The 115343-nt window shown below is 66.6% G+C and carries 96 protein-coding genes, 1 tRNA gene and 9 pseudogenes (2 of these 106 cut by a window edge); 47 read left to right on the forward strand and 59 right to left on the reverse strand.

The window, feature by feature from the left end:
• On the forward strand, positions 1–1120 hold the 3' portion of the coding sequence (locus G6N54_RS15960; protein ID WP_163790971.1) for an Hsp70 family protein. Its footprint begins 527 nt before the window's first position; the window shows 1120 of its 1647 coding nt (coding positions 528–1647); its start codon lies off the left edge, out of view; its stop codon occupies positions 1118–1120.
• Here the strand turns inward: G6N54_RS15960 and iniC are convergent.
• Entirely contained in the window at positions 1114–2607 is a 1494-nt protein-coding gene (gene iniC, locus G6N54_RS15965) for an isoniazid-induced dynamin-like GTPase IniC (protein WP_163790972.1), read from the reverse strand. The genes G6N54_RS15960 and iniC overlap by 7 nt on opposite strands.
• Entirely contained in the window at positions 2604–4445 is a 1842-nt protein-coding gene (locus tag G6N54_RS15970; RefSeq protein WP_163790973.1) for a dynamin-like GTPase family protein, read from the reverse strand. Before G6N54_RS15970 ends, iniC begins: the two co-directional genes overlap by 4 nt.
• 430 nt (positions 4446–4875) lie before the next feature.
• Between G6N54_RS15970 and G6N54_RS30605 the strand changes: the two genes are divergently transcribed.
• Entirely contained in the window at positions 4876–5796 is a 921-nt protein-coding gene (locus G6N54_RS30605; protein ID WP_179969072.1) for a hypothetical protein, read from the forward strand.
• Here the strand turns inward: G6N54_RS30605 and G6N54_RS30610 are convergent.
• The 3 genes from G6N54_RS30610 to G6N54_RS15980 form a co-directional block, all read right to left on the reverse strand.
• A complete protein-coding gene (locus G6N54_RS30610) occupies positions 5793–6050 on the reverse strand; it encodes a hypothetical protein (RefSeq protein WP_179969073.1) in 258 nt (85 codons plus the stop codon). The two genes, G6N54_RS30605 and G6N54_RS30610, sit on opposite strands and share 4 nt — an antisense overlap.
• Positions 6051–6086: 36 nt before the next feature.
• Complete coding sequence (locus G6N54_RS30615; RefSeq protein ID WP_179969074.1) at positions 6087–7169, reverse strand: IniB N-terminal domain-containing protein; 1083 nt, start codon at positions 7167–7169, stop codon at positions 6087–6089.
• A 246-nt stretch (positions 7170–7415) separates the two neighbouring features.
• Complete coding sequence (locus G6N54_RS15980; RefSeq protein WP_163790974.1) at positions 7416–7955, reverse strand: Rv0340 family IniB-related protein; 540 nt, start codon at positions 7953–7955, stop codon at positions 7416–7418.
• A gap of 259 nt (positions 7956–8214) precedes the next feature.
• Between G6N54_RS15980 and iniR the strand changes: the two genes are divergently transcribed.
• The 4 genes from iniR (at position 8215) to G6N54_RS16000 (ending at position 16394) form a co-directional block, all read left to right on the forward strand.
• Positions 8215–10617: an isoniazid response ATPase/transcriptional regulator IniR gene (gene iniR / locus G6N54_RS15985; RefSeq protein WP_163790975.1), complete on the forward strand. Its 2403-nt coding sequence runs from the start codon at positions 8215–8217 to the stop codon at positions 10615–10617.
• Positions 10618–10753: 136 nt separating this feature from the next.
• Positions 10754–13765, forward strand: coding sequence for a heterodisulfide reductase-related iron-sulfur binding cluster (locus G6N54_RS15990; RefSeq protein ID WP_163790976.1), 3012 nt, complete (start codon positions 10754–10756; stop codon positions 13763–13765).
• A gap of 30 nt (positions 13766–13795) precedes the next feature.
• Complete coding sequence (locus G6N54_RS15995; RefSeq protein WP_163790977.1) at positions 13796–15085, forward strand: pyridoxal phosphate-dependent aminotransferase; 1290 nt, start codon at positions 13796–13798, stop codon at positions 15083–15085.
• A gap of 22 nt (positions 15086–15107) precedes the next feature.
• Positions 15108–16394: a YibE/F family protein gene (locus tag G6N54_RS16000; protein ID WP_163790978.1), complete on the forward strand. Its 1287-nt coding sequence runs from the start codon at positions 15108–15110 to the stop codon at positions 16392–16394.
• Here G6N54_RS16000 and rfbA read toward each other — a convergent pair.
• From rfbA to G6N54_RS16040, 8 genes and pseudogenes are all read right to left on the reverse strand, one after another.
• A complete protein-coding gene (gene rfbA, locus G6N54_RS16005) occupies positions 16345–17211 on the reverse strand; it encodes a glucose-1-phosphate thymidylyltransferase RfbA (protein WP_163790979.1) in 867 nt (288 codons plus the stop codon). The two genes, G6N54_RS16000 and rfbA, sit on opposite strands and share 50 nt — an antisense overlap.
• Positions 17212–17228: 17 nt before the next feature.
• Positions 17229–17573, reverse strand: coding sequence for a nuclear transport factor 2 family protein (locus G6N54_RS16010; protein ID WP_163790980.1), 345 nt, complete (start codon positions 17571–17573; stop codon positions 17229–17231).
• A gap of 52 nt (positions 17574–17625) precedes the next feature.
• Positions 17626–18381, reverse strand: coding sequence for a maleylpyruvate isomerase family mycothiol-dependent enzyme (locus G6N54_RS16015; RefSeq protein WP_163790981.1), 756 nt, complete (start codon positions 18379–18381; stop codon positions 17626–17628).
• 29 nt (positions 18382–18410) lie between these two features.
• Complete coding sequence (locus G6N54_RS16020) at positions 18411–19736, reverse strand: UDP-glucose dehydrogenase family protein (RefSeq protein ID WP_163790982.1); 1326 nt, start codon at positions 19734–19736, stop codon at positions 18411–18413.
• A 91-nt stretch (positions 19737–19827) separates the two neighbouring features.
• On the reverse strand, positions 19828–21354 hold the full coding sequence (locus G6N54_RS16025; RefSeq protein ID WP_443677341.1) for a DUF7159 family protein: 1527 nt from the start codon (positions 21352–21354) through the stop codon (positions 19828–19830).
• 151 nt (positions 21355–21505) lie between these two features.
• A pseudogene (locus G6N54_RS16030) lies at positions 21506–23462 on the reverse strand (DUF7159 family protein).
• A 153-nt stretch (positions 23463–23615) separates the two neighbouring features.
• Complete coding sequence (gene dcd / locus G6N54_RS16035) at positions 23616–24188, reverse strand: dCTP deaminase (protein WP_163790983.1); 573 nt, start codon at positions 24186–24188, stop codon at positions 23616–23618.
• Positions 24189–24220: 32 nt separating this feature from the next.
• A complete protein-coding gene (locus G6N54_RS16040; RefSeq protein WP_179969075.1) occupies positions 24221–24868 on the reverse strand; it encodes a hypothetical protein in 648 nt (215 codons plus the stop codon).
• Between the two features lie 137 nt (positions 24869–25005).
• Here G6N54_RS16040 and G6N54_RS16045 point away from each other — a divergent pair.
• Positions 25006–25079: transfer RNA gene (locus tag G6N54_RS16045), tRNA-Gly, on the forward strand.
• A 436-nt stretch (positions 25080–25515) separates the two neighbouring features.
• Positions 25516–26610 carry a Fic family protein gene (locus G6N54_RS16050; protein WP_232072848.1) on the forward strand — a complete coding sequence of 365 codons (1095 nt, stop codon included), beginning with the start codon at positions 25516–25518 and terminating at the stop codon, positions 26608–26610.
• A gap of 88 nt (positions 26611–26698) precedes the next feature.
• Here the strand turns inward: G6N54_RS16050 and G6N54_RS16055 are convergent, their stop codons facing one another.
• Complete coding sequence (locus G6N54_RS16055; RefSeq protein ID WP_163790985.1) at positions 26699–27901, reverse strand: cytochrome P450; 1203 nt, start codon at positions 27899–27901, stop codon at positions 26699–26701.
• 340 nt (positions 27902–28241) lie between these two features.
• Complete coding sequence (locus tag G6N54_RS16060) at positions 28242–28616, reverse strand: hypothetical protein (RefSeq protein WP_163790986.1); 375 nt, start codon at positions 28614–28616, stop codon at positions 28242–28244.
• Between the two features lie 219 nt (positions 28617–28835).
• On the opposite strand from G6N54_RS16060, the gene G6N54_RS16065 reads away from it, so the two are divergent.
• The 3 genes from G6N54_RS16065 to G6N54_RS16075 all read left to right on the forward strand — a co-directional run bounded on the left by G6N54_RS16065 (position 28836) and on the right by G6N54_RS16075 (position 32822).
• Positions 28836–30695: a DUF7159 family protein gene (locus G6N54_RS16065; protein ID WP_170313054.1), complete on the forward strand. Its 1860-nt coding sequence runs from the start codon at positions 28836–28838 to the stop codon at positions 30693–30695.
• A 94-nt stretch (positions 30696–30789) separates the two neighbouring features.
• Positions 30790–31593 (forward strand): mycofactocin-coupled SDR family oxidoreductase, encoded by an 804-nt coding sequence (locus tag G6N54_RS16070; RefSeq protein ID WP_163790987.1) that lies wholly within the window; start codon positions 30790–30792, stop codon positions 31591–31593.
• A gap of 128 nt (positions 31594–31721) precedes the next feature.
• Entirely contained in the window at positions 31722–32822 is a 1101-nt protein-coding gene (locus G6N54_RS16075; RefSeq protein ID WP_163790988.1) for a ferritin-like domain-containing protein, read from the forward strand.
• Positions 32823–32834: 12 nt separating this feature from the next.
• Here the strand turns inward: G6N54_RS16075 and G6N54_RS16080 are convergent, their stop codons facing one another.
• The gene (locus G6N54_RS16080) at positions 32835–33476 is read right to left on the reverse strand and encodes a S1 family peptidase (protein ID WP_163790989.1); all 642 of its coding nucleotides are present in this window, start codon (positions 33474–33476) and stop codon (positions 32835–32837) included.
• A gap of 193 nt (positions 33477–33669) precedes the next feature.
• Here G6N54_RS16080 and G6N54_RS16085 point away from each other — a divergent pair, with 193 nt between their 5' ends.
• Entirely contained in the window at positions 33670–34524 is an 855-nt protein-coding gene (locus G6N54_RS16085; protein ID WP_163790990.1) for a L,D-transpeptidase, read from the forward strand.
• 205 nt (positions 34525–34729) lie between these two features.
• Here the strand turns inward: G6N54_RS16085 and G6N54_RS16090 are convergent, their stop codons facing one another.
• Complete coding sequence (locus tag G6N54_RS16090; RefSeq protein WP_163790991.1) at positions 34730–35254, reverse strand: hypothetical protein; 525 nt, start codon at positions 35252–35254, stop codon at positions 34730–34732.
• A 392-nt stretch (positions 35255–35646) separates the two neighbouring features.
• Here G6N54_RS16090 and G6N54_RS16095 point away from each other — a divergent pair, with 392 nt between their 5' ends.
• Positions 35647–36417 carry an alpha/beta hydrolase family protein gene (locus G6N54_RS16095; protein ID WP_163790992.1) on the forward strand — a complete coding sequence of 257 codons (771 nt, stop codon included), beginning with the start codon at positions 35647–35649 and terminating at the stop codon, positions 36415–36417.
• Positions 36418–36537: 120 nt separating this feature from the next.
• On the opposite strand, the pseudogene G6N54_RS16100 reads toward G6N54_RS16095, so the two are convergent.
• Positions 36538–38026, reverse strand: a pseudogene (locus G6N54_RS16100) (diacylglycerol kinase family protein).
• Positions 38027–38068: 42 nt separating this feature from the next.
• Between G6N54_RS16100 and G6N54_RS16105 the strand changes: the two are divergent.
• The gene (locus G6N54_RS16105; protein ID WP_163790993.1) at positions 38069–38860 is read left to right on the forward strand and encodes a hypothetical protein; all 792 of its coding nucleotides are present in this window, start codon (positions 38069–38071) and stop codon (positions 38858–38860) included.
• Positions 38861–38872: 12 nt separating this feature from the next.
• On the opposite strand, the gene G6N54_RS16110 is transcribed toward G6N54_RS16105, so the two are convergent.
• Entirely contained in the window at positions 38873–39562 is a 690-nt protein-coding gene (locus tag G6N54_RS16110; RefSeq protein ID WP_163794766.1) for a GAP family protein, read from the reverse strand.
• Positions 39563–39677: 115 nt separating this feature from the next.
• On the opposite strand from G6N54_RS16110, the gene G6N54_RS16115 reads away from it, so the two are divergent.
• Positions 39678–41072 (forward strand): guanine deaminase, encoded by a 1395-nt coding sequence (locus tag G6N54_RS16115; protein ID WP_163790994.1) that lies wholly within the window; start codon positions 39678–39680, stop codon positions 41070–41072.
• A gap of 12 nt (positions 41073–41084) precedes the next feature.
• Here G6N54_RS16115 and G6N54_RS16120 read toward each other — a convergent pair whose 3' ends face one another.
• The gene (locus G6N54_RS16120) at positions 41085–41390 is read right to left on the reverse strand and encodes a hypothetical protein (protein WP_163790995.1); all 306 of its coding nucleotides are present in this window, start codon (positions 41388–41390) and stop codon (positions 41085–41087) included.
• Positions 41391–41509: 119 nt separating this feature from the next.
• Between G6N54_RS16120 and G6N54_RS16125 the strand changes: the two genes are divergently transcribed.
• Positions 41510–41737 carry a hypothetical protein gene (locus tag G6N54_RS16125; protein ID WP_163790996.1) on the forward strand — a complete coding sequence of 76 codons (228 nt, stop codon included), beginning with the start codon at positions 41510–41512 and terminating at the stop codon, positions 41735–41737.
• Positions 41738–41785: 48 nt separating this feature from the next.
• Entirely contained in the window at positions 41786–43288 is a 1503-nt protein-coding gene (locus G6N54_RS16130) for a glycosyltransferase family 39 protein (RefSeq protein ID WP_232072850.1), read from the forward strand.
• Here the strand turns inward: G6N54_RS16130 and G6N54_RS16135 are convergent, their stop codons facing one another.
• The 3 genes from G6N54_RS16135 to G6N54_RS16145 all read right to left on the reverse strand — a co-directional run bounded on the left by G6N54_RS16135 (position 43289) and on the right by G6N54_RS16145 (position 45510).
• Positions 43289–44125, reverse strand: coding sequence for a glycoside hydrolase family 16 protein (locus G6N54_RS16135; protein WP_163790997.1), 837 nt, complete (start codon positions 44123–44125; stop codon positions 43289–43291).
• Positions 44126–44247: 122 nt separating this feature from the next.
• A complete protein-coding gene (locus G6N54_RS16140) occupies positions 44248–45081 on the reverse strand; it encodes a glycoside hydrolase family 16 protein (RefSeq protein WP_163794768.1) in 834 nt (277 codons plus the stop codon).
• 12 nt (positions 45082–45093) lie between these two features.
• A complete protein-coding gene (locus tag G6N54_RS16145; RefSeq protein ID WP_163790998.1) occupies positions 45094–45510 on the reverse strand; it encodes a MarR family winged helix-turn-helix transcriptional regulator in 417 nt (138 codons plus the stop codon).
• A gap of 117 nt (positions 45511–45627) precedes the next feature.
• Between G6N54_RS16145 and G6N54_RS16150 the strand changes: the two genes are divergently transcribed.
• Complete coding sequence (locus G6N54_RS16150) at positions 45628–46251, forward strand: hypothetical protein (RefSeq protein ID WP_163790999.1); 624 nt, start codon at positions 45628–45630, stop codon at positions 46249–46251.
• Positions 46252–46316: 65 nt separating this feature from the next.
• Here the strand turns inward: G6N54_RS16150 and G6N54_RS16155 are convergent.
• Together G6N54_RS16155 and G6N54_RS16160 are read right to left on the reverse strand one after the other, a co-directional pair.
• Positions 46317–47575, reverse strand: a pseudogene (locus tag G6N54_RS16155) (IS30 family transposase).
• 105 nt (positions 47576–47680) lie between these two features.
• Complete coding sequence (locus G6N54_RS16160) at positions 47681–48697, reverse strand: NADP-dependent oxidoreductase (protein ID WP_163791000.1); 1017 nt, start codon at positions 48695–48697, stop codon at positions 47681–47683.
• Positions 48698–48744: 47 nt separating this feature from the next.
• Here G6N54_RS16160 and G6N54_RS16165 point away from each other — a divergent pair, with 47 nt between their 5' ends.
• Positions 48745–49482: a DUF3060 domain-containing protein gene (locus G6N54_RS16165; protein ID WP_163791001.1), complete on the forward strand. Its 738-nt coding sequence runs from the start codon at positions 48745–48747 to the stop codon at positions 49480–49482.
• 4 nt (positions 49483–49486) lie between these two features.
• Here G6N54_RS16165 and G6N54_RS16170 read toward each other — a convergent pair whose 3' ends face one another.
• The 4 genes from G6N54_RS16170 to G6N54_RS16185 form a co-directional block, all read right to left on the reverse strand.
• Positions 49487–52657, reverse strand: coding sequence for an ATP-binding protein (locus tag G6N54_RS16170; RefSeq protein ID WP_163791002.1), 3171 nt, complete (start codon positions 52655–52657; stop codon positions 49487–49489).
• Positions 52658–52720: 63 nt separating this feature from the next.
• On the reverse strand, positions 52721–53101 hold the full coding sequence (locus G6N54_RS16175; protein WP_163791003.1) for a hypothetical protein: 381 nt from the start codon (positions 53099–53101) through the stop codon (positions 52721–52723).
• Positions 53102–53238: 137 nt separating this feature from the next.
• Positions 53239–55200: an Hsp70 family protein gene (locus G6N54_RS16180; protein ID WP_163791004.1), complete on the reverse strand. Its 1962-nt coding sequence runs from the start codon at positions 55198–55200 to the stop codon at positions 53239–53241.
• A gap of 154 nt (positions 55201–55354) precedes the next feature.
• Entirely contained in the window at positions 55355–56584 is a 1230-nt protein-coding gene (locus tag G6N54_RS16185) for a hypothetical protein (protein WP_163791005.1), read from the reverse strand.
• Positions 56585–56622: 38 nt separating this feature from the next.
• On the opposite strand from G6N54_RS16185, the gene G6N54_RS16190 reads away from it, so the two are divergent.
• A complete protein-coding gene (locus G6N54_RS16190; protein WP_163791006.1) occupies positions 56623–57243 on the forward strand; it encodes a TetR/AcrR family transcriptional regulator in 621 nt (206 codons plus the stop codon).
• 4 nt (positions 57244–57247) lie between these two features.
• Positions 57248–57727: a nuclear transport factor 2 family protein gene (locus G6N54_RS16195; RefSeq protein WP_179969076.1), complete on the forward strand. Its 480-nt coding sequence runs from the start codon at positions 57248–57250 to the stop codon at positions 57725–57727.
• Between the two features lie 3 nt (positions 57728–57730).
• On the opposite strand, the gene G6N54_RS16200 is transcribed toward G6N54_RS16195, so the two are convergent.
• Both G6N54_RS16200 and G6N54_RS16205 read right to left on the reverse strand, forming a co-directional pair.
• Positions 57731–58396, reverse strand: coding sequence for a L,D-transpeptidase family protein (locus G6N54_RS16200; protein ID WP_163791008.1), 666 nt, complete (start codon positions 58394–58396; stop codon positions 57731–57733).
• Between the two features lie 74 nt (positions 58397–58470).
• On the reverse strand, positions 58471–59118 hold the full coding sequence (locus G6N54_RS16205) for a phosphatase PAP2 family protein (protein ID WP_372513176.1): 648 nt from the start codon (positions 59116–59118) through the stop codon (positions 58471–58473).
• 68 nt (positions 59119–59186) lie between these two features.
• Here G6N54_RS16205 and G6N54_RS16210 point away from each other — a divergent pair, with 68 nt between their 5' ends.
• Positions 59187–59669 (forward strand): hypothetical protein, encoded by a 483-nt coding sequence (locus G6N54_RS16210; RefSeq protein WP_163791009.1) that lies wholly within the window; start codon positions 59187–59189, stop codon positions 59667–59669.
• A 210-nt stretch (positions 59670–59879) separates the two neighbouring features.
• Here the strand turns inward: G6N54_RS16210 and G6N54_RS16215 are convergent.
• Positions 59880–60293: pseudogene (locus G6N54_RS16215) on the reverse strand (alpha/beta fold hydrolase); the annotation flags it as partial.
• Between the two features lie 116 nt (positions 60294–60409).
• Positions 60410–60693, reverse strand: a pseudogene (locus G6N54_RS16220) (hypothetical protein).
• A 46-nt stretch (positions 60694–60739) separates the two neighbouring features.
• On the opposite strand from G6N54_RS16220, the gene bluB reads away from it, so the two are divergent.
• Entirely contained in the window at positions 60740–61468 is a 729-nt protein-coding gene (gene bluB / locus G6N54_RS16225; RefSeq protein WP_163791010.1) for a 5,6-dimethylbenzimidazole synthase, read from the forward strand.
• 149 nt (positions 61469–61617) lie between these two features.
• Complete coding sequence (locus G6N54_RS16230; protein ID WP_163791011.1) at positions 61618–62979, forward strand: sulfatase family protein; 1362 nt, start codon at positions 61618–61620, stop codon at positions 62977–62979.
• A 7-nt stretch (positions 62980–62986) separates the two neighbouring features.
• Here G6N54_RS16230 and G6N54_RS16235 read toward each other — a convergent pair.
• Positions 62987–63763: pseudogene (locus G6N54_RS16235) on the reverse strand (trans-aconitate 2-methyltransferase).
• Positions 63764–63918: 155 nt separating this feature from the next.
• Here G6N54_RS16235 and G6N54_RS16240 point away from each other — a divergent pair.
• Positions 63919–65121, forward strand: a complete 1203-nt coding sequence (locus G6N54_RS16240) for an alpha/beta hydrolase family protein (protein ID WP_163791012.1) — start codon at positions 63919–63921, stop codon at positions 65119–65121.
• Here the strand turns inward: G6N54_RS16240 and eccE are convergent.
• From eccE to G6N54_RS16310, 14 genes and pseudogenes are all read right to left on the reverse strand, one after another.
• Positions 65108–66118 carry a type VII secretion protein EccE gene (gene eccE / locus G6N54_RS16245; RefSeq protein ID WP_163791013.1) on the reverse strand — a complete coding sequence of 337 codons (1011 nt, stop codon included), beginning with the start codon at positions 66116–66118 and terminating at the stop codon, positions 65108–65110. The two genes, G6N54_RS16240 and eccE, sit on opposite strands and share 14 nt — an antisense overlap.
• The gene (gene mycP / locus G6N54_RS16250; protein ID WP_163791014.1) at positions 66115–67527 is read right to left on the reverse strand and encodes a type VII secretion-associated serine protease mycosin; all 1413 of its coding nucleotides are present in this window, start codon (positions 67525–67527) and stop codon (positions 66115–66117) included. Before mycP ends, eccE begins: the two co-directional genes overlap by 4 nt.
• On the reverse strand, positions 67524–68939 hold the full coding sequence (gene eccD, locus G6N54_RS16255) for a type VII secretion integral membrane protein EccD (protein WP_163791015.1): 1416 nt from the start codon (positions 68937–68939) through the stop codon (positions 67524–67526). Before eccD ends, mycP begins: the two co-directional genes overlap by 4 nt.
• Positions 68940–69010: 71 nt before the next feature.
• Entirely contained in the window at positions 69011–69889 is an 879-nt protein-coding gene (locus tag G6N54_RS16260) for an ESX secretion-associated protein EspG (RefSeq protein WP_163791016.1), read from the reverse strand.
• Positions 69890–69899: 10 nt separating this feature from the next.
• Complete coding sequence (locus tag G6N54_RS16265) at positions 69900–70190, reverse strand: WXG100 family type VII secretion target (protein ID WP_025736523.1); 291 nt, start codon at positions 70188–70190, stop codon at positions 69900–69902.
• 32 nt (positions 70191–70222) lie between these two features.
• Positions 70223–70516, reverse strand: a complete 294-nt coding sequence (gene esxG / locus G6N54_RS16270) for a type VII secretion system protein EsxG (RefSeq protein ID WP_163791017.1) — start codon at positions 70514–70516, stop codon at positions 70223–70225.
• Between the two features lie 54 nt (positions 70517–70570).
• Positions 70571–72023 (reverse strand): annotated as a pseudogene (locus tag G6N54_RS16275) (PPE domain-containing protein).
• Between the two features lie 2 nt (positions 72024–72025).
• The gene (locus tag G6N54_RS16280; protein ID WP_163791018.1) at positions 72026–72325 is read right to left on the reverse strand and encodes a PE family protein; all 300 of its coding nucleotides are present in this window, start codon (positions 72323–72325) and stop codon (positions 72026–72028) included.
• A 46-nt stretch (positions 72326–72371) separates the two neighbouring features.
• Entirely contained in the window at positions 72372–76364 is a 3993-nt protein-coding gene (gene eccCa, locus G6N54_RS16285) for a type VII secretion protein EccCa (RefSeq protein WP_163791019.1), read from the reverse strand.
• On the reverse strand, positions 76361–77962 hold the full coding sequence (gene eccB / locus G6N54_RS16290; protein WP_163791020.1) for a type VII secretion protein EccB: 1602 nt from the start codon (positions 77960–77962) through the stop codon (positions 76361–76363). Before eccB ends, eccCa begins: the two co-directional genes overlap by 4 nt.
• Positions 77959–79812 carry a type VII secretion AAA-ATPase EccA gene (gene eccA, locus G6N54_RS16295; protein WP_163791021.1) on the reverse strand — a complete coding sequence of 618 codons (1854 nt, stop codon included), beginning with the start codon at positions 79810–79812 and terminating at the stop codon, positions 77959–77961. The genes eccB and eccA overlap by 4 nt, the downstream gene beginning before the upstream one ends.
• A gap of 625 nt (positions 79813–80437) precedes the next feature.
• Positions 80438–81343 (reverse strand): class I SAM-dependent methyltransferase, encoded by a 906-nt coding sequence (locus G6N54_RS16300; RefSeq protein ID WP_163791022.1) that lies wholly within the window; start codon positions 81341–81343, stop codon positions 80438–80440.
• 128 nt (positions 81344–81471) lie between these two features.
• Positions 81472–83070 (reverse strand): PPE family protein, encoded by a 1599-nt coding sequence (locus G6N54_RS16305; RefSeq protein WP_163791023.1) that lies wholly within the window; start codon positions 83068–83070, stop codon positions 81472–81474.
• A gap of 93 nt (positions 83071–83163) precedes the next feature.
• Positions 83164–84063 carry an oxygenase MpaB family protein gene (locus tag G6N54_RS16310; protein ID WP_163791024.1) on the reverse strand — a complete coding sequence of 300 codons (900 nt, stop codon included), beginning with the start codon at positions 84061–84063 and terminating at the stop codon, positions 83164–83166.
• An 83-nt stretch (positions 84064–84146) separates the two neighbouring features.
• Here G6N54_RS16310 and G6N54_RS16315 point away from each other — a divergent pair, with 83 nt between their 5' ends.
• On the forward strand, positions 84147–84851 hold the full coding sequence (locus G6N54_RS16315) for a TetR/AcrR family transcriptional regulator (protein ID WP_163794770.1): 705 nt from the start codon (positions 84147–84149) through the stop codon (positions 84849–84851).
• Here the strand turns inward: G6N54_RS16315 and G6N54_RS16320 are convergent.
• Both G6N54_RS16320 and G6N54_RS16325 read right to left on the reverse strand, forming a co-directional pair.
• On the reverse strand, positions 84784–85332 hold the full coding sequence (locus G6N54_RS16320) for a hypothetical protein (protein WP_163791025.1): 549 nt from the start codon (positions 85330–85332) through the stop codon (positions 84784–84786). The two genes, G6N54_RS16315 and G6N54_RS16320, sit on opposite strands and share 68 nt — an antisense overlap.
• A gap of 34 nt (positions 85333–85366) precedes the next feature.
• Positions 85367–85948, reverse strand: coding sequence for a VOC family protein (locus G6N54_RS16325; protein ID WP_163794771.1), 582 nt, complete (start codon positions 85946–85948; stop codon positions 85367–85369).
• 90 nt (positions 85949–86038) lie between these two features.
• On the opposite strand from G6N54_RS16325, the gene G6N54_RS16330 reads away from it, so the two are divergent.
• The 4 genes from G6N54_RS16330 (at position 86039) to G6N54_RS16345 (ending at position 91002) form a co-directional block, all read left to right on the forward strand.
• The gene (locus G6N54_RS16330; RefSeq protein WP_163794772.1) at positions 86039–86671 is read left to right on the forward strand and encodes a TetR/AcrR family transcriptional regulator; all 633 of its coding nucleotides are present in this window, start codon (positions 86039–86041) and stop codon (positions 86669–86671) included.
• A 1-nt stretch (position 86672) separates the two neighbouring features.
• Positions 86673–87806 carry an alpha/beta hydrolase gene (locus G6N54_RS16335; protein ID WP_163791026.1) on the forward strand — a complete coding sequence of 378 codons (1134 nt, stop codon included), beginning with the start codon at positions 86673–86675 and terminating at the stop codon, positions 87804–87806.
• Positions 87803–88741 (forward strand): 2-hydroxyacid dehydrogenase, encoded by a 939-nt coding sequence (locus G6N54_RS16340; RefSeq protein ID WP_163794773.1) that lies wholly within the window; start codon positions 87803–87805, stop codon positions 88739–88741. The genes G6N54_RS16335 and G6N54_RS16340 overlap by 4 nt, the downstream gene beginning before the upstream one ends.
• A gap of 74 nt (positions 88742–88815) precedes the next feature.
• Positions 88816–91002, forward strand: coding sequence for an acyl-CoA dehydrogenase (locus G6N54_RS16345; RefSeq protein WP_163791027.1), 2187 nt, complete (start codon positions 88816–88818; stop codon positions 91000–91002).
• A 180-nt stretch (positions 91003–91182) separates the two neighbouring features.
• On the opposite strand, the gene G6N54_RS30620 is transcribed toward G6N54_RS16345, so the two are convergent.
• Entirely contained in the window at positions 91183–91527 is a 345-nt protein-coding gene (locus G6N54_RS30620) for a hypothetical protein (protein ID WP_170313055.1), read from the reverse strand.
• A gap of 603 nt (positions 91528–92130) precedes the next feature.
• Between G6N54_RS30620 and G6N54_RS16355 the strand changes: the two genes are divergently transcribed.
• Entirely contained in the window at positions 92131–92514 is a 384-nt protein-coding gene (locus G6N54_RS16355; protein ID WP_372513177.1) for an ATPase, read from the forward strand.
• Positions 92515–92533: 19 nt separating this feature from the next.
• On the opposite strand, the gene fadD2 is transcribed toward G6N54_RS16355, so the two are convergent.
• A complete protein-coding gene (fadD2, locus tag G6N54_RS16360; RefSeq protein ID WP_163791028.1) occupies positions 92534–94213 on the reverse strand; it encodes a long-chain-fatty-acid--CoA ligase FadD2 in 1680 nt (559 codons plus the stop codon).
• A 58-nt stretch (positions 94214–94271) separates the two neighbouring features.
• Here fadD2 and G6N54_RS16365 point away from each other — a divergent pair, with 58 nt between their 5' ends.
• The 10 genes and pseudogenes from G6N54_RS16365 to G6N54_RS16410 all read left to right on the forward strand — a co-directional run bounded on the left by G6N54_RS16365 (position 94272) and on the right by G6N54_RS16410 (position 104672).
• Positions 94272–95558, forward strand: a complete 1287-nt coding sequence (locus G6N54_RS16365) for a DNA polymerase domain-containing protein (protein WP_163791029.1) — start codon at positions 94272–94274, stop codon at positions 95556–95558.
• A 70-nt stretch (positions 95559–95628) separates the two neighbouring features.
• The gene (locus G6N54_RS16370) at positions 95629–96630 is read left to right on the forward strand and encodes an ABC transporter substrate-binding protein (RefSeq protein ID WP_163791030.1); all 1002 of its coding nucleotides are present in this window, start codon (positions 95629–95631) and stop codon (positions 96628–96630) included.
• A gap of 100 nt (positions 96631–96730) precedes the next feature.
• Positions 96731–97393, forward strand: a complete 663-nt coding sequence (locus G6N54_RS16375) for a 5-oxoprolinase subunit B family protein (RefSeq protein ID WP_163791031.1) — start codon at positions 96731–96733, stop codon at positions 97391–97393.
• 15 nt (positions 97394–97408) lie between these two features.
• Entirely contained in the window at positions 97409–98311 is a 903-nt protein-coding gene (locus tag G6N54_RS16380; RefSeq protein ID WP_163791032.1) for a 5-oxoprolinase/urea amidolyase family protein, read from the forward strand.
• A 49-nt stretch (positions 98312–98360) separates the two neighbouring features.
• Positions 98361–98906: a GNAT family N-acetyltransferase gene (locus G6N54_RS16385; protein WP_163791033.1), complete on the forward strand. Its 546-nt coding sequence runs from the start codon at positions 98361–98363 to the stop codon at positions 98904–98906.
• Between the two features lie 223 nt (positions 98907–99129).
• Positions 99130–100530 (forward strand): nitrate/nitrite transporter, encoded by a 1401-nt coding sequence (locus G6N54_RS16390; protein WP_163794776.1) that lies wholly within the window; start codon positions 99130–99132, stop codon positions 100528–100530.
• 313 nt (positions 100531–100843) lie between these two features.
• A pseudogene (locus G6N54_RS16395) lies at positions 100844–102240 on the forward strand (nitrate/nitrite transporter).
• Positions 102241–102317: 77 nt separating this feature from the next.
• A complete protein-coding gene (locus tag G6N54_RS16400) occupies positions 102318–103463 on the forward strand; it encodes a uroporphyrinogen-III synthase (RefSeq protein WP_163791034.1) in 1146 nt (381 codons plus the stop codon).
• A pseudogene (locus tag G6N54_RS16405) lies at positions 103460–104198 on the forward strand (sirohydrochlorin chelatase). Before G6N54_RS16400 ends, G6N54_RS16405 begins: the two are co-directional and overlap by 4 nt.
• A 24-nt stretch (positions 104199–104222) precedes the next feature.
• A complete protein-coding gene (locus tag G6N54_RS16410) occupies positions 104223–104672 on the forward strand; it encodes a TetR/AcrR family transcriptional regulator (protein WP_163791035.1) in 450 nt (149 codons plus the stop codon).
• A 50-nt stretch (positions 104673–104722) separates the two neighbouring features.
• Here G6N54_RS16410 and nirD read toward each other — a convergent pair whose 3' ends face one another.
• Positions 104723–105079, reverse strand: a complete 357-nt coding sequence (nirD, locus tag G6N54_RS16415; protein ID WP_163791036.1) for a nitrite reductase small subunit NirD — start codon at positions 105077–105079, stop codon at positions 104723–104725.
• A gap of 16 nt (positions 105080–105095) precedes the next feature.
• Positions 105096–107660, reverse strand: coding sequence for a nitrite reductase large subunit NirB (gene nirB, locus G6N54_RS16420; RefSeq protein WP_163791037.1), 2565 nt, complete (start codon positions 107658–107660; stop codon positions 105096–105098).
• A 225-nt stretch (positions 107661–107885) separates the two neighbouring features.
• Between nirB and G6N54_RS16425 the strand changes: the two genes are divergently transcribed.
• On the forward strand, positions 107886–108326 hold the full coding sequence (locus G6N54_RS16425; protein ID WP_163791038.1) for an Hsp20/alpha crystallin family protein: 441 nt from the start codon (positions 107886–107888) through the stop codon (positions 108324–108326).
• A gap of 66 nt (positions 108327–108392) precedes the next feature.
• Here the strand turns inward: G6N54_RS16425 and G6N54_RS16430 are convergent, their stop codons facing one another.
• From G6N54_RS16430 to G6N54_RS30625, 3 genes are read right to left on the reverse strand one after another with little or no spacing between them, the layout of a single operon-like run.
• Positions 108393–108932, reverse strand: coding sequence for a DUF302 domain-containing protein (locus tag G6N54_RS16430; protein ID WP_163791039.1), 540 nt, complete (start codon positions 108930–108932; stop codon positions 108393–108395).
• 8 nt (positions 108933–108940) lie between these two features.
• Positions 108941–109219 carry a zinc-binding dehydrogenase gene (locus G6N54_RS29925; protein WP_332107599.1) on the reverse strand — a complete coding sequence of 93 codons (279 nt, stop codon included), beginning with the start codon at positions 109217–109219 and terminating at the stop codon, positions 108941–108943.
• Complete coding sequence (locus G6N54_RS30625) at positions 109168–109686, reverse strand: quinone oxidoreductase family protein (protein WP_232072851.1); 519 nt, start codon at positions 109684–109686, stop codon at positions 109168–109170. Before G6N54_RS30625 ends, G6N54_RS29925 begins: the two co-directional genes overlap by 52 nt.
• Positions 109687–109774: 88 nt before the next feature.
• Between G6N54_RS30625 and G6N54_RS16440 the strand changes: the two genes are divergently transcribed.
• Positions 109775–110269: a winged helix-turn-helix transcriptional regulator gene (locus G6N54_RS16440; protein ID WP_163791040.1), complete on the forward strand. Its 495-nt coding sequence runs from the start codon at positions 109775–109777 to the stop codon at positions 110267–110269.
• A 4-nt stretch (positions 110270–110273) separates the two neighbouring features.
• Here the strand turns inward: G6N54_RS16440 and G6N54_RS16445 are convergent, their stop codons facing one another.
• Positions 110274–111035 carry an isocitrate lyase/PEP mutase family protein gene (locus G6N54_RS16445; RefSeq protein ID WP_163791041.1) on the reverse strand — a complete coding sequence of 254 codons (762 nt, stop codon included), beginning with the start codon at positions 111033–111035 and terminating at the stop codon, positions 110274–110276.
• Between the two features lie 110 nt (positions 111036–111145).
• Here G6N54_RS16445 and G6N54_RS16450 point away from each other — a divergent pair, with 110 nt between their 5' ends.
• The 4 genes from G6N54_RS16450 to G6N54_RS16465 all read left to right on the forward strand — a co-directional run bounded on the left by G6N54_RS16450 (position 111146) and on the right by G6N54_RS16465 (position 115048).
• Entirely contained in the window at positions 111146–111442 is a 297-nt protein-coding gene (locus G6N54_RS16450; protein WP_163791042.1) for a hypothetical protein, read from the forward strand.
• Positions 111443–111521: 79 nt separating this feature from the next.
• On the forward strand, positions 111522–112349 hold the full coding sequence (locus G6N54_RS16455) for a hypothetical protein (RefSeq protein WP_163791043.1): 828 nt from the start codon (positions 111522–111524) through the stop codon (positions 112347–112349).
• 36 nt (positions 112350–112385) lie between these two features.
• A complete protein-coding gene (locus tag G6N54_RS16460) occupies positions 112386–114302 on the forward strand; it encodes a fumarate reductase/succinate dehydrogenase flavoprotein subunit (protein WP_163791044.1) in 1917 nt (638 codons plus the stop codon).
• On the forward strand, positions 114302–115048 hold the full coding sequence (locus G6N54_RS16465) for a succinate dehydrogenase/fumarate reductase iron-sulfur subunit (RefSeq protein ID WP_163791045.1): 747 nt from the start codon (positions 114302–114304) through the stop codon (positions 115046–115048). The genes G6N54_RS16460 and G6N54_RS16465 overlap by 1 nt, the downstream gene beginning before the upstream one ends.
• A gap of 51 nt (positions 115049–115099) precedes the next feature.
• Here the strand turns inward: G6N54_RS16465 and G6N54_RS16470 are convergent, their stop codons facing one another.
• Positions 115100–115343, reverse strand: partial view of a flavin reductase family protein gene (locus tag G6N54_RS16470; protein ID WP_163791046.1) — the 3' portion only. Its footprint extends 245 nt past the window's final position; only the last 244 of its 489 coding nucleotides appear in the window; its start codon lies off the right edge, out of view; its stop codon occupies positions 115100–115102.

A 115343-nucleotide genomic window follows, 5' to 3' on the forward strand; every position in this document is an offset into this window, starting at 1 on the left:
GTCCGACTTCGCGCAGATCGGCCCGTCGGTGCGCTACCGCGAATTCTCCGGCGACGGGATCGACCAGCTCATCCTCGACCGCATGCGCGACAGCGTTCCGAGCGACAGCTCCGGCGGCGTGGCCAGCACGACGCGGATGGGGTCGTTGGCCCGGCTGCTCGACCAATACCGCACCGCGAAGGAAACCCTGTCGACTGCGACAGTCACCACGGTCCCGGCGGTCACCGGCGAGGATGTCGAACTGTCCCGCAACGAATTCGAGGAGCTGCTCTCCGGACCGCTGGACGAATTCCTCACCGGCGTCGAAAATATCTTGCGGCACAACGAGATTTCGGCGTCGAACCTGGCCGTGGTGGCCACTGTCGGCGGCGGTGCCGCTATCCCGCTGCTCGCCACCCGCCTTTCCGAACGCCTCGGTGTTCCGGTGCGCACCGCCCCGCAGCCCGCGTTCACCGCCGCACTCGGCGCGGCCGCCTTCGGACAGCAACACCCGGCGGCGAGCGCGGTGCCGACTCCGCCCGTCGAGGGTGCCACGCAATTGGCGCCGGCCGTGCCGGCCGACATGACGCAAGCCATCCCCGGCGCCCGGATCGAAGAAGAGGGGCCCCTGGCCTGGTCGGAGGACGAAGACGAGGAAGATCCCGTCCCCTACACCGGCCCCGAGCGCAGTGGCCAATATGTCCGAGACGCAATGGGTTTCGAGTACGCAGACGACGATCCCTACGCTGCCCCGCCGCCATGGTACAAGCGCACCGCCGTCGTCTTGAGCCTTGCCGCTGCTGCCGCGGCCATCATGATCGCCATTATTCTGGCGCTGACTCTGGGCGAGGAGAACCCCAGCCCGGTGCAGCCGTCACCGAGTCACCCGACGGCCCCGCCGCCCGAGCAGACCGTGACGGTGACCGAGTCCACCGAGACGGTGACCGCGCCACCCCCACCACCGCCCTCGACGACGACCACCACCACCGAAGCGCCCGTGACGACAACCGAGGTGCCGCCCACCACGACCTATCAGCCGGCGCCCACCACGACGGTCCCGCCGCCACCGACGACGACGTTTACGCCGCCGCCCCCGCCGACCGAACGGGAAAGGCCGCACTGGCCGTGGCGGCGCTACTGACGCGGCTGAATGTTGGCGCCGTGCGCGGCGAAGTCAGCCACCATGGCCTCGGCGCTGCGCACCGCGGCCCGGCAGGCTTTGGTGGTGAACGGGTCGTTGAGCGGATGTTCGGCCCGGCGGCGCCAGCGTTGCGCCGCGGCGAATGCGGCCCGCGGCCCCTCGTTGGGCTCCAAACCGAGCCGGCTGGCCGGGCGGGTGCCGGACCCGCCGATGATGCGGCGCAGCGACGCGATTTCTTCCTGATTCAACATCGTTGGCCGAGAAGATAATTGGCTAAGCAGGCGCAGCTCCTCAAACGCATGCGTGTCGGCCAGCAGCGGGTCGATATCGGCGATGACGTAGGGCGTCGCGACGATCGGAAACGCCTCGACGAACCTGCGCAGTGACACCAGCGCGGTGTGCGCCTTGAGCATGTCGGAGCGTTGCGCGAATTGCTGATCGATGACCTCGCGCAGCGCCACCAGCCCACTGCGCTCCAGTAGTTCGTCGGCCAGGCCCGCCGCGTCGGCGACACCGGTGGCCAGCACCGCCAGCGAGATCCGCAGGCCGAACATGCCGAACCGGTCCAGCAGCTGGGCGCGGGTCGCCGCGTCGACGGGCAGCGGGCTGTCGACGCGCACGAAGCGGTCCACGCTCAGCATGGCCTTACCGAGTTCGGTCTTGTCGGTCGCGGCGAGCTTCTGCAGGGCGATGAACTCGCTTTGGCGCAGCGTGCGCGCGGTCAGCGCCAGCAGGCCCGAGACCGGCACAACGGCTTGGCAGATGCCCGTCTCATTCATCTCCTTGGTGAATCGCTGCGCAACATCGGCCGCCGACAACATCGCGTCGATCCGTCCGGCGCCGATCTCGTCGGCTCGTGACGCCACGCCGACGATACCCAGCGCGCCCGCGGACCCGCCGACGAGTTGCCCAATCTGCTTGAGCAGAGCGACATCTGCGGCGTTGAGGGTGCGCAGCAGGAACACCACCGCGTCCACCCGCGGCACCCCGTCGGGCGGCACCAGCAACCGCAGCGTGCGCTCGGAGGCCTCGCGCGTCAGCGACGACGTCCCCGGGGTGTCGATGATGGTCGTGTCGACCAACTCTTCGGCGGGCCACTCGACGTCGAGGTCGGCCACGTCGGCGGGATTGAGCGCCCGGAGGTCGAACGTCAACCCCGAGCTGTGACTGATCGGCACATTGGAATGCCTTCCACCCCAATGGTTTGCGGTGACCGTTGGGGTAGGACCGTGCCGGAACCACGTCACGATCCGGGTGGCTTCGGTGGCGTCGGTCGGGGCGATGTCCTGACCGACCAGCGCATTCAGCAGGGTGGACTTTCCGGCCTTGAGCGTGCCGGCCAGGGCGATGCGGATCGGTTCGTTCAGCCGCGCGCCGATGCGGTCGAGTTCGTAGAAAACTTCAGGTCGGTTCCGGAACGCCGGCTCACCACGATAGGCCTGGACGGTCCCGCCCAAAATCGCACGGACTCGATCGCTAGTGCTCACACCCGTCCTACGGTCACCTGTGGCGTCAGTTTGTCCACATTGTCGATGACCTGGTTCAAGATATTCAACTGCCGCTCGAGTTCGCGGACCTTGTTGTCGCGTTCGGCCTCTTCCACGTGCGCCGCGGCGATGGTGGACTGCAGCGATTCGTTCAGCGATCGGGAAATCTCGCTGGCGATGTCGCGGTAGTGATCGCGCAGCGTGCGGTGGATGATCTTGAGCCGGTCGCGCGATTCCTTGCCCACCACGAAGGAGATGTCGTCGACGAAGCGCCGCACATTCGTCTTCGCCTCGGCGCGCGCCCGCAGCAGCCGGTTCTCCTTGTCCTCCTTGTAGGCCATGCGCCCCAGGACCAGTCCCGCGCCGATGGACAGCGGGTTGAACAGCCCCAGTCCCGCGACCGAGGACAACATGCCGATCATCACCACGCCGCCGTACGAACCACGCAGCCCGCTGACCACTTTCTGGCCCTTGCCGGCCGGCTTGGACTCCAGGTCGGACACCGACTTGAGCTGACCGAAATCCTCGCCCATCGCGCGTTGGCTCAGCTCGGGGGTCAGCACAGTGTCCAGTCCCGCCGCCGCGAACGAACGGGCGACGTCGTCGGCCAGCTGCTCGGCGCGTTGGTAGGCCCACACGAAGTTGTCCCCGACAGCGGTGGCAACGGCTTCCTCGACGTCGCTACCGATTTCGGCCCAATGACGGGTCGGATCGCACGCATCGATCTGGCGCTCGATGTCCTCGGTGAGCGACCGGAACCGGGCCCGCATGTCGTGGTCAACGTCGGTGCTCAGGTCGGTGAATCCGTCGTTGAGCACCTGCTGCCACAGCGCAGTCTGCTCCAGCGCGTCCAGCGCGTCACGCTTGCGGCGCTCCAGGTCGTCAGTGAGTCGGTCGCGAAGCGCGGGATCGTTGACCACCGCGAGTTCCGAGCCCGCAGCCATCGTCAATTGTTCTGCGGCCGAACGGATATCGCGCAGAACCTCGTCGCGTACCCGGTCGGTCTCGCGGGTGAGTACCCGCTCGCTGAGGAATTTGACGATCGCCGGGAAGTTGGATTCCTCGTTGAGTTCGGCGTCGTTCTGGGTGACGGCGTGGCTGCGCAGCAGCGACGAGACCGGCAGGATCGGTATCGGCACGCCGGCGCGCTGCAGGTGCGCGGTGTTGGCGTCGACGATGTCGCGCCAATGCGGGTAAAGGTCAGTTTTGGTGGCGGCCAACACTGAAACCGGGCAGATCCGGTGCGCCTGGCGGATGAACCACATCTCCGGTTCGGTCAGTTCCTGGCTGGTGTCGCTGACCATGATCAGCGCGTCCGCGTTGGGCAGCAGTCCGAGCGTCGCCGACAGGTGCGGCTGCCCGTGGCCGCCCACGCCCGGGGTGTCGACGAACGCCAACCCGCCCTGCAGCAGCGGGCTGGGCGCGCCAATCTCGACGCGCAGCACTTCGCGGTTGCCGGCCTGCGGCGCCCGGCGCAGGTCGGTGTTGATCTCGTCGATCGGGATGTCGATGGGCGCGGCCTCGCCGTTGGGCCCGGCAGCCACGATCAGCCGCGCCGAGGGCGGGTCGCCATGGCTGACGACAGTGATGACCACGGTGGCCTCGTCGTCGCCGACTCGCGCCACCGGCAGGTTGAGCAACGAGTTGAGTAGCCGACTCTTGCCCTGTTTGAGTTGCCCGGCGATGACCACCCGGATCTGCGGGTCGGTGATGCGCTCGCGGGCGCGGGCGAGTCGCTGCGCGAGGTCGTTGCGTTCGTTGAGTTCGGCGATGGCGATGGTGTGGTCGATCAGCTCGACGATCACGCTGACGCGCCTCGGATCACTGGCCTGAGTCACCGCGGTTCCCCACTTTCTCGCATCTGTGATTACGGTATGCGCGCGAATCGGCGGGGATCAAAAGATCCCCGCCGTTCGCTAGGTCCGCGCGTTACCCGTGCGGGCCGCCTCCGTGCGAGGGCGCGGGTGCGTGCACTGGAGCGGGTTCGTGCACGGGAGCCGGGGCGTGCGGAGTACCTTCGAACACCGACGGGCTGTGCGGCGCCGGGGCCTGCTCGACCGGAGCCGGCGAATGCTGAACCGGCGCGGGCGAATGCTGAACCGGGGCGGGCGAATGCTCGACCGGAGCCGGCGAGTGCTGAACCGGGGCAGGCGAGTGTTGAACCGGTGCCTGCTGCGCGGGCTCGTGGATTACCGGTCCGCCCGCGCTGCCGTGGCCGCCGGCGCCTCCGCCCTGGAAGACAGAGCCGGGGTTCGACGGCGGGGTCGCGTGACCACCTATGCCGGCTCCAGCGCCGCCGCCGCCCTGAATCACCGGGCCCTGTCCGGCGGGTCCGGCCGGGCCGTGCGCGCCGATGCCGCCGTTGCCGGCGACACCGCCGCCGCCTCCGAGCGTCGGGCCCTCCTGGCCGAGGATGCCGCCGTGAGCTCCACCGCCGGCACCCGCGTTGATGCCGCCGTCAGCTCCTCCGCCCGGGAAACCACCGCCGACGCCGGCTCCGGAGTTGACGCCGCCGCCAGCTTCGGCGTGGCCGCCGAGGCCCGCGCCACCGATCCCCCCGGCTTCTGCGTGACTGCCCAACCCGGCGCCGCCGGCAACGCTCGCGGATTGCGGAGTCGCGTGGCCGCCCAGCCCGCCCTCGCCGCTCAACGAGCCGCCGGTGCGTGCCCCGCCGATGCCCAGACCAGCGCCGCCTGCCGCCGCGGCACCACCTTGACCGCCGACACCGACACCTCCGAGCGGGCCGCCCACGTGAGGAGTGGCAGCACCGTTCAAAGCTGCGCCCTCGCTAGCGATCAATCCCGACTGGCCGCTTGCGCCCAGCGCGGCATTACCGCTCACCCCGGCAGCTGCACCGGCATTGCCTGCACCCGCCAGTTGGCTGCTGGCACCGAAACTTGTCTGGCTCGCCAAAGCGGCCTGGCCGCCGAGGTTGGCGCCACCGGCCAACCCCCCGCCAGCGCCGAACCCGCCACCAGCCTGCCCACCAAGACCAGCTTGGCCACCGGCACCGAAACCTGCCTGGCTCGCCAGCGCCGCCTGGCCACCCAACCCGCCGCCAACCTGGCCACCCAACCCGCCGCCAACCTGGCCCCCCAAACCAGCCTGACCGCCGGCAACGAAACCGCCACCGACCTGGCTACCGGAGCCAGCGCCGGCTTGTCCCCCAAGCGCCGCCTGGACGCCTAGGCTGCTGCTACCGGCCAGTCCACCGCCAGCCCCGAACCCGCCACCAGCCTGGCCGCCAGCGCCAGCGCCGAAGCCGCCACCGGCACCGGCACCGAAACCTGCCTGGCTCGCCAGCGCCGCCTGGCCACCCAACCCGCCGCCAACCTGGCCCCCCAGACCAGCCTGACCGCCCGCAGCGAAACCACCACCGATCTGGCTACCAACGCCAGCACCGGCACCAAGGCCGCCACCAACCTGGCTACCGAAGCCGGCACCGGCTTCACCCCTCAGACCAACACCGCCGTGACCCCCTAGGCCAGCACCGCCGCCAACGCCCGAGTCGCCGTTGAACCCGGCACCCGCACCGGCCGCGGCACGACCGCCGAGACCAGCCTCACCACCAAGACCCGCGCCACTGCCCAACCCAGCGCCGCCTTCAAATCCGCCACCGGCCCGCAGCCCAACACCTTCACCGAAACCGGCACGGCCACCAAAGCCGCTCTCGCCACCGAGACCGATACCGGCACGACCGCCCAGACCGACCTCACTGGCCAAGCCAAAGCCGGAGTGTCCACCGAAGCCACCGCCGAGTCCCAGGCCGGCATTGAGCCCGACGCCCAAACCAAATTCGCCACCGAAACCGCCACCAAAGCCGGTGCCGTGGCCGAATCCACCCACGCCAGGCCGGAACCCACCCCAGTCTGGGCCGCAGCCAGTACCGCCCCAATCGGGACCGCAGCCGGGTCCGAACCCAGGCCGACCGTCACCCCAGCCGTGGCCCCATCCGGGTCGTCCGTCACCCCAGCCGTGGCCCCATCCGGGCCGGGTCCGAAACCGGGACCAAAGCCGCCAGTGCCAGGACCGAATCCGCCCCAACCAGGCTGAAAGCCGAACCCGCCGTAACCGCCGCCGTAAATTCCGGCGTTGACGCCACCGAGCAGCGCGCCACCCAAGTCTCCAACGATCGCGCCACCGAGGCCGAGTGCAGCGCCGGCGCCGTCGACAACCGGGGCGATCGCGTCACCCACCAGAGCGCCTGCGTCCTGAGCAACCGCGCCGACAAGGCCGGGTCCGTACCCGTAGCCGGCGTCGTAGCCGCCGTATCCGGGGTCATAGCCGCCATAGCCTTGGTCGTAGCCATAGGCCTGGTCGTAGCCGCCGTAACCCGGCGCGAAGCCGTACTGGTCGGTGAGCACCTGCTGCAGCCCACCGATCGGGTCGCCCAGGCCGAGGGGCACACCCGGGACGGCGCTGGCCACCGCGGCGGCGAATTCCTCCGGAGCCACGTTGACCAAGCCTGCGTCAGTCATAGCCTGCCCGGGACCCAAAACGAATGCCTGGGCCGCGTCCGGGTTGGCAAACAAATCCATGATGTATTGGATCAGCCGGTCCATGATTGACTCCCCTTCAAATCCCCTTCGCCGATTGACCGGCGTTCTGCAATACACGCTATGGATTCCGCCCCCGCTCGTAATCGGGGTTGAATCCCCCAGCTGACCGCGACCCTATCGGGATCCGTGGGAGTGCCCCGTTAGGGGATTAGGGGATATGCGGGAATGCCCCAACGCACGCTATAGATACCCCCTATCAGGGGTATTAGTGCAGCTCAGGAATACAGAATCGAGCGCGGCGACGAGAAGTCAGCCGTGCAGGCCGAAGTCGTGGTGCTCGGGTTCGCCCGGGTGCGGGTGGGTAACCGGGTGGTCCCACAGGCTGAGGTCGTGCGCGGGGAATCCCCCATGGTCGGCCGGTGCATCCGGCGTTTCAGCCTCAGTGAGCTGCACCGATGCTCCGGGCGAGTCGATACCCAGCGGTCGCGGATCGGTCTGCGGCTGGATGGGTACCGGGATCGAGGGCTGATGAATCACGCTGCCCGCCGGACCCTGCGAATCGATCACCCCGGCGGGGGTATGCGGCGTGAATGCATCCAGGGCGGCCGCAGCCGCACCGGTTGCCCACACGTTTCCGTGATCGGGTGCGGGCGCACCCGCAGCTGGAGCACCCAGAGTGCCGATCGACAGTGAATCCGTCACCATGGGAATCAGATTATTCACGTCTGCACTGGTCATATCGGTAAGGTTCGCGTCAGCGATGGACTGCGCCGGGTTGGCTGCGTAACGCGCCGCGGCATCGGGATCACGCACGAGTGAGATCACGAAGTCGAGCAACGAGTTTGCCATCGAGCGCACCTCCTTGCCGAAATCTGCCCTTGCCGTCGGCGTCCACAGCAGCCGCCCGTCAATTACCCCGATGCTATCGGCTTAGCCGAGCGGTGTGATCGGTGCGCAACCCACCCCCCGCCTCGACAGCGTTAGGGGATAGCGCTTTAGGGGAACGGCGTGGCTACGGGGATGGCTACCCGGATACGGAGGTTGGTGCGGCTATGGTGGAAAAACCGCTCCTGACCACTGGCGCAGCACCGATTAGGGGGTACGCGACATGAGCGACTCTCGGGTGGCCGAAGAAATCGGACAAGCGCTGGCCGACGCTCCGACGGTTCCGGTGAAGCTACTGATCAGCGGCGGCATCGGAACCGGCAAGACCTCCGCTCTCGCCGACGCCCGCGACGCGCTGCGGCGTTCCGGGCTGACCGTGCTCACACGCCTGCGCCGCGCGGGCGATCCATCCGACGCGGCGCTGGTGATCGATGACGTTCACCTGCTGAGTGAGCCCGACCTGCTCAGCCTCGCCGAGTCAGTCAACGACCCGCGCACCACCGTGGTGGTGGCCACCGAGCCGCAGGTGCGTTTACGGGACCTGACCGCGGCGATGGAACGGGATCGACCACGCGTCTCGCTGGCCGCCCTCCCTGTTGCCGAAGACCTCGCGGCATGCACCGCGGGACTGCCGTTCCTGGTACACGCGACGTCCGAGGACACACATTCCCCAGCCCAGGCGGCCACCTTCGCGTTGATCGCGCGGCTGCGCCGCCTCGACGAACCCGACCTGGACACGCTTCTCATCATGTCGCTCGCCCAGGACCTGGGAGCAGCCGATGTTGCTGCAGCACTGGGTATTTCGGCAACCAACGCACGCCTGCTGGTGGACCGGGCCCACGCCGGTGGGCTGATCGAGCCGTCGCACAGCCCCGAGTTCCTGGAGCTGGTCCACGGCGCGACGGCCCAGGTCCTCGGCAACGCCCACCATCGCGAAGTCGAAACCGCGCTGCTGCGTTCACAACTCGACATGTCGACGGTTTCCCCACAGCTCGCCGTGCGCCTCGCCGAACACGGGCTCAAGGACGACCAGCTGGCGGCCATCGTCGCAACACAGGCCGCCGCGGCGAGTAGCGAATCAGCCAGGGCTGCGAGGATTTACCAGGCCGCCGTCAGCGCAGGCGCCACCGGTCTGACGTCTCGGGTCGCCGACGCCCTGGCCCTCAACGGAGACTGCGCGGCCGCGGCGACACTGGCCGACGAGCTACTCAGCTCCTCCGACTCCGCCGAACGTGCCGCGGCCGTTCGTATTTCGGCCAGCATCGCCGCGCATGAGGGCAATGCGAATCAGGCGGCGGAATTGTTCAGCTGGCTCGGCCCGTACCCGGACGCGGTGGTCGGGGCGGCCGCCACGATCGCGCTCGCCGCAACCGGCGATCTGACGCTGGCGCGTGCCGCTTTACGCCTCAAGGACGCCGGCCCACCGACGGTGGCCGCCCGCATCGCGCGCAGCCTGGCCGAGGGACTGCTGCTGACCATGGACCAGCCATACCCCGCCGCGATGGCGAAACTCGGCCCGGCCAGCGCAGCCGGACAAACTATGAGCGAAGTCATTCCGGATAGCCCGGCCGCACTGGTTACCTTGGCCGCGATCCACGGCGGCGATCCGGTCCGCGCCCGCACCGTGATCGGGCGCGCCGGTCGCGCCGACGGTGACGCGCTGTTCGCGTCTCGGCACACCTTGCTGTCCGGCTGGATCAAGATGCAGGACGGGCAGCTGCCGTCGGCCAGCGCGGACGTCGCAGCGGTCGGCACCGCCGGGCTGCAACGGCGTGACGCGTTGTGGGCGGCGGCGCTGCAGACGGCGATCGCGCGTCGCAGCGGGGACACCGGCGCGCTGCAAAAGCATTGGTACGCAGGCATGGAGGTGCTCGCCGAGTACTCCATCGACCTCTTCGCGCTGCTGCCGTTGGGCGAATTGTGGGTGGCTGCCGCCCGGATTCGCGAGGTTGAACAGTTGCGCCACTCCCTGGATCAGGCATTCAGCCTGCTCGAATCGCTCGGCAACCCAATCTTGTGGGCAATTCCACTGCATTGGGCGGGCGTGCACGCGGGAATCCTCGCCAACGCCCCGGATTTGGTCGCCCCGCATGGGCAGGCCCTCGGCGCAGCGGCCGCGACCAGCACCCTCGCACACGCCCTGTCAGGCGCGGGTCGCACCTGGCTACGGGTGCTGGCCAACCAGGTCGACCCCGACGAGGTCACGGCGTCGGCCCGGGCGCTATCGCATGTCGGGCTGACCTCGGATGCGACCCGGCTGGCCGGCCAGGCCGCGCTGCAAACACCCGACGGCAGGGTGTCCGGGGCGATGCTGCAACTGGCTCGGGATCTCAAACTGGGCGCGTCCCCGGGCGAGATCGCCAGCGGCCTGACCGGCGACGAACCAGAGGCCGTGAATCCGTCGGCGCCGCATCAGCCGAAGTCGGGATCGCCGCTGTCACATCGCGAACGAGAAGTCGCCGAACTCTTGCTGCTCGGCTTGCCGTACCGCGACATCGGCGCGCAACTGTTCATTTCGGCGAAGACGGTGGAACACCACGTGGCACGAATCCGTCGCCGGCTAGCCGCCGGTTCACGCTCGGAGATGTTGTCTATGTTACGTGCCATGCTCGCACCCGAGGGCTAAGCCGCAGGTCAAGGGCTTTTGCGAATCGCAGTTAGGGCAACCTTTCTCGCGTCGATACCTGCCCGGATGTCACTATGAGCTAGCAAAGATCGAACGGATTTTCGTTGAGTGACGATGCAATGGGGAGATACCTTCGGTGACCACGCAGACGATCATCAGATTGGTGTTGGGGCTGGGCCTGACCGCGATCGTGGCGTTGTTAGCTTTGAGGCGCGTCTGGTGGCTGTACCGGCTGATCATGTCCGGCCAGCCGGTGAGCAGTCGCACCGACAACGTCGGCACCCGAATCTGGACGCAGATCGCCGAGGTGTTCGGTCAGCGCAAGCTCCTGAAATGGTCGATCCCCGGCCTTGCCCACTTCTTCACCATGTGGGGATTCTTCATCCTCATCATGGTGTACATCGAGGCATACGGCACCTTGTTCCAACCCAACTTCCACATCCCGATCGTCGGCCGCTGGGACGCGCTGGGTTTCTTGCAGGACTTCATTGCCCTCGCCGTAATGGGCGGCATCATCACGTTCTCGATCATCCGATTGCGCAGTGAGCCAAAGGAACACGGTCGTTCGTCGCGGTTCTACGGCTCCCACACCGGCGGCGCGTGGCTGATCCTGTTCATGATCTCCCTGGTGATCATCAGCTTTGCGATCTTCCGCGGAGCCGCGGTCAACACCGGCAACTTCCCGTACGGCGGGGGGGCGTTCTTCTCGCAGGGCATGGGCAAGCTGATGCATCCGCTGGGCGAAACCGCCAACGAATGGATCGAAACGTTCGCACTGCTCACCCACATCGCGGTGGCCCTGTTCTTCCTGCTGATCGTGCTGCACTCCAAGCACCTGCACATCTTCCTGGCGCCGATAAACGTCACCTTCAAGCGCCTACCCGACGGTCTCGGCCCGCTGCTGCCGATGGAATCCGGCGGCAAGCCGATCAACTTCGAAGATCCCGGCGAGGACGACGTTTTCGGTCGCGGCAAGATCGAGGACTTCACCTGGAAGGCGAACCTCGACTTCGCCACCTGTACCGAATGTGGGCGCTGCCAGTCACAGTGCCCGGCCTGGAACACCGGAAAGCCGTTGTCTCCCAAGCTCGTGATCATGGACCTGCGCGACCACTGGATGGCCAAGGCGCCTTACATCCTGGGCGAGAAGACCGCCGAGCCGCTCGAGGGTCTGGACCTCGAAACGGTCCACGAAGAGGGACACCACGTTCCGGAGTCCGGCTTCGGCCGCATTCCCGGGCACGGCCCCGAGCAGGCCGCTCGTCCGCTGGTCGGCACCGCCGAACAGGGCGGCGTGATCGACCCCGACGTGCTGTGGTCGTGCGTGTCCTGCGGCGCCTGCGTCGAACAGTGCCCGGTGGACATCGAGCACATCGATCACATCATCGATATGCGCCGCTACCAGGTGATGATGGAGTCGGAGTTCCCGTCCGAGCTGTCGGTGCTGTTCAAGAACCTGGAGACCAAGGGCAACCCGTGGGGCCAGAATGCCGGGGACCGGACCAACTGGATCGACGAGGTCGACTTCGACGTCCCGGTCTACGGCCAGGACGTGGAGAGTTTCGACGGCTACGAGTACCTGTTCTGGGTGGGGTGCGCCGGCGCGTACGACGACAAGGCCAAGAAGACCACCAAGGCCGTCGCCGAGCTGCTGGCCATCGCCGGGGTGAAGTACATGGTGCTGGGCACCGGGGAATCCTGCAACGGTGACTCGGCACGCCGGTCCGGCAACGAGTTCCTGTTCCAGCAGCTGGCCGCCCAGGCCGTCGAGACCCTGGACGGCGTCTTCGAGGGCGTCGAGACCGTCGACCGCAAGATCGTCGTCACCTGCCCGCACTGCTTCAACACGCTCGGTAAGGAATACCGCCAGCTGGGCGCCAACTACAGCGTCCTGCACCACACCCAGCTGCTCAACCGGCTGGTGCGCGACAAGAAACTCGTTCCGGTAACGCCTGTCTCGCAAGACATTACGTATCACGACCCCTGCTATCTGGGTCGGCACAACAAGGTGTACGAGGCGCCGCGCGAGCTGATCGGTTTCGCCGGGGGGAACCTCACCGAGATGCCGCGGAACTCCGACCGCAGCTTCTGCTGCGGCGCCGGCGGTGCGCGCATGTGGATGGAAGAGCACATCGGCAAGCGCATCAACCACGAGCGCGTCGACGAAGCGCTGGCCACCAACGCCTCGACGATCGCGACGGGTTGCCCGTTCTGCCGCGTGATGGTCACCGACGGTGTCAACGACCGGCAGGAAGAGGCCGGCCGCAGCGGGGTCGAGGTGCTCGACGTCGCGCAGATCCTGCTCGGATCGCTCGAGTACGACAAGGCGACGCTGCCGGAGAAGGGCACGGCCGCGAAGGAAGCAGAGGAAAGGGCGGAAAAGGCCGCGAAGGCCGAGCCCAAGGCAGCTGCACCGGCGGCCCCGGCCGAGGCACCCGAAGAGACCGAAGAACCCGCCGCCGAGCCCGAGCAGGCCACCAAGGCCGCCCCGGCGCCCGCTAAGGGATTGGGTATCGCCGGTGGCGCCAAGCGACCCGGCGCCAAGAAAGCCGCGGCTCCGGCCGCGGAAGCACCGGCCGCCGAGGCAGCGGAAGCCAAGACGGAAGCCGCGCCCGCCAAGGGGCTGGGCATGGCCGCCGGCGCCAGAAAGCCGGGCGCCAAGAAGACAGCCGCCGCACCGGCCGCCAAGGCGGAAGCCCCCGCGGTCGAGGAAAAGACCGAGGCCACGGCTCCGGCCGCACCCGTCAAGGGACTGGGCATGGCCGCCGGCGCCCGGAAGCCGGGGGCCAAGAAAGCCCCAGCCCCGGCTGCCAAGCCGGCTACCGAAGCCAAGCCGGAGAGCGCCGAACCCGCCGAGGCCGAGGCGGCGGCACCGGAGAGCGCCGAACCCAAGGCACCGGCCGCACCCGTCAAGGGCCTGGGTATCGCCGCGGGCGCCAAGCGCCCCGGAGCCAAGAAAGCCGCACCGGCGACCCCGGCGGCCGAGGCGAAACCGGAGGCGAAAACCGAGGCCGCCGCGCCCGCGGAACAAAAGACCGAGCCCAAGCCGGAGCCGGCCGGGGAAACCAACGGCGACGCGGCCCCACCGGCGGCGCCTGTCAAGGGGCTCGGCATCGCCCGCGGCGCCCGCCCACCGGGTAAGCGCTGATCACAGATTGGCCTCTATCAGCAAAAATCGGTGGACACCGATGGCACCATGGGTGACGTGACCACTCACCAGGTGCCCGTGCACAGCCCCGGCCACCACCGGCAGCGGAATTTCGCGCAGTCGTCCAAGCTTCAGGACGTTCTGTACGAAATCCGCGGCCCGGTGCACCAGCATGCTGCGCGGCTGGAGGCCGAGGGGCACCGCATTCTCAAGCTCAACATCGGCAACCCGGCGCCGTTCGGCTTCGACGCACCCGACGTGATCATGCGCGACATGATCCAGGCGCTGCCCTACGCGCAGGGCTACTCGGACTCGCAGGGCATCCTGCCCGCCCGGCGCGCGGTGGTCACCCGCTATGAACTGGTCGACGGCTTCCCACGGTTCGACGTCGACGACGTCTTCCTCGGCAACGGCGTATCCGAGCTGATCACGATGACGCTGCAGGCCCTGCTCGACAACGGCGACCAGGTGCTGATTCCGTCGCCCGACTACCCGTTGTGGACGGCGTCGACGTCGCTGGCCGGGGGCACGCCCGCGCACTACCTGTGTGACGAGACCCAAGGCTGGCAGCCTGACATCGCCGACATGGAGTCGAAGATCACCGAGCGCACCAAGGCGCTGGTCGTGATCAACCCGAACAACCCCACCGGGGCCGTGTACAGCCGCGAAGTCCTCAGCCAGATCGTCGACCTGGCACGCAAACACCAGCTGCTGCTGCTGGCTGACGAGATCTACGACAAGATCCTCTACGACGACGCCAAGCACATCAGCTTGGCCACTCTCGCACCCGACCTGCTGTGCCTGACCTTCAACGGCCTGTCGAAGGCCTACCGGGTCGCCGGGTACCGAGCCGGCTGGCTCGCGATCACCGGGCCCAAAGACCACGCCGGCAGCTTCATCGAGGGAATCAGCCTGCTGGCCAACATGCGGCTGTGCCCGAACGTTCCCGCCCAGCACGCGATCCAGGTCGCCCTCGGCGGCTACCAGAGCATCGACGACCTGGTGCTGCCCGGCGGCCGGCTGCTCGAGCAGCGCGACGTCGCGTGGACCAAGCTCAACCAGATCCCCGGGGTGTCCTGCGTCAAGCCGGACGGCGCGCTGTACGCGTTCCCGCGGCTGGACCCCGAGGTCTACGACATCGCCGACGACGAGCAGCTGGTCCTCGACCTGCTGCTACAGGAAAAGATCCTGGTCGGCCAGGGCACCGGCTTCAACTGGCCGGCACCGGATCACCTGCGCATCGTGACCCTGCCGTGGGCGCGTGATCTGGCCGCGGCGATCGAACGGTTGGGCAACTTCCTGACCGCCTACCGGCAGTAAGCGGGTTCGCGCCGCCTCTACGGTGGAGCGCGTGACGCACTCGCACTCGCATTCACACAACCTGTCCTCAGGACCGTCCCCGCTGGGGCCGCTTCCCGCCAAAATCGTCGTAGGGCTGCTGGTTGCGATCGGGTTAGCCGTGATCGCCGGAGCGGTGTTGCTGTGGCCGAGCCGCCAGCACGTCGACATCCCGATGCCGTACCAGAGCGCGACCGGCGGATCGGTGAGCACCGAGCGCGCGCACGTGCTGTCCAGCGGGCTGGGTGACTGCGGCAGCCCGTCGGCCAGTCAGGTGCTCACGACGACTCCGCAGCCGGGAACGCCGGGCTCGGGACGATGCGTGGAGACGTTGGTCGCCATCGATTCGGGGCCGAACGCGGGCGCGAAGACGTTGCTGGAGTCCACCCCGGGTCCCGGCCAGCCGCAGTTCAAAGCGGACGACCACATCCGGGTCGTCCGACAGATCGACGCCCAAGGTGCCACTACTTATGCGTTCTACGACTTCGAGCGCGGTTGGTCACTGGTCGCGCTTGCCCTGGCGTTCGCGGTGGTCATTGTCGCGGTCGCACGATGGCGCGGATTACTGGCGCTGGTCGGCATCGTGGTGGCGTTTCTGGTGCTGGCGGTCTTCTTGCTACCGGCGCTGCGCGACGGTGCACCCGCGGTTCCGGTATCCCTGGTGGCGTCGGCGGCGATCCTCTACGTCGTCATCTATCTCGCGCATGGAGTCAACCTGCGTACCAGCGCCGCCCTGCTGGGCACCTTGTCGGCGTTGCTGCTGGCCGCCGGATTATCTTGGGGTGCAATCGAACTGGCGCACCTGACCGGGCTATCGGATGAACAGAACTCGGCGGTCAGCGCCTATCTGGGCAGTGTGTCGATCAGCGGACTGCTGCTGGCCGGGTTCATCATCGGATCGCTGGGCGTGCTCAACGATGTGACGGTGACGCAGGCGTCGACGGTCTTCGAGCTCGCCCATGTCGGCGGGGACACCTCGCGGCGGACGATCTTCCTGAGCGCAATTCGGGTGGGGCGCGATCACATCGCCAGCACGGTCTACACCCTGGTGCTGGCGTACGCGGGCAGCTCGCTGCCACTACTGTTGCTGTTCAGCGTCGCCAACCGATCGCTGAGCGACGTGCTGATCAGCGAGAGCGTGGCCATCGAACTCGTGCGCTCCGCGGTCGGCGGAATCGCCCTGGCGCTGTCGGTGCCGTTGACGACGGCGATCGCCGCTGTGCTGGCCAAACCGACTGAGGTCAGCCCCGTTCCAGCAGCTCCAGGAGATAGCCGCCATACCCGGACTTGACCGTCTTGTGGGCCCGTTGCGCCAGCTCGTCGTCGCTGACCCAGCCCTGCCGCCAGGCGATCTCCTCGGGGACGCCGACCTTCAGGCCCTGCCGTCGCTCCAAAGTGCGGACGAAATCGCTTGCGTCCAAAAGGGAATCGAATGTCCCGGTGTCTAGCCACGCCGTGCCGCGGGCCATCACCTCGACCGCCAGCTGGCCCTGGTTCAGATAGATCCGGTTGACGTCGGTGATCTCGTACTCGCCGCGCGCCGAGGGCTGCAGGCCCTTGGCGATTTCGATCACGTCGTTGTCGTAGAAGTACAACCCCGGTACCGCGTAATTCGACTTGGGTGTCTCGGGCTTCTCTTCCAGCGACAACGCCATGCCGTCAGCGCTGAATTCGACGACACCATAGGCCGACGGGTTGGCTACCCAATACGCGAAAATCGCCCCGCCGCTGACGGTTTGGAACCGACTCAGGCTGGTACCCAGCCGTGGGCCGTAGAAGATGTTGTCCCCCAATACCAATGCCGCGCAGTCATTGCCGATGTGCTTAGCGCCGAGTACGAAGGCCTGTGCCAGGCCGTCGGGTTTCTCCTGCTGGACATAACTGAGGTCGATGCCGAATTGCGAGCCGTCACCCAGGAGCCGTCGAAAACCGTCGGCGTCGTGGGGCGTGGTGATGATCAGAATGTCGCGGATTCCGGCCATCATCAGCGTGGACAGCGGATAGTAAATCATCGGCTTGTCGTAGACGGGCAGCAGCTGTTTGCTGATGCCCATCGTGATCGGGTGCAGGCGGGTGCCCGAACCGCCGGCCAAGATGATTCCGCGCATGTAATGGCTCCTAAGCCCTAGGTGACGAGGTCGGCCTGGGTGAGTTCGGTGGCTGCCAGCGCCGACGCCAAGTCTTGATGACGGAACACCGACGTGACGTGGTCGTGGACGACCCGGAACGCCAACGCGGCGCCACCGGTTTGTTCGGCGACCACGACGCCGTCGTGCACGTACATCTTGCCGAGTTCGGTGGCCGGCCGGCCAGAGGCCGCCCAGGTGCGCAGCGCCTCGTGGCCCTGCGCGGCCCCGTGCGGGTCGCCAATCTCGATGTCGTCGCTGGATAAGGCCGCCAAGGTCTCGACGTCGTTGGCGTTGAGAGCGTCGTGCCACGCCAGCACGGTGGCGATCTCCGATGTGGTCATGGCCTAAAAATTACCGTGTGCCATTTCCGAGCACGCCGTTTCCCCGACGTTGTCAGAGCGGCGTGCGCTCCAGCCAGGTGTGCCACACGGCGTCGTCGCCGAACAACTCGATACCGGTGTCTGCGAGCGCAGTTCGCCGCGCCAATGCCAGCAACAGTTCGGTGGCCGCGCCCCGTAACGCCACGCTGCCCTTGCCGTGCTGGTGTGACCAGGCAATGCCGGTACCCGAGATGCCTACGGTCCACTCGCCGGCTTCGCCGAGCCCGGGGTCGGTCGCGTGCAGGTGCAGGGTGTGGTCGTCCGCGAGCGGCAGTGCAGCGCCGCCGCTGCCGGCCTGGATCGCGATCCGCTCGAGGAACTCGGTGATGCCGTCGGCCGCGACGGCGGGCTCGAGGCTGAATTCACTCCCCAGCGCAATAGCCGCGTCGGCGCGATGCACCGACGTTTCGTGCAGCCGGCGCCGGATCCACCAATTCGCCGGGCGCTCACCGAGAAAGGTCCATACCGGGGTCTCGACACCCGAGAACTCGACGGCATCGAGCAGGCGTTGGGCTCCGCCGTGCAACCACGGGATCGCGTCGGCCGGATCCGGTGGCGGCTTGCCACCTTCGACGCTGCGGACGTCGAGCGGCTCGTCGAGTTGGTCCCGCACGATTTGCGCCGCCCAGCGATCGCCGCGGCCGACATGGCGGAACAGCTGCTTGAGGCTCCAGCCCGGGCAGGTCGGCACCGTGAGCGAGTCGTCGACGTCGCGGAAACGCTCCGAAAAAGCGCGGTTTTCGTCGAGAAAAGCTGCCGCGTAATCCACGCAATCAGGCTACTCGCCAAGGATGCGATCTAGGGGCGTCGCGCTCCGAGCCGGAACACCCGCCAGCCCGCCTGAGTCCAGCGTTCGGCATCCAGGCAGTTACGACCGTCGACGACGACGCGCGCACGCACCCGGTCGGCGAGGTCGTTCGGGTCGAGGTCGGTGAACTCCTGCCACTCGGTCAGTACCAAGACCGCGTCCGCGCCGTCGCACGCCTCGGTCACCGAAACCGCGTAGTTGAGGGTCGGGAAAAGGCGGCGCGCGTTTTCCAGGGCCTTCGGGTCGTAGAGGTTGACCGCGGCCCCGTTGAGCTGCAGCTGGCCGGCGACGTTGAGCGCCGGCGAATCCCGGACATCGTCGGACTCGGGCTTGAAAGCCGCACCGAGCACGGCGACGTTGGCGCCCAGCAGTGAACCGCCGCATGCGGCGGTGGCCAGCTCGACCATTTTGGTGCGCCGGCGCATGTTGATGCTGTCCACCTCGCGCAGGAACGTCAGCGCTTGATTGGCACCCAGCTCGCCGGCGCGGGCCATGAACGCCCGGATGTCCTTGGGCAGGCAGCCACCGCCAAAACCCAAACCCGCGTTGAGGAATTTGCGCCCGATGCGGGAGTCATATCCGAGGGCATCGGCCAGCAGCGTGACGTCGGCGCCCGCGGCCTCGCATACCTCCGAGACGGCGTTGATGAATGAAATCTTCGTTGCGAGAGAGGCATTGGCGGACACTTTAACCAATTCCGCTGTCTGCAAATCGGTTACGAGGAACGGCACACCCGCATCGAGGATGGGCGCGTACAGCTCGCGGATGACGATCTCTGAGCGCACCGAATCCTGTTGAATACCAAGCACAATACGGTCCGGCTCCAAGGTGTCGTGCACCGCGTGTCCCTCGCGCAGGAACTCCGGGTTCCAGGCGATTTCGACGTCAGCCCCCTCGGGTGCCAATGCCGCGGCCCGCTCGCCAAGCTCGGCCGCAGTGCCCACGGGCACAGTCGATTTGCCGACCAGCACGGCCGGCCCGGTCAGCCGCGGTACGAGATTGTCGATGACGGCGTTGACATGGCTCAGATCGGCGCCGTATTCGCCCTTCTTTTGCGGCGTGCCGACGCCGAGGAAGTGCACGTCGGCGAAATCAGCCGCCAGGTCGTAGTCGGTGGTGAACCGCAATCTCCCGGCAGCCAGGTTGTCGGTCAACAACTCTCGAAGACCGGGCTCGTAGAAGGGGATGTCACCCGCGGCCAGCTTGGCGACTTTACCTGGGTCGATGTCGACTCCGACGACCTCGTGCCCCAGGACGGCCATCCCGACCGCGTGCGTAGCACCCAAGTATCCGGTGCCAAAGACGGTGCATCGCATACCACCTTGTGTAGGTGTCCGCGATGAGCTAACTGCATAGGTGCGTTAAGCGGGAGGCAAACGGGAGGTGACTAGGTGGCTGTCGGGGGAGCTAGCGGCGGCCACCGCCGCCGAATCCGCCGTGGCCGCCGCCGAAACCACCGTGACCGCCGCCACCCGGGAAGCCACCGCCACCCGGGAAGCCACCGGCGTGGCCGCCACCACCTGGGAAGCCACCTCTACCGGGCCCTTGGTTACCCGGGAACTCACCCCCGCCGCGGCCGGGATTGTTCGGGAATCCACCACCGCCGCCGGGACCCAACGGTCCGCCGGGCACACCGATAATCGGCGGTATCGGGAGCGGGATCGGGATGGGAATCGGCGGCGCGACGGGCGCGGGAGCCGGAGCGAGCGGCACGGGGGCCGGGGCCGGTGCGTCGGGTATCGGCGCGGGCGCTTCCGGCACCTGGACCGGGACGGGTGCCGGGGCCTCGGGTATCGGAGCCGGAGCGGGTGCCTGAGGAACAGGTGCCGGAGCGGGGATCGGGGCCGCCTCAGGCGCGGCGGGAGCTGCCGGAGCGGGCGCGGGAGCCGGAGCAGCCGGCGCCGGTGTGGCCGGGGCGACGATGTTGTGGCTGGGAACAGGCTTCACCCCGGCCGTCGGCCGGATCGCGATCGCCAGCGAAACGACCAGCGCGGCGACGCCGACGATGAAGATCGCCGCAACCACGCTGCCCACCAGCCCAAACGACCTGCGTTCGTGATAGTCGGCGAGCGAGGTGGCTGCGGTGTACGCGCCCGTGTAGGGCTCGGCGTAGTCGTCGGGAACGGCGCTGTACGCCAGTAACCCCTCGGCGGAGTCCGGGTTTTCGAAATATCCGGGGGCAATCGCGAACGGGTCGAGGGCACCGGTGCCGGGGTCCTGCGCGTAGGCCCACGCGGCGGTGGACGAGGCGAACAGCGGCGCATTCGCCGACGCCAGCGCGGCCCCGCGGGCCAGCGCGGTGTCCGGCTCCTCGGGCATGGCCACAGGAAGCGTCGTCGCGGCCTCTAGCGCCGACTTGATCAGCGGAACATCGACGCCGGAGCCGACGACGAACACCGCGCCCGGGCGCGTATCCAGCGTTTCAGCCTCCGAGACCATCGTGGCCAGCTGTGCCACCGCGGCGTCATCGTCGTCGGGCAGGGTCTGTCGATGCACGTCGGCGATCGACCCGTCGGCGGTATCGACGAGCGCCAAGGTCGCGGTCTCGGGTTCGATGAACAGCAGGGCGGTCTGGGCGTAGTTGGTTTCATTGCCCACCGCCTGCGCCAGCGCGGCCGCGGCCAGGAAGGCCGAGACCAACATCACATTCTCGACCTTGTGCGCGGCCAGGGCGTCCCGCAGCGCGGCCGCCTCGATGGGATCGGTCCAGGTGACGCCAGTCGAGGTCAGCTGATAGCCGCCGGTGGCCGCGCTCTCCTGGGTTCCCAGGATCGCCGAGACTACTTGATCCGCGGCGCTAGTCGTTGCTGCGTCGTCGTCGGACGCAACGTCGAAATTGTCTTCGTCGACGGTGGCACCATCGCCATTTTCGCCTTCGACCAGAACCATCCGGACTGCCGTTGGCGCCATCGACACCCCGAGTACGGTGTCCAATGCCCCTCCATTGTCATTTGCTAGACAGTGCAGTGGAGGACGTCGCCATCGCAGGCTCCGGCTGCCTCGAGACGTCGTGAATCCCCACCCTGTATTCCCCTAGCGACCCGACTTTACGCGCGAACCGCTCCAGTTGTTTGGGGCGAGACCGCTAGTGGTGCCCGCCGCCGCCCCCGCCGCCACTGCTGTGACCGCCGCCACCGCCACCGCCAAAGCCGCCTCCACCGCCGCTGTGACCGCCACCTCCGCCAAGGCCACCGCCGCCGCCGAAGCCTCCGCCGCCGCCAAAGTGGCCACCGCCACCGATAGGTCCGCCACCGATAGGTCCGCCACCGATCGGCCCGCTCGGAGCGTGGCCGCCACCGCCGAACGGTCCCCCACCGCCGAAGGGCCCGCCACCGCCAAGGCCGCCGCCGATGGGCCCACCCGATGGCCCGCCGCCGAACGGACCACTTCCACCGTGGCCACCCCCAATAGGACCGCCACCAATCGGGCCACCACCGTGTCCGCCGCCGACGGGTCCACCACCGATCGGCCCGCCACCAAGGGGACCACCACCAATCGGTCCGCCGCCGTGGCCTGGCCCGCCACTATTAGGCCCACCGCCGAAGGGACCACCCGAACCGTGGCCACCACCCGGACCCGTTCCCGGAAGACCCCCGGAACCACCGCTATTAGCGCCACCCGAACCCGAGCCAGGCGGCGGGAAGTGTCCGCCACCCGGGCCATTCGGCTTGGTCGGGCCAGTTTCTGGAGGAGTTTGATGCGGCGGTGACTGCGGGACCGAGTCCGGTGGCTCCGGGATGTGCACGGGCGGCGGCTGCTGCACCACGACGGGTGGCGGCATCACACGCGGAGCCTGGATCGGCGGCGGAGTCATCAACCATTCCGGGCCGGGCACGCGGATCTGGGGCACCGGGATCGGCACCACGGCCGGTACCGGCACCACCGGCGCAATAGGCGGAGCCGCGGGCGCCGGAGCGGCCGGCAGCGGTGCCGCTAACGCCGGATGCAACGGCATGGGCGCCGCTGCGGGCGCGGGCAGGACGATTTTCGGCTTGGCGACGGACGCCTCCGCCGGCGGGAGCGGGAGCCGGCTGGCTGGGCACGATGAGGTTTTGGTTGGGGCTGGGCTGCACGGCCACGTTCGTCGTGCGGATACCGATCGCCAGTGCGATCTCGAGCGCCACCACGGCGCTGATGGCGACCACCGCCATTCCGCTGCCGACCAGCAGCACCGGCCTGCGACGCGGCTGGCCTTCTTCTGGCCCGTCGAAGTCGGACGGGTCGATCACGACGGTCGGCGCGTCGGCATCCTCGTCGGACACCAGGCTGTAGGCGAGCTCGTCGCGGCCGAGCGTCGCGTCGGAAACGTAGGTCACGCCAAGGTATTCGGGCCTGTCGTCCGGTTGGACGGCACCGGTACCCGGGTCTTGCGCGTAGGCCAGCGCCGCGGTCGACGAGGCGAACAGCGGCGCGTTGGCCGACGCCAGCGCGGCCCCACGGGCCAGCGCGGTCTCGGGCTCTTCCGGTGTGTTGACGTTCAGTGCGGTTGCCGATTCCAATGCCGGCTTGATCGCGGCGATGTTGACGCCCGAGCCGACCACAAACACGCCACCCGGGGGCAGGTCCTGCTCCTCGAGCCCGGCGAGCATCCCGGTGAGTTGGGCGGTGGCCTCCTCGTCGGACTCGGGGTCGAGCCGCTCCCGGTAGAACTCGCTGATGGACCCGTCGGCGGTCTCGACAATGGCCAGCGTCGCGGTGTCCGGTTCGACGAAGAGCACTGCGGTGGTCTCGTAACCCATTGCCCCACCGACGGATTGACCGAGCGCCGTGGCGGCCAGAAACGCCGAGACCAGCATCACGTTCTCGAGCTTGTAAGAGGCCAGCGCGTCGCGGAGCACGGCCGCGTGCAGCTGGTCGGTCCACGTCACTCCGATCGAGGACAGCTCAAGCCCGGCGTCGGCCGCGCCCTCGCGCGTGCCCAGGATCGCCGAGATCACCCGATCGGGGACGGCCGTGGGCTCGGTGTAATCGGTTGCGGTGACGTCGAATTCGTCTTCTTCGACCAAAGCGCCGTCGGCGTTCTCGCCTTCAACCAAAACCATCTGGACCGAGTCCGGTGCGATCGAGACCCCGAGCACAATATCCAAAACCAACCCCTCCAAAGGTGGTGCAGCCGAGCGGTGCTCGGACGGAGGAGAAAAACCATTGACTATCTAATAATCCCGCAGCATGGCTGTGCGGGCACCCTCTCGAAGCTATGTAGTTCTTATGAATCTCTCATAGGAGCGCGACGGCGTCGGGCCGCGCTGCCCCTGGTACTTCGAACCCACCCGCGAACTGCCGTAAGGGTGTTCGGCCGGGCTGGTCAAACGCAGGATGCACAGCTGGCCGATCTTCATGCCGGGCCACAGGATGATCGGCAGGTTGGCGACGTTGGACAGCTCGAGGGTGATGTGACCGGTGAAGCCGGGGTCAATGAAGCCCGCCGTCGAATGCGTCAGCAGGCCGAGCCGGCCTAGCGACGACTTGCCTTCCAGGCGCCCGGCGAGGTCGTCGGCCAACGCGACCTGCTCCAGCGTCGAGCCCAGCACGAACTCGCCTGGGTGCAAGACGAACGGCTCCCCTTCGGCGGGTTCCACCAGGCTGGTCAGTTCGTCCTGCTGCTGGGCGGGGTCGATGTGGGTGTAGCGGGTGTTGTTGAACACCCGGAACATGCTGTCGAGGCGAACATCGACACTGGAGGGCTGAACGAGAGTGTCGTCGAACGGGTCGATGCCCAGCCGGCCGGCGGAGATTTCGGCCCTGAGGTCACGATCGGAGAGCAGCACGCGATGAGCCTATCTGCCGCGTTGCCCCGTGTTCAGTCGGCGAGGTACGTTTCGTCGCCCTTGGCGTAGCCGCCCCCGGTCGTCGTGACGTGGACGTGGTCATAGTGGCCGAGCCTGCTCGTTTGCGCGCCATTGGGCGCGTAGTAGACGCCGCGCCAAATCGCGTCCTGAATCCCGAACCGCTTCGAGTTCTGCAGCACGTACGCGACAATCGCATTGCCCAGCGCGATGCCCTGCGCGCTGCCAGGATCCGGGATCATCACGTCCATCGCCAGGCCGAGGGGGTGCCAGGGCAGCGAATCCGGTCGGACACCGCCGATTTCGTGAATCTGCGGGAACGTCGCGCTGATCGCGCGCGATGTCAGGATCGTGCGGACCTGCAGGCCCTGCTCGGAGGCCAGCCCGACGGGCAAGAAACGGGATCGAACGTGATACCGCGATGCGACCGGCTGACGATCGGGGGCACCCATGCCTGCCCAGCTGTGTGGCAAATTCGCTTCCGCCGCGACGATTTCCAAACGGCTCGGAGCGACGTCGTTGATAACGGCCTTGGCTTCGGCAGGGGCGGAAAAGGGACCGACATCGCCCGCTGCCGCGAAGAGTATTGCCGCTGGGGCCAGCATCGCTGCCAGGACAACCGGCGATTTACGCCGCTTCTTGGCTAACCTGTGCCGACCCACTCAGAGCACATTACGGCATGATAACGAAAGAATAAATGTGAGCATTTTAAATTTAATGGCTTAAGTGCAATGCCGCGTTGGCATTCGACCGTCGCGGCTGGTCGCGCGGCTGGGTGCTAGCCTTCTTGGGCAACCTCGCCGATGTAGTTCAATGGCAGAACATCAGCTTCCCAAGCTGAATACGCGGGTTCGATTCCCGTCATCGGCTCCACCTTGAACTGCAGCGATGCATTGATCCGCGTGACGCCGCACGCTCCGTGCCACGTCCGGTGTCACAAGTAGTCGACAATAGACGCGGCGAGCTTGAGAGCTTCGTCCTGCGAATGTGCGTAGAGCTTCATCGTCAGCGATCCGACCGAGCCACGACGAGGTTATCGTCCTCTGCCACACACCAGGCGCGCCGTTAGTTCGAACGCGACTTTGCGCCGGTCTTACCGCGCCGACAAGCCTGGGAAACGTAACTCGGACTGCCGCCCATCAAAGTCCGATCTGCAGATATAACTCGGACTAACGATATAGTTAGTCCGAGTTAGGAGACATCTGTGCAAGCCAGAGATGCGTGGCCTAGCCACGGCGCAGAGCGACGCCCGTGGACCCAGACCCAAAGGGGTGGCACCCGCGAGGACAGGACACTTCATTCCGTCACCGTGTCGCTCCCGCCCTATATCGCCAAAATCGACGCCACCATCGACGCGGATATCGCGGTCGAACTCGAAGCAGCCATGAGCGAGATTTCTCGACTCGACAGCACGCACGGTACCGACCTCGAAGCGCTCAGCACTCTCCTTCTTCGAACAGAATCGGTGGCGTCGTCGAAAATTGAGCGCGTTGAAGCGAGCTTGGACGACTACGCGCGCGCGCTGCACGGCGGAAGAGGCAATTCGAGCGCGGTCTCGATGGTGGCGGCAACCACCGCCCTCAACGAAATGATCGCGAGCGTCGATCAAGATGCCCCCGTACAGATCTCCGCAATCCTGCGCGCGCACGAGGCGCTGATGCGAGAAGATCCGACGGAGGCGCAGCATGCTGGTCAAATAAGGACTGTCCAGAACTGGATCGGCGGAAGCGACTACTCGCCGCGAGACGCGCTGTACGTTCCGCCACCGCCAGACACGGTGCCCGCGTACCTGGACGACCTGATGGAGTTCGCGAACCGCACCGACATTCCCGTTCTGATTCAGGCCGCCATCGCGCATGCACAGTTCGAATCAATCCACCCCTTCACAGACGGCAACGGCCGCATCGGCCGGGCACTCATCAACACCATCTTTCGGCGGAGGGGAGCAACAACGCGCCTTGTTGTCCCGCTGGCATCGGCGCTTGTCGCTCACCGAGAGCGTTACTTCGGCGCGCTCAACACATACCGCGCCGGCGACGTACGCCCACTGGTCGTCACATTCGCGAACTCATCGAGGGCTGCCGCCGCCGAATCACGCACTACTGCACAGCGTTTGGTTGAGATACCCGTTGAGTGGCGAAACATGGTCGGCTCGATCAGGCGTCACAGCGCGACCGAAAAACTACTGCTGCTCTTGCCGTCGACACCGATCATTTCGTCCGACCACGTCGCGTCACTTCTCGATGCACCTCGAAGCAGCGTGTTCGCCGCAATAAAACGACTGCACGACGCCGGCGTGCTACGCCCTCTGACTGACCGCAAACGAGACCAGGTCTGGGGAGCAAGCCTTGTGCTCGACGAACTGGACGACCTGGGGCGCAGGATCGAGCGAGCGAGCACTTAACTCGGTCCCGGACAACTTGGTGATCGATGCGACTTGGCCCAGCAGCCGCTTTGGCTACGCTCATCGGGTCAACGGTCAGGTGGCGTTTTCACGGTAGGACGGCTGGCAAAGTTTCCCAGCCGCGGACTGTCGATGTCGTGGTCATATGTGCCCTCGACAAGTCGATGTCCCACTCCGGGAAGCGGTTGAGCACCTCGTCGAGCGCCACGCGTCCCTCCATCCGGGCTAACGACGCTCCCAGGCAGTAGTGCACGCCGACACCGAAGCCAACGTGGGCTCCGGCTTTGCGGTGAACGTCGAAGACGTCACCATCGGGTGGGAATTGCCGGTGATCACGGTTTGCAGCACCGGCGAGCAACATCATGATGCTGCCGGCTGGCACGGGCTGTCCGTAGTACTGCAGATCGCGTGTGGTGGTCCGCGCGATGTGTGGGGCGGGAGGTTCGAAACGCAGCAGCTCCTCGATTGTGCCGGCAATCAGGCTGCGATCGGCGACCAGCTCCCGCCGCTGCTCGGGATGCTCGGCTAAAACCTTGCCCGCCCATCCGATTAGCCGAGTCGTTGTCTCGGCGCCGCCCGCAGCGACCAGCGTGATGCAAATCAGTAGTTCCTCACGGGTCAACCCCCGTACCTTGCCATCAAGGTCGGTGAATTCGACGCCGAGCAATTCGGTAACAACGTCGTCGGAGGGATGTTCGGCGCGCCAATCGAGGTACTCGGAGAATAACTGCCCGGTTTCCAGCCCTGAGGATGCGGCTTTCATTTCCCCGCCAGGCTCGGTGTTGACCTGACCTTCGGCGAGGTCGAGGACCTCCTGCCGCATCTCATCGGGAATTCCCAGCAGCCTGCACACGACTCTCACCGGCATCTCGGCACCCAAATTGGCGATGAAGTCAAAGACCCCGGTACCAACGAAGGGATCGAGACTCTCGGCACAGAATTGCCGTGCGGTGGCCTCGACCTCGCCCATTTTGCGTGGCGTGAACATGCGAGAAAGACTCTTGCGATAGATGTCGTGAAGGGGTGGGTCCTCCATAAGAAAAAGTCCGGGCGGAATCGCCATGTCGGCCTTGATCAACTCGAGAATATTGCCCCGAGCAGAGCTGAACGTCTCATGGTCATTCAGCGCCGCATGCACGTCATCGAATCGACTCAGCGCGTAGAAGTTGTGTTGCTTGTTGTACGACAGCGGCGCCTCCTCACGGAGCCGCTGAAACAGGGGATACGGGTCGGCGTTGAGTACCACATCGTAGGGGTCGTAGCACACCTCACTCGCAGTCTCGACACCCATAAATCTGCAACTCCTCCATCCGACCGTTCGTCGGACTCATCCTCACGTCGTACTGCAATTCGGTCAATGATTTGATAATTCACCCGTCGCTCTGAACTTCATCCACGACCGGTCGACCAAATGGCGCCTTGTACCGCGGACACAGCCGTATCGCATACCAACCCGGCCCACACCGCACCCGTAACCAAATCAGACCAAAACCGAAGGTAGCAGCCTGATTTGAGTTTGCTCCCAGCACGGTGACCATGGAACACCCGCTGGTATGCGAACACAGCTTCCCAAGGTGAATACGCGGGTTCGATTCCCGTCATCGGCTCCACGTTTTATCCACGACGTCGGGCTATCGCATCCGCCCAAGAAGATCAGCGAGCTGAAGCGTCGCCGACAACAACATGCCCTCGACCTGTAGCTGCTGACCCGGCGGCAGATTGCGAGTCTCGGCGTCGACCAGGGGGGCCTCCTGTTGCAGGGCCTTCAGCCGCCGATTCCGCTCGTCCGGGCTCAGGGTGTCCCAATTGTCGTGCAGATCAGCGATGTGGGCTTGAAAGTTCTGCACCGCCACCACCGGATCGGGGTCGACAACGGGACCGGGCGGCGGCTGCAGCGGATAGACGTGGGCCTGCACCGGCCCGGCCGTCATGTCTGCATGGGCGGTGCTCGCGGCAAGCGATGTGCCGGCCACCAGACCGGCAACTGCCAAGGCGGCAATCCTCATGGGAACTCCCTCGGGTGGTTCGAATTACCTCGTCGGGGAAAGTCCACATCCAGCGTGCTGCTACCGATCCCAACATCGACGCGGCGGGAAACGCATAGCGGGCACCCAGCATCCGCAGCACCCCGCCACAGCTTTTCGAGCGACGATCGGCTCACGACTCCGTGCGGCTCGTTCGGTCCAAACCAGGGCCAGCTGCCGAGATGTCGGGAGGCGTGGGCAATGGAAATCGTGCTCGGAGTTTCGATAGCGCCGGCTTCGGTTCAAATGGTGATGCTGCAAGGCGAAAACGCCGACGGCCCCACAATCGACGAGAACGAGTTCGCGATCGCCCCCGCCGACGACGCGCCCACCGTCAGTGCGTCCGACCGAGTGATCGCCGCCATCATGTGTACCCGCGAGGACGCGGCCGGCGCCGGGCTCGAACTGGACTCGATCGGGGTGGCGTGCACCGACCAGCTCGAAGCGGCCGTCCTGCGCGACAAGCTGGCCGCCCACAAGATCGAGAACGTCTTACTGGTGTCGGCGTTTGTGGCCGCGGCCGCATTGACCCAATCTGTCGGCGGCGCAATGGGTTACGAGCGCACCGCAATGCTGTTGGTCGAGCCCGACACCGCGACGCTGGCAGTTGTCGAGACCTCCGACGGTTCCGTCGACGACGTCCACAAAGAACAGTTGGACGCCGAGTCCGCGGTCACTGCGGAGCTGGTGGAGTTGGTCGCCGGCCTTGACGAGCTGCCGATACCGCCGGGCGGCCTATTCGTGGTCGGATCCGGTGTCGACACCACCGCGATCAGGCGGCACCTGGAAGAGGCGACGTCACTCATCGTGAACGTCCCGGAGGAACCGGAGACGGCACTGGCCCGCGGCGCGGCCCTGGCGTCCGCGCGTGCACTCATGTCGTCTACCGCCGCGCTGGCCTACGCCCAAGACCCCGGCACGGGTGCGGTCGACGTGACCGCGCTGCCCGAATATCTGAGCATCACGCACGACGAGCTCGGCGAGGACGACCTGGCCTACAGCGCCGTCGCCGACGATGAAGCCGATGCTCCGACGATGGTCCTGGACTCTTCAGGCGACAGCGAGCCTCGCCGCAGGCCCGGCCTGCTGGTCGGAACCGGGGTGGCAATAGCGGGCTTCAGCGCGGCGTTGGCTCTCGAGATCGCCCTGTCGTTGGGCATCCAGACGACGGCCGGTTCGCTGCCCGCCCCGATCCAGGGCATCATCGCGCCCGTCCAGCAGGCCCTGTTGCCTGCACCCGAAGTGGCCGCGCTGAAGATGGTGGAGCCAAAGCCGTTGAGCCCGGCTCCAGCCGCACGGCCGCCGGCGGTTCCGGTCCCCGCGGCGCCACCCGTTCTGGCCCCCGCGCCCGTTGCAGCCCCTGCGGCCCCGGCGCCGGCCGCGCCGGTTCCGATTTTGGTCCCGCCGATCGCGCCGGCCCCGATGCCGCCGATTCAGCTGCCCGACCCGCCCGCGAGTCCGCCGGTGGTCGAGTTCCCGCCGCACTCGTCGCCGCCGATCTACGTTCCCCCGCCGAAGTCGCCGCCACACCGGCCGCCTCCGGAGCAGAGCCCGCCGCCGAGCTCCGGCGGAGGTGGGCCGGCTAGCGGCCCGGGCCCTGTCCGGGGCAATCCCGGCAGCGGTGGTCCCGGCCATGGTGGTGGACCTGTTACTGGTCCCGGCCACGGCGCTCCCGGCGGGCCAACCAGTGGCGGTCCAACCGGCGGCGGCGGTCCAACCGGTGGCGGTGGCACGCCCGCCAGTGGCGGCGCCCCGACCAGCGGTGGCGAAGGTCCGGCCGGTGGCGCTTCGCCACCCGCCGCCAGTGCACCCTCGGGTGGCGGGCCAACCGGCGGCGGCGAAACCCCCAGCGGTGGCTCGCCCGTCGGGGGCGGCAGCAGCGAGAGCAGCGGCGGCAGCTCTACCAGCGGCAGCAGCTCCACCGGCGGCGAAAGCAGCGGCGGCAGCAGCTTCAGCGGCGGCAGCAGCTCTGGCGGTAGCGAAAGTAGTAGCGGCAGTAGCTCGAGCGGCAGTGGCAGTGAGAGCAGCAGTGCCGGCGGCTCTAGCAGTGCCGGCCATTAGCCAGCAACGAGATATGTTCCACGGCAATTGATTTCATGACGCACGGCAGACCTGCACGCGTCTCATCCAAAATCTGCAGGTAGCTTCTACCCCTATGGGTGCTTTGGATGGACGCGTGGCCTTCATTACCGGCGGGGCTCGGGGGCAGGGGCGCGCACACGCGTTGGCGCTGGCGGCCGAAGGAGCCGACATCGTGGCCGCCGATGCCCCCGATGCGATGACGGACCTGACCTACCCCCTGGGCACCGAGGACGACTTACGGGAGACGACGAAGCTGGTTGAAGCGCTGGGCCGGCGCTGCCTACCGCTCACCCTGGACGTGCGCGATTCGGTCGCGGTCGGCGCCGCGATCAAACAGACGGTCGCCGACATGGGCAGCCTGGACATCGTGGTGGCCAACGCCGGAATCGTCAGCACGGGCCTACTCGAAGACGTCAGCGACGTGATCTGGCAGCAGCTGATCGACACGAACCTGACCGGCGCATTTCACACCCTGCGGGCGGCCATACCCGTGATGCGGCAGCAGCAATTCGGGCGGATCGTCGTGACCTCCTCCATGGGCGGCCGGATGGGCATCCCCGAGCTGGCCGCCTACAACGCCACCAAGTGGGGCGTCATCGGCCTGGCGAAGTCCGCCGCCCTGGAAGTCGCCAAGGACGGCATCACGATCAACGTCGTCTGCCCGACCACGACCCAAACGCCGATGGTGCAGCCCTCCGACGGCGACGACGTCCCCGAGGATCTGGTGCGCCGGATGATGAGAGCCAACCCGATCCCGCAACCCTGGCTGCAGCCCGAGGACGTGAGTCGCGGCGTCGTGTACCTGGTCACCGACCCGGGAGTGATCACAGGAAGCGTGCTCGAGATCGGTCTGGGTGGCAGCGCGCGCATGCACTGACGTTTGGGGTAGCCGGCTACGCCGCGTCGACCGCTGAAACTCTCGAGAGGGTTGACGGCGCCGCCCCATTCGGCGCACTGTGATAGCCATCACATGACCACCGGTCAGCCGGCGGAGAGGTGCAGCTCATGACCACGAAAGACATGTACACCGACGTGCCCGCGCCGTATTCGTGGGAGGTGCCCAGCGCGGGCGACGCGCGCTTTACCTGGGAGTACGACGAGGGGCGCGCTCGGCTTCTTTCCTTGTATCAGAAGGGCAAGGACAAGCAGTGGGACGCGCAGTCGCGCATCGACTGGACACAAGAGGTCGACCCGATGAACCCGGTCGGGACGCCCGACCAGTTCCATCCCTTGTTCGGCAGCCCGATGTGGGAGTCCGCCGACGAAAGCCTGCGCGCGGAGATGCGCCGGCACGCTCAGGCCTGGAATTTCTCCCAGTTCCTGCACGGCGAGCAGGGCGCGATGGTGTGTGCGGCGAAGATCGTCGAGGTCGTCCCGGACCTGGATGCGAAGTTCTACGCTGCCACCCAGACCATGGACGAGGCCCGGCACGTCGAGACGTTCTCGCGGTTCCTGCAGGAGAAGGTCGGCCTGGTCTACCCGATCAACAAGCACCTGACCTCCCTGCTGGACGACACCCTGCGCGACTCACGCTGGGACATGCCCTACCTCGGCATGCAGGTCCTCATCGAGGGCCTCGCATTAGCCGCCTTCGGCGTGCAGCGTGACTTGGCTCCGCCGGACTCGCTGGCCAAGCAACTGCTCGCCTACGTTATGCAGGACGAGGCCCGACACGTCGCCTTCGGCCGAATCTCGTTGAAGGACTACTACTCCGCGCTCACCGAGGCCGAGCGTGACGAGCGCGAAGAGTTCGTCGTCGACGCGTGCTACCTGATGCGCGACCGCTTCCGCGGCGAGGAGGTTTTCGAAACCCTCGGCCTGGATGTCCAGGCCTGCGCCGAGTGGGTCGGCACCTCGCCGCTGATGATCCAATTCCGCTCGCACCTGTTCAGCCGCATCGTGCCGATCGTCAAGGACATCGGGTTGTGGGGCACCAAGGTGCAAAAAGCCTTCAGGGACATGGGTGTTCACGACATGGCAGATTTCGACATCGAGACGCTGATGAAGGCCGACGAGGATCAGGCTGAAGCGTTGGACAAGGCACACGCCGAGATGGCCGAGCGGGCCCTCGAGGTGGACCAGGTGATCGCGGCGGGCGCGAGCTAACGACCACGCTACTTAGCCGAGGATGTGCACGCCCCATCTGCCGAGCAGCGGCTGCACCAATACGAAGTAGGTCGTGTTGGGGTCGCCCGCCAGCGACGTGGACATCACCAGCCCGACCGCGGTAACGCTGCCGTCACCGTTCTTCACATAGCCCGGACCGCCACTGTCACCGGGCTGGGCGAACACATTGGCCTCGACGACCTCGCCGTCGATGCTCCTGACGGAGCCACATGTCTCACCGGTCGTCGCACCGAACTTGCAGAACGGCATCCCTGACTTGATCTGGGAGGTGCTCAACACGCCCCGGACGCGCTGGCCGCCGACGTCCCCGGGTGGCGCGCCGATGTCCGGATCAAGACGGATGATCGCGGCGTCTTTGAGGTCGCCCAGCATCTCGCTGGCGGTGATGTGTCCCAGCGGGACGTTCTCGTCGTAAGTGAACGGCGCACCGTGGTCGCAATGTCCGCTGGTGAACAGGTAGTAACCACCGTCGCCGCCCTGGGCCGCGAAACCCGTCGAGCACTTGGTGATTCCATCGCTGACCAGAATTCCGGGCGCGGGCGGCGGCGCGGCGACCGCCGTGCCCGCGAACCCCGCTGCGCACATCAGCGTGGCGCCGAACAGCCCAACCCCTCGAATCCAACGTGCCGACACACCGGCCCTCTCTGCTGACAACACTTGTGCCCAGACAATCCGCCCTGCGTACGACTCACGTTGACAGATCAGATCGCTGTAGCCAAATCGTGACGAACCCTTGATCAATTACTAACGCGCCCTTACGCTTCCGCAGCTCAACACCCATTTACCATCTCTATTGCAATTCTGTCGGCTAAAGGGAAATGAGGCTATGCGCCCGGGTATTCACTGTGCCTTTGCTGTCATCGGAATCGGCGCGAGCGTCGTCGCGGGGACGGCTGTCGTGCATCTGCCGGTATCGGCCGACGTGAGCCTCGCGTCGGCGAGCCAGTCGCATACGTTCCCGATCGCGTCGCTGCAACCCAGAAGCGGCCAGGCGGTCGGCGTGGCGCACCCCGTCATCGTGACCTTCCGCTCCCCCGTCACCGATCGGCAGGCAGCCGAACGCGCCCTCGACATCAAGTCCACGCCCGCGATGACCGGCAAGTACCAATGGCTCGACAACAAAGTGGTGCAATGGGTTCCTGACCGGTACTGGCCGGCGCACAGCACAATTGCGCTGACGGTGGAAGGCCAGCCATCCGAAATCAAGACCGGCCCGCGGGTCATCGGCATTGCCAGCATCTCCGAGCACACCTTCACCGTGAGCATCGACGGGGTCGAGTCGGGACCGCCGACGGCGTTGCCGTCGCCACACCACCGCCCGCACTTCGGCCAACCAGGCGTACTGCCGGCGTCGTTGGGTAGGCCCGAGTACCCGACGCCGGTCGGCTCCTACACGGTTTTGTCCAAAGATCGCTCGGTACAGATGGACTCCAGCACCGTCGGCATCCCCGTCAGCGCTCCCGACGGCTATCTCGTCAACGTCGACTATGCCGTTCGTATCACCAACCACGGGCTTTTCGTGCACTCGGCTCCCTGGGCGGTCAATTCGCTCGGCTTGGAGAATGTCAGCCACGGCTGCATCAGCCTGAGCCCCGAGGACGCCGAGTGGTACTACAACACGGTCAACGTCGGCGACCCGGTCGTCGTGCGCGAGGCCACGAACGAACTCCCCTCGTCGTAACGCCCTGCCGGTCAATCCCTCTGGCGTTGCCTCACGGCGTCGAGTGCGCGGCTATGGCGAGATTTCTGCGGATTTCCCGCCATAGCGCCGCACTCGACGACGGCCGGGCTTCACTCCGCGACAGCCGGGTTTCACTCGACTACGTTCCCCTGCCAATAGAAATGACCCGCCGGGCGCAAGCCCAGCGGGTCAATCCGAGCGGGGATCAGCCCCCGTGCACCGGCGAAGGACCGGGTGACACCGGCTGACCAGCCACCGGCCCACCGGTGGGCGGCGGACCGGTCGGCGCATCCTTCACCCCGGACATGTCGAGCAGCGGAGCAACCGGAATGCCATCCGCGACCCCACCCAGCGCAACCAGCGGAGCACCCAGCGGCAACGGAGCAGCGATCGGCACCGGAGGCGCGAACGGCAACGGGGGAACGACCGGCACTGGCGGAATCGGCGGTCCCAGCGCAATCAGCGGGGCACCAGCCGGAACGGGCACAATCCCCGGCCCGGGCACCACCATTGGGATACCGGCCATGTCGGTCAGCGGAGCCGCGCACGGTGCCGCCGCTGCTCCCCCTGCGGCCACCGGGGCGCCGGCCTCACCGGCCTGCCCATACATGCACGCACCGCCACCCGTCATATATGGGACGGCTGCCGCGTCCGGGCTCAACGCTATAGCGGCACCGCACAATCCAGCGCTAGCAACAACACCGATGTTGAATCGATCGAAGATCGTCATCAACGTCCCAACTCCTTCATTCGCGCAGCAGAACCACATAGCCGTAGCCAAGTCGCCTCTCGACGACCGCCCCCATTGTTGGTGGGTGACGCGCGACACGCCGCGCGCCGCACCGCGCTGTTTCCAAATGGTGACGTCACGACGGCGTCACAAGTCGGTAGCGCGAATACTGGGCTGCGCCAACGGGATCAGCGTCGCACAATGCACGATCTGTCGGCAGGTTCAGACCTGCACTTCGAAAGCCTCGGTCCGCATCGCCTTAACGGGCTCGCCGAAGCACCGAGGTCTTTGTGGTCAACACGCCGGCAGCTGGCTAGACACGCGACACCAGCCTCGTCGTCTTGGGCCACCAGGCCTTACGCGCACGGCCCGAGACAGGTTAGATCGGCACTATGGGCGAACGTGTCACGTTCCAGAGCTCCACGGGCGCGAATCTGGCCGGAGTGATCGAGGTCCCGGAAACTCCCGCACGCGGTTGGGGGGTATTCGCGCACGGCTTCACGCTCGGCAAGGACTGCCCGGCCGCGGCTCGCATCTGCAAGCAGCTGGCCACCGACGGCATCGGCATGCTGCGCTTCGACGCGCTGGGGCTCGGTGGATCCGACGGGAACTGGGGCGACGGGTCGTTCACCGTCAAGGTCGACGACGTCGTCCGGGCATGCGAGTTCATGGCCGACCGCGGGACGGCGGCCGACATCCTGGTCGGGCACTCGTGGGGCGGTGCCGCGGTGATCGCCGCGGCGATGCGGGCGCCCGGCGTACGATCGGTCGTCACCGTGGCGGCCCCGTTCGACCCCAGCCATGTCGAAAAGCATTACGACGCAGTGGTCGACCGCTGTCTGGCGGACGGCAGCGTCGAATGGCTGGTCGGTGGGCGCAAGCTCACCCTCAAGCGCGCCTTCGTCGAGGACGTCCGCGCGGCTGAGCTGCACGACAAGATCAAGGGCTTGCGGCTCCCGCTGCTGATCCTGCACTCGCCGACGGACAACACCGTCGGCATCGACAACGCAAGCGAGATCTTCCGGCTGGCCCGCCACCCACGCAGCTTCGTCTCGCTGGAGGGCTCCGATCATCTGCTCACCGCCCGTGGCCAAGCTCACCGAGCCGGGCGCATCATCGGCGCCTGGGCCGATGCCTACCTGGGCGCCGACGCGGAAAGCTAAGAAGCGCCGTCGCGTTGCGAGAGGCATTGCGCGACAACGCCAATGGGGTGTTGACTGGCGGCGAAAAGGCGATGATGGCGGAATGGCTCGATCGCCTGGCCGATCAGCCGAACGGGTAGCTCAGCGCATCGGGCGGAACACCGGCAGAATTCGGTATTTCGCGGTGAAGCTCGCTTCGCGGTACTCGTCGCCGACCTCGCCGTCGTGCGCGATCACGGTGGGTGCGTCAACGGCCGAGAAGCTGAATTCGGGCACCTGCAGCTCGTGGTAGAGCGGGCTGCGCTGCAGCCGTCCGAGGGCGAGCGCGCTCAGGATCCTCATCGTGGCGAACCGGCCCCCGGTTTCGAGGATGCGTACGTCGATCAGGCCGTCGTCCATCCGAGTTCGACGAGACGGGGCAAACCCTTTGGGCAGATACAGCGAATTGCCCAGGAAAAACAGCGATGTCAGCAACGTCTTGTTGTCGTAGCGGATGCGGACGGGTCGATCGTTGCGCAGCGTGTGCAACATCGCGTAGAAACCGGCCAGCGGCTTGCCGATACGTTTCTCCAGCTTTTCGCGCTGCTGCACGAACGCGGGATAGGCGCCGATGCTGGCGGTGTTGATCACGATCTGACTTTCGTTGAGGCACACCAGATCAACGCTGGCCACGCTGCCGCGACGGATCGACTGCACCGTCTTGGCCACGGTGTCGCACCCGATGTCCTTGGCGAAGTGGTTGAACGTTCCGGCGGGAAAGACCGCGAGCGGCAGGCCCGCGTCGAGCGCCACCCCCGCGGCGGTGGCGACCGTGCCGTCGCCACCACCCACCGCGAGCACCTCGGCCCGCGACGCGGCGCTGCGCAGCACCTGCTCGGGATCGTCGTCGGGACCGAGTTCCACGATCTCGGCCTTGGGCAGCTCGGCTCGCACCTCGTCAACGACCCGGGCGCCGGTGCCGCTGCCCGACGCCGGATTGACCACGAACACCACGCCCGCGCCGTCCGGCCGTTCCGGCGTCTCGATGCGCAGTGGCTCCGATTGCGGCAGAGCGGTTTCGGCGACGGGTGGCACCAGGCGCCCGCCCAGGACCGCGATCCCGGCGCCGATGCCCAACCCCGCGACGACATCGCCGGGGTAATGCGCGCCGGTGGCCACTCGCGACAATCCGACCAATCCGGCCAATAGCGCCAGCCCGAAACCCAAGGGAGGGTTCTCGAGACCCACTCCGACGGCGAACGCGGCGGCGCTGGCCGAGTGTCCCGACGGAAGCGAGTTGGACGTCGGGCGGCGGTGGGCTCTTCTGACCACCGGCACCGAATCGTAGAGCGGACGCGGGCGCCGGCGGATTCGTTTGGCGACCTGGTTGGTGAACAGGCTTGTGACACCGAGCGTCACGAGTCCACGGGCCGCGCCGCGCTGCGCGGCGGGATTCTTGGTCGCCAACAGCGCGCCGGCAATCACTATCCACAGTTTGGAATGGTCGGCCGCCCGAGTCAGCGGGGGCATGAGCGTGTCGAGCAGCGGCGTCGGGGTTTCGGCCACCGCGATAAACAACTCGCGGTCGAGGGTGCCCAAACCCCGGGTGATCTGCTTGATCCCGCGCGCGTTGCCAGGGCCCCCTGCTCATTCGCTACACCTTAGCGGCGGGACCGATAACAATTGACGGACTATGACCAGGCGAGCGGCGGCGGACTACCACCGGAAGTGGCTGGTCAACGCCGAGCGCTTGGGCGTGCCGATGGCGGTCACCGCCACGATCGCCGGGCGGCACGGCATCACGCACGAAAGCTTTCGGGTGCTGGAAGACATGGCGGAGTTCAACGACCCGGACGGCAAGTCGTTTTTCCTCATTCCGCCGGGCACCGCCGGCGACGAGGCACGCGCCGCGACACTGATGACCTACATCCTCAACGCGGGCACCGGTTACGGCGGCCCGACGAAACCGCCGACCGACTTTCCCGAGACGCCGTACACCGCCGATGAGGTGCAGCGGATTGCCGATCGCCAACAGGCGAACAACTGGAGTTACGACCAGGATGTCGGATTCGTCGACCGCAACGGCGGGCGCCTCGTCACCACCCCGAACGGCATGCTGATGGGCCTGGGCGGCAACCGGATCCAGCGACTGTTCAGCCAGCAGGGCGGCACCGCGTGGGGTGACATCTTCATGGTCAACGTGCCGGTGGACGCCGACGACTCGCGCGGCCCCGCGCGGCGGTTGCGCCAGATCGTCGAGTCCGGGCACGCGTGGTACACCGATCGCCAGGGCCGGCCCGTGGAAAGCAATCTCGCGCTCGACCGGGTGCTGCACCACGAAGAGCTGCATTCTCAGCAGTGGGCCGACAAAGGCCACTCCCGCATGATCACGGCCTACCTCTGGGAGGCATTGCGCGACAGTGTCTTTGGTAAGACCAATCGGCTCGAGGCGCAGGCCGGCCTGGCCGATGGCGGCTATCGGTAGCTATTGCCTCCGCTATAGCGCCTTAATTCCGTTGTGCAGCACCATCAAACCGATCAGGACCAGGATGGCCGCCATCAGTGCGGCGTTGTTCTTCTCCATCCAGTCCTTGATCTTTTCCATCGTGTTGTCGAGCCGGTGGCCCGCGGCCGCGTAGGCCAGGATGGGAATGGCGACCGTCGACGCGGACACGGCGACGAAGACGATTCCGGCCGAGAGTTTGTCGGCGTCGTGCAGGTCGGCGGTGCCGATGGCCAAACCGGCTGCCAGACACATCAGCAGCACCTCGACCCGGATCACCGTCAGCACCAGTCCGGCGATGGCCGCGCGCCGGGGGCGCATCGTGGAAAAGGAACGCATCCAGGCCGGCGACTCGGTGTGCCCGTGGCGGGTCACCGACCGGTAAATGCCGAACAGGATCAGCGCGGACCCAAGCACCACCCGCAGCCAGGACGCCCACGTCGGCGGGGATTTATGCATACCGTCCAGCGCACCGGAGCCCTCGACGAAGAGCACAGTCTGCGCCACCAAGCCGAACAGCCAACCCCCGAGGAAGGCCAGCCCGGCCGGCCGCGGGCGCGGCGCGTGCAGGACGAGGACGGCCGAGATGATCGACAGCGGCGAGACGGCGATAACCAGGGCCAGCGGAATGAGCGTGCTCAACAGCGAGCTCCAGCTTCCTGCCACGGGCAGCAATCCTTTCATCGACATCGTCACCGTGCCACCGAACAGCCGTGCTCACTGTCGGGCCGTCGCCGAGCACCGCTAGGTGGTTGTATGTGATTGCAGCGCGACGGGGAAAACACTAGGGGAAGATGACGTGGCTCGGATTCACCTTGGGCACATTTTTCACCTTGCCGGCTCTCCGCTGGTGTCCGAAGCCGTCCATGCCTTGGTGTCCATCCCCGAAGGCGCATTAGTCGTCGAGGACGACGGCAAGATCGCGTTCTGCGGTGACCGCGCCGGCGTCCCCCTGAAGTACCGGGCCACCCCCGTGACGGATCACCGACCCGGGTTTCTGCTTCCGGGCTTCGTCGATACCCATGTTCATTTCCCGCAGACCTTCGCGGGCGACTCGTACAACGGTGGGCAGCTGCTGGAGTGGCTGAACCACTGCATCTATCCCGCGGAGGCCCGCTTCGCCGATCGCAACTTCGCGCGCCGGGCGGCCGTCGAGTTCTGCGATCGGCGCATCGCGAGCGGAACCACGGCCGCCATGGTGTTCGGGTCGCCCTTTCCCGACGCGCAGGACACGTTGTTCGCCGAGACGGCACGCCGTGGGCTGCGGATCGTCAGCGGCCGCGGCATCCAGACCGTCGGACCGCAGGCCGCCAAGCCTTTGATGACATCGGAAGACGACGCGATCCGGCTGGCCCGTGAAGAGATCAACAAGTGGCACGCCGCCGACACCGGCAACGTGAAGACCGCCCGGCTGCACGTGGCGCTGGTACCGCGATTCGCGATCGCGGTGACCGCGCAAACCCTGAAAAGGCTTGGCGAACTGTATGATTCGGTGCGAGATCGTGGCGTGTACTTCCACACGCACCTCAACGAGAACGATCGCCCGGACACCGGCGAAGTCGACCAGACCAAGCAGATCTATCAGGTCGACTCGTACCTGGACACCTACGACGGTAAGTTCCTGCCCGGCTCGAAGATCGGCGGGCCGAGCATGCTCGGGCGGCGCAGCGTGATGGCGCACGCGGTGCACTGCCAGGACGCCGAACTGCAGCGGATGTCGGAGACGGGCACGTCGATCGCGCACTGCCCGGTGTCGCAACAGTTCCTCGGGTCCGGCACCATGCCGTGGCTCCGCACGGTCGCCTCCGGGGTAAACATCGCTGCCGGAACGGATTTCGGCGGCGGCGACGAATGGCCGATTCCGCAGGTGCTCGCGACGGCCTTCAAGGTGCACATCTCCGAACCTGGCGACGCAGGCGTGTCGATGCACCCGGCCGAGATGCTCTTCATCGGAACGCTCGGGGGCGCGCGCGCCCTCGACATGGAGGACCGGTTCGGCAACTTCGCCGTCGGCAAGGAGGCCGACTTCGTCGTCATCGACCCGAACCGCACTCCGGCACTCAAGGCCGTGATCACCGACGGCGTGCGATCCGATGACCCGGCGATGGCCCGCGACCAGACGCTGTTCGCCTTGCTGATGCGAGCGCGTGAGACGTCCATCGCCGGCACCTACGTGCAGGGCCGAAAGCTATAACCCTCACCGGGCCTAGCCCTTCCGGCGCAACGTCCAGGCCGGTATCCAGTGCGTCACGGTTTTCTGCTTGGACCCGTACACGATTGGATAGGTCACCAGCCCCCACCAGTCGCCCTGCTCGCACAGGCCCCAGCAGCTCAGCCACCCCTCGACGACCTTGTGCAACTGCAGCCCGTTGGGCTGATATCGGCCGGAGCGATGCGGCTCGCGCGGAAAGAGCACCGTCAGATCGATCAGCACCGCGATCGGCGGACGCACCACCCGGAACGGGTCGCGAAGCGGCTGCCCGTTGTACCCGATCGACGCCAACGGCCTCATTGTTCGATCATACGTTCGAATTGCGAAGGTCTGGTTGCGTCCAGTCAATTACCCTCGGCTGCCCCAGCAAATCGATATAGTTCGCCTCGCAAGGGATCATTACGACAGGGGGGATCCGCATGAAGACGGTTATCGCTGCCGGCTTACTGGCGTTTGGCGGGCTGATGACGACCGCGGTGGGCGTGGCCAACGCCGACGAAGTTCAGGTCGAGGTTTCCTACTCAACGCTGGCCGCATGCGAAGTCGACGGCCCACACGTCGAGATCACCACGAACAACCACCTGTACACCCACTGGGACTGCCGCCAGCACGCCGACGGTCTTTACTACCTGTACCTGACCAACTAGCGGGAGCGCCCGGGGAGAGTCCGGGTTTGCTTCTGGCACCATAACGGTGTGTCAGGGCGTCGCGTGCTGGACCCGCTGATCGTCGGAGTACTGGCCACCGTGGTAAGTCTGGCCGGCGCCGGCCGCCCCTCCTTCTGGTACGACGAGGCCGCGACCATTTCGGCCGCCTACAGTCGATCCCTGAGCCAGCTGTGGCAGATGCTCAGCAACGTCGACGCCGTCCATGGCCTGTACTACCTGCTGATGCACGGCTGGTTCCAGCTCGTCGCGCCGACCGAGTTCTGGTCCCGCGCGCCCAGCGGTCTGGCGGTCGGGGCCGCCGCCGCCGGAATCGTGTTGCTGGGCAACCAGTTCTCCTCCCGCGCCGTGGCGCTGGCCGCCGGGGCCATCTGTGCGGTGTTGCCGCGTTCGACGTGGGCGGGCATCGAAGCTCGTCCCTATGCCATGTCAATGATGGCCGCCGTATGGCTGACCGTCCTGTTCGTCTACGCGACGCGTCGCAACAAGGCCTGGGTTTGGGCGGCTTACGGTGTTGCTCAAGCGGTTTCGATCGTGCTCGATGTCTACCTCGTGTTGCTGTTGCTGGTGCACTTCGCGTTTGTCTGCGCCTTCCTGCGGGGGCGAACGGTGCTGACGGGCTTTGTCGTGACGTCGGCTCTAGCGAGTTGTGCCGTCGCGCCGTTCCTGTTCGTGGCCGCGGGTCAGGTGCATCAGATCAGTTGGGTCGCGCCGATCGGGCACCGAACGATCGAGGACGTGACGGTTCAGCAGTACTTCGAGCGGAGCCCACCTTTCGCGGTGCTCTCCGCGCTGGTGATCGCGGCGGCCATTGCCGTGTGGCGCTGGACATCGGTGAAACTCGTTGCGGCAGATCGGCAATTGCTGACCCTGGCGGCAGCCTGGCTGCTGATACCGACCGCCCTGATCGTGGCCTGGTCGGCGTGGCTGCACCCGATCTACACACCACGCTATCTGTGCTTCACCGCGCCCGCGATCGCACTGATCCTGGGCGTCTGCATCGGCGCGCTGGCGGCCAAGCCATGGGTGGCACCGGTGATCGTCGTCGCATTTGCCGTCGCCGCCGCACCGAATTACCTATGGGTGCAACATGACCCGTATGCCAAGTACGGAATGGACTACAGCCAGGTGGCGGATCTGATCACCGCCCAGGCGGCGCCGGGTGATTGCCTGCTGATTAACGACACCGTGACGTTTATGCCCGCACCGATGCGACCCCTGATGGCGGCGCGCCCCGATGCCTACCGGAAGCTGATCGATCTCACCCTCTGGCAACGGGCAACTGAGCGTCGGGATGTCTTCGACACCAACCTGATTCCTGAGGTCGTCGCTCAACCGCTGGGCCATTGTGGGGTCGTGTGGATCATCACCCAGGCCGACGAGTCGATGCCCGCCCACGAGCAGGGTTCGGCGATTCCGCCCGGGCCCCGCTACGGCGCGACACCGGCCTTCGCGGTCCCGCACGACCTGGGGTTCCGGCTGGTCGAACGCTGGCAGTTCAACCTCGTCCAGGTGATCAAAGCGCAGCGATAGCTACCAGATACGGATGTAGTCGACCAGCATGGAGGCCGGGAAGACACCCGCGGCAGGATCGCCCGCGCCCACGCCGCCGACCGCCAGCGTGAACATCGGCGTCATCCAGTAGCCGGGAATGTTGAACGGCCAGCGGAAATCGTCGGGAGCACCGCCGGCGACGTGAATGGGTTTGTTGGGAACCTTGAAGTACTCGGCGCCGTCGCGCGAGAATTCGAATCCCTCCTCGCCCCAATGCATCCGCCAGGTGTGCCAGTTGCCGTCGACCAATCCGGGAATCGATTTGCCTTCCCAGGTCTTGCCGTTGGACGCCGCGTGCACCGTGGTACCCGGAGCCCATTGGCCATTGCCGTACCACTCGAAAATGTCGACCTCGCCGTCCGGCAGCGGGTCCTCGTTGACTCCCCAGAAGGACGGCCACAGGCCGGGGGTCAGGCAGTCGAGCTTGATCTTCGCTTCCCAAGTCTGGTTGATCATGCTGCGGAAATTGCCGCGCAGCTTGCCGCTGTAATAGGTGTTGCTAAAAAAATCGTGGGTGGCGCACAGGACGAGGTTGGAGTGCCCATCCTGGAACACGTTTTGGCGGTCGTCGCGGTAGATCCCCTCGACGGGTGGGAAGACGTCGTCCTGCCAGGTCTGGATCGTCCACTTGCCCGGATCGGGAGGAGATCCCGCAGGCCCGTCGAACTCGTCGGCAAAGATGTACGGCCCACCGGGGCCGGCCGCCGGCGGTGCCTGCGGCGCCGACGGACGCGCCGCCGCTTCCGGGAGCGGCATTGACGCCGCCGCTGCCAGCATGCCGAGCCCAGTCGTCAACAACATGCTGCGACGATCCATATGCACGTACCACCCATCGCTAATGGCCGGAGTTCCGACTCGGCACGATCCCCCTCGGCCAACTCCCGCAAACGGTGTTATACAACCATGCGCGCCGACGGCGTGCATCCCGCACCCGGGGCTCAGAAGACGCGCACCCAGTCGACCAGCATCTCTGCCGGATAGGCGCCCGACGCGGGGTCGCCGCCGCCCGAACCACCGACCGCGAGGTTGAGCATCGGAAACAGCGTGTAGCCGACGTCGTTGAACGGCCACATCCGGATCGGATCGTGGACATCCTGGATGCCGGTCGCCGGAACGGTGAAGTAGGGTTCGGCGCCCTCGGCGAAGTCCTCCCAGAAGTACATGCCATCCGGATTCCAAGTCACGCGCCAGGTGTGCCACCCGCCATCGACCGCGATCGGGTGGGTCTCGAATGCCGTGCCGTCCGGGTTCGCGTGCACGGTGGTACCCGAGGGCCACTCCCCGTTGCCGTACCACTCCATCAGGTCGACTTCGCCACTGCGACCGGGATCGTCATTGGACAACCACCAGGCGGGCCAGCAGCCGCCAGTCAGGCAGTTGAGTTTGACGCGCGCTTCCCAGGTGGTCCCGATGCCACCCCGCCAGGTGCCGCTGACCAGGCCGCCGAAGTAGTTGCCGCCGTCCCGGGTGGCGCGCAGCACGAGGTTGGATTTGCCGTCGACGAACACGTTCTGCCGGCTGTCGCGGTACTGCCCCCAAAACTGGGGCCGGTCGAATCCGGTCGGGTTGTGGATCGGTGTACGTTGGCTCGCCACAACCCATTTCGACGAATCGGGCGCCGAACCGGCCGGACCATCGAACTCGTCGTGAAACAGGTAAGACCCCGCCCGCGCCGGCGCGGCTCCGGCCTTGGCGGCGGGGACCGTCGCGGCCAGGGCACCGAATCCGGCCAGCATCATCATCCGGCGACGATCCATACCTGGCATTCGCAGAGCGCTTTCGGTTCAAGGGGTGCCCGCAGCATAGAGCAGTTCTTTGAGCTGACTTTGCTGCTCGGCGGCGAGCCGGGTCAGAATTCGCTGTTCGGCCACCACCGCGGCCTCGGCGCGCTTCAGTAGAGCTTTGCCGCGCGGGGTCAGCCGGGCCGGCAGCGCACGACCCGACGGTGCCGACGCGGCACGACTGCAGGCGCCGCGGTTTTCGAGGGCATGCAGCACCTGGTTGGCCGCCTGCGCGGACACGTTGGTGCCGCGAGCCAACTCCGCACTCGTGAGTCCGGGGTGGTTGGCCAAGATCCGCAGGCACACGAATTCGGGCAGGCCGAGTCCCAGCGGCTTCAGCTCCGCGGCGACCTGGGGCCGCAACGACGCCATCACTCGGTACAACAGGAAACCCAAAGGCTCGTCATGGGAAGCACTCATGTTCACATGCTGGCATGCGCCACAACGTTCATCGGACGCAACCATCAACTTTGTTGACATTGCCGGAGTCGGTGGTATCAAGGAGCTTGATGGTCCATAACGAAAGGAACGACAAGGATGTCTGGTGACGGATTCTTCGGCGGCCCCGGCGGTTTCGGTGGTCCCGGTTTCGGTGGCCCCGGTTTCGGGGGCGGCGGCCCCGGCGGTTTCGGAGGCGGCTGGGGTAAGCACGGCTGGGGTCACGGCGGTCCCGGTGGCTTCGGTGGGGGCTTCGACCCCGGCGGTCGCCCTCCGCTCAAGCGCGCGGCCTTTGTCACGGCGGCGCTGTTGCTCGACGGGCCGGCCGACGCCGCGCAGGTGATCCAGCGGGTGTCGGACGCGACCGACGGCGCGATCACTCCTCCGCAGGAGATCGCGGAATTGGCCATCGGTCTGCTCGCGGGCCGTGGCGTGGTGACGGTCGACAACGGCGTGGCCACGCTGACCGAGCTCGGCAACAACCTGTTGAAGTGGCGTGGCGTCAGCAGCGAGACCGCGCACGCCTTCCTGGCCCGCGCGGGTCAGTTCGGCGACGTGTTCAAGATCCGCAGGGAGCTGTTCGAGATCGCCGGGCTGGCGCGCACGATCACCTGGACGGGCACCGACGAGCAGAAGCAACAGCTCGCCGAGTCACGGACCAAGGTTCTCGAGGCGCTGCGCGAGGCCAAGAAGACGCTGCACCGCGTTCTCGGCGAGGAGTAGGGCGCGGACGAGTGTGCGCCAACGGCGTTGCGTGTGCGCGTATGGCGGCGACACGCCGGGTGGATTCAAGGTTTGGTTGCAACAGTTGTGTCTGTCGGGGTGGACAGTAGCTTGTTGAGGCGGTTGGTGGGGTTGTCCCAGTTGAAGCGTTTTCGGGGTCGTCCGTTGAGTTCGTCGGCGACGTAGGCGAGGTGTTCGGCGTCGTGCACCGAAAGGTCGGTGCCCTTTGGAAAGTATTGCCGTAGTAGGCCGTTGGTGTTCTCATTGCTACCGCGCTGCCAGGGTGAGTGGGGATCGCAGAAGTAAACCTCGATGCCGGTGTCGATGCTGATGCGGGCGTGGTGGGCCATTTCGTGGCCTTGGTCCCAGGTCACGGTGCGGCGCAAGGTGGCGGGCAGGTCTTTGACCGCGGCGATCATGGCCTCGGCGACGGCCTCGGCGCTACGGGTATGGGGTAGGTGCAGCAGTCGGACATATCCGGTGGAACGTTCAACCAGCGTGCCGATTTGAGAGGCCTGGTCCTTGCCGATGATCAGGTCTCCTTCCCAATGGCCTGGCACGGCGCGGTCGTTAGCTTCGGCGGGCCGCTCACTGATGTTGACCATGCCTTGGATACGGCCGCGGCCGTCACCGGCGCAGGCCCGTCGGCGCGGTTTACGCAACGCGCGCCCGGTGCGCAGGCATGTCCTCAGTTCCCGGCGCAGTTCTCCGCGCCCTTGCACGTAAAGCGCCTGGTAGATGGTTTCGTGGGACACCTGCATCTCCGGGCGGTCAGGATAGGTCGCGGTCAATACCCCGGCGATCTGTTCGGGGCTGTACTTGTTGACCAACAACGCTTGCACCTCGGCCCGCAATTGCTCACAGCGGCCCAACTTGCCGGTCTTGGGTCGACGCGCCCGTTGCTCGCTGCGCCGCTGAGCGATGCGCGCCGAGTAGCCCGACTTCGCGTCCCAACCGGCCCGGCGGGCCCGAACCGATACCGGGCGCGATAACGGCCCACATGCCCTCGCATGACACCGTTGTGGGCAATCTCGCGCATGATCGTCGACGGCGCCCGGCCCAACCGGCGCGCCATCGAACGGATCGACTCACCGTGCGCGGTGCCGATCATGATCTGTTCACGCTCATCCGCCGACAGCCGCGGCCGTCGCTGTCCTTGAGGCTTTGACCATCGTGGATTCACACCACCAAACCTGCGAAACCACTTGCTACCGCACGTCGCCGACACGCCGACCGCCACCCCGGCATCCTCCGAGGACCATCCCGCAGCGATCAAATCCCAATACCGCCGCTGCACCACCAACAACTGAGGCTGACCCGTCATCAACACCCCTAACTACGAAGTGTTGCAACCACCCCTTGAACTCAAGCCGGGCGAGAGCGCCGTGGGCGCGCACTCAAAGCGCTGGATGCACAGCCAACGCCAACCTCAGCCCGAAGGCTCGCTCAGCTTGACCAACGTCTTGCCGATGTTGGCGCCGGTGAACAACCCGTTGAGGGCCTCCACGCACGACTCGATGCCGTCAAAGATGGTCTGGCGGTGCTTGAGCCGGCCTTCGGCCTCCCACTCGCGCAGTGCGGCAAAGGCTTCGTCGAAACGGCCCCATTGGTCGAGTGCGTTGAATCCCTGCATCAGGGCGGTCTTCGACAGCAGGTTCACGTAGTTGGCCGGACCCGGATGCTCACCGGTCAGGTAGCTGGAGATGACGCCGCAGAGCACGACGCGTGCGTTGTTGGCGAGCCGGCCGAGCACCGCGTTGAGGATCGGCCCCCCGACATTGTCGAAGTAGACGTCGACGCGCTTGGGGCAATGCTGCTTGAGCGCGGCGGGCACATCGTCGTTCTTGTAGTCGATGCATGCGTCGAATCCGAAGTCCTCGACCACTGCCCGGCATTTCTCCGGCCCGCCCGCAATGCCCACCACCCGGGCTCCGGCGATCTTGGCGATTTGCCCCGCGATCGACCCGGTGGCGCCCGCGGCCGCCGAGACCACCACCGTCTCACCGGCCTTGGGCTTACCGATGTCGGTCATGCCGAAGTAGGCGGTGGCACCGGTAGGGCCGTACACCGACATGATCGCCAACTGGTCGTCTTCGCCCGGGATGGGCGTGCTGAACACGTCGTCGCGGATGATCACGTATTCCTGGAATCCGGTCAGCGTGGTGATCACGTCGCCGACGGCATAGGCGTCGCATCGCGATGCGACGACCTCGCCGATGCCGGCCGCCCGGATCACCTCGCCGAGCTGCACCGGCGGCAGGTAGCTCGGCTGGTCGTTCAGCCAGGTCCGGACCGCCGCGTCGAGCCCGACGTAGGTCGTTCGGACCAGTGCTTCACCGTCGCCGGGTTCGGGTGCCGGCCGGGTGATCAGCTCGGTGTCATCGCGCGAAACCAGCCCGGTCGGGCGGCGTCGCAACAGGATCTGGCGATTCGGCATGTCGGGCACGCTGCTGAAACTACCCATTGGACGCCGTCTGGTGGGAGCATCTGTCCATGGAATCGCAGGACGACCCGGAAAAACGGATCCGGGACCTCGAGCGCCCGCTGGCCGAGACCGCGCGCGCTTCCGAATTGGGTGGCACCCCGCAGGGTGGCCACGCGTACCCGCCGCCGCCACCCGGTCCGGTGCCACCTCCGCTGTCCGGCTCGGTGCCACCGCCGCCGCCCATGTACAACTACGGCGGCCCCTACGGCGGGCCGTCGCCGACATCCTCGGGCAACCGACTGTGGTGGATCGTGGGCACCGTCATCGTGATCGGTGTGCTGGCACTCGCGGGCGGCATCGCAGCCTTTGCCGCACACCAGATTTCCGGTGTCCGGTCGATCATCAACTCGGAGATCTCGACCACGCCCAGCACGTCGTCGCGGGTGACGACATCGCCCCGGACAACCACGCGCAGCCCGAGGTCGTCGACCAGCGCGCCGCCCACGACCTCGGGTCCCTCGACGTTGCCGCTGCCGCCGCAGGCCGCGCCGCTCGACGTGTCCGGCATCGACGAGAACAAGACGATCGTGTGCAACGACAACGTGGTCACCGTCAGCGGGATCAACAACACGATCGTGATCACCGGCCACTGTGCCAGCCTGACGGTCTCCGGCATGAAGAACTCGGTCACCGTCGATTCCTCCGACGCGATCGACGCGTCGGGCATGAACAACCAGGTGACGTTTCACTCGGGCTCGCCGAAGATCTCCAACTCCGGGGTCGACAATGTGGTCGCGCAGGGCTGAGGCGTCAGTCCGCGGCCATCGCGTCGGCCTGAGCCACATAGCCCTCGAATCCGACATCGTGGGCTCTGGCCCGAAAGCGTTGCAGGAGCTGCCGATAGCCGGACTCGTCGTCGTGGACTCGGGCAAGCAGGGCCCGCAGCCGTAACACCGGAATTTCGTGCAGCACGAATCCGGGCTCGACCGGCACGTCCGCGAGTCTGTCGATCGCGTGCTGCGCGGCGTCGACATCGCCGGGGCCGCCCCGCGCTAGCAGCGTCTCGACGAGCGCGGCAGTCGCGGGTGCCCGGAACATCATTGTCCCGGCCTCGAACTGGGCGTTGAGAATCCGGGAAACCAGGTCGATCGCGCCGTCGAGATCGCCGGAGCGGGCACGCCCGCGAGCGATTTCGGCGTCGGTCATGCGCCGAATCGCCACGATCAGCTTCTCGTCGACGAGCATCTCGCGAGCCTTCGCCAGATATTCGAAGCCCTCCCCTATGTTTTCGCCCTCGGAGTGGATCAGCGCGGTCGCCCGATTCACCAGCGCGTACGCCAAAGCGGCGTTGTCGCCGGAGCGTCGGGCGATGTTCAGCGACTCGGTCGTCTGCCTCACGTCTTCGGCGGTGGGCAGCACCGCGCCGTTCTGCACCGCGGCCGCATATTTGTACAGCTGCGCGAACGGGTGAGTGGTCGGATCGAACGACCGGGCCATCGCGATGCCCTCTTCGAGATCCTGCCGCCAACCCGGCCGGCCCAAAAACATTCCGGCCGCGCCCTTTAACGTGATCGCCCAGGCCAGCGGGGAGCCGATCACGAAGTTGCCCATGGTGGGATCACCCTGCGCGACGTCGATGATCCGCTGGGCCAGCTGCAGGCATTCTGTCGCCTCGCCGACCTCCCACTTGGCCTGGGCGGCGGCATAGAACAGCCCGGCCGTCATGGCCGGATCGCCGATCGACTCGACGAGCGTGGCGAACTCCGTGGCCATCGCGGCCGCCTCGCGGTGCTGGGAGTTGAACGTCAGCGTGGTGAGGTGGCCCGCCATGCCGACGGCCAACGACCGCTTGTCGCCGGCCTGCGTGGTGAGGGCGCGCAATTCGTCAAATCCGGTGTCGTCCGGCGTACCGCCCACCTGAAATACACTGCCGCACAACAGTGCTCGCGATGCGATACGAATGGCCAGCCGGTCGGGGTGATCGTCGGGGAGCCGGTCGGCGAATCGCTGCGCCTGTTGCCAACTGGCCCGGGCGGCGCGGATATCCCGCCCGCCATACCAAGTCCCGGCCTGCATGTACCACTCGTAGGCCTCGCGCAAATCCCCGGCCGCTCCGTACTGCGTGGCGACGATCGAGGCTTCTTGACCAGTGAACTCGCCGTAGTTGCGCTGCAACACCGCCGCCACTCGCCGATGCAATTCGGCTCTGCCGGAAATCAACTGGGATTCGTAGGCCACCGCCTGAATAAGCGGATGGCAGAACGCGTATGTCTCGTGCGGTGTGAAGCCGACCTGTTCGACGAGTGCCGCCTGGACCAGCGGCGCCAAGTCGACGGCACCCAGCAGACACTTCAGCAGCTCGGTGTCGAACTGTGCACCGATGACGGCCGCGGCGTTCAGGGTGCGCTTCGCGGTCGCGCTCAGTCGGTCGATGCGTGCCCCGATGATGCCCTGCAGGCTCGCCGGAACTTGAATTTCGCGCACTTCGCGCACACACACGTAGGAGCCCGGCGCGCCCTCGAGTTCGCCCCGCTCGGCGAGATCGCGCACGATCTCCTCGGCGGCGAACGGCAGGCCGGCCGCGTGATCGGCGATCACCGTCGACAAGCCCGCCACCGAAGGGTCGGTCCCCAACAGCTCGTTGATCAATTCTTTGATGTGCGAATCGCGCAGTGGCGCAAGTGAAAACGGATGAGCACCCGGGATCCGGGACAGGGGCCCAGAGTATTCGGGCCGGTAGACGACGATCAGGGCCGCACGCATGCCGGGCACCGCCTCCGCGAATTCGGCGAGCAGCGATTCGCTCACGCTGTCGATCCACTGCGCATCGTCGACGACGTAGAGGGCGGCCCCGGGCCGAGCCAGCGAAACGGTGTTGATCAGGTCTACCAACCGGCGGCGCCGCGCGTCCGGGGTGATGTCCGGGCAGGGCACATCCGGGTCGCGGATACCGAGCAGGTCGTCGAGCAGTACCAGATCCTCGGCGCTCGCCTCGGGGATTTCGGCGCGCACCCGCGCCCGCGCCACCTCTAGGGTGAGGCCGCCGAGACCGAAGACCGCGCGCAACAGCCGCGAGATCACGTGGAACGGGACCTCGCGGGTATGGGATTCGCAATAGGTGACGAACACTTCGACACCACCGCTGCGTGCTGTCGCCAGCGTCTCACGCATCAGCCTGGTCTTGCCCACGCCCGGGCGACCGGTCACCGTGATCACGGTTCCCTCGCCGCCCGCGGCCCGGTCCAGCAACTCCGCGACGGCGTCCTTCTCGCTCTGGCGTCCAACCAGCCGGGACTGCTGACGGGGCTTGCGACGTCCAGCATCGACGCTCAGCAGGCGACGCGCCGGTACCGTGGTGGCGAAGCCCTTGATGTGCACGGTCTCGGGCTCACCCAGCACGACGCGGTCCTCGACGAGCCGTGCCGTCGATTCGCTGAGCATCACACCGCCGGGCGGTGCCAACGTTTCCATCCGCTGGGCCATGCCCACTTGTTCGCCGACCGCGGTGTAACCGAGATGGGTCGCGCCGAGATCGCCGGTGATCACCTGACCGGAATTCAGCCCGACCCGCAGCCGCAGGTCGATCCCGTCGCGGCGGCCCACCTCGACCGCCAGCTTGCGGACCCCCTCCTGGATCTCCAGTGCCGCAAGGCAGGCGCGAAAAGCATGGTCTTCCAGCGTGATTGGCGCTCCAAATAGCGCCATGATGCCGTCGCCGGTGAACTTGTCGACGGTGCCGCCGTAACGCTGGACCACGGCTGCGGACTGATCGACGAGCTCGGTCATCACCTCGCGCAGGCGTTCGGGGCCCAACGCCGCGGCGATGTCCATCGACCGCACCACGTCCGCGAAAAGAACGGTCACCTGCTTGTATTCGGCGGTCGCGACCGCCGGCGCCAGTGCGGCGCCGCAGGCATCGCAGAAGCGGGCACCCTCACGCGGCTCCGTGCCGCACACCTGGCACACCGGCGGTGCTGGCATCACGTCTAAAACCCAAGGCGGAATCCCTGCTAGTGGGAACGCCCCGGAATCGGCAACCTACGTTTACTCTTCCGTATCGTCGTCGAGGACGCTGACCGCGATGCCGTACGGCAGGAAGCGCACCTTGCGCTTTGGATCGACGTTGTTCTTGTTGGCCCGCAGCGCGTCGAGCTCGCTGGCGTACACCTGCTCCACGCGAGCATCGCCCGCGGGATCTACGGTGTAGATCGCCCAGACGCCGTCGCCGGCCTCACCCGCGGTTTCCGGCCCGGAACGGGGCCGTCGCGACAGGTCGTCGAAGAACGCCGAAAACCCTGTCCGCGCGCCCGGAGCGGCGGCAAACCTGCCGATCCGCTCGAACACGTCGCGCAGCCCCTCGCTGCCTTCCCTGATCACCCGGTCAAACTCCTCGGGATCAAATCCGAATGCACCGTGCTCGCCCACGCGGCCTCCTAGCAGCTCGTAGCGTTAATGCCCAGTGTGCGCTCGCGCGGCCTCCTAGCAGCTCGTAGCGTTAATGCCCAGTGTGCGCTCGCGCGCGGTGATCCGCCACGGAGTTTGCTCCAAGCCGAACGCCACCGCTAATAGCCGGGGCCCAGGAACGGGTTCTGGGAGTACCCGCCACCGCTCGGCGGATATCCACCCCCGTAACCACCGCCCGGATACTGCCCGGGGTATTGCTGAGCCGGGTATTGCGGTGCCGGGTTCGCCGGTACCTGACTGGCCGGCACCTGGATCGGGATCGGCACCGGCAGCAGCGGAACGTGGATCCACTGCGTGGTCATCGGAACCGACGTCGAGGTCGGCGTCGTCGACGTGGGCGGCGGCGGAGGAGGAGGCTCGGTGGTCGGGGTGGTCATGGCCGTCGTGGGCGGCGGTGGAGGTGTCGTCGTCTGCGGCGGTGGCGGCGGACGGTGCGTGGTGTGGACCGGCGGCGGTTGCGTGGTCACCACGACAGGTGGAGGCGGCTCGGGCGACGGCGGAGGTTCCGGCGGTGGCGGCGGGGGAGGCGGCACCGACGAGGGCACCGGCGCGACGGTCGGGGGCGGTGGTACCGCCGTCGGTGGCGGCGGGACAGGGCTAGGTATCAGCGAGCTGACCGGTGGCAGCGGCACGGGCGCGACGGACGGCACCGGAGGTGCCTGGCGGTTTTCGATCCCGGTCAATGTGTACGCCACACCGCCGACCGCGGTCATGGCCACCAGCGCGGACATCCCGACGATCAACTGCGACAACCGTACCCGGCGCCACGCGCGCTCCCGGGGGGGCTCGATCACGTTCAGGCGCATCGACCAACCACCGGGGTTGCTTTCCTCGTCGAACGCCTCGGGCGTGTAGGGCACCCGGATATCGCCGGGGTATTCCGTTTGCGACCAAGCTAACTCGCGATCGGTGAGCGCTTCCTCGTCGATCACCAACAGGTCGCCGGCAGGCAGTTCGATGATGTCGTTGCTCGACGACGCGGTGAGCAAGCCGATGGACGTGCGGGTGCGCAGGTCGCGTTCTTCGCCGCGCGCGGCCAGCAGCAGCCCCCCGGCAGCGGCCGCGAATGCGGGTTGCGCCGGCGACACCACCGGGCGGCGGCTGTGCACCGAAAGGCGTTCGTTGACAAGTGGAATGCTGGCACCACCGCCGACCGTGACCACCGCGGAAAGGTCGCTCCAGCTCTTGCGGTGCCGGCACAGCATGTCGTCGAACGCGTACATGAGGCCGGTGAGCCGATCCTGAATCAGGTCACCCAGCTCGTCCCGGGTGAACTTCATGGTGGCCCGGCGCCCACCGAGCTCGGCCGTGAATTCCGTTGCCCGTTCCGTGGATAGCTGCTCTTTGGCGGCGCGGCACTGCTCCCGGAGCCGGGCCAGTTGTCCGACCGCGGCGGTGCTGGCCGGGTCGATACCGCTGCCGTGTCCCAGCTCCTCGAACACGCAGAGCAATAATGCCGCGTCGATCTCGTCGCCGGAGAAGTCGGTGTAACGCATTGTGGCGCTCAGTGGCTTGAGATCGCCCGCGAGGTCCACCAGGGTGGCCGAGGTACCCGAGCCGCCGAAGTCGAGCAATCCGACGACACCGGTTGCGGCAAGACATAGTTCGGCGTTCGCCGCGGTCACCGACGCGATCGCGTCCGAGACCAGGCGCGGTGCCATACCGCTTCGCACGAAGCCCAAATGTGTGCGCAGTCCGTTGCGCAATTCCTGGGCGGTACCGGGTTTCCAGTGTGACGGAACGGCGATCGAGATCTCCGAGGAGCCCGCGTCCGCGCCGACCGCCAGCACCATCGCGTCCAGCGCTTCGACCATCAACAGGTCGGGGTCATGAGCCGAGCCATCGCCGGACACCAGCGCCACCGAGTCGCCGACGCGGTCGACGAACCCGCTCATCAACATGCCGGGCTCGGTGAGTGCCGGGTTCTCCTCGGGTAGACCAACTTTGGGCGCGCAGTGCGGGTACAGCGTTAATACTGCTCGACGTGAAACCGGCGGGTTTCCGTCACGCGCTGCGACCAGGTTGGTGGTTCCGATCGACAACCCAAGTGGGTCGTACATAGAGCGAATACTTTCGTCTATAGGGGTCGGTGGCCAGCGTTAACGATAGCCGCGGACACGCGGAAAGCCGATGGCTTGCAATGCCATTGGTACCGCCCCGATGCGATTGTGTCACCGAAGCGGTACTAAAAACCCCTTGACAAACGTCGCTTCGTCACACGACGGTCAGTGGCAGCGAACGCCGCGCCTCGAACGCGAACGTTGCCCCGCCACTGAACTTGACCACTTCCACCTCAGGTAGTTCGGCTGCGGTGGTGTCGGTTTCGGTGAACCCTGCGGTCCAGTCGGTGTCCGTCCCGCTAACACACACCTCGATATGCGGATCCACCGCGGTCGCGATCGCCTGCAGAGGCTGCACAGAGTCGGGCGAGCACAACGCGATCCACGACCCGTCGTCATGGGCCGGCGACCGATGCACGGCCAGCCGGTTGGCCTCGATGTCGGCCGAGACGTAACCGGCCGGGTTGAGCAGCGGGTGCAATTCCAGCACGCGCAGCACGCCCTCGGGCCCGCCCGGCAACTTCAGTGCCTTGTGAATGCGTTCGGCGGCCACGCCGGCGATGCCGATCAGGCCCTTGGTGCACACCGAGATGGCTTCGGCCTCGTCGGCGGCGCGGGCCCGCACCGCGATCGCGAACGACAGGTAGAGCAGATGCATCTGCAGGCAGACCTCGTCGGCCATCCGGACCAGCGCCGAATGCGAGAAGGCGGCAAAGTCGAAATCGGAGAGCAACGGACCCGAGTAGTCGGCCTGCCCCTCGTCGGAGGCATCGATGGGATCGAGTTTCCAAGTCGCGGCGCGTGTTTGGCGAACGATGTCCAGCGCGGGAATCCCTTGCACCTCCGGGTAGGACTCGTCGATTTTGACGGTCCACGCGCAGTGCGGATGCCGATCCGCCGGCGTACGCGGCGGACGGTGGATGGGGCGCACCTGAGCCCGGGCATTGGTCGCCACCGCGGTGGCATCGAAGGTCGGGTCCTCGATCGTGTGGCACATCCCGAACACGTACTGCTCACCCATCGGCTCGACGTCGAGCAGCGCGCCGCAGTGGTCGAGATGGAATTCGCCGTTCCATCGGTCGTGGACGGTGTAGCGGAAATCCATGAATTGCGGTGGGGCGCCGATGTCGAGCTGCAGGCCCTTGAAGATGGTCACCACGTCGACGCCCTCGTACTTGAGGGCCTGCTGCATGCGCCGCGTGTAGACCGGGCTGGCGCCCGCCCACTCCTCGATGGCGATCTGCTCCATCTCCTCGCGGCCGAACGAGCTGATGCACCAAGCCATTCCGGATCGATCGATCAGCTGCCCGATCAGCAGCAGTTCGGGAAGCAGAACGACGAGCTCGGCACGGGACAGTTGCGCGTATCGCGAGGGGCTGCTCACGCCACAAAAATAGATTCGACTATGTTATAAAGTCAACAATGTCCATTGCTGCAGGCCAGACCCCCGGACGCTCGGTCAGTCCGACCCGGCGCACCAGTGCGCCGCGCAAACGTGGCGACGACACCCGGGCGAAGATCATCGACGAGACGGTCCGCTGCATCCAGGAAGAAGGCTTCGCCGCCGCGACCGCCAAGCATGTGGCCGAACGCGCCGGCGTCACGTGGGGCGTCATCCAATACCACTTCGGTGATCGCAACGGCCTGCTGATGGCGGTCGTCGACGACGGCGTGGACCGGCTGATCGAGAGCCTGTCGTCCGCCGATGTCAGCGAGCTACCGCCGCAACAGCGCATCGAGGTCGTCATCGACATCGCGTGGAGTTGCTACAGCAGTCCGACATCGCTGGCCGCGTTCGAGATCCTGCGGGCGACCCGGGGCAGCCTGGGCGATTCCTCCCGGCGCTACCTGCTCGAGATGAACTCCGCGATCGCCCAGCTCGGTCGGCTGATCACCACGGACCCGGCGAATGCGGGTGTGGCCGAGGTGATTTGGGCCGCGCTACGGGGTGTGGTGCTGGTCCAGATGGTCACCGGGACGACCATCGACTGGAGCCTGGAGCGACGGGCCCTGATCGACATGGTCACCCGTGTGCTGCAATGACGGGATGACCCTCGACGATCTGGCCGACATCGAAGCCATCAAGCAAGTCAAATACCGGTATCTGCGCGCACTGGACACCAAGCACTGGGACGACTTCACCGACACCCTGGCCGAGGACATCAAGGCCGACTACGGGCCGCCGATCGGCAACGAGTTGCACTTCACCAACCGCGCCGACCTGGTCGAGTACATGCGGACCTCGCTGCCCGCGAACGTCCTCACCGAGCACCGGGTGACCCATCCCGAGATCATCGTGGACGGCGACTCAGCCACGGGCAGTTGGTATCTGCAGGACAAGGTCATCGTCGCCGATTTGGACTTCATGCTGATCGGTGCGGCCTTCTACCGCGACACCTATCGACGCACCGATGCTGGCTGGAAGATCAGCGGAACCGGTTACGACCGAACCTACGACGCCACAATGTCGTTGAAGGGCATGGACTTTAACGTCAAGCCCGGTCGCGCCATCGCCACCGCAGACTGAGCGCTATTTGGTGATCGCGATGACTGCGCCGGGACGCAGCCATTTCATGATCGACACCAGCTGAGCATCGTCGACCGCCACGCAACCCTCGGTGGGCTGGCCGTCGGTGGTGTGGAAGAAGAACGCCGCGCCGCCACCGGGGGTCTTGTTCTTGTTGACGCCCATCACGACCGCGTGCTTGTACTGCGGGATCTGCAGGTTCTCACTCTCGGACGTGTTGAACTGGCACTGCGCCTTCTGGCACACCTGCATCGAGTTGAACGTGGGGCTGTGGTCGTCGCCGCTCCACCAGTAGTTGGGGCCGGCGACCTGGGTGTACGGCAGTCCGGTACCGGGATTCGGCGCGGTGCCGAACGCGGCGTCAAGGCTGTAGATGCCCATCGGCGTGGCCGGAACGCCGCTCTTGGCCTGCGGCGCCATGCCCGCCGACCCGACGTGCGTTGGGATACCGGACCGCAGCGACTGCCAACCGGCGGCGGTGCGCTGGAGGATCTCCATCGTCGCGTTGGAGCCGCCGGTACTGACAACCGAAACCACCTGTGTGGCATTGCCAACGGAGTTCGCGAACCACGGAACGCCGCCCGGGGTACCCGCCGGGGCCGCACTTGCCATCGGCGCAAGCACCAGCGAAATCCAAACGGCGCACAGCGAAGCTAGCAGTCGGCGCATACATTCCATCGTCAGACGACGCCAACCTCGAGGTCAAGTCAAGCTTTAGCTCCGGTTGGGTCACAGCGTCGTGATCAACGAAAAGCCCACCGCGGCAGTGGTTTAGGATGAAATACCGCCAGGCATACCAGGACGTACAGGTATCCGAACGCCCAGCCCGCCAAGACGTCGGACGGGTAGTGCACGTTCAGGGCGACCCGGGAAGCCCCGACCACCAGCATGATCAGCGCGCTCACCGTCATCGCGATGCGACCCGCCGTCACGCTCATCATCGGCACAACGAAAGCCAGCAGCGCGAGCACGGATGCCGTCGTCTCGAGCGCATGCCCGGAAGGAAACGACGTCTGCGCGATGGGCACCAGCATGGTCGACGGACGCGGACGATCCGCCAGGCTCTTGGCCGCATGCGTCACCAAACTGTTCAGCGGCCCGCAGGCCAACAACACCAACGCCGCGCGCACGTTGCGCCGCACCAGCGCGACCACCGCCGCCACCGTGTCCAGCAGCCGCAGCCCGACCGGCCCCAGTACGTAGGTCACCACTTCCCAGAAACTCACCCACGCCGGATGCTTGACCGCGGCGTCGTGCGAGGCGTTCAGCAACGACCAATCCAGCCAATGCAGCCAGCCCCAATCCTGGCGGTAGCCCACCCACATCAGCGCATAGACCGCGACGGCCGCCAGCGCGGCGCAGGCGGCCGCGGTGGGCCGTGGTCGGGTCACCCCTTAGCGATACCAGGCTCACCGCGCGGATTGGTGGACCCCGCTCGGTTGCGCGTCATACTGGCTTGATGGCGGTCATCGTCCGCAGATTGCTCGGCATCGGAAAGCTACCCGACGACCTGCATGCCCAGGTCGAAGCGGAAGGCCTGCTTTATCTCTCCGACTTCGTCGCGGTGACCAGGCGGTTCAGCGGCGTCATCCCCGGTGTGCGGTTGCCGCACAGCGTCGCGTACTACACGGGTTCGCTGGTGCTCACCGGAAAACGGGTGCTCGCGACGCTGTCGATGCTGCCGAAGCTGGCCGGCGTGATCGTCGACGCGCCCTGGGATGCCCCGCCGAGCGGTGCGGCCACCGCCGACATCTCGGCGGCGGGTCTGGAGGTCAGCGTCGATGTTGCGCGCGTCGACGAAAAATTCAGCGGCGAGTTGTCGCTGGTCTACAAGGCCGAGATTCCGGCGGACGTGATCAGCGGGCTGCCGGTGCGCACGCTGACATTCGACATGGCGGCGGACTGCGTCGTCCGCGCGGTCGGCGTCACCGATAGCCCGTGACGTGTCTCAAAGCCTGAACATTTCGCGGGACATCGCTGCGTCCTCGACGAAACGTTCGCGCCGGTGGTAGTGCGGTTCAGCGGGCCGCCGCGTGCGCCGTGGCGAAAACACTTCAACCGGTGCCCGGACCCGGCGCTCACCTGGCATCCGGCGCGTGGCGTTACGAATTGCGGCTGCAGCCAAGGCTTTCCGACGAAAGCGCGGCGAACCCTAGGTGATCGACCAGAATTCGAGCAGGGTGCGCAACGTCGCGACCAGCGGCAACGGTTGGTCGAGCATGGGATGGTGACCCGCCTCGGCCAGCTGGACGAATGGGCCTCTGAGTTGGAACAGCGACCGCAGCCGCTCGCCCATGCCAGCGGAAACCAATCCGGCCTCGCAGCTGAGATAACCGATGCGGCAGTGCATGTGGGCGATCATGGCCTCCAACGACTCTTCGTCGTCGGGTTCTGGCTCGAGCAATTCACCGTCGAAGATGGTCGGGTCGAATTTCCAGACCCACTTTTTTCCGGCCTTGCGGACCGATTCGGTCGCGATGTGCTTGGCGACGTAGGGCAGCACCAACTCTTGCCGGGGCACCGCCGTGAAATGCGACAGGATTTCATCTCGTGATCCATATTCGGTCCACCTGGTGACCGGGGCGGTGACCAGGTGGACTCCGAAATTCGCCGGCTCGATCTGCACACCAACCATCGATCGCCGGGGGGCGTTGATCGGGTTGGCGGAAAACAACTCCGGCGTTATTTGTTCTCGGTAATCGTCATCAGCGGCCACGGCGGCTGCCGGAGCACCGCCAGGCTGCCGATGACCGCCGCGAGCAGACCGGTGAGCACCCCGATCAGGGCGACGCGATTGGCGTCGACGGCGGGTACCCAGGTTGCCTTGCCCTGGTGGATGACGAAGACGCCGACGGGTTTTCGACGCGGATCACGGTGGCCCCGTCGGCGGTCTCGACGGGCTCGCCGTAGACGCGGCGGGCGCCGCCGTCACTGGGCAGTTGTTCGAGCACGTCCGAATACTTCACTGCACGCTCCCTTGCTGTTGTGGGACTGCGCGATACATTGACGCTAATGGCATTCTCCCCTGGTGAACACTCCGACGGCGCGGTGAGCGAACACGCGTTCAGCTCGCAAGACCGTCGCGTCGTGTACCGGGTGATCGCCGAACGGCGAGACATGCGCCGGTTCGTGCCCGGCAGCGAGGTGCCCGAGGAGGTGCTGGCCCGGTTGTTGCAGGCCGCGCACGCCGCGCCCAGCGTAGGGCTGATGCAGCCGTGGCGTTTCATCCGGATCACCGACGACGCGCTGCGGCGCGGTATCCACGCCCTGGTCAACGAGGAACGCCCGCGCACCGCCGACGCGCTGGGACCGCGCGGCGCGGAGTTTCTCCGGCTGAAGGTCGAGGGCATTCTCGAATGCGCCGAACTCCTGGTGGTGGCGCTGGCCGACGATCGCGACATGCACATTTTCGGCCGGCGCACGCTGCCGCAGATGGATCTGGCATCGGTGTCCTGCGCGATCCAGAACCTGTGGCTGGCCGCTAGGGCCGAAGGTCTGGGGGTCGGCTGGGTTTCGCTATTCGATCCACGCCCCCTGGCCGAGCTGCTGGGAATGCCGGCCGGCGCCGAGCCTGTCGCCATCCTGTGCCTCGGCCCGGTGCCCGAATTCCCCGACCGGCCGGCGTTGGAGATCGACGGCTGGACACACGCGCGACCGCTGTCGGAGTTCGTCTCCGAAAACCGCTGGGATCAGCCGCCGGACACACGGCCCGGCCGGCCCGCGCAGTCCCGCTCGGTGTAGATGCGCCGAACGGGCACTCAGGGCGAGAAAATTGCCGAAGCCCGCCCTGAGTGCACGTTCGGCGAAGAGGAGGGTGGCACACCCAGATTCTTCGCAGGTCGCTACGGGTATCGTCGCCGGTCGCAAGGCAAGGTGAAAAGGTGACGGAGATGACCGGCGACAACGTACTGATCGTGCACTGGCACGACCTGGGGCGCTATCTCGGCGCCTACGGTCACTCGGACGTCAGCAGCCCGCGACTGGACCGGCTCGCCGCCGAGAGCATCCTGTTCACCCGGGCCCATGCCACCGCGCCGCTGTGCACGCCGTCGCGGGGGTCGTTGTTTACCGGTCGCTATCCGCAAAGCAACGGGCTCATCGGCCTGGCCCACCACGGCTGGGAATACCGCGCCGGCGTCCAAACCCTGCCCCAGATTCTTAGCGAATCAGGCTGGTACTCGGCGCTTTTCGGTATGCAGCACGAGACGTCCTACCCGAAGCGGCTGGGCTTCGACGAGTTCGACGTGTCGAACTCGTATTGCGATTACGTGGTGGAGAAGGTCCAGGATTGGCTGCGTAACGACGCGGCGGCGCGGGGTGGGCAACCGTTCCTGCTGACGGCTGGCTTCTTCGAGACGCACCGCCCGTACCCGCGGGACCGCTACGAGCCGGCCGACAGCGCGGCCGTCGATCCGCCCGACTACCTGCCCGACACCGCGGAGGTGCGCGGCGACCTGGCCAACTTCTACGGCGCCATCAGCACGGCCGACGCCGCGGTCGGCAGGATGCTGGACACACTGGCCGAGACGGGTCTGGATACCAGCACCTGGGTGGTGTTCTTCACCGACCACGGTCCGGCCTTCCCGCGTGCGAAATCCACGTTGTACGACGCCGGAACCGGCATCGCGCTGCTGATCCGCCCGCCGGCCGGTCGCGCCGCAACACCTCAGGTCTACGAGGAGTTGTTCAGCGGCGTCGACCTGGTTCCGACGTTGCTGGAGCTGCTGGGTCTCGACGTTCCCGACGACATCGAGGGCGTCTCGCACGCATCCGCCCTGATCGCCCCTCACATACCGGCCGACCCGGTACGCGAGCAGGTCTACACGATGAAGACCTATCACGACTCGTTCGATCCGATTCGGGCAATCCGCACGAAGGAATACAGCTACATCGAGAACTACGTGCCACGCCCGCTATTGGATCTGCCGTGGGATATCGAGGAGAGCCCGTCGGGTTTGGCGATCGCGCCGTTCGTCAAATCACCCCGTCCGGAGCGCGAACTCTACGATCTGCGAGCCGACCCCACCGAGACCACCAACCTGCTGGCCCACGGCGATGCGGGGATGGACGCGATCGCCGCAGATTTAGCTGTGCGCCTTAATGATTGGCGTCAGCGCACCGGCGACGTCATCCCCTCGGACTTTGCCGGTACCCGCATCGCGCTGCGCTACACCGAGACGTATCTGCAGATCCATCACACGACGCCGACAAGCCGGTCGGCGATCGCCGCCGACCGCGGCGTCGAACAGTAGACGGTCGCTATCCGGCAGCGCCGCCCACCTCGGCGACGATGAACACCCGCCGGAACGGGAAGATCGTCGTACCGTCGGCCCGGGTTGGGTAGGCGTCGTCCAGCAGCGGGATGAGCTCCTCGCGGAATTGCTCCCAGCCCGCATCGTCGAGCCGCTCCCGCACCGGGACCAGCGCGGTACCGGTAATCCATTCCAGCACTGGATGTTCCCCGGTCAGCTGGTGCAGGTACGTGGTCTCCCACGCGTCGACCCGGCAGCCGGCATCCATCAATAGATTGGCGTAGTGCGCCGGCGGCTGGACCACCGCACCGACCCGGAAAGGTATGTCCTTCAAAGTCTTTGCGTAGTGTTCGCGGCGCGCCACGGCCCGCACCGCAGCATGGGACGGAGTTTCGAAGTTACCCGGAATCTGCACCGCGATCCATGACCGGTCTGGCAGCTGGCCGGCCCAGCGGACCAGCAGGTCGGCGTGCTCGGGAACCCAATGCAGGGCTGCGTTGCTGACCACCACGTCGGTGTCGGGTTTCGGCTTCCACTCCCGCAAGTCTCTGACCGAGGCGTCGATCCCGCGTTCCCGGGCCGCGGCCACCATCTCCGGCGACGTGTCCATCGCCTCGATGGCCGAGCCGGGCCAGCGCTTCTCAAGTTACTTCGTCAGGTTGCCCGGGCCGCAGCCCAGGTCGACCACCCGGCGTGCCCGCTCGGCTCCCACGCGCGAGAGCAGGTCGTAAAACGGGCGGCTGCGATGGTCTGCAAATGCCAGGTAGACGTCTGGATCCCACATGTCGGTCCTCCTGATCAACACCGCGGCTGGTCGGCCACATAGACAAAACCGTATAACCGGATGGTCCCCTCGTGTTGCCCCGGTGGCTCTGGAATCCGCGTGGAACCCGTCAAACAGCCCGGAATCCGCCGACGGGCGGGATAGCATCGGCATTCGTGGGGACCGACACAGATCCGATCGATCCACCCATTCCAGTTCCCGACGTCCCCGGTGCCGATGTACCGCCCGGCGCCGACGGACTGCCCCCGCTCTCGGCATTGTCGGCGCACGAACGCGGGGTGATCGCGGCGTCGGCCGCCGGCGATATCGCGTTGCGCACCTGGGTCTCGTCGCTGCTGGCCGCGACGGCCGCGCCGGTGGTGGTTGCCACCTCGTTGCGCCACACCAAATCCGGGAGCGAACGCGCCAACCTGAATTTCTACGCCGAGCTCGCGACCGAGCATGACCCGGCGAAGTCGTTTCCGGCGCCCACCGAACTGCCGCGGGTATCGTCGCGGCCCGCGGGTCCGCTGGCGAGGTGGATCGCCCGCGGCACCGTCGAGAACATCTCGTTCCCCAGCAGCTTCACGGCGATCAACCCCGCGATGCACGAGCGGTGGAGCGCGTGGGGGTCCAATAACACCGTGCGCGCCCAGCATTGGCGCCACGACGACGGACCGCGTCCCACGCTGTGTGTGATCCATGGCTTCATGGGGTCGTCATATCTGGCGAACGGCCGCTTCTTCTCGATGCCGTGGTATTACCGGTCCGGCTATGACGTGTTGCTGTTCACGTTGCCGTTTCACGGCCAACGCGCCGAAAAGTGTTCGCCGTTCAGCGGTTTCGGGTACTTCGCCGGCGGCCTCAGCGGATTCGCCGAATCGATGGCGCAGGCAGTGCACGACTTCCGGTCCGTGGTCGACTATTTGCGTCACACCGGCGTCGACCGCATTGCGCTGACCGGCATTTCGCTCGGCGGTTACACCTCCGCGCTGGTGGCCTCCGTCGACGACCGGCTGGAAGCCGTCATACCCAACTGCCCGGTCGTCACGCCGGCGACGATGTTCGACCAGTGGTTTCCGGCCAACAAACTCGTCGGCCTGGGGCTTGGGCTCTCCAGTATCAACCGCGACGAATTAAACGCTGGGCTGGCCTACCACTGCCCATTGAACTATCGGCCGCAGGTTTCCAAAGACCGGCGGATGATCATCACCGGTCTCGCCGACCGGATGGCTCCCCCGGGCCAGGCCGTCATGTTGTGGGAGCACTGGGATCACTGTGCACTGCACTGGTTTCCGGGCAGCCGCGTGCTACACGTGAGCCAACTGGACTACTTACGTCGGATGACCGGCTTCCTGCACGGCTTTATGCTGGACTAGCCGCCTCCGTTCGCACCGTCCGGTGCGCGCCGGTGATCGGCGTCGGCCAGTCCAGGTTCGCAAGCAAGTCGGCGGGCACGTCGGTGCGGCCGTCGAGTCGCTGCGTGGACAACAGCTCCAGCGCCGCCAGCGCCGGAGCTTGGCTGCCGCGCTGCAGGATCAATCCCTCCACCGGTGGCGCGCCTTCCGGCGGCGCGTCGGCGAGGAAGGCACACGCGGCCGCGACCGTGTTCTGGTCACCCGAGCGCGGGCCTGCGATCTCGAGGGCGGTGCACGTCTCGCGGGCGCCGTGCGACCGGATGGCCTCCAGCGTCGCGGGCAAGCCCGCGTCGACGACGATCTGGTATGCGGCAACGAAATCCGAGGTACCGCGCTGCACCGCACGCCAGCCCTCGCGGGCATTGGCCGTCACCCACCGCGGCACGTCATCCGGGGCGACGGTGTTGGCCTCCCAGCCGATCTCGCGAAGGTGGTCGGCCAGTCGCCGCGCCGCGACCTCGGCCGTCTCGTACAGCGGGATGCGCGACGAGCGTGCCTGTAGCGCCGGCAGGTTGTCGGCGGCCGACACCGTGATACCGATCCACGTCTCGCGCCGTGAGGCGTCGGAGGCGTTGTCGCGGCTGGTGATGCGGACCTTGTCGGCGCGGATGCCGTAACGGTCCAGGTACCCGGCGATCAGCTCCAGCGGGAGCACCGCGCCGTCGGCGCTGGACGGGCCGATCCGCACCAACGCGGTTGTCTTGCCCGCGACGACGGAGTGGGTGTTCGGCTCGTCGGCCGGGTTGGAACGACGCCTCATGATGGCCAGCCGGCGCCCTAGGATCGTGGTGAAGTGCAGGCCACGCCACCAGCCGAACAACACGATCACCGCGACGACGGCGATGCCGAGCAGCCAGTAGTCGCGCGTCGTGTGCCACGGGTAGGCCAGCGCCGCCGGCACTATCGCCAACGCCGCCAAGGTGATTCGGGCGCTGCCCGGGAACGGGATCGCGCTCACGAGGTGGTCTCCTTCCGTCGGCGCGCGGCGGTGATCGCGGCCGCGGCGGCGACCGCCGCGACGATCAACGCCAGCGCGGCGGTCCCGGCGAACGCGACGGTCCGCGGGGTGTTGTCTTTCGGCGCCGGCGCCGGAGGCACGGCGACCGGCTTTACCGGCGTTGCGGCCGGCCCGGTGCTCGCGGGCAGTTCCCAGGTCAGGGCTGCTAATGGGTCCACGCTTCCGGTGCCGACGAGGTTCGACGGCGCCCGCGCGCCGTTATGCGCGGTCGCGGTGATCCGGTGCACCACGTCGGCGGCGGAAAGGGTGGGGTATTTGCTGCGGACCAGCGCCGCGACGCCCGACACGTAGCCGGCGGCGTAACTGGTACCGCTGAGCGCACTCAGTTGCTGATGGTCGTCGGGCAGGCCGTTGGCCAGGCCGCCGCCGTCGCGATTGCTCACCGACACGATCTTTTCGCCCGGCGCCGCGATGCCGACCCAGGGTCCGGACATGGTGAATTTCGACGGCTCGCCCTCCGCCGTCAGGGAAGCCGCGGACAGCACGTACGGCTGCCAGTACGACGGGATGGAGACGGACGTGACACCGGCCCAGTTCCGCGCGTCGTCGGGGCGGCTCAGATCGGTGAGCGGGTTTGACTCGCAAGACATTCCGCCGCTGACCGGTCCGGACGCCCCGGTGTTGCCCGCGGCCGCCACGATCACCGCGTCCTTGTCCACCGCGGCGTAGCGAATCGCCGCGCCGAGCGCGGCCTGGTCGATGGGCCGATCGGCACGCACACAGCTGACCTGCGAGATATCGATCACCCGGGCGCCGAGGTCGGCCGCGTGCACGATCGCCCGGCCCAGCGTCGCAACCTCGAGGGACGCGCGCGCGGCCATCGGATCGCCGCCCGGCGAGCGGGGCGAGAACTTGCCCGACGCCGTCCGGATCGCCAGCACGCGGGCCGCGGGCGCGACGCCCGAGAAGCCGTCCTCGGCCGACGGCTGACCGGCGACGACTCCGGCCACCAGCGTGCCGTGCCCGTCGCAGTCGGTCAGCCCGTCGGTCGCCTCCACGAAATCGCCGCCGGGATCGACGTTGGGCAGTCGGGGCCCCGGCCGCACACCCGTGTCGAGCACCGCCACCAACTGACCCTCACCGCGAGAAAACTGCCACGCCGCAGGGAGATTCAGCATTGCTTGACTGGGCGTCACGGCGGCCGGATCGCTGCCGGCGATGACGCCGGAGGCGGCGCATGGTCCGCGCTGCTCCATCGGCTGCACCGGTCCAGCGGTTCCGCTGGGCGGTTGCACCCCCGGGTCGACCACTGGCTGGCTGATCGCCGATGCCCGCGGACATCCCCACGGCACAATGGCCTGTGAGAAGACCAACGCCGCTGTGAGGCAGGCGAATCCGGCACGAGTCATCGATTGAGCACCCAGGCGAAGAGGCCGACCAGGTAGGCGATGACGGGGATCAGCGAAGCGTCCAGGCCGGTCGCGACGAAGCCCAGCAGGCGGCGCAGCGGCAGCGAATAGGTTTCCGGCGAGGCGATGCTCGGGTTGAGCGCCACCACCGCCCACGCCAGCACCAGCACGACGAGTACCGTCGCCGCGATGAGCCCGGCGAGGAAGCGTCCGGTCGAGGCGTAGAACACCAACAGGACACCGGCGACCAGGAACGGCTGTGCCAGCAGCCACGCCTTGCACGCGGCCGAATCCCACACGCGGGCACGCAGAACGGAGGTCGCCGCGGTGGCGGCCAGCACGTACCAGCCCCAGCCGCTCAACGACTCGGGCCGCAGCGCGATCGCCACCGATCCCAGAACACCGAGCAGCACCGCGCCGGCGATGAAGCCGCTCTGGTGAGCGTCACCGATGCGCACCCGCCGTGGCAGGTCTTCGAGCACCCGAAGCACGGGCGCCGACGGAGTCGGGTCGCCCGGTGCCGGGATGACCGGCAGCGGCAAGCGAGCCCACAGCGCGGAAAGCTGCGCCGCCTCGATGGTCACCAGGAGAGCAACTACGATCAGTCCGGCACCGATGGTCAATATCGTTAGACGCCAAAGCAATTCGGCACCCGCAGCCAACAACACCCCGGCCCCGACCACCGCGGTCGCGGTGAAGAACCCGACAATGCGCTCGCGCTCGGTGGTCGGCACCATCAGGACGATCAGCGACCACGCGGTCACACCGGCCGCGGCTAGCACCAGCTGTGCCGCCCCGAACCTCCCGGGCACCGCCAACGCGAGCGCGGCACCGATCGGCACCAGCGCCGACGCGGACAGTGCCATCCCGGTGCGTTCCGAACGCAGCGTGACGAACAAGCCCGCGATCGCGGTCACCGCCGCGACCACGCTGACCGCGACCAGTCCGGCCAGTGCGCCGGTCGCCACGCGATAGGTCACTCCCAGGCCAGTCGTCAGGAAGGCCACGACGATCGCGGCGAGCAGCGCCCCGCGCTGGATCTGCGCGATGCCCCAGGGCTTCAGTCGCGACGTCGAGAAGATCATCGCGGCGTCGGCGATATCCTCGACGATGCCGGGTGCCGCCGGGCCGGTCGGAACCGGCTGCAGCGCAAGCAGATCCCCGTCGACCACGCCGACGGTGTCCAGGCTGGCGTCCAGGCTGAACGGCGCTCCGCCGATGGGGGCCAGGCTCAGTTGGGAAACCGCCCCGGTGCGCGGCGCACCGTCGGGGTCACCGCCGTCGCCGTTCTGGGCCGTCGGGACCACCAATCGCTGCACCGCGGGCAGGACTTCACGCAGCGGCAGCTCGGTGGGCAGGGCAACTTCTGTCAGCCTGCTGTGCGCGAGGATGGCCACGCGAACGATTGGCATGACGGCGCCGGAGGTCAACGGATCCTCGAATCAGCCTGGTACATCGTGTTCTCTCTCTATCTTGTTGTGTTTTAGGCGTATTGGGTGGACAGATCTCGGGATAGCCGCTGATTGGGGAACCAGGGGCCATCGGGCAGACAGCCGGTCAGCTGCTCGATCGCGACGGCGATCGCGAACGGGGTTCCCGGACCGAACGTCGAGACCCATTCGCCGTCGAACGCGCGGGACGGACTGACCAGGATCCGGCCCGCGGTGGTGTCGACGATGCTCATTCCGACGTCGGTGGTGGCATGCTGCCCGTCGCGCTGACAGCCGGCAACAATCTCCACGTACGTACGCGGGCCGGTGAACACCGATTCCACCACTGCGCGTGCCGACCCTGGAATGCCCAGGTAGTCAAGGACTTCGGGCAGCGGCGCACCGGAGCGCAGGCGTTCGTCGGCCCGGGCTCCGACGCGCGCCGGCATGCTGAACTCGGTGAACTGCGCCGGCGGCCGCTGGCCCAGCCCCACTCCGAGCACGGGAACCAGCGCGCGGGCGTCGTCGATATTCATGGCGGTGAAGGTGACCAGCTGCGCGCTGCGCAGCGCGACGACGGTCTTCGAAGGCTTGCCGGTGGTGCCGGCGCGCCGCGCGACCACACCGCGCAGCAACTCGCCGGCACCGCCGGCTGCGCCGGAGCCCACGTAGCGCAAATCCAGCCATTGATCGGGAAAACACACCAACTTGATCCAGTCGGCGACCGCCGCGTTCACGACACCGTCCGGCGACATCAGACCCATCCGGGTCAACTCGTCCTTCTGTTCCCGGAAGAACGCGTCGCGCTGCGCGGCATCCTGATAGGGCGTCGTGATCGCCAGAACCCACGGGAAGCTACCCGCTGCAACGGTTTCGGCGACGAACCACGCGTTTTCGACCGTCAGCTCGACGGCATTGGGCTCGACACTCATCGAGGGAGGGCTAGCCGCCCCACTTGGCGGCTTCGGCCGTGTCGCGGGCGAACATGGCCAGGGTGTTGTTCTCGTGCGTGCTGGCCATCGCCTGGTAGGAACGCACCAACGCCTCCATGGCCTGGTTCCACTGGGCTTGCCACACCTGGTAGGTCATACCGGTGTCACCCTGCCAGGCGTTCTGCAGCGCCGCCTGCTCGGTGGCGATGTCGGCGCCGAGCCCCTGCATCGTGCCGGCGTAGCCCGACATGTCGGCGGCGTGGCTCAGCATCGCCGGGTAGTTGTACATGATCTGCGACATCTCAAGTCCTTTCGCGGTTACTAGTGGTCAGCTCAGAACGAGGTGTAGCCGGACGCGGCGGCGGCGTCGGCGGCCACATAAGTGCCCGCTGCGTCACCGAGGTTGGCCTGGGCGATGTCCAGCAGGGTGTTGACTCGGGCGGCCATCTCCACGAACCGGGCGTGTGCGGCTTGGAAGGCCGCCGAGGACGCGCCCTGGTGGAAGGCCTGGGCGGACATCGCTTCCTGCTCGGCGCCCTGGATCGTGCTGCGCATCAGGGCCGCCTTGGCGCTGAACGCCGACTGCGAGGCCACCAACTGTGGAATGTGTGCATCCAGAAGACTCATAACATTTCCTTTCTCTTCTGTCCCTTACGATTTCGACTACTGGCTGACATGTTGTTAACTTTTGGAGCCCCCTCCCCCCGCTTGATCGGGCTCGTCCTGGCCCGCCCCGTTCTGGTCCCAGGTGCCCGGCACCATGGGCATCCGCGGGCCACTGCCGTATTCATCCCCGGCCAGCTCGGTCAATCCCGACGCCCGCAGATCCGCTTCTTTGCGGCCGGTTCCGGCAAACCCCAGCCGTCCGGCCCCGCTTGCCGAACCCATTGCGGCGGCGACGAGTTGCTCTTCGCTGGGCGCGCCCCAGTCGGGGTCGACGTCGACGTTCATGTCCAGATATTCGTCACTGTGATCACGCATTGCGGCCCGCTTGCGTCGGCGCGCAGCGGCCGCCCGCCGCGGCGGCCGCTGGGATGGTCGCGGCCGGCGCCTTGATCCCGCCGCGGCCCCCCACCGTGGGGCCCAAGCCGGTTTCCGGATCGCCGCCCATGGCCACCACGTAGCCGAAAGCCCCGGCGACCGGCGCGGGAGCCGCACCGGCCGCCGAGGCCGGCGCGGACGCGGGAGTCGAGGCCGGTGCCGGCGCCGTCGGAGCCAGGCCGGCGACCGGCGGCATCGAGGAAGCCTGCGACGCCGGCGCCGGTGGGAGCACCACAGGCTCGGCGTCCGGTAGGTCCTCGGGGTTCAGGTAGAAGTAGGCGGCAATGCCGATGATCAGGGGGATCAGGAAGGGTGCGGTCAAAATCGCGCCCCACGTGGGCCAGCCGAGCAGGTTGGTGATCACCTGGTAGGCGAGGAAAAACAATATTGGCCCATAAGCCACCAGGAACGGCCCCAAGTTCTGCATGAACTGCTGAATCATGTCGGACAGGTTCTGGAAGAACTGCTGCAGTTGCCTGAGCAAGTTCTCGAGCCAGTTGCCGGAGTCCTGGTCGTTCGGTGCGGCCAGTGTCGAGAAGTTGTCGGTTTCGGCACCGGGTCGCAGCACGTTGGGAGCGGGGTCGGTTTGCGGTACCGCGGCCAGCGCGGCATCGGAGACCACCTGATAGGTGCTCATCGTGGTGGCGGCCTGGACCCACATCCGCGCGTAGTCGGCCTCGTTGACCGCAATCGGAATCGTATTGATACCAAAGAAATTCGTCCCCACCAGCACCCCGTGGATGGTGTGGTTGGCCGCGAGCTCCCCGAGGGTCGGCATCGCCGCCAGGGCACCGGTGTAGGCCGCCGCCGCGACCTCATGCTGGGCGGCCACGCCCGCGCTGTCGGCACTGGCCTGCATCAACCACGCCAGATACGGGATGTGCGCGGCCGCATACTGCTCGGCGGTCGGACCTTCCCATGCCCCCGCTTGTACTTCCCCCAAGAGCCCACTGAGTTCGGCTGCCGCATCGGCGTATTCGGTGCTGAGCGCGGTCCACGCACCGGCGGCCGCCAGCAGCGGCCCCGGTCCCGGACCGGCGGTCAGCACCGAATACACCTCCGGCGGAGCAGCCATCCAGATAGGCGCGGTCATAGTCAGACGCCGTATGTGACGGCCGCCGCGACGTCACCCGCGAGATAGCTGGCCCCGCCTTCGCCCACGCCGACACCGGCGCGGCCCAGCTCCTCGACACCCTCGGCGGCCACCACCGAATGCATCTGGCCCTGCGCGCTGAATCCGGCCGCGGTCGTCAGCGACACCGGATCCGCGGCGGGCGGCACCACCGCGGTGATCGCCGGCGCGGCCGCCGCGTGCGCACTTGCCAATCGCGCCGTCAGTGCCTCGACCGCCGCACTCGTCGCCGCCAGGCCTTCAGGAACAACTCGCAACGTCATAACCCCTCCTTCTGTGGTCCTTCGGTTGCTGCTTCACTCATCACCATCAGTGGGCGAAACCTTCGTCGGCTCCCCCTACAACAGACTCGCCAACCAACGGGTTGACCAACTGCACATACGTCGGACTTTCGGTGTCTCCCAACAGAATTGCTCGTCCGGCAGGCAACCGGCCAAATCGCTGGCCACGGATCTTCCCGCTGTCCTGCGGGTTGCCCGCCAGCATCAACGTGGTTGCCTGCAGGTCGTTGAATCGGCGTAGCAACGGACTGGTCATCAGGGCATGCCCCGACCCCGTCGCCCGTGCCGTCACGATCACCCTCAGCCCCAGATCGGCGGCCTGACTCAGCTCCGGGATGAGACTGGTCCACGGCCGCTGCCCAATGTAGGGCCCACTCATCGCCGGTGTATCCGGAATCTGGTCGACGTCATCGATGATCAGGTAGTGCGTGTGGCCCTCGAAGCTCCACCGCGCCAACTCCGCTGCCGACAAGCCGGCCGGCGGGCGCCGCGACCCGATGATGTTCGACAGCCCGAGCATCGCCGGGATGATCCGGTCGATGTTGGCGGTGTACTCGTTGTCCGCGAAGAGCGGCTCCTCGACGAGATGCAGCCGCCGATCCAGCACCGTGAACGCCACCTGGTCCGACGTGGAGTGCTCGCGAATGGTGCGAATGATGTGGCGCAGCAACGTGGTCTTACCCGCCTTGCTGTCGCCGAACACCATCAGCAGCGGGTTCTCCGCGAAGTCGAGCACCACCGGCGCCAGGTCCTCTTCGCGCTGGCCGATGACGACCTGTTCGGGGCCGCGATACAGCGGCCCGAGGGCATCCGGTGCCAGGTTGGTCGGCAGCAGCCGAACCGGCGGTGCGGCCACGCCCGGGTAGCGGGCATTGATAGCGGCCACCTGGTCCAGCTGAGGAGCCGCGAACAGGAAGTGCTCGGCGGCCATGGTCAGACCGCGACCCGGCTGGTCGGCCGGCACCGCGTCGGCCGGTCGGTGCAGCGCCCCGACCACCCGCACATTGCTGTCCCGCGCGTCGTGCAGCTTGAGCTCGAGGCGCAGGCCGAGCCCGTCGCGCATCGCCAACGGCACCTCCAGCCAGCTCGGGGTGGTGACGATCACGTGGATGCCGTACGCGAGGCCGACGTTGACGAGCTCGGTCACCTTGCCCAGCAACGGGTTACGCGTGTTGAACTGGTCGGTGTTGTCCCGGGCGAAGGCGTACAGATTGTCGACCACCAGGAAGACTTCGCCGAAGCCGTCGTCGTGAGTCGAACCCTGCTTGTCCCGGAACGCCTCGCGTTGCTGCCGGGAAACCAGCAGCTGCTCGAGCTCGCCGAAGGTGCGCCGAATGCGCTCGGGTTCCAGCGGCGACGCCACACTGCCGACGTGCGCCAGGTCTTCCACCGCGCGCAGCTGCCCCCCGCCGTAGTCCAGGCAGTAGAAGGTGACGTCGCGGGGTGAGTGCAGGCTGGCGGCGGACAGGATGAACGTCTGCAGCGCAGACGATTTACCGGACTTGGCACCGCCGTGGATCACCATGTTGCCCGAGGCCGACGTGGCGTCGAACACCAGTGGGTCGCGGCGCATCTCGAACGGCTTGTCGATCTCGCCGAGGGGCCAACGCCATTGCCGTTCCGGCACACCTGCGTTCGCCAGCACCGTGGTCAACGGGATCGGCTCGTCCAGCGGCGGCAGCCAGAGCTGCGGTGCTCGCGGCCCGTAGCGAGCCAGCTGCTCACCGATGGTCGCGATCAGCTTGCGCGGCGGTCCGACGAACTCGTCTTGACCCGCTCCGGTGATCACGGTGCCCTGATCGGGCTCCACCCGCCCGGCGGTGAACAGCTTCGGCTGCGGAACGGACTGCACCACAAGGGTCTTAGCCGTCTGCGGTGGCTCGTAAATGCCGTCGACATAGGTGCTGCGGAACTTGATCGGGGCGGCACCGGGAGCCGGCACCAGGAAGCCCACACCCTTGTGCTCTTTGCCTGATTCGATGTGGTACGCGTCGTCCACGCCGATGATCTGGCGAGAGACGCTGGCACTGGCCACCTTCAGACCGATGCGGTACGAGGTGTTCTTGTCGATGTCCTTGATCTTGCCGACATCCAACGTCTGGGACGCGAACAGGATATGGATGCGGAACGAGCGGCCTTTACGCGCAACGTAATCGAACAGTTCCGCATACTCGGGGTAGTCGGCCAGCATCAGCGTGAACTCGTCGGCGACCACGAACAGGGTCGGGATCGGCGGCAGGTCGTGGCCGGCAGCGATGGCGTTCTCGTATTCGACCACCGAGTTGAACGCACTGCCCTGGACCCGGCGGCCGGCCTCGCGGAGCAACGTTTCACGCCGCGCAACCTCACCGCGCAGCGTGTCGGCGAACCGGTCGGCCAGCGATTTCTTCTCGGCCATGTTGGAGATCACCGCGACGACCTGCGGGAAGTCCCGGAAGCTGTCCGCCCCGGCCTCACCCTTGAAGTCGGCATAGATCACGATGAGCCGATCAGCCGAGTGAGTTGTCAACAGCGACAACAGAATCGACATCAGGGTCTGCGACTTGCCCGAACCGGTCATACCGATCATCAGGCCGTGCGGACCCATCCCGCCCTCGGCCTCGTCCTTGAGGTCGAAGTACAGCGGCTCGCCGGTCGCGGTGACACCGATGGGCACCCGCAACTCGTCGTCGCGGCGACGCGGTCCCCACAAGGTCGGCACGTCCAGCTGCGACGCATCCGGAACACCCAGCAGCGTCGTGAAGGTCGCACCGCGGGTCGCCGCCGAGCGCAGCCCGGCGTGGGTGGGATTGGAATCCCAGCGGGACAACTGACGGGCCAGGTGCGCGGCTTCGTCGGCGCCGAGCGCATCGGCGTTGTCGATGAAGGGCTGCCAGCCGCCGGTCTGCCAGCGCGCAATCACCGCGGCTCGGCTGCCCCCGCCATCCCGCCCGACGACACGCAGGATCGGCTTCTCCGGATCCGAATACTGTTCACGGTTGGGTGATGTCGTGGTGCGGTGCACGACGGTCACGCCGGCCCGGCCGATCGCCAGCGCCGAGGCGTTCACGTCGTAGTCGGGGTCGTCGACGATGATCAGCAGGTGCCGCAACGTGTCCGCCGGCTGCCCGGTGAACGCCGGCCGATCCGCCAGCGCCGGTCCCAGCAGCGAAATCAGCTCGTCGGGGTTGTTGGACAGGAAGCGGGCCGGCCCGACACCATCCACCTCGCCAGGAATGTCGATGTGCGGCAACCACTTCAGCCAGGACCAGTCGCGGTTCTCCGGATCGCGGGTGGCCAGCGCCACCCCCAGCACTGTCGGGTCATGCCAGGTGACGGCCTGCGCGATCCAAGCGCGCAGCGCCCCTTGTACCTCGTCGGGCTCACCGAGGACGGTGATCCGGGAGACTTTGGTCAGGTCGATTCCGGTGGGCACATCGCGAACGGTGCGCTGCGTGTCGAGCAGGCTACGTAATGCGCTGTGTGACACCGGTTCCAGGTCGATTTCGTCGGCGCTGTCCTGTACCCGTACCGCAGTGGCCAGGGGAACCTGGTGACGCCCGGCCCGCAACACCAGGAAGTCGGGGTCGTGTGGGTCACGCTCCCATTGGCGGCGTGATCCGGCCACCGTGGCCAGTGCGGCCGGCTCGGGATGCGACCACTGGGCGGCGGCGCGCTGCTGGGCGGCCTGCGTCCGGATGTTGTCGCGGACCACCGACAGGTAGCGCAGGTAGTCGGCGCGTTCGGCATCGACCTCCTCGGTGCGCATCTTGTTATCGTTGCCGCGATAGAGCGCGGTTGCCGCCAGCAGCAACACAAATGGGAAGAACAGGGTCTGCGGGGAGATCACCCGCATCCCGGTAGCGACCAGCGCGACGATCATGCCGACGATCAGGATCACCAACACGTAGGGCATCGCACGGCGCAGGAACGATGGCGGAATCACCCGGGGCAGCTCCGGAGGCGCCTCGATGGTGATGGTGCCCTGGCGGGTGCTCGGCGGCGCCAGGCGCCGGCGAGCTTCGAAAATCAGTCGGCTCATCGAGGTCCTCCTTCGGCCGACACCGGACGTCCGGGCTTGCTGTCGGGCGCCAGGCCGTCGTGGGCGAGTAACGCGTCGGCGCGCGATAGCGTCGGGCCCGTCGCGAACAGCGACAGTATCGACCAGGGAATGGGAACGGGGGGTGGGGTCAAGCCAAGGGCCTCAACGGTTTTGCCGTGTCCGGCGCTCTCGGCCTCGTTGTCGATGCCGTAACGAACGCCGGTGTCGGACACCCAGAACAGCGACCCAGCGCCCGGCGAGGTCGCGCCGCCGCCGACGCTTTGAGCGAAGTAGCCGGTGCCCGGAGCCAGGGCGACCCGGGTGGCCACGCCTGGGGTGCCGCCGCCGATCAGGTTGACGGTGCGAACCGCGTCCGGTACCGGCAGCGCGGAACCGGTGAGCAGGCCTAGCGAGCTGCTCGCGGCCCCGGCCGGCTTGCTCCAGTACACGCAGGCGACGGGGTTCTTGGCCGCGTCGACGAGAGCGACCTGGCGGTCCGGGAAGCGGGTGGTGTCCAGCAGCCGCGACACCGGCAGCTTGGCCACTTCATCGGCGCCGAGCCGCGGGGGTTGTTCCAGGCCATAGGAATTGGTGTTGCGCAGGATCGCGGCGAGCACCGCCGAGATCGGTTGCAGTCCATCCGACAGCACCGCGTAGTAACGCAGGTTGCCCGGGTCGACGCCGTAGGACGTGACGACCGCGCCGATCGGCGCCGGCACGGGGTACGTCGCCTTCTCACCGGCATTCGGGATGGCGGGTGCGGTCAGCGCCGGCGCTTCGGGGATCGCGTTGAACAGCCCAGCCGCGACGGGCCGCGGTGCGGGCACGTCGGCCCCCAGCCCCAGCGCGTTGGTGACCGCGTGGTTGGCCAGGTCGATCTGGCTGCGCTTGCCGTCCCACAGCAGCCAGGTGCTGGTGCCCTTATCGCCGGTGAACTCGACCAGGATCGTCTGGCCGGGCGCGACCGCCGCGGCCCGGGTGCCGCTGCTGTCGGGGGTGCCCGCGATCACGGTGACGCCGGTGCTGTGCACGGCGTGCGAACCCTGCGCCGCCTCGCTGACCGTATCGCACACCGTCCAGTTCGCGTCATGAGACGCGTTCTGCACCATGCGTTCTGGCGCGCCCGGGATCCCGATCAGGTTTCCGCGCGGAAACCGGTCCAGCTCACTGCTTTTCACCGCCGCCGGGTTGACCGGCTTACCGGCGATCAGCCGGGCCGAGGTCAGGTTCAACACCGGGTGCAGTTCGTCGCCGATCCGCACATACAGCGCGGCGGTGTCCCGATCGGCGAGCACCACATTGCTGCCCGCCTGACCGTTGGGCCGGATCAGCGAGAACACGAAGCAGCCCGCCAGACCGGTGATCAGAATCAGGGCGCCCATCAGCACCGCGCGCGACTGGGTGCGCAGCGGGTTGACCAGCATTCTGGTGTCGTGCAACGCGATTCCGGAGGCGATGCGGCGCATCACGAAGCGCCAGCCGGTCACCTGGTGCCGGGTGACGAACCCGCGACGGTAGAGCACCTTGTCGGGATTGTCGTTGACGGGGGTACGTGAGGAGAACGAACGTCGTTCGTCGGCAGGCTCGGGGTTGGTCATGACGGCACCGAGAGCCCCAGGCCGCGCAGCAGCGGCTCAACTGAATTACTGACGTCTACGTCGGTGATCGTCATCAACTCCTCATCGGTGAACGCACCGGTTCCCGCCTGTTCTGAGTGGTCCAACCGGAATTCGCGCTCCTCCTCGGAACGCTCGACGATGTTTCGGACGAAACGGCCGTTACCCGCGATGTCGAGGCTGCGCCGTTCGACCCCGTTGGAGTCGGGCGTCGTGGCGGTCGCCAATTTCTCGAACAGGACATCCATGTGGTCGAGCGCGGCTTGCTCGAAGATGCTGTCGCGCTGTTCGGCCATCTTGGTGGCGATCTCCACCAACTCGTGAGAGTTGTACGACGGAAAGGTGATGTTGCGGGTGAACCGCGACCGAAGGCCCTCGTTGGTGTCCAGGAACTTGTCCAGATCCGCCCGGTACCCGGCGATGATCACCACCAGCCGGTCGCGGTCGTTTTCCATTCGGGCCAGCAGCGTGTCGATGGCGACCAGCCCGAAGTCGTTCTTGGCGCCGGTCGCCACCAGGGCGTAGGCCTCGTCGAGGAACAACACGCCGTCCAGCGCGCTGTCGATGATTGCGTTGGTCTTGGCTTCGGTCTCGCCGATGTGCTGGCCGATCAGGTCGGCGCGGTGCACCTCGCGGATGTTCTCCCGCTTCAATAGCCCTAGACCGCAATAGATTTTGGCAACCACACGCGCGATTGTGGTCTTACCGGTCCCGGGCGGTCCGGCGAACACCAGGTGGTGGGCGCGTTGGGCGACTTGCAGCCCGCGCTGCTTGCGCACCAGCTCCATGGCCACCGAACTCTTGAGCCGCGATACCTGATTTTTCACCTCGTCGAGCCCGATGAACTCGGTGAGCTGGCGCTCGGCTTCGTGCAGCAGCACGGACTTACGTTCATGGGCGGCGGGGTCGACGAAGTCCTCCGCGCTGGGCTCGGTTTCGGGATCCCACGGATCGGTGCGGGCCTCGATGCGGGCCGCATTGGTGGTCACGATCCCGAAACTGGTGTCGGTCAGGGCCTGTTCGACCTGTTCGTTCTCCGGGTGTGCCGCATACAGATCCTGCAGGACCTCGCTTGCCGACTCTTCGTCGACGTGCACGCGCAGCACGAGCGCCTTGGCCAGCGTCCCGTCGATGGTGGCCACCTCCACCGGACCTTCGGGTTCCTCGAGGTAGGACAGCGCGGGGGCGAACAAGCCGAGCCGAGCCAGCGCGGTGCCCAGCGCGATCTTGGCCGCATGCGAGTAGGCCTCGTCCAGATCGGAGTCGTTGACGATCGGGGTCAGCAGCTTGACGACGTCGGACCACCGCTCGGCGCGGTAGTTGATGACGACGGAGATCCACCGCGCTTCGCGCCAGCTTGGGCGGCGCGCGGTAAGACCCGCGACGATCTTGTCGGCCTCGGCAAACTGTCCGGCCGTTGCCAGGGCAGCCGCGAAAGCGAGATGGAACTCGTCGGGGTTGGTGGCTCGAAATTGTAGATAGAGCCCGCTGTCGTAGCGGAAGCCGAGGGCGCCGGGGGCCAAGTCGGCCTGCCGCTGCAGCACGCCCGAGGTGGCCGCGGTGCGCGACACCGCCTCGAGGACCCGGAAGGACGCATCGCCGGCGGCCGCTAACCCAGTCCACGCGTCACACTGGTCGTGGGCGACGCGAGTCAGCGCCGTAAAGCCCGAGCGGGCAGCGGCCAGATCGGCCGGGCGCTGACGTTGATATACCGCGATACCCAGTGCCCGGCAGCAGGTGGCAAACCGGCTGACGACGTCGCCGTCGACCCTGGTGTCCAGCCGAGAAGTGCCTGGCTGGACCGCGAGCACACCACTGTCACCGAGTTCCACGGCCGCAATTTTCCATGAAGATAGTCTCCCCTAACTTAATTTGCTGAAGTTAGCATTGCATAAGCTAACTGTCGAGGCTCTCGGGGCCGTCCGGACGGCCACCTCCCGGCCCTCTTCGGGATTCTGACCAAGGTGTTCTGCCCGATCACCGGTTTGCCTCTCCAGTTGTGGCGTTGGCCGCACTTGTCTTGGCGGCAAAGCTTACTGAATACGGTTTTCATTATCAAAACCCGCTCAGGACACGAGCGCACGACACGTCGACTCCGTGAGAGCGGCCAAATTCACCGAAGTCCCCACCCCAAGCTCAGCCGCTAGGGCGCTGACCGCCGCAACCCCAGGGGTCGGCGTGGATTGCCGGCGGGGGTCGTTGCGCGCCGCACGCCGGCGCGAGGGTGCGGCCATCCAAACCGGCGCGGTCACAGCAGCAACTCCTAACCGGTCGGGTGGGGCGCAACGACCGCGTTAACTGGTAAGCGGCGCCGCGAGCAGGCAGTTAGTAGTCGGCCGACCGACCGGAAAAGTTCCCACGGGCCCGCAGTGCGGAGTAGTTGCCATGCGTTATCGACTCATCGAAAGCGCAGCGAAAGGCGCGCCCGATCGGCGCGCCGGTGATGACGCGGCGAGTTCAGGCCCTGACGGCGCTGACCAGGGTGTTGCGGGCGATCATCGGCCCGGCTTCGGTATCCGGTCCGGGGACCGGACGGCCGACCTTGCGCAGGTAATCGGCCAACGGGGTGCCGACGGCGTTCCAGCCGTGCCGACTGAACCATTCGGTGGCCGGCGCGTGTTGCTCGTTGTAGACCAACTGGAAGAACAGCCGCTTCTCGCCCTGCTCGTTGGCCGCACGCTCTTCGGCGACGGCGGCGTCGAATTCATCGGCCTGCAGCGGCGCGCCGTCCTCGACGGCGACATGGCTCCCGTGTCCGGCCAGGCCGTCGATGCCGGTGAACAGCTGCTCCTGAGCTGTGGCCGGCAGATAGATCAACAGACCCTCGGCAATCCACGCCGACGGCTTGGCCGGGTCGAAACCGCTGTCGCGCAAAGCTTGTGGCCAATCTTCGCGCAAATCGACCGCGATCTCCCGGCGCTCGGCGCGCGGCTGGTCGCCGTGACCGGCGAGCACCTCTCGCTTGAAATCGAGGACCTGCGGACGGTCCAGTTCGAAGATCGTCGTCGCGGCGGGCCAGTCCAGCCGGTAGGCACGCGAGTCCAACCCGGCCGCCAGCAGGACAACCTGCCGGACGCCGGCGTCGGCGGCCCGCAGGAAGTACTCGTCGAAGTACTTGGTGCGAGCGGCCTGGAAGTTGACGAAGTGCTCGCCGAAGTCGGCGCTCTTGAGCTGGTGGTCGGGTTCCTTGCCGTCGAGCACGTCCGCCGACGAACCACCGACGGCGCGGCAGAAGATCTCGGCATACGGGTCGACGACCAGCGGGTTGGGTTTTTGTGCCTCCAGCTCCCGCGCTGTCGCTACGAATAACGCCGTCGAACCGACGCTTGTTGTGATGTCCCAGGTGTCACCTTCGCTACGCACTCAACCGACAGTACCCGCCCCGCTGAAGCACCTTTCCCGCTGCGGTGCAACGGGTCTTGAGCACCGAAACCGCACGTTTCCATCCGTCGACGGTCCGGTGAACTGCCGGCGCCGACAGCGTTGAGTGGTTAGCCGTCGCTATCGTGCGGCCGGTCGCCATCCTCTGGGTCCCAGCTGCCCGGGAGCATCGGCAGGCGAGGCCCACCCCTGAATTCATCCCCGGCTAGGGTGGTCAGGCCGGCCGCGGCAGCCGTCTCCTTGCGCGCCGTGCCGGTGAACCCGAGATTCCCGGTGCCACTCAGGGACGCCTCCGACACCGCGGACGGCCCACCCCAGTCCGGGTCGACGTCGACGTTCATGTCCATGAACTCGTCACCATGGTCGCACTGGCGGGCCCGCCCCCGGCGCCGGGTCCGGGCCTGCTCTCGCGCGGCAGCCGCGGACGCTGCCGCGGCCGAATCGGGCTCCACTGCTTTCTTTTTCGCGCTCGAGCACACGCTCGCACTGATCCCGGTACCGAACCCGACGCCGGGCGGCGCCACGAAGTAGGGCGGCGCGAAGCCGGGCCCGACGGGGGGCGGAGCGGGTGGCGCCGCGCTGGCCACGGCGCTTGCCGCGGGAGCCGGCGCGGGTGCCGGTGCCGTCGCGGGGCCCGACGCCGGGGCGGCCAGCGGGGTGGTGCCGAGCTCCACCGGCAGACTGGGCAGCTCGGGCGTGCCCGGCGGCGGCACCGGCGCCGCCGCGGGTGCGGGCAAGGCGGTGAGCCCCGCAAAACCGGCGACCGCGCCGAAGGGCGCAACCGCGACGAGCATGGGAAGCAACAGCAACTGCGGGGCAGCCGGGAGAAAACTGGCGAGCTGGGCCAGGTGGGTCGGCCAGTCGAGCAGCACCAGCTCGGTGATGAATTGGAAAGCCGCTGCGGGGTTTTCCAACAACAACTGCCCGAATCGTTGAAAGTCCGAGAAAAGCTCGAGGGCTCGAGCGACCCACCATAGCAATTGGCCCGGGTTCGTATAGGCGTCGAGTGGGAGTCCGTTCAAGGTCCCCTCAACGGGGTCCCAATCGATACCGAAGGCCCGCAGGATTTGGGCGACGAACCGGTTGAGCCAGCTGTCGAACCCGTGGTCATGGCCCTCGTGATCGTGATCGTCTTCCTCGTGGTCGTGGTCGTGATCGTGCGCGGCCTCGGATCTCAGGATCTGCGGCGCCGGCTCGGTCTGCGGGGTGGCCGCCACCGCCGCGGTCGACACGGCCTGATAGGTCGTCATCGTGCCGGCTGCCTGAACCCACATTCGCGCATAGTCTGCCTCGTTGACCGCGATCGGAATCGTATTGATTCCAAAGAAATTGGTCGCCATCAGCACGCCGTGCACCGCGTGGTTGGCGGCCAGCTCGCCCACGGTCGGCATGGCCGCCAACGCCGCGGTATAGGCCGTGCCGGCCGTTTCGTGCTGTGCGGCCGCCGCGGCGCTGTGCGCGCTGACCTGGTTCAACCACGCCAGAAAAGGACCATGCGCGGCGACGTAGGACTCTGCGCTCGGTCCCTGCCATGCGCCGGCGTGCGTCGACGCCAGCACCCCGCTGAGTTCTGCTGCGGCCGAGGCATATTCGGCGCTCATCGAACTCCACGCCGCCGCTGCGGCAAACATCGAGGAGGGCCCCGGGCCACTGCTCAGCAAGGCCGAGTGGACCTCCGGCGGCGACGCCATCCAAATCGGGGCGGTCATCGGCAACTCCTGGGCTGGACGAGCTAACGGTCGCCGAGGAGCCTAACTGAAAACGGTTGTCGTTATCAACACGCCAGCAAAGCTCGCACCGCGCTAGACCAACGGACGCCCCGTCCGGATCCGGCGGTCCAGGTCCCAAAGCATCAGATTGAATGGGAACTGCCGGATGATTCGCGGTAGCAAGCGATTCACAACACCCACGACCGACATGAGCCGGTCGAACCGCCGCTGCTTGGCGGCGTCCCACGGCAATCGCATCTCGTCGCGAAACCGTTGCGGCAGAAAGCCGGTGGTGATTAGCAAATTGAAATTCTCCAACGGTTCGGCCAGCCGACGGGGCAGGCGCACCCCGCGCACCCGCGACACCGCAATCGGATACAGGAATTCGCGGACGGCGTCATCGATGTGCACCTTGTCCAGCGATTCCTGCCAGTACTTGTCGAAGGCCGCCCGGTCTGCCGGCCACATCTCCGGCGGCACCTGCAGCGTGGTACCCAACGACATGCCCTCGCGATAGAGGCGATCGGCGTCCTGCTCGTCCAGTTCGCCGACAAACGTGCGGTAGATGTCGATGCCGCCCTTGTAGATGCAGGCCGCCACCCACAGCTGCAATTCCGGATCAAAGGCGTTGTACTGCACGGGATCGCCAGGCCTCGAGTAGACCTCCGCGTGCGACCGATTCACCGCGCGGCGATAGGCGGCCTTCTGCGCGTCGGTCCCGCCGTTGGCGACCGCGATGTAGGTGAATGTGGTGCGTGCGCGCTTGATCGGGTGGCGGTCGATGCGACCGCTCTCGACACGGCTCTCCGCCACGCCATGGCCGACGCCGGGACGCGCGAGCTCCATGATCACGTTGGCCGCACCGGCCAGCAGTGCGAGTCCCATCAGGGCGTAGTCGTCGGGATTCCGCCGCCGCCGGCCAAGGCGCGGTGGATCGGAGATCGGGCGCTCGACATGCGGAATCAGCGGTTGAACCGCCTCGTGAATCGCCATCCGGACACCCCTCCGCTATTCCGCACACCGAATGTGACAACGCTTGTTTCCCGATATTGTCCGCGCATCGCGCCGGTGTCAAGATGGTGGTCATGGCCGAGACCCCGAGCGAACGCCCCTATCGTGGCGTCGACGCCGCGCGGCGACTGGCCGAGCGGCGGGGCCGGCTGCTGGCCGCAGGCCTGGACCTGCTGGGCGCCGACCAGCAGGATGCCTCTGCCCTGACGGTTCGCGCGGTCTGCACCCGCGCCGGCCTGACCCCGCGCTACTTCTACGAAAGCTTCAGCGACAGAGACGGATTCGTCGGGGCTGTGTTCGATTCGGTGATCGCCGACCTGGCGGCCACCACCCAGGCCGCGGTGGCGGCGGTGCCGATACCCGAACAGTCCCGCGCCGGCATGGCCAACATCGTGCGGACCATCGCCGAGGATCCCCGCGTCGGGCGCCTGATGTTCAGCACCCAGCTCGCCGACGCGGTGATCGTGCGTAAACGCGCCGAATCCACCGCGCTGTTCGCGATGCTGCTGGGCCAGCACGGCGGCGAAATGCTACGAATGCCGGCAAACAACAGCATGAAGGCGGGGGCGCACTTCGCCGTCGGCGGCGTCGGGCAGATGATCAGCGCCTGGCTGGTCGGCGACGTACTGCTAGACCCCGATCAACTCGTCGATCAGCTCGCCGTGCTGCTCGACGAACTCGCTGATCCGCGGCTGTACGGCCTCACGGAAACAACGGCAGCTGCCACAGCCGCATCCCGGGATCCAGGAGCCACAGACGCAACATCGTGAGCCGCATGATGCGCTGTGCTCCGCGGATCAGGAAAATCGCCAGCGGCACCTCGATGCCCAGTGCGGTCACCACCGATAGCCAGACGTCGTCGGGTCCGGCGGTCATCAGGTCGAACCACGCGTCGCAGATCAGCAGCACACCGGAGGTGAAGGCCGCGAACAGCAGGACCTGGCGGCGGAAGTAACCGAAAACCGCTGTCGCAATCATGAATCCGGCCAAGAGAATGTCGAAGCTCACCCAGGTCAACGGCCAGTTGTGTGCAACATAGTTATCCGGCAGCGTCACCGAGAGATAGACCAGCCACGGAATCATCGCGACCGAGCCGCCGATCATCAGGCCCAGCCGGATGCGCCGGATTCGGGTCAGCACCACCGGATCGATGACATCGTGCAGCGGCGCCTCCAGTCGCATGATCAGGTCTCGCCGCTGCGCGGGTGTCAGCGCCGCGATCTGTTCGTCGGTCAAAATGCTGTCGGTCATCATGGCTCCCCCGGCTCGGCCACGGTTTTGCCGATTAGGTTACGGCGTGCTCCCGGGGTCGCCGGTCGGCCGCCGTCTTGGGAACAGCCTGCGCGTCAGCCGCGCCGAATTCCTTGACCCAGCAGGCGAATTCAAGTGTGACGCCGTCGGGGTCCTGGAAATAGAACGAGCGCACGTAGACACCGGGATGCACGGTCGCGGAAACCTGCATCTCGCTCTCGTCATGGTTGAGGATCGGGCCGACCCGGACCCCCTTCTCCTTGAGCCGGTGCCGGTAGGCGTCGAACTTCTCGGCCGGGACGTGAAAAGCGAGATGATTCATCGTGCTTACCGCGCTGGTGATGTCCCCGATACCCGGGATTGCCCCCGGCGACGAGATGCCGGGCACCCGATCCGGCGCATCGGCGAACCAGAAGAACGCGACACAGTTGCCGCTGCCGGCATCGAAGAAGAAGTGTTGCCCGCCACCGTGCGGCAGATCGAGCGACTTGATCAACGGCATGCCGAGGATGTTGCCGTAGAAATCCACGGTGCGAGCCATGTCCGAACACACCAGCGCAACGTGATTGATTCCGCCGAGTTCGAATTCGGTGTTGGGGTTGTCGGGCTTGATCATGTTGCGGCTCCCGTCGATTGGACCTGGCCAATCCATGAAACTGAATCTAACATCAGATTCAGTTTCGATCCAGGAGGAACACAGGTGTCGATCGCGGCGGAATCCAACGAACGCCCCGCCGAGTTTCCGACGCACCGCGGCAGACGGACGCAGGCGGCGATCGACGCTGCCGCACGAACGGTGGTCGCACGCAAGGGAATTCTGGCCACCACGATCGCCGACATCGCCACGGAAGCGGGCCGCTCGTCGGCATCCTTCTACAACTACTACGACTCCAAAGAGGCGATGGTCCGCCAGTGGGCGTTGCGCTTCCGCGACGAGGCCAACGAGCGCGCACGCTCGGTCACGGGCCATGGCCTGTCCAACCGGGAACGCGCCCACGAGGCGGCCGCGGCGCACTGGCACACCTACCGCAATCGGCTCGCCGAGGTGATCAGCGTGTCCCAACTGGCGATGGTGAACGACGACTTTGCTCAGTACTGGGCCGAAATCTGCGATATTCCAATTTCTTTCATCGCCGAGACGGTCCGGCGCGCGCAAACCAAGGGGTATTGCGCGCGCGACGATCCGCAGCTGATCGCCGAGACGATCGTGGCGATGTTCAACCAGTTCTGCTACATCCAGCTCACCCGTGCGGCCTCGCATGAGCTCGACGACCAGGCCTGCATCCAAACCCTCGCCAACATCTATCACCGGGCGATCTACTCGAAGGAAGGTCGCTGAATTGACGCCGAATAGCGGCACTGCCGGGGTTGTCCGCGAGTTCGTCGGCCTGCCCTCGCCGACCGCCGGGCGCGCCGGCGCGGGCGGGCATCCGTGCCAGGGGCTGTATCACCGCGGCGTGGGACGTAAGCCACGGGTGGCCATGATTGCCACGCACTACCAGATTGACTTCGCCGAGCACTATCTCGCCGATTACATGGCCCTTCGGGGTATCGGGTTTCTGGGGTGGAACACCCGGTTCCGCGGTTTCGAGAACAACTTTCTGCTCGACCACGCGCTGGTCGACATCGGCGTGGGGGTGCGCTGGCTGCGCGAGGTTCAGGGCGTGGATACCGTTGTATTGCTGGGTAATTCGGGAGGAGGGTCGTTGATGTCCTCCTACCAGTCACAAGCCGTCGACCCAAATGTGACCCCACTGCCCGGCATGCGGCCGGCGGCCGGGCTGACGGAGTTGCCACCCGCGGATGGATACGTCGCCACCGCCGCGCATCCCGGCCGCCCGGAGGTGCTGACCGCCTGGATGGATGCCTCCGTCGTCGACGAAAACGATCCCGTTGCCACCGATCCCGAGCTCGACCTTTTCAACGAGGTCAACGGCCCGCCGTACCCACCGGAGTTCGTCGCCCGCTATCGCTCGGCGCAGACCGCACGCAACCATTCCATCACCGACTGGGCCGAGTCGGAGCTCAAACGTGTTCGCGCAGCAGGGTTTTCCGATCGACCGTTCTCGGTCATGCGAACCTGGGCCGATCCTCGGATGGTCGATCCCAACATCGCGCCCACCAAGCGGGCGCCCAACCTGTGCTACGCGGGCGTGCCGGCCAAGGCCAATCGGTCCGCACAGGGCATCGCCGCCTTCTGCACACTGCGCAACTGGCTGGGCATGTGGAGCCTGCGGGTGGCCCAAACCCGGGCCGAGCCGCACCTGAGCCGCATCGACTGCCCGGCCCTGGTGATCAACGCCGAGGCCGACACCGGTGTGTTTCCGTCGGATGCGCAACGCATTTTCGACGCGCTCGCCGGGACCGACAAGTCGCAGGTCTCGATCGACAGCGACCACTACTTCACCACCCCGGGCGCGCGCAGCGAGCAGGCGGATACCATCGCCAGGTGGATCAGCAAGCGGTGGCGCTGAGAGTTCTCGCCCACTTCGTTCCCGGTAACAAAGTCCTCGATTTCCTTGCAGCCGAGGCCGATTGGCTAGACATTCGGTGGTGTGCCGCCGACGACGATGTGGGCTTTTATCGCGAACTGCCCGAAGCCGAGGTGATTTGGCATGTACTACGGCCGTTGTCGGCCGCCGACCTGCAGCGCGGACCACGGCTGCGACTGGTGCACAAGTTCGGCGCCGGCGTGAACACCATCGACGTGGCGACCGCCACCGACCGCGGCATCGCGGTCGCCAACATGCCCGGCGCCAATGCGCCATCGGTGGCCGAGGGAACCGTGCTGTTGATGCTCGCCGCGCTGCGCAGGCTCCCGGAGCTGGACCGCGCCACCCGCCAGGGGCGCGGCTGGCCGCTGGATCCCGGGCTGGGCGAGACGGTCCGCGACATCGGCGGCTGCACCGTCGGCATGGTCGGCTACGGCAATATCGCCAAACGGGTGGGGGACATCGTAGGCGCGATGGGCGCCACCGTCGTGCACACCAGCACCCGCGACGACGGCCGGCCCGGCTGGCGGCCGCTCCCCGAACTACTGGCGGTCAGCGACATCGTCTCGCTGCACCTACCGTTGACGGAGCAGACCCATCATCTGCTCGACCGGGACGCGATCGCGTTGATGAGGCCCAGTGCGGTACTCGTCAACACGTCGCGCGGCGCGATCGTCGACGAAGACGCGCTTGTCGGCGCGTTGCGCGACGGGCGGCTGGCCGCCGCGGGCCTCGACGTTTTCGAGGACGAGCCGACGGCGCCGGACAATCCGCTGTTCGGCCTGGACAATGTGGTGCTGACACCGCATGTCACCTGGTACACCGCCGACACGATGCGGCGCTACCTCGTCGAGGCCGTGGCCAATTGCCGTCGCCTGCGCGACGGCGAGCCGCTGACACACCTAGTAACCCCGTAGTCAACCAACCCACCCGTTATTAGATTGATGGGTGCTTGGCCGAAACGAACCCCGAAAGCATGGGAAGGCGACCAATGCCGATCGCAATAATTTCCGAGCATCAAGATCTGGCCGACTCGGTGCGATCTCTGGTGGCGCGTGTCGCGCCGTCCGAGGTGTTGCACGCGGCCATGGAAACCCCGGTCCAGAACCCGCCGCCGTACTGGCAAGCGGCCGCCGAGCAGGGCCTGCAGGGTGTTCACCTCGCCGAGTCGGTCGGCGGGCAGGGCTTCGGCCTGCTCGAGCTGGCCATCGTGCTGGCCGAGTTCGGCTACGGCGCCGTGCCCGGGCCGTTCGTGCCGTCGGCGATCGCCAGCGCGCTGATCGCCTCGCACGACCCGGACGCCAAGGTGCTCGCTGACCTGGCGTCTGGCGCCGCGATCGCCGCCTATGCGCTGGACTCAGGGCTGACCGCCACCCGTAAGGGCCCTCCGGGTCAGGAGGTGCTGGTGATCCGCGGCGAGGTGCGGGCGGTTCCCGCCGCCGCGCAGGCATCGGTGCTGGTGCTTCCCGTGGCCATCGACAGCGGCGACGAATGGGTGGTGCTGCGCGCCGACGACCTCGAGATCGAGCCGGTGCAGAGCCTGGACCCGCTGCGGCCGATCGCGCATGTGCGGGCCGACGCCGTCACCGTCGGTGAGGATGCCCTGTTGAGCACCCTGACGATGAAGACCGCCTACGCGCTGATGTCGACGCTGTTGTCGGCGGAGGCGGTCGGCGTGGCCCGCTGGGCAACCGACACGGCGTCGGAATACGCCAAGATCCGGGAGCAGTTCGGCCGGCCGATCGGCCAGTTCCAGGCCATCAAGCACAAGTGCGCGGAAATGATCGCCGACACCGAGCGCGCCACCGCGGCGGTGTGGGACGCGGCGCGCGCGATCGATGAGGCCTCTCCCGACATCGAGTTCGCTGCCGCCGTGGCCGCGACGCTCGCGCCGGCGGCCGCGCAGCGCTGCACGCAGGACTGCATTCAGGTGCACGGCGGCATCGGCTTCACGTGGGAACACGACACCAACGTGTTCTACCGACGGGCGCTGATGCTGGCCGCCTGCTTCGGCCGCAGCTCGGACTACCCGCAGAAGGTCGTCAACACCGCGACCACCACCGGCATGCGCCCGGTGGACATCAACCTGGATCCCGAGACCGAGAAGCTGCGCGAGGAGATCCGCGCGGAGGTCACCGCGTTCAAGGCCATGGACCGGGAGCCACGCACCGTGGCGCTCGCCGAGGGCGGCTGGGTCTTGCCCTACCTGCCCAAGCCGTGGGGCCGGGCCTCCAGCCCGATCGAGCAGATCATCATCGCCCAGGAGTTCACCACCGGGCGGGTGCGGCGGCCGCAGGTCGGCATCGCCGCGTGGATCATCCCGTCGATCGTCGCGTTCGGAACCGAGGAGCAAAAGCAACGGTTCCTGCCGCCGACCTTCCGCGGCGAGATGATCTGGTGCCAGCTGTTTTCCGAGCCCGGCGCGGGATCGGACCTGGCCGGGCTGACCACGAAGGCGACGCGGGCCGACGGCGGCTGGCGCATAACCGGCCAGAAGATCTGGACCACGGCAGCGCAGTACTCCCAATGGGGTGCGCTGCTGGCGAGAAGTGAGCCCAGCGCTCCAAAACATAACGGGATCACGTACTTCCTACTGGACATGAAGAGCGAGGGCGTGACGGTCAAGCCGCTGCGCGAGCTGACCGGGAATGCGATGTTCAACACGGTGTACATCGACGACGTGTTCGTGCCCGACGATTGCGTGCTGGGCGAGGTCAACCGGGGCTGGGAAGTCAGCCGCAACACACTGACCGCCGAGCGGGTATCGATCGGCAGCAGCGACGCGAACTTCTTAGCGACCCTGCCGCAGTTCGTCGAGTTCATCCGCGACGGCCATTTCGACCAGGTCGCGCAACACCGGGCCGGGCAGTTGATTGCCGAGGGGCATGCGGCGAAGGTGCTGAACCTGCGCTCGACGCTGTTGACGCTGGCCGGGGGCGACGCCATGCCGTCGGCGGCGATCTCCAAGTTGCTCTCGATGCGCACCGGCCAGGGCTATGCCGAATTCGCGGTGTCCTCGTTCGGTACCGATGCCGCGATCGGCGACCCCGATCAGCTGGCCGGCAAGTGGGGCGAGTACCTGCTGGCCAGCCGGGCCACCACCATCTACGGCGGCACGTCGGAGGTGCAGCTCAACATCATCGCCGAGCGGCTGCTGGGCCTGCCCCGCGACCCGTAAAAAATCCATGCCGACCCGGGGCCGGTCCCAGGTCGGCATGGACGTCTATTGAGTTGGGGGGCCACGCCGGCCCGAGATTGTCAGACCGGCGTGGGTCCCCCCAGGGATGCGGGTCGGCCAGCCGGTGAGTTGGCAGGACGAGGCCGGCCGACCCCGCGATCTTGGTGGCTCACCAGTTGGTCACCACCACGGGCGCCACCAGTTGCCCCAACCCCAGCCGGGGTGTCCCCAACCATGACCCCAGCCGCGGCCCCAACCGTCGCGGCCCCAGCCACCGCCGTGTCCCCAGCCACCGTGGCCACCACCGGGACCCCAGCCGTGGCCGCCGCCTGGCCGCTCGGGAAGGATCCCGGGGCTCAGCGGTGCGCCGCCGTGCGGGCCGGCAATTTCGAACGTTGTCGCAGGGGCGGGCGGCGGCGCGGCCTGCGCCGCGGGGATGCCGCCGAATAGCATCGCCCCGGCGACCGCGCCGGCGCCGACGGCACCAGCGGCCGCGCCACGGATCGATCGCAGTGAATTCCTCATGGTGAGCTCCTTCCGAGACCCCAGTTCCCGATGTCTCGAAACGCTACCAACAAATTGCTAGGCAAACAATGGCAATGACCAAAATTCCGGCTGTGAATTACGCAACAATACAATTTTCTCTTACTTGCGCAATTCCTTATCTACATATCTTCTTACTGCATTTTCGATAATACTCATTTGCGTTATTCAGGAACTCCGCGAGTACTGAGGTCAGCAGGTACTGAAGTCGCTGTCAGCACTGTTCAACAGCTATCTACTGATTAACTGAGGTACGGATTTTAGCATCTCAGTAAATCATCAAATTCACATCACTATACGTTTCACGTAAGCGTGGTAGTGATGTCCAATCATGTCAGATAAATGGCCTTCTAGCAAGGAAACATGATTCCGTGCGCCGCACATCTAATCTGCTACAGCTAATTTCTATAGTTCCGCACGTCAGGGCCGGTATTAGTGGCCGGGGTCGCCGTGGCCCGCGGCGTTCGTCCGGAACACCCGAGGCCGCGCGACGCGACTTACGCTGATGTCAGTGAGACAATCAGTAGGCAACGTGCACGCAGCACTGATTTACTGATCGGGACCCACGGGAGGGACGGTCGCCCAGTGAGCTTCAACCCCGGCCACATCAGGCCCGGCGCCGGACCGGTCCGGGGGCAGATGTCCGCCACGACACCGGCCGGAGACAGCGCACCGACGGAACGCATCACCGGGTTCCGGCAGCCGCGGCCCCAGCGGATCGTCAGCCAGCCCGCCGATCCGAGGCCACGCCCGACCGGCGAAACACCACGCATCCAGCGGGCGCGTCGCACCGTCGATCTCCCCGCCGCTACCCACCAGGCCCTCGACATCTGGCAGCGTGAAGCCGCCGACCAACTGGGCGTCGCCCGTGTCACCGGGCAAGAGGTGCTGACCGCACTCATCGATCAGCTGCTCGCCGATCCCCAACTCGCGGCCCAGATCACCCGGGCCATTCAGGACCGGCGCTAGGCCGCGGCACGACCTGCCGCTAGTCGACCTGCATTTCACGCAGCTCGCGCTTGAGGATCTTGCCGGTCGGGTTGCGCGGCAGTTCCTCGAGGAAGATGACCTCGCGCGGCACCTTGTAGCGCGCCAGGTGATCACGCACGTAATGCTTGATGGTGTCCTCGTCGACGTCGGCGCCTTCCTTCTTGACCACGAACGCGCGCAGCCGGTGGCCCCACTCCTTGTCCTCGACACCGATCGCGGTGGCCTCCACCACGGCTTCGTGTCCGCTGATCAGATCCTCGACCTCGGCGGGGAACACGTTCTCGCCCCCGGAGACGATCATCTCGTCGTCACGGCCGCTGACGTACAGGAGACCGTGCTCGTCGAAGTAACCGACGTCGCCCGACGACATCAAGCCGTCGATGATCTGCTTGTGCCCGCCGCCGGTGTAGCCCTCGAACGGGAAGGCATTGCCGACGAAGATGCGTCCCACGCCGCCCTGCGGCACCTCGTTGCCGTTGTCGTCGAGGATCTTGACCTTCACACCCTTGACGACCGGGCCAACCGTCGACGCATTCTTTTCCAGATCCTCGGGCCTGGCGATCGTGGCGAACGCGATCTCCGTCGAGCCGTACATGTTGTACACGACCGGACCGATGTCCTTCAGCGTGCGGGTCGCCAGCTCGGCACCCAGCTGTGAGCCCGACACGAAGATGATCTTCAGGCTGGACAGGTCGGGCTTGGTGTCCATTTTTTCCAGCGCGTCGAGGAGGCGGGACAACATCACCGGCACCACGACCATGGCCGTCACCTTGTGCTTCTCGATGTCTTCGAGCACCAGCGGCGGCTTGAATTTGCGCCGCAGCACCAACGTCGACCCCAGGAACATCGCGATGGTGGCGTGCAGATAGCCGAGCGCGTGGAACATCGGCGCCGGCAGCGAGGTGATCTCGTTCGCCTTGAACGGAACGTGCGACAGGATGCCGCCGACGGGAGCCAGCGTGGGCGGGGTGCTGCGGTTCGCGCCCTTGGGCGTGCCGGTCGTCCCGCTGGTCAGGATGATGATCGACGCGTGCTTGGTGGCCTTCGGAGCGGGCTCTTTGCTGCTGCGCGCGATCAGCTCGGCGAGGGTCTCGTCGGCGCTGCCGGACGGCTCGTCGCTGTCCGGGTTGACCCCGAGTGCGCGCAGCTTACCCAGCGTCGGCTCGGCTTTGCTCACCGCGTTGCTGTACTCGTCGTCGTAGATGATGACCTTGGCGCCCTCGCGTTCGGACACCTCTTTGATTTGTGGTCCGGAGAATTCGCTGTTGAGCAGGATGATGCGGGCGCCGACCCGGGCCGCGCCGTAGTTGGCGATGACGAACCAGCGGTGATTGCGGGCCAGGATGGCGACGCCGTCGCCGCCCTTGACGCCCTTGGCGATCAGGCCGTTGGCCACCGCGTGAGCGGCCTCGTCGAGCTCTTGATAGCTGAGCTCGCCCTCCTCGTCGATCAGCGCCGCGCGGTCGGGAGTGCGCCGGGCATTGAGCGAGGGCAGCATGCCGAACTCGCCCCACTTCATGATGTCGGCCGCCAGCACGGCGTAGTTCTGCGGCGGCTCCAGTTTGAACGCTCCCGCCTCGAAGATCTTCCGTACGTAGTGCAGTTCGGCCGAGCCGCGTTCGACGTACTGCTGGAGCTTGGAAACGGCTTGACCGGGCAAGCCAGGAAGATTAGGCATAACCTCACCATATGTGACGCGGGTCGCATCGCGACCAGAAAATCCGCGTGGAATTACGATGAACCGCATGACCGGTCCGGTGTCATTGGAGGTTGCCGGCCATCAGGTGACGATCGCGCACCCAGACAAAATCGTCTTCGATGCCCGTGGTGAAGCGGGGCCCTACACCAAGCTCGACCTGGTCCGCTATTACCTCGCGGTCGCCGACGGAGCGTTGCGGGGAGTGGCCGGCCGGCCCATGATCCTGAAGCGCTTCGTCAAGGGGATCGCGCACGAGGCGGTGTTCCAGAAACGCGCCCCGGCGAAACGGCCGGACTGGGTCGACGTCGCCGAACTGCACTACGCGCGGGGCACGTCGGCCGCCGAGGCCGTGATCCACGACGCCGCCGGGCTGGCATGGGCGATCAACCTGGGTTGCGTGGACCTCAACCCGCATCCGGTGCTCGCCACCGACCTCGATCACCCCGACGAGCTACGCGTCGATCTGGATCCGATGCCCGGCGTCGACTGGCGGGGGATCGTCGACGTGGCCCTGGTGGTGCGCGAGGTGCTGGAGGACTACGGCCTGGTCGGGTGGCCGAAGACGTCCGGTTCGCGGGGCTTTCACATCTACGCCCGCATCGCCCCACGGTGGGAATTCCGTCAGGTCCGGCTAGCCGCCCAGACCGTGGCCCGCGAGGTCGAACGGCGCGTTCCTAACGCCGCGACCAGCCGCTGGTGGAAGGAAGAGCGCGAGGGCGTCTTCGTCGACTTCAACCAGAACGCGAAGGACCGCACGGTCGCATCGGCCTACTCGGTGCGGGCCACCCCGGATGCCCGAGTGTCGACGCCGCTGCACTGGGACGAGGTCGCCGACTGCCGGCCGGAGGCGTTCACGATTGCCACCGTTGCCGACCGGTTCGCCGATATCGGCGATCCGTGGGCGGGGATGGACCCCTCTAACCAGGCAGCGGTCGGCGAGCTGGACCGGCTGCTGATGCTGGCCGAGGAAATGGGTCCGCCGGAGCGGGCGCCCCGCCGCTCGGGAAAGAGTGCCGACGGCCGGCGCCAGTCCTCGATGCCGCTGATCGAGATCGCCCGGACCAAGACCAAGGACGAGGCGATGGCCGCGCTGGACACCTGGCGCGACCGCTACCCCGCCGTCGCCGAACGACTGCAGCCGTCCGACGTGCTGGTCGACGGCATGCGGGGGCCGAGTTCGATTTGGTACCGGATCCGGATCAACCTGCAGCACGTTCCGGCCGATCAGCGCCCGCCGCAAGAGCAGCTGATCGCCGACTACAGTCCCTGGGCGGGCCACACCCCGCCGCCTTCCGCGCCGGGCGACGCGGGTACCGAAAATTGAGACCGCCGAACTGAGCGGTCAGACCGAGCGGCGATGCAGGTCAGCGTCGGCGACGCGATACTCTCACGCGATGCGACAGGGATGGAACCGGCGAGGGTTCTTGCAGCTCGCTGGTGCCGCTGTGGCCGCGGCGGCGGCCGGCGTGTCGGCGGGGTGCTCGGACCCCAAACCCAAGACGCCGAGCGCCCCGGGCGGCGAGGGCGTGACGATCACCCATGTCTTCGGCCAGACCGTCATCAAGTCGCCACCCAAGCGCGTGGTCAGCGCCGGCTTCACCGAACAAGACGATTTGCTCGCGCTCGGCGTCGTACCGATCGCGGTGACCAACTGGTTCGGTGATCAGCCGTTCGCGGTGTGGCCGTGGGCGCAGCCCAAGCTCGGTGGCGCGCAACCCGTAGTGCTGAACTTGGACAACGGAATTCAGGTTGACCAGATCTCGGGCCTCAAGCCCGATTTGATCGTCGCCATCAACGCCGGCTTGGACGCCGACACCTACCAGAAGCTGTCCGCGATCGCCCCGACCCTCGCGCAGTCCGACGGCGACGCCTTCTTCGAGCCATGGAAGGACCAGGCCACCGCAATCGGCCAGGCGGTGTTTCAGGCCGACCAGATGAAGGCGTTGATCGATGGCGTCGACAAGCAGTTCATCGCCGTCGCCCAGAATCATCCGCAGTGGCGGACCAAGCGGGCGTTGCTGATGCAGGGCAGCCTGTTCCGGGGCACCGTGGTCGCCATCGCGGCGGGCTGGCGCACCGACTTCCTCAATCAGATGGGTCTGGTAATCGCGGACAGCATCAAGCCTTTCGTCACCGATCACCGCGCCGTCATCCCGCGCGATCAGATCAAGTCGGTGCTCGATTCCGCCGACGTGTTGATCTGGACGACCGAGAGTCCCGACGATCAGAAGGCGTTGCTGGCCGACCCCGAGGTGGCGGGGTCGCAGGCGACCGCGCAGAACCGCCACGTCTTCACGACCAAGGACCAGGCCGGTGCACTCGCTTTCGCCTCGCCACTGAGCTACCCGATGGTCGCCGACCAGCTGGCCCCGATGATCGGCAAAGTGCTCGGATAGCCGCGGCACTTTGAGCATTCGGTAAGGCAGCTCTGGCAGTGCTCGAAAATCCCGCGCCGCCCCCTTTCGCCTGCCCCGATTCCGAAGTTACCGTTCAGTAATGAGCGTGACGGATCTCCCCGCGGACGTGCCGACCGATCTGGTGGGCAACGTCGTTCTGGACTACGGCGACCAGGCGCTGTTGGTGCAATGTGGCAGCACCGCAGAGGTATTGGCATGGGCGGACGCGTTGCGGGCGGCGGCGCTGCCCGGCGTACTCGGCATCGTTCCCGCCGCCCGCACGGTGCTGGTCAAACTCGGCGGCCCGCGCTATCAGGGAGTCATCCGGCAGCGACTGCGCAAACTGCGGGTCTCCGCCGAGACGGCCACCCCGGCGCAGCGCATCGCCGACGTGGTGATCGACGTCGTCTACGACGGTCCGGACCTCGGCGAGGTCGCCGGTCACACCGGGCTGACGATCGCACAGGTCATCGACGCCCACACTGCCACGCTGTGGCGAGTCGGATTCAGTGGATTCGCACCAGGTTTCGCGTACCTGGTCGACGGCGACCCGCGGCTGCGGGTGCCGCGGCACGCCGAGCCACGCACCGCGGTACCGGCCGGCTCGGTCGCGCTCGCGGGCGAGTTCAGCGCGATCTATCCACGCCGTTCCCCGGGCGGCTGGCAACTCATCGGTCACACCGACGCGGTCCTGTGGGACCTGATGCGATCCGATCCCGCGTTACTGACGCAGGGCATGTGGGTTCAATTCCGGGCCGTGTAGCGCAAGGAGTATGCCGTGACAAACCCCGTTGTCAGCCTCGAAATTCTGCGCACCGGACCGCTCGCCGTCGTCCAAGACCTCGGCCGGATCGGGCAGGCCCACCTCGGCGTCGGCCGATCCGGCGCCGCGGATCGCCGCTCGCACAAACTCGCAAACCGGCTGGTCGCCAATCCCGACGACCGCGCCACCGTCGAAGTGACCTTCGGGGGTTTCGCGGCCCGGGTACACGGCGGCGACGTCGACATCGCGGTCACCGGCGCCGACACCGACCCGTCGGTCAACGGAATCAAGTTCGGTACCAACAGCATTCATCATGTCCGCGACGGCCAAGTGATTTCACTGGGCACCCCGCGGGCCGGGCTGCGAACATACCTGGCGGTGCGCGGCGGCATCTCGGTGCAACCGGTGCTGGGCTCGCGCAGTTACGACGTGATGTCGGCGATAGGCCCGTCGCCGCTGTCCCCCGGAGACCACCTTCCGGTCGGCGCGCACACCGACGAATACCCCGAACTCGACCAGGCTCCCGTAGCGGCCATCACGACCGAAACGGTCGAGCTGCTGGTGATACCCGGGCCCCGCGACGACTGGTTCGTCGATCCCGACGTCCTGGTACACACCGACTGGACGGCATCCGATCGCAGCGACCGGGTCGGGATGCGGTTGGTCGGCCGTCCGCTACAGTACCGCTTCCCCGACCGGCAGCTGCCCAGCGAGGGCGCCACCCGTGGCGCAATTCAGGTGCCGCCCAACGGATTACCGGTAATCCTGGGGCCCGATCATCCGATCACCGGCGGGTACCCGGTGGTCGGCGTGGTGATCGATGACGACATCGACAAGGTCGCCCAGGTGCGGGCGGGCCAGCAGGTGCGGTTGCATTGGGCACGACCACGGTCCCCGGTGGGCGCTCAGTCTCACTGAACCGACTCTCGTGATGCGGGCCCGGCGTCAAGACTGGTAGACAGAGAGGGTGCGTACCCAGGTTCACACCGCACGCCTCGTCCACACTGCCGATCTCGACGGCGATACTCGCCAGCGCGTCCACGACATGGTCACCGAAGCCTTCGCGGGCGATTTCACCGATGACGACTGGGAGCACACCCTGGGCGGCATGCACGCCCTGATCTGGCAGCACGGCGCGATCATCGCGCACGCCGCGGTGGTCCAGCGCCGGCTGATCTACCAGGGCGATGCGTTGCGTTGCGGCTATGTCGAAGGGGTGGCGGTACGGGAGGACCATCGCGGCCACGGACTGGTGCATGCGCTGCTGGACGCAGTCGAGCAGGTGATGCGCGGGGCCTACCAGTTGGGCGCGCTGAGTTCATCGGTGCAGGCCCGCGGTCTCTATGCGGCGCGCGGCTGGTTGCCCTGGACCGGTTCGACGTCGGTGCTGGCCCCGAGCGGCCCGACGCGCACGCCCGACGACGACGAATCGATATTCGTCTTCCCGGTCCTGACCGCCCTGGACACCTCCGCGGAATTGATGTGCGATTGGCGCGCCGGCGACGTTTGGTAGGTGTGCGCGAAATCTCCCCCACGCCAGGGCGATTCATCACACCGCGATTAGTTACGCTGTGAGTTGTGGTGGTCCCCGCGGCTGCTATTGTGGTGCAAGCCACACTGATTGACCGCCCTCACACCGACGGGCTCAGCAAGGTGAGCGGAAATTCACGCCCGGGTCATTGCGGGCATCGCTCGGGCAACAATGGATTCTTAGCGTTATCGGTATGAGACTCTCGCTGGGCCGTTCGCATGTCCTTTCGAACTGGGACCCTGAAGATACGGCGGCCTGGGAGGCCGGCAACGACAAGATCGCCCGTCGCAACCTGATCTGGTCGGTGGCCGCGGACCACATCGGCTTCTCGGTCTGGTCGATCTGGTCGGTGATGGTGCTGTTCATGCCGACGTCGGTGTACGGGTTTTCCGCCGGGGACAAATTCCTGCTCGGCGCCACCGCGACACTGGTCGGGGCGTGTCTGCGTTTCCCCTACACGTTCGCCACCGCGAAGTTCGGCGGGCGCAACTGGACGGTGTTCTCCGCACTGGTGCTGTTGATCCCGACCATCGGCACGATGATGCTGCTGGCCCACCCGGGTCTGCCGCTGTGGCCCTATCTGGTGTGCGCGGCGCTGGCCGGCCTGGGCGGTGGCAACTTCGCGTCGTCGATGACCAACATCAATGCGTTTTACCCGCAACGCCTGAAGGGCTGGGCATTGGCGGTCAACGCCGGGGGCGGCAACCTGGGTGTGCCGGTGGTTCAGTTGGTCGGCCTGCTGGTGATCGCGGCCGCCGGAAACCGTGAGCCCTACTGGGTGTGCGCCATTTACCTTGTGCTGCTTGCGATCGCCGGTATCGGCGCCGCGCTCTACATGGATAACCTGCAGCACTATCGCATCGACACCAACACCATGCGCGCGGTGCTGTCGGAGCCACACAGCTGGGTGATCGCGCTGCTTTACATCGGCACCTTCGGCTCGTTCATCGGTTTCTCGTTCGCGTTCGGCCAGGTGCTGCAGATGAACTTCGTTGCAAGCGGCGAGAACACGGCACAAGCGTCGCTGCATGCGGCTCAGATCGCTTTCCTGGGTCCGCTATTGGGCTCGATATCGCGGGTGTACGGCGGAAAGCTGGCCGACCGTCTCGGTGGCGGGCGGGTCACGCTCGCGGTCTTCTGTTCGATGATCCTGGGTGGCGGAATATTAGTCAGCGCGAGCACTTTCGGTAGTCACGGCGCGGGCCGGAGTTCGGGCGCCACGATGGTCGGCTTTGTGGTCGGCTTCGTCGCACTGTTCATCCTGTCGGGCATCGGCAATGGGTCGGTGTACAAGATGATTCCGTCGATCTTCGAGGCGCGCAGTCACTTGCTGCAGATGGGCGAGGCGGAGCGCCGGCAGTGGTCTCGCTCGATGTCTGGAGCGCTGATCGGACTCGCCGGTGCGATCGGCGCCCTCGGTGGCGTCGGCGTCAATCTCGCGCTCCGGCAGTCGTATCTGCACAGCGGCACCGCGACGTCGGCGTTTTGGGCCTTCACGTTGTGCTACGTGGGCGCCTCGGTGCTGACCTGGGTGGTCTATGTCCGCCGTCCGCTCGAGGTGACCGCGCCGGAGGCCGCACCGGGCGCTCGGCTCGCCACCGTATAACCCCTGATGGCGCGAAATGTATTGCACATCACCTCGAATTCAGCGAAAGCCCACTCCGGGTCGCTGCCCGGATGGCTCCTCAGGGATCTACCAGACAACTGAAATTCAACTTTCAGGCGATATCCGCCCGAATGAGTTGACGCAGTTCGGTTCCGAATGTGAGCATCGGAATTACACTAAGGCATGCTTCATCAATTCGAAGCGCCGACAAGGGCATTGATTACCTAGCTCACCACAGCTTTTCCCAACGATGGGCCGAACTGGTTGACGTCCAGACGATTTCGACCACTCGTTCACGAAAGGTGCAGATCGCATGGTCGGCAGCCACCGCATCACGGACTGGAATCCCGACGACATCGCTGCCTGGGAGGCAGGCAACGACAAGGTCGCTCGCCGCAACCTGCTGTGCACGATGGCCGGCGACCATGTCGCCTTCTCTATCTGGACGCTGTGGTCGGTGATGGTGCTGTTCATGCCGATGTCGGTCTATGGCTTTTCTGCCAGCGACAAGTTGCTCCTTGGCGCCGTTGCCACGCTGGTCGGCGGCTGCGCCCGCATCCCCTACACCCTGGGCATCGCCAAGTTCGGCGGCCGCAACTGGACCGTGTTCTCGGCGTTCGTGCTGCTGATCCCGACCGCAGGACCATCGTCCTGCTGGCCAATCCCGGCCTGCCGTTGTGGCCGCATGTGATCTGCGCCGCACTGACCGGGCTGGGCGGCGGCAACTACGCCGCGTCGCTGGCCAACGTCAACGCGTTCTACCCGCAACGACTCAAGGGCACGGCGCTGGCGATCAACGCGGGCGTCGGCAATCTTGGTGTCGCGGTGATCCAATTGGCCGGCCTGCTGGCGCTGGCCACCGCCGGCCACCAGGCGCCGTACTGGGTGTGCGCGGTCTACCTGGTGTTGCTCACCGCGGTCGGCATCGCGGCGGCGCTGTTCATGGACAACCTCGAGCACGGCGTCGAGCTGAACCACATGCGCTCGACCGTGTTCGACCGCGACACCTGGGTGATCTCGCTGCTCTACATCTGCACCTTTGGCTCCTGGATCGGTTTTTCCTTCGCGTTCGGGCAGGTCCTGCAGGTGAACTTCGGGGCCCACGGCGAAAGCGCCGCTCATGCGTCGCTGCATGCGGCTCAAATCGCGTTTGTCGGGCCGCTATTGGGCTCGCTGGCCCGCATCTACGGTGGTCGGCTGGCGGACCGCCGCGGCGGTAGCCGCGTCACCCTGGGCGTCCTGGCGGGCATGATCGTCGGCGCCGGGCTGCTCGTGGGCATCAGCACGGCCGGGGACCGCAGCGGCACCACGTCGTCGGCCGCAATGGTCGGCTACGTCATCGGGTTCATTGTTCTGTTCGTGCTGTCGGGAATGGGCAACGGGTCGGTGTTCAAACTGATCCCGTCGGTGTTCGAGGCGCGCAGTCGGTCGCTGGATGTCGGCGAGGCGGAGCGCCGGCGGTGGTCGCGCGCCAAGTCGGGATCGCTGATCGGTATCTGCTCGGCGGTCGGCGCGCTCGGCGGCGTCGGAATCAACTTGGCGCTGCGCGAGTCCTACCTGCACGGCGGCACCGAGACGTCGGCGTATTGGCTGTTTCTGGTCTCCTATGTTGTCGCGGCGATCGTGACGTGGAGGATGTATGTGCGACGCCCGGAGTCGACGTTGCCCGCACCGAATTCGGTGCTCACACCGGAGCCAGCTCCGGTGTGACAATCCCCGCAACATGGGCAATGCCCAAGCAATCGCCAGGTAACGGCATGGAAACCTCACAGGCATACACAGGTCGTATGGAGCAGCCCGCCTCACCACCGCTGACCGGCTATCGGATAGCGGTCACCTCGGCGCGCCGCTCCGAGGAGCTGTGCGCGTTGCTGAGCCGTCAAGGCGCTGAGGTCTCCAGCGCCGCCGCGATCAACATGATCGCGATGCCGGAAGACGAAGAACTGCAGAGCAATACCGAAGCGGTGATTGCCGATCCGCCCGACATCCTGGTCGCGCACACCGGGATCGGATTTCGCGGCTGGGTGGCCGCCGCCGAGGGTTGGGGCCTGTCGAACCAGCTCATCGGATCGTTGTCCAAGGCGCGGGTGCTGGCCCGCGGGCCGAAGGCGAAAGGGGCGCTGCGCGCCGCCGGCCTGCACGAGGAGTGGTCGCCGAAATCTGAGTCCTCCCAAGAGCTTCTCAAGTACCTGCTCGAATCGCGGTTGTCCGGTTCGCGTATCGCGGTCCAACTACATGGCACCGCCGACGCGTGGGACCCGTTCCCGGAGTTCATCGGCGGCCTGCGCGCCGCGGGCGCCGACGTGGTGCCAATCCGGGTGTATCGGTGGAAGTCCACGCCTTTGGGCGGCAACTTCGACCAACTGGTCACGGGAATCGCGCGACGCCAGTTCGACGCGGTCAGCTTTACCCCGGCGCCCGCCGCGGCGGCGGTCCTGGAACGCAGCCGCGACTTGAACATCGAAAGTCAGGTGATCGAGGCACTGTGCACCGATGTGCACGCGATGTGTGTCGGCCCGGTCACGGCACAGCCTTTGCACCGCAAGGGTATTCCGACGTCGGCGCCCGAACGAATGCGGTTGGGTGCCTTGGCCCGCCACATCGCCGAGAAGCTTCCGCAGCTCGGATCATGCAATGTCAATGCCGCGGGTCACGCGGTCGAGATCCGCGGCAACTGCGTGCTGGTCGACGGCTCGGTCCAATCGCTGTCCGGATCCGGCATGGCGGTGCTGCGGGCGCTGGCGCAGCGTCCCGGCGACGTCGTCGCCCGCGGCGATCTGCTACGGGTACTGCCCGGCAACAGCAACGACCCGCACGCCGTCGATACGGCCGTGCTGCGACTGCGAACTGCGTTGGGCGACAAGAACATTGTCGCAACGGTCGTCAAGCGCGGTTACCGGCTCGCGATCGACGAGCCGGTGGTGACGACGTGAGCGTGATCCTCGCCGCACACGGCACCCGCCGGACCGGCGGTGTCGCGATGGTCGGCGACCTGGCGGCACAGGTCAGCAGGCAGCTCGGCCGTGCGGTACGGGTTGCCTTCGTCGACGTCCTGGGCCCCACACCCAGCGAGGTACTTTCCGCGGTCCGGCGGCCGCCGGACCGTCGTGGTGCCCGCATTCCTGTCCCGCGGCTACCACGTCCGCACCGATATCCCCGCCCACGTGATGGCCAGCGGGCATCCCAATGTCATCGTGACGCCCGCGCTGGGCCCGGGTGGGGAGATCACTCGGATCCTCGCCGACCAGCTGATGAAATCCGGTTGGCGCCCTGGGGATTCGGTGATCCTGGGGGCGGCTGGAACATCGGACCCGATTGCCCGCGGGGATCTGCACACCACCGCGACGCTGTTGTCCGCGCTGACCGGATCACGAGTTGCCCTGGGATTTGCGGCCATTGGCGATCCACCGATTACCGAAGCCGTCGAGATAGCGCGGGCCGACGGTGCGCGCCGCGTCGCGGTCGCTTCCTATCTCCTCGCCGAGGGGCTGTTCCAGGACAAGCTGCGCAACTGCGGCGCGGATCTGGTCAGCGCACCGCTGGGAACCCATCCGCGGCTGGCCCGTTTGATCGCGAGCCGATTCCGCAGGGCGGTACCGGTGGCGGGCCGGCATCCCGTACTTCGATACCGCGCGGGCGCGCCGACGCCCGCAATGCTTGATCTTTGATCACGCTCGGGTGATCCTGGCACCATGCCCAGTCGCGAAGAGCCATCGCGTGGGCTCCTCGACCCGGTCGCGAAGATGCTGCGGTTGCCGTTCGGCACACCGGAATTCATCGACCGGATCATCACCGGAGGGGTCAACCAGGTTGGCCGCCGAACGCTCTACATGCTGATTACCACGTGGGACGCCGCCGGTGGTGGCCCGTTCGCGGCCAGTGCGATCGCTTCCACGGGAATGGCCAAGACCGCCGAGATTGTGCAAAGCATGTTCATCGGACCGGTTTTCGGACCGGTGCTGAAATTGCTGGGCGCCGACAAGGCTGCGGTGCGGGCGTCGTTGTGCGCCTCGCAGCTGGTCGGACTCGGCATCATGCGCTACGGAGTGCGCTCTGAGCCACTGCATTCGATGTCGGTCGACGCACTTATCGATGCCATCGGGCCGACGATGCAGCGATACCTGGTCGGCGATATCGGCTAGTGGCGATCGCAAGCGCGGCGCAGCCGGGCGCTGCGGGTCGCCACCTTCGGCTAGGCAGCCAGTCGCGCGATCTGGACTTCTCCCTCATCGGTGACGCGCACCCGATACACCGGCACCGACACCCGCGGGTCGTCCAGGCAGCAACCGTCTTCCAGGGCGAAAGCCTGTTTGAGAATCGGTGATTGGACGGTCGCACGACCGCCGCGGGCGCCGACGATGCCACGCGAGATCACGGCCGCCCCGGAGAACGGGTCGACGTTGCCGACCGCGTGCAGCGACCCGTCGTCCAGACGAAACAGCGCTGCCTGGGAACCGTCGTCGAGCAGCACACCGACTCCGCGTCCCGGGATGAGGTGGTCGTAGCTGCACGCGGTGGTCCACACCTGGATGTCGTTGACGAGTGTCACGCTCTGCCTCCTGAACTCAAGAACGGACCCGCGGCATGCCAATGGACACGGGGATTTTGCGCCCGGCATGCTCGGTGAATGTCACAGTCGAATCGATTTCGTCGGGCGCATTGACGAAGGAGACAAACCGCGAAAGTTTGTCCGGGTCTTCGAGCACGCCCTTCCACTCGCATTCGTAGTTCGCCACGTGCCGCTCCATCGCGGCCTCGAATTCCTGGGCCAGACCCAGGGAATCGTCGCACACGACCTCGCGCAGGTGGTCGAGACCGCCGTCCAGGGAGTCTACCCACGGGGCGGTGCGCTGCAGCCGGTCGGCGGTACGGATGTAGTACATGAGGAACCGGTCGACGTAGCGGACCAGCGTCTCGGTGTCGAGGTCGCTGGCCAGTAGCTGGGCATGCTTGGGAGTCATGCCGCCGTTACCGCCGACGTAGAGGTTCCAGCCCTTTTCGGTGGCGATGACGCCGACGTCCTTGCCGCGCGCCTCCGCGCACTCCCGGGCGCACCCCGAGACCCCCATCTTGATCTTGTGCGGTGCCCGCAGCCCTCGATAGCGCAGCTCCAAGTCGATGGCGAGCTGGACCGAATCCTGTTGGCCGTAGCGGCACCAGTCGGTGCCGACGCAGCTCTTCACCGTACGCAGCGCCTTCCCGTAGGCGTGGCCGGATTCCATGCCGCCGTCCACCAGGCGCTTCCAGATCTGCGGCAACTGGTCCACCCGGGCGCCGAATAGGTCGATCCGCTGGCCACCGGTGATCTTGGTGTAAAGCCCGAAGTCCTGGGCGATCTGGCCGATCAGGATCAGGTGCTCGGGCTTGATGTCACCGCCGGGCACCCGGGGCACCACCGAGTAGCTACCGTTCTTCTGAATGTTGGCCAGGAAGTGGTCGTTGGAATCCTGCAGCGAGGCCTGCTCGCCCTCGAGGATGTGGTCCGAGCCGGTCGAGGCGAGGATGGAAGCGACGACGGGTTTGCAGATGTCGCAACCCTTTCCGCGACCGAACCGCTCCAGCAGACCGGAGAAGGTACGAATCTCGGTGGCCGTGATGATCTCGAAAAGCTCGGCGCGTGACTGGCTGAAGTGCTCGCACAGCGCCTTGGGCTGTTCCACGCCCTCGGCTTCCAGCAGCTGCTTGAGCAACGGGACGCACGACCCACACGACGTTCCGGCCGCGGTGCACGACTTCAGGGACGCGACGTCGCCGCAACCGTCGGCGATCGCGCACTTCAGCTGGCCCTTGGTGACGTTGTTGCACGAGCAGATCTGTGCCGAATCCGGTAGCGCGCCGACACCCAAAGCCGAGGCGCCGCCGGACCCCTCCGGTGCGATCAGCGCGAGCGGGTCGCCCGGCAGCTCGCTGCCGACCATCGGCCGCAACACCCCGTAGGTGGAAGCGTCGCCCACCAGCACCCCACCGAGCAGGGTCTTGGCGTCATCGGAGAGCACCAGCTTGGCGTAGGTCCGCTTCACCGCGTCGTTGATGACAACCTCGAGGCAGTTCTCGGTCACACCCGTCGCGTCGCCGAAGCTGGCGACGTCCACGCCCAGCAGTTTGAGCTTGGTGGACAGATCGGCTTCGGGGAATTCCGCTGCGCCGCCCAGCAACCGGTCCACCACGACCTCCGCGGAGGTGTAGCCCGGGCCGACCAGACCGTAGCAACGGCCATCGATTGCGGCCACCTCACCGACTGCGTAGATGTCGGGATCGCTTGTCCGGCAAGACAAATCGGTGAGCACGCCGCCACGCTCGGCCCGCGCCAAGCCCGCCGCCACTGCCAGCTCGTCGCGCGGTCGGATGCCGGCGGCAAAAACCACCGGACCCGCCTCGATCACCGTACCGTCGGTCAGCCGCACCTGCGTCGCCGTCGAGCCATCCGCACGCGCAACGGATTCAATCGATTCGGTGCCGGTGCCGACGTGCACCGCGATCCCGAGCTCGGTGACCATCCTGGCCAGCAGCGCACCGCCGGCCTCGTCGATCTGCTGGGCCATCAACCGGGGCATCATCTCGACGACGTGTGTTTCCAACCCGAACTGTCGCAAGGCATTCGCCGCCTCCAGCCCGAGCAGGCCACCCCCGATCACGACGCCGGCGGCATTGTGACCGTCGTCACGGGCTCGCTCGGCGGCGGCGCGGATCGCGTCGAGGTCGTCCAGGGTGCGATAGACGTGGCACGCGGGCAGGTTATGCCCAGGAACCGGAGGAACGAAAGCGTAGGAACCGGTGGCCAGCACCAGGGCGTCGTACTCGAAGCGCTCACCGGACACGGTGACGACAGACTTTGTCGCACAGTCGATTTCGTCGGCTCGTGCGTTCAGCAGCAGCCGCACCCGCTCGTCGCCGGCGTAGTCGTTGCCGGGCAGCGCCAGCAGGCCGCGGTCCCAGCTTTCGGTGTACGAGGTCAATCCAACGCGGTCGTAGGCGGCATCGGCCTCTTCGGCCAAAACGGTGACGCACCAGGACCCGTCGGCGTCCCGGGCGCGCAGCGCCTCGACCAGACGGTGGCCCACCATGCCATGCCCGACCACAACCAGGTGACGGGCACCACAGTGCGCGCGCGTATTGGGGGCTGGGGTCATGCTTCGAGGCTAAAGGCCGGAAATTAAGGAAAACTCGCCGTATGTATCGCTCGTATGACGTGCCTCTCACACCTCACAACTTCCTGTGTGATGTGTGTTCACTCCTGGCGAACGGGCAGGTGGAACTTTAGCGTGATCAACTCAAGTTTGTCTGTATAGCCGGCCGGCAAGGAGCCGGCCACAGCACACTCACAATGAAGTTCAAGCAAGCAAAAAGGAGACGCCATGAGCAATCTCGCAGTGTGGTCGCGCCCGGCCTGGAACACCGACCGGTGGTTACGCGACTTTTTCGGCCCCGCCGCGGCGGCGGACTGGTACACGCCAGTGACCAGCGGTTTTAACCCCGCGGCCGAGATCGTGAAGGACGGCGACGACGCGGTGGTCCGCCTGGAACTGCCCGGTGTCGACGTCGACAAGGACGTCAACGTCGAGATCGACAAGGGCCGCCTGGTAATCCACGGCGAGCACCGCGACGACCACGCCCAGGAGACGGACGGCCGGACGCTGCGCGAGATCCGCTACGGATCGTTCCGCCGCTCGTTCCAGCTGCCCGCGCATGTCACCGGCGAGGCCATCAAGGCCTCCTACGACGCCGGTGTGTTGAGCGTGCGGGTCACCGGTGCCTACGCCGGAACCCAGGCGCAGCGCATCGAGATCGCCAAGTAGCACGTCGACCGTCGAGTTGTTGGGCAAAACCGCGAGGATAGCGCTCAACAACTCGACGTTGGCGTCTTACTGCGCGAATGCCTGATCCGCGTCAATTCCGATCAATCGCAACAGGTTTGCCACCTTGCGATCCAGGCTCTCACCCACTTTGGTCACCTCGGTGATACCGAGGCTGCCGAACGCCGGGCCGGGCTGGTCCATCGAGAAGATTGCATTGCCGTCGGTGTCGGCGTGGATCAGCAGACGTAAAGGCGCGTATAGCAAGGCTTTCGGGTCGTGGCGGTACATCGTCTCGGCGATTGTGTGGTTGCCGAGCAGATATTCCACTGCCTTCGTCGTATGGCCGGCAATGCTGAAAAAGGGCAGTGCGTTGATCTTCGCGTAGACCATCAGACCGTTCGGCCCGTTGGCGTCAGCGGCCGCAAGGACGTCGTCCCAGCTGCCGCCCCGCTCGGCGATCTCCTGCACCACGGACCGATCGACCGGTGGTGCGGCCTCCTCGAAAGCCGCGATGAACGCGTCGAATTCGATACCCGTGGCAATGTCGATGCGATTCATCGTGTGCGAGGCCACACTGAATTTCGCTGTCTTCGCGCTACTTGTCATGGCATTCCTCAAATTTCGCTAGTCGGGTCCAAGACGATGACGCCGCGCACTTGACGGCGCTCCAGCCGCCGATGGGCCTCGGCGGCTTGGCTCAGGGGCAACACCTCGTCGACGTGAGACATGATCTGCCCAGTCTTGAGGCCGTCGGCCAGAAAGCGCAGCGCGTTGCCGATCAGCTCCGGCCGGTCGTAGAACACCGGCAGGTAGAAGCCGATCAGGGCTTGCGATCTGGTCATCAGTCGGCGCGGCGCGAACGGCTCGCCGGGTCCGCGAGTGGAACCGAGCAACAGATACCGGCCGAAAGTAGCCAGCGCGTCGAAGTTTTGCTCGAAACCTCTCCGCCGATCGACTCGATCAAGACGTCGACGCCGCGACCGGAAGTCAGCTCGCGCACCTGCTCGGTCCAACCAGGTTCGTCGTAGGAGATTGCCGCGTCGGCTCCCAGCGCCTTGACGAATTCGCGCCGTTGCGCGGTACTGGCTGTCCCGATCACCGGCCCGGCGCCGAGTGCCTTGCCGATCTGCACCGCAAGGCTGCCCACTCCCCCCGCCGCGCCGTGCACCAGCAGCGACTCACCGGCCCGCAGCGTGGTCGAAGCCTGCAACAGCAGGTGCGCACACGCGATGTCGGGGAAATTGACCCCGACGGCCGCGGTTTCGATCAGCAGCTGCCGAGTCCCGGGCGTCGGGTCTGGAAGTTCGACGTACTCAAGCACTTCCGGCCCACCGAATCGGTCGTAGCTGACTGCCTTCATCTCGGCCTATCCGATGGTTCGGTGAACGAACTTAACGATTTGAACTATGCGGTTCGGTGAATGAACCAGCAAGGGGTAGTATCGACCCGTGGCTCTCCCCCGTGAATACCCCGACGAGAACTGCCCGATCGCACGATCGCTGGAGATCGTCGGCGAGCGGTGGACATTGCTGATCGTGCGCGATTTCTTTTACGGGGCGCGCCGGTTCAGCGATCTTCACAGCCACCTCGGCATTCCCAAGGCGGTGCTCGCCGACCGGCTGGCATTCCTGGTCGCCGAGGGTGTACTGACCAAGAATGGCAACGAGTACCGGCTCACCACAAAGGGCATGCAGCTGTGGCCACTGATCTGGTCGATGATCACGTGGGGCCGAGAGCACCTGCTGGACAAGCCGACCCGCACGTATCAGCACACGGAATGCGGCGGCGTGATCGGGCCCGACCGCGTCTGCCAACAATGCGGGCAGACCCCCGAGGTCGGTGATCTCATCGTCCACCCGCCACGGCGTCCACACGATCCGAACCGCGACGATCCGGTCAGCCGCGCGCTGCGCCGGCCACACCGGATGCTGGAACCGATCTAGCCGGTCAGCCCCAGCGGGCCAGCAACTCCTTGGCCCGGCCGGCCAGCGCGGATTGCAAGAACGGGCCGAAACTGATCCGGGCAACACCCAGCGGGCCGAACGACGCCGGGTCGTCTCGGTCGGGCAGCGCGATCGCATTGATCGGCAAAGGCAGCTCAGTTGCCAAGCGCCGCAACGTCTCCGGGTCGTGTCGACCAACCGGGTAGAGGACGTCGGCGCCGGCGTCGGCCGCCTCGGTCAGTCGTGCCACGGCCCGCTCGACGCGATCCGAATCGTCACCGTCGTTGCGCAGGAACAGATCGGTGCGGGCATTGATCACCACGCGCACCCCGGCCGCATCGGCGGCCGACCGCAACGCGCCGACCAATTCGGCATGCTCCCGGGCGGACCGCAGTCGCTTGTTCTCGGCGTGCACGGTGTCCTCGATGTTGAGCCCGACGGCGCCGACGCTCAACAGGCCGTCGATCAGCCGCTGTGCTGGCTGGCCGTAGCCGGACTCGATGTCCACCGACACCGGAACGTCGACCGCCGTGGTGATCTGGGCGACGCGGGTGAGCACATCGTCGAAGGACATGCCCTCGGCGTCGGTTTTGCCGATGGAGCCGGCCAGCGGATGGCTGCCGACGGTCAGGGCGACGAATCCGGCATCCGTGGCCAGCCGCGCCGACCAGGCATCCCACACGGTCGGCAGCACTACCGGGTTGCCGGGTTGATGCAATTCCAGCAGCGTCGCCGCGCGCTCCGCGGCATCGGCCTGACCTGTCATGTGTTTGCTCCGCGATCTCGGCGAGTCATCTGTCCGACGTCAGTCCTGCACGATGGATAGTATCGAAAGTCATATGTGATTCTTGACATCCTCAGCCCCTAGGAGATCCCTTGTCCACCACGACTGAACTCGCCGAACTGCACGATCTCATCGGCGATTTGCGGCGGTGCGTGAGCTCCTTGAGGTCGCGCTACGGCGACAGTCCGGCGATGCGCCGAATCGTCATCGACGCCGACCGCATCATCAGCGATGTCGATTTACTCGACACCGATGTTTCGGAGCTGGACTTGGCGCGAGCCACTGAGCAGCACTCCGGCGAAAAGATCACCATTCCCGACACCCAGTACGACACCGACTTCTGGCGCGATGTCGACGACGAGGGTGTCGGGGGTCACAATCGCTCCTGATATTCCAAGCCCCCGTTAAATCGGAGGGCGTGGTCTTGTACTCTTCGACCAACAGCCCTGTTCGAAGAGGAACATTTGCATGAGCGCACCTGCGGCGAACCGTCCTGCGTCCGGCATCTTTTCACCGACGCGCGCCCAAATTCCGCATCGGACACTGCGTACCGACCGTTGGTGGATGTCGCCGTTGCGCGTCGACCTCGGCTTCGCCGCATTCCTAATCTATGCGACGGCGCGCGGGTTGCAGAAGGCCTATTTCTTCGTCCCGCAGTACCACTACCTGACGCCGTTCTACTCGCCGTGCATGGCCAAGGCGTGCGGCGAGGCCAGCGAATTCTGGCCGCAGATCCTGCCGGACTGGTGGTTTGTGCCGTACGCGGCGCTGACGTTGCCGTTCCTGCTGCTGTTCCGGCTGACCTGCTACTACTACCGCGGCGCCTATTACCGCACGGTGTGGCAGTCGCCCACCGCCTGCGCGGTGGCCGAGCCCCGCGTGCACTACACCGGCGAGACGAAGCTCCCGCTGGTCATCCAGAACACCCACCGCTACTTCTTCTACATCGCCGGCATCATCTCGGTGATCAACACTTACGACGCCATCGTCGCGTTCCACTCCGAGACCGGGCCCGGCGGATTCGGTTTCGGCCTGGGCAACATCGTCCTGCTCGGCAACGTCATCATGCTGTGGGTCTATACGCTGTCCTGCCACTCGTGCCGGCACGTCACCGGTGGGCGGCTCAAGCACTTCTCCAAACACCCTGTGCGGTATTGGATCTGGACCCAGGTCAGCCGGCTCAACACCCGGCACAAGATGTACGCGTGGATCACCCTGGGCACGCTGATGCTCACCGACGCCTACGTGGCACTGGTGGCCAGCGGCACCATCTCTGACCTGAGATTTGTTGGCTGACAAGCCCTTTAAGCACAACAAGCTGAGCGAGGTTTTATGACTGAGGTCGAACGGCACTCCTACGACGTGGTCGTGATCGGTGCCGGCGGCGCGGGTTTGCGCGCGGTCATCGAAGCGCGTGAACGTGGTCTCAAGGTCGCGGTGGTAACCAAGTCGCTGTTCGGCAAGGCCCACACAGTGATGGCCGAGGGCGGCTGCGCAGCGTCCATGGGTAACACCAACCCCAAGGACAACTGGAAGACCCACTTCGGCGACACGATGCGCGGTGGCAAGTTCCTCAACAACTGGCGGATGGCCGAACTGCACGCCAAGGAGGCACCGGACCGGGTCTGGGAGCTCGAGACCTACGGAGCGCTGTTCGACCGCCTCAAGGACGGAAAGATCAGCCAGCGCAACTTCGGTGGGCACACCTACCCGCGGCTGGCACACGTCGGTGACCGCACCGGCCTGGAGCTGATCCGCACCATGCAGCAGAAGATCGTCTCGCTGCAGCAGGAAGACTTCGCCGAGCTCGGCCACTACGAGGCGCGGATCAAGGTCTTCGCCGAATGCGCCATTACCGAGCTACTCAAAGACGGTGACGTGATCGCCGGGGCGTTCGGCTACTGGCGTCAAAGCGGCCGGTTCGTCGTCTTCGACGCCCCCGCTGTGGTGCTGGCCACCGGCGGTATCGGCAAGTCGTTCAAGGTGACATCGAACTCCTGGGAGTACACCGGCGACGGCCACGCGCTGGCGCTGCGGGCCGGCGCGACGCTGATCAACATGGAATTCATCCAGTTCCACCCGACCGGCATGGTCTGGCCGCCGAGTGTGAAGGGGATCCTGGTCACCGAGGGTGTACGCGGTGACGGCGGGGTGTTGAAGAACTCCGACAACAAGCGCTTCATGTTCGACTACATCCCGCCGGTGTTCAAGGGGCAATACGCCGAATCCGAGCAAGAAGCCGACCAGTGGCTCAAGGACAACGACTCGGCCCGCCGCACTCCTGACCTGCTGCCCCGCGATGAGGTTGCCCGCGCGATCAACTCCGAGGTCAAGTCCGGTCGCGGCACCCCGCACGGCGGTGTCTACCTGGACATCGCCTCCCGGTTGACGCCCGACGAGATCAAGCGCCGGCTGCCGTCGATGCACCACCAGTTCATGGAGCTCGCCGGCGTCGACATCACCAAGGAGCCGATGGAAGTCGGACCCACCTGTCACTACGTGATGGGCGGGGTCGAGGTCGACCCCGACAGCGGCGCGGCCACCGTCGCCGGTCTGTTCGCCGCGGGCGAATGCTCGGGCGGCATGCACGGCTCCAACCGGCTGGGCGGCAACTCGCTGTCGGACCTGCTCGTCTTCGGCCGCCGCGCCGGGCTGGGCGCCGCCGACTACGCGCGCGCCCTGGCCAGTCGTCCGACCGTCAGCGAGGACTCGATCGAGGCGGCGGCGAAGCGCGCCCTGGCTCCCTTCGAGGCACCGACCAACGGCACCGCCGCGGAGAACCCGTACACGCTGCAACACGAACTGCAGCAGTCGATGAACGACCTGGTCGGCATCATCCGCAAATCGGAGGAGATCACCGAGGCGCTGGAACGACTCACCGCGCTGCGGGAGCGGTTCAAGCACATTCACGTCGAGGGGCACCGCGAGTACAACCCCGGCTGGAACCTGGCCATCGATCTGCGCAACCAGCTACTGGTCAGCGAATGCGTGGCCAAGGCGGCGCTGATGCGCACCGAGAGCCGCGGCGGACACACCCGCGACGACCACCCGGGCATGGACTCGTCGTGGCGCAAGGTGTTGCTGGTCTGCCGCGCCGGCGGCGGCGACGACGTGATTCCCGACGTCACCGTCACCCGCGAGGACCAGGTGCCGATGCGGCCCGACCTTTTGGAGCTCTTTGAGATCTCCGAGCTGGAAAAGTACTTCACCGACGAAGAGCTGGCCGACCACCCAGGACGGAGAGGCTAATGAGCTACGACGCGACGATGCGGGTGTGGCGCGGCGACGATGTTGGCGGCGCACTGCAGGATTTCACGGTCGAGGTCAACGAGGGCGAAGTGGTGCTCGACATCATCCATCGCCTGCAGGCGACCCAGACTCCGGACCTCGCGGTGCGATGGAACTGCAAGGCGGGCAAGTGCGGATCCTGCTCGGCCGAGATCAACGGTATGCCGAAGCTGATGTGCATGACCCGGATGTCGTCGTTCGCCGAGGACGAGGTCGTGACGGTCACTCCGCTGCGCACCTTCCCGGTGATCCGCGACCTGGTCACCGACGTCTCGTTCAACTACGAAAAGGCCCGCGAAATCCCGTCTTTCGCGCCGCCCAAGGACCTGCAGCCCGGCGAGTACCGGATGGCGCAGGAGGACGTCGCGCGCTCGCAGGAGTTCCGCAAGTGCATCGAGTGCTTCCTGTGCAACAACGTGTGTCACGTGGTCCGCGACCACGAGGAGAATAAGAAGTCCTTCGCCGGTCCACGCTTTTTGATGCGGGCCGCCGAGCTGGAGATGCACCCGCTGGATACACTCGACCGGCGCGAAATGGCGCAGGAGGACTTCGGCCTCGGGTTCTGCAACATCACCAAGTGCTGCACCGAGGTGTGCCCGGAACACATCAAGATCACCGACAACGCGCTGATCCCGATGAAAGAGCGGGTTGCCGACCGCAAGTACGACCCGATCGTCTGGCTGGGCAACAAGCTGTTCAGGCGCTAGACGCCCTCATCGTTTTCGCCGAACGTGCACTGCCGGCGAGACGCCGAGGGCTCAGACACCAAGTCTGCGGAATGCGCTGCGGTGGAAGACAATCGGTGCCACCTCGGCGTCGACCGTCACCTGGTTGACCCGCAGTACGACAATGACGTGATCCCCGGCCGGGATCAGCTGCGCGATCGCGCTCTCCAGCCACAGGCCGGTGCCCTTGATGAAGACCGCGCCGGACTCGTAGGACACCGTCTCCATGCCGGCGAACCTGTCACCGGTCTTGGCCGCCAGCGTCTTGGCGGCCTCG

This window comes from Mycobacterium stomatepiae (assembly GCF_010731715.1).
Taxonomy (GTDB): domain Bacteria; phylum Actinomycetota; class Actinomycetes; order Mycobacteriales; family Mycobacteriaceae; genus Mycobacterium; species Mycobacterium stomatepiae.

Bases quoted from the DNA above. Each gene is read 5' to 3' on its own strand.
- G6N54_RS16445 (WP_163791041.1), bottom strand. From the start codon at position 111,035: ATGACAGGTCAGGCCGATGCCGCGGAGCGCGCGGCGACGCTGCTGGAA.
- G6N54_RS16410 (WP_163791035.1), top strand. From the start codon at position 104,223: ATGCCCAGTCGCGAAGAGCCATCGCGTGGGCTCCTCGACCCGGTCGCG.
- G6N54_RS16200 (WP_163791008.1), bottom strand. From the start codon at position 58,396: ATGCGCCGACTGCTAGCTTCGCTGTGCGCCGTTTGGATTTCGCTGGTG.
- G6N54_RS16305 (WP_163791023.1), bottom strand. From the start codon at position 83,070: ATGACCGCCCCGATTTGGATGGCGTCGCCGCCGGAGGTCCACTCGGCC.
- G6N54_RS16195 (WP_179969076.1), top strand. From the start codon at position 57,248: ATGACCCTCGACGATCTGGCCGACATCGAAGCCATCAAGCAAGTCAAA.
- bluB (WP_163791010.1), top strand. From the start codon at position 60,740: ATGGCATTCTCCCCTGGTGAACACTCCGACGGCGCGGTGAGCGAACAC.
- G6N54_RS16375 (WP_163791031.1), top strand. From the start codon at position 96,731: ATGAGCGTGACGGATCTCCCCGCGGACGTGCCGACCGATCTGGTGGGC.
- G6N54_RS16085 (WP_163790990.1), top strand. From the start codon at position 33,670: ATGCGCCCGGGTATTCACTGTGCCTTTGCTGTCATCGGAATCGGCGCG.
- G6N54_RS16145 (WP_163790998.1), bottom strand. From the start codon at position 45,510: ATGAGTGCTTCCCATGACGAGCCTTTGGGTTTCCTGTTGTACCGAGTG.
- G6N54_RS16020 (WP_163790982.1), bottom strand. From the start codon at position 19,736: ATGCGATGCACCGTCTTTGGCACCGGATACTTGGGTGCTACGCACGCG.
- G6N54_RS16070 (WP_163790987.1), top strand. From the start codon at position 30,790: ATGGGTGCTTTGGATGGACGCGTGGCCTTCATTACCGGCGGGGCTCGG.
- eccD (WP_163791015.1), bottom strand. From the start codon at position 68,939: ATGCCAATCGTTCGCGTGGCCATCCTCGCGCACAGCAGGCTGACAGAA.
- G6N54_RS16125 (WP_163790996.1), top strand. From the start codon at position 41,510: ATGAAGACGGTTATCGCTGCCGGCTTACTGGCGTTTGGCGGGCTGATG.
- rfbA (WP_163790979.1), bottom strand. From the start codon at position 17,211: ATGCGCGGAATCATCTTGGCCGGCGGTTCGGGCACCCGCCTGCACCCG.
- G6N54_RS16090 (WP_163790991.1), bottom strand. From the start codon at position 35,254: ATGACGATCTTCGATCGATTCAACATCGGTGTTGTTGCTAGCGCTGGA.
- G6N54_RS16055 (WP_163790985.1), bottom strand. From the start codon at position 27,901: ATGGGTGTCGAGACTGCGAGTGAGGTGTGCTACGACCCCTACGATGTG.
- G6N54_RS16210 (WP_163791009.1), top strand. From the start codon at position 59,187: ATGGCGGTCATCGTCCGCAGATTGCTCGGCATCGGAAAGCTACCCGAC.
- G6N54_RS16265 (WP_025736523.1), bottom strand. From the start codon at position 70,190: ATGTCGCAGATCATGTACAACTACCCGGCGATGCTGAGCCACGCCGCC.
- G6N54_RS16065 (WP_170313054.1), top strand. From the start codon at position 28,836: ATGGAAATCGTGCTCGGAGTTTCGATAGCGCCGGCTTCGGTTCAAATG.
- G6N54_RS16105 (WP_163790993.1), top strand. From the start codon at position 38,069: ATGACCAGGCGAGCGGCGGCGGACTACCACCGGAAGTGGCTGGTCAAC.
- G6N54_RS16135 (WP_163790997.1), bottom strand. From the start codon at position 44,125: ATGGATCGTCGCAGCATGTTGTTGACGACTGGGCTCGGCATGCTGGCA.
- G6N54_RS16060 (WP_163790986.1), bottom strand. From the start codon at position 28,616: ATGAGGATTGCCGCCTTGGCAGTTGCCGGTCTGGTGGCCGGCACATCG.
- G6N54_RS16075 (WP_163790988.1), top strand. From the start codon at position 31,722: ATGACCACGAAAGACATGTACACCGACGTGCCCGCGCCGTATTCGTGG.
- G6N54_RS16345 (WP_163791027.1), top strand. From the start codon at position 88,816: ATGCCGATCGCAATAATTTCCGAGCATCAAGATCTGGCCGACTCGGTG.
- G6N54_RS30615 (WP_179969074.1), bottom strand. From the start codon at position 7,169: ATGGACCGGCTGATCCAATACATCATGGATTTGTTTGCCAACCCGGAC.
- G6N54_RS16165 (WP_163791001.1), top strand. From the start codon at position 48,745: ATGGAATCGCAGGACGACCCGGAAAAACGGATCCGGGACCTCGAGCGC.
- G6N54_RS30625 (WP_232072851.1), bottom strand. From the start codon at position 109,686: ATGAAGGCAGTCAGCTACGACCGATTCGGTGGGCCGGAAGTGCTTGAG.
- G6N54_RS16170 (WP_163791002.1), bottom strand. From the start codon at position 52,657: ATGCCAGCACCGCCGGTGTGCCAGGTGTGCGGCACGGAGCCGCGTGAG.
- G6N54_RS16260 (WP_163791016.1), bottom strand. From the start codon at position 69,889: ATGAGTGTCGAGCCCAATGCCGTCGAGCTGACGGTCGAAAACGCGTGG.
- G6N54_RS16150 (WP_163790999.1), top strand. From the start codon at position 45,628: ATGTCTGGTGACGGATTCTTCGGCGGCCCCGGCGGTTTCGGTGGTCCC.
- eccCa (WP_163791019.1), bottom strand. From the start codon at position 76,364: ATGAGCCGACTGATTTTCGAAGCTCGCCGGCGCCTGGCGCCGCCGAGC.
- iniR (WP_163790975.1), top strand. From the start codon at position 8,215: ATGAGCGACTCTCGGGTGGCCGAAGAAATCGGACAAGCGCTGGCCGAC.
- G6N54_RS16455 (WP_163791043.1), top strand. From the start codon at position 111,522: ATGAGCGCACCTGCGGCGAACCGTCCTGCGTCCGGCATCTTTTCACCG.
- G6N54_RS16430 (WP_163791039.1), bottom strand. From the start codon at position 108,932: ATGACAAGTAGCGCGAAGACAGCGAAATTCAGTGTGGCCTCGCACACG.
- G6N54_RS16190 (WP_163791006.1), top strand. From the start codon at position 56,623: ATGTCCATTGCTGCAGGCCAGACCCCCGGACGCTCGGTCAGTCCGACC.
- nirB (WP_163791037.1), bottom strand. From the start codon at position 107,660: ATGACCCCAGCCCCCAATACGCGCGCGCACTGTGGTGCCCGTCACCTG.
- G6N54_RS30620 (WP_170313055.1), bottom strand. From the start codon at position 91,527: ATGAGGAATTCACTGCGATCGATCCGTGGCGCGGCCGCTGGTGCCGTC.
- G6N54_RS16320 (WP_163791025.1), bottom strand. From the start codon at position 85,332: ATGACCGACAGCATTTTGACCGACGAACAGATCGCGGCGCTGACACCC.
- G6N54_RS16180 (WP_163791004.1), bottom strand. From the start codon at position 55,200: ATGTACGACCCACTTGGGTTGTCGATCGGAACCACCAACCTGGTCGCA.
- G6N54_RS16010 (WP_163790980.1), bottom strand. From the start codon at position 17,573: ATGACCACATCGGAGATCGCCACCGTGCTGGCGTGGCACGACGCTCTC.
- esxG (WP_163791017.1), bottom strand. From the start codon at position 70,516: ATGAGTCTTCTGGATGCACACATTCCACAGTTGGTGGCCTCGCAGTCG.
- G6N54_RS16370 (WP_163791030.1), top strand. From the start codon at position 95,629: ATGCGACAGGGATGGAACCGGCGAGGGTTCTTGCAGCTCGCTGGTGCC.
- G6N54_RS16400 (WP_163791034.1), top strand. From the start codon at position 102,318: ATGGAGCAGCCCGCCTCACCACCGCTGACCGGCTATCGGATAGCGGTC.
- G6N54_RS16280 (WP_163791018.1), bottom strand. From the start codon at position 72,325: ATGACGTTGCGAGTTGTTCCTGAAGGCCTGGCGGCGACGAGTGCGGCG.
- G6N54_RS16315 (WP_163794770.1), top strand. From the start codon at position 84,147: ATGGTGGTCATGGCCGAGACCCCGAGCGAACGCCCCTATCGTGGCGTC.
- G6N54_RS16465 (WP_163791045.1), top strand. From the start codon at position 114,302: ATGAGCTACGACGCGACGATGCGGGTGTGGCGCGGCGACGATGTTGGC.
- eccB (WP_163791020.1), bottom strand. From the start codon at position 77,962: ATGACCAACCCCGAGCCTGCCGACGAACGACGTTCGTTCTCCTCACGT.
- G6N54_RS16310 (WP_163791024.1), bottom strand. From the start codon at position 84,063: ATGGCGATTCACGAGGCGGTTCAACCGCTGATTCCGCATGTCGAGCGC.
- G6N54_RS15980 (WP_163790974.1), bottom strand. From the start codon at position 7,955: ATGGCAAACTCGTTGCTCGACTTCGTGATCTCACTCGTGCGTGATCCC.
- G6N54_RS16110 (WP_163794766.1), bottom strand. From the start codon at position 39,562: ATGAAAGGATTGCTGCCCGTGGCAGGAAGCTGGAGCTCGCTGTTGAGC.
- fadD2 (WP_163791028.1), bottom strand. From the start codon at position 94,213: ATGCCTAATCTTCCTGGCTTGCCCGGTCAAGCCGTTTCCAAGCTCCAG.
- G6N54_RS16120 (WP_163790995.1), bottom strand. From the start codon at position 41,390: ATGAGGCCGTTGGCGTCGATCGGGTACAACGGGCAGCCGCTTCGCGAC.
- G6N54_RS16230 (WP_163791011.1), top strand. From the start codon at position 61,618: ATGACCGGCGACAACGTACTGATCGTGCACTGGCACGACCTGGGGCGC.
- G6N54_RS16365 (WP_163791029.1), top strand. From the start codon at position 94,272: ATGAACCGCATGACCGGTCCGGTGTCATTGGAGGTTGCCGGCCATCAG.
- mycP (WP_163791014.1), bottom strand. From the start codon at position 67,527: ATGACTCGTGCCGGATTCGCCTGCCTCACAGCGGCGTTGGTCTTCTCA.
- G6N54_RS16425 (WP_163791038.1), top strand. From the start codon at position 107,886: ATGAGCAATCTCGCAGTGTGGTCGCGCCCGGCCTGGAACACCGACCGG.
- G6N54_RS16325 (WP_163794771.1), bottom strand. From the start codon at position 85,948: ATGATCAAGCCCGACAACCCCAACACCGAATTCGAACTCGGCGGAATC.
- G6N54_RS16095 (WP_163790992.1), top strand. From the start codon at position 35,647: ATGGGCGAACGTGTCACGTTCCAGAGCTCCACGGGCGCGAATCTGGCC.
- G6N54_RS16460 (WP_163791044.1), top strand. From the start codon at position 112,386: ATGACTGAGGTCGAACGGCACTCCTACGACGTGGTCGTGATCGGTGCC.